This is a genomic window from Kitasatospora sp. NPDC090091 (assembly GCF_044747365.1).
Taxonomy (GTDB): Bacteria; Actinomycetota; Actinomycetes; order Streptomycetales; family Streptomycetaceae; genus Kitasatospora.
This window is the reverse complement of record NZ_JBIVDY010000034.1, coordinates 1-81,415: the sequence shown is the minus strand read 5'-3', so window position 1 is coordinate 81,415 and position 81,415 is coordinate 1. Positions and strand designations below refer to the sequence as shown.

At 72.7% G+C, this 81,415-nt stretch carries 77 protein-coding genes and 4 pseudogenes; 30 read left to right on the top strand and 51 right to left on the bottom strand.

Annotated elements, in window-relative coordinates:
- The 3 genes and pseudogenes from ACIPSC_RS36830 to ACIPSC_RS36820 all read right to left on the bottom strand — a co-directional run.
- Positions 1-336: pseudogene (locus tag ACIPSC_RS36830) on the bottom strand (hypothetical protein); the annotation flags it as partial.
- Positions 337-466: 130 nt separating this feature from the next.
- A protein-coding gene (locus ACIPSC_RS36825) for an IS5 family transposase (RefSeq protein ID WP_400834000.1) occupies positions 467-1,295 on the bottom strand; the annotation gives its coding sequence in 2 pieces (ribosomal slippage) (positions 467-986 and positions 985-1,295; 831 coding nt in all).
- Between the two features lie 106 nt (positions 1,296-1,401).
- Complete coding sequence (locus ACIPSC_RS36820) at positions 1,402-4,740, bottom strand: cytochrome P450 (RefSeq protein ID WP_400833994.1); 3,339 nt, start codon at positions 4,738-4,740, stop codon at positions 1,402-1,404.
- 376 nt (positions 4,741-5,116) lie between these two features.
- On the opposite strand from ACIPSC_RS36820, the gene ACIPSC_RS36815 reads away from it, so the two are divergent.
- On the top strand, positions 5,117-5,785 hold the full coding sequence (locus ACIPSC_RS36815) for a LuxR C-terminal-related transcriptional regulator (protein WP_400833991.1): 669 nt from the start codon (positions 5,117-5,119) through the stop codon (positions 5,783-5,785).
- Positions 5,786-5,873: 88 nt separating this feature from the next.
- Here ACIPSC_RS36815 and ACIPSC_RS36810 read toward each other — a convergent pair whose 3' ends face one another.
- The 5 genes from ACIPSC_RS36810 to ACIPSC_RS36790 form a co-directional block, all read right to left on the bottom strand.
- Entirely contained in the window at positions 5,874-6,458 is a 585-nt protein-coding gene (locus ACIPSC_RS36810) for an AAA family ATPase (protein WP_400833988.1), read from the bottom strand.
- Positions 6,455-6,619, bottom strand: coding sequence for a hypothetical protein (locus ACIPSC_RS36805; RefSeq protein ID WP_400833985.1), 165 nt, complete (start codon positions 6,617-6,619; stop codon positions 6,455-6,457). Before ACIPSC_RS36805 ends, ACIPSC_RS36810 begins: the two co-directional genes overlap by 4 nt.
- Before the next feature lie 180 nt (positions 6,620-6,799).
- Positions 6,800-7,783: a hypothetical protein gene (locus ACIPSC_RS36800; RefSeq protein WP_400833983.1), complete on the bottom strand. Its 984-nt coding sequence runs from the start codon at positions 7,781-7,783 to the stop codon at positions 6,800-6,802.
- Positions 7,784-7,985: 202 nt separating this feature from the next.
- Positions 7,986-8,456: a MarR family winged helix-turn-helix transcriptional regulator gene (locus ACIPSC_RS36795; RefSeq protein ID WP_400833980.1), complete on the bottom strand. Its 471-nt coding sequence runs from the start codon at positions 8,454-8,456 to the stop codon at positions 7,986-7,988.
- 16 nt (positions 8,457-8,472) lie between these two features.
- Positions 8,473-10,221, bottom strand: coding sequence for an MFS transporter (locus ACIPSC_RS36790; protein WP_400833977.1), 1,749 nt, complete (start codon positions 10,219-10,221; stop codon positions 8,473-8,475).
- Positions 10,222-10,409: 188 nt separating this feature from the next.
- Between ACIPSC_RS36790 and ACIPSC_RS36785 the strand changes: the two genes are divergently transcribed.
- Entirely contained in the window at positions 10,410-11,270 is an 861-nt protein-coding gene (locus ACIPSC_RS36785) for an NAD(+)/NADH kinase (protein WP_400833975.1), read from the top strand.
- 89 nt (positions 11,271-11,359) lie between these two features.
- Here ACIPSC_RS36785 and ACIPSC_RS36780 read toward each other — a convergent pair whose 3' ends face one another.
- Positions 11,360-11,953 carry a TetR/AcrR family transcriptional regulator gene (locus ACIPSC_RS36780; RefSeq protein ID WP_400833972.1) on the bottom strand — a complete coding sequence of 198 codons (594 nt, stop codon included), beginning with the start codon at positions 11,951-11,953 and terminating at the stop codon, positions 11,360-11,362.
- A gap of 125 nt (positions 11,954-12,078) precedes the next feature.
- Between ACIPSC_RS36780 and ACIPSC_RS36775 the strand changes: the two genes are divergently transcribed.
- On the top strand, positions 12,079-13,239 hold the full coding sequence (locus tag ACIPSC_RS36775) for an FAD-dependent oxidoreductase (protein ID WP_400833969.1): 1,161 nt from the start codon (positions 12,079-12,081) through the stop codon (positions 13,237-13,239).
- A 102-nt stretch (positions 13,240-13,341) separates the two neighbouring features.
- On the opposite strand, the gene ACIPSC_RS36770 is transcribed toward ACIPSC_RS36775, so the two are convergent.
- From ACIPSC_RS36770 to ACIPSC_RS36715, 12 genes and pseudogenes are all read right to left on the bottom strand, one after another.
- A complete protein-coding gene (locus ACIPSC_RS36770) occupies positions 13,342-14,196 on the bottom strand; it encodes a class I SAM-dependent methyltransferase (RefSeq protein WP_400833966.1) in 855 nt (284 codons plus the stop codon).
- A gap of 2 nt (positions 14,197-14,198) precedes the next feature.
- Entirely contained in the window at positions 14,199-14,948 is a 750-nt protein-coding gene (locus ACIPSC_RS36765; RefSeq protein ID WP_400833963.1) for an ABC transporter permease, read from the bottom strand.
- A gap of 1 nt (position 14,949) precedes the next feature.
- The gene (locus ACIPSC_RS36760) at positions 14,950-15,984 is read right to left on the bottom strand and encodes an ABC transporter ATP-binding protein (protein ID WP_400833960.1); all 1,035 of its coding nucleotides are present in this window, start codon (positions 15,982-15,984) and stop codon (positions 14,950-14,952) included.
- Positions 15,981-16,739, bottom strand: a complete 759-nt coding sequence (locus ACIPSC_RS36755) for a type II CAAX prenyl endopeptidase Rce1 family protein (protein WP_400833956.1) — start codon at positions 16,737-16,739, stop codon at positions 15,981-15,983. The genes ACIPSC_RS36760 and ACIPSC_RS36755 overlap by 4 nt, the downstream gene beginning before the upstream one ends.
- Positions 16,736-17,527: a type II CAAX prenyl endopeptidase Rce1 family protein gene (locus tag ACIPSC_RS36750; protein WP_400833953.1), complete on the bottom strand. Its 792-nt coding sequence runs from the start codon at positions 17,525-17,527 to the stop codon at positions 16,736-16,738. Before ACIPSC_RS36750 ends, ACIPSC_RS36755 begins: the two co-directional genes overlap by 4 nt.
- Positions 17,502-18,866 (bottom strand): YcaO-like family protein, encoded by a 1,365-nt coding sequence (locus tag ACIPSC_RS36745; protein WP_400833950.1) that lies wholly within the window; start codon positions 18,864-18,866, stop codon positions 17,502-17,504. The genes ACIPSC_RS36750 and ACIPSC_RS36745 overlap by 26 nt, the downstream gene beginning before the upstream one ends.
- Positions 18,863-19,951 (bottom strand): hypothetical protein, encoded by a 1,089-nt coding sequence (locus ACIPSC_RS36740; protein WP_400833947.1) that lies wholly within the window; start codon positions 19,949-19,951, stop codon positions 18,863-18,865. Before ACIPSC_RS36740 ends, ACIPSC_RS36745 begins: the two co-directional genes overlap by 4 nt.
- A gap of 3 nt (positions 19,952-19,954) precedes the next feature.
- Positions 19,955-20,878: a SagB/ThcOx family dehydrogenase gene (locus tag ACIPSC_RS36735; RefSeq protein WP_400833944.1), complete on the bottom strand. Its 924-nt coding sequence runs from the start codon at positions 20,876-20,878 to the stop codon at positions 19,955-19,957.
- Between the two features lie 798 nt (positions 20,879-21,676).
- The gene (locus tag ACIPSC_RS36730) at positions 21,677-22,207 is read right to left on the bottom strand and encodes a dihydrofolate reductase family protein (RefSeq protein ID WP_400833941.1); all 531 of its coding nucleotides are present in this window, start codon (positions 22,205-22,207) and stop codon (positions 21,677-21,679) included.
- Positions 22,204-22,785 (bottom strand): TetR/AcrR family transcriptional regulator, encoded by a 582-nt coding sequence (locus tag ACIPSC_RS36725; protein WP_400833938.1) that lies wholly within the window; start codon positions 22,783-22,785, stop codon positions 22,204-22,206. Before ACIPSC_RS36725 ends, ACIPSC_RS36730 begins: the two co-directional genes overlap by 4 nt.
- A gap of 141 nt (positions 22,786-22,926) precedes the next feature.
- Positions 22,927-23,589: pseudogene (locus tag ACIPSC_RS36720) on the bottom strand (aminoglycoside phosphotransferase family protein); the annotation flags it as partial.
- A pseudogene (locus ACIPSC_RS36715) lies at positions 23,511-24,686 on the bottom strand (SLC13 family permease); the annotation flags it as partial. The pseudogenes ACIPSC_RS36715 and ACIPSC_RS36720, both read right to left, overlap by 79 nt.
- Positions 24,687-24,881: 195 nt before the next feature.
- Here ACIPSC_RS36715 and ACIPSC_RS36710 point away from each other — a divergent pair.
- The 3 genes from ACIPSC_RS36710 (at position 24,882) to ACIPSC_RS36700 (ending at position 27,408) form a co-directional block, all read left to right on the top strand.
- Positions 24,882-25,409, top strand: a complete 528-nt coding sequence (locus tag ACIPSC_RS36710; RefSeq protein ID WP_400833935.1) for a GNAT family N-acetyltransferase — start codon at positions 24,882-24,884, stop codon at positions 25,407-25,409.
- A gap of 142 nt (positions 25,410-25,551) precedes the next feature.
- Positions 25,552-26,292 (top strand): SDR family oxidoreductase, encoded by a 741-nt coding sequence (locus ACIPSC_RS36705; protein ID WP_400833932.1) that lies wholly within the window; start codon positions 25,552-25,554, stop codon positions 26,290-26,292.
- Positions 26,293-26,454: 162 nt separating this feature from the next.
- Complete coding sequence (locus ACIPSC_RS36700; RefSeq protein ID WP_400833929.1) at positions 26,455-27,408, top strand: GNAT family N-acetyltransferase; 954 nt, start codon at positions 26,455-26,457, stop codon at positions 27,406-27,408.
- 83 nt (positions 27,409-27,491) lie between these two features.
- Here ACIPSC_RS36700 and ACIPSC_RS36695 read toward each other — a convergent pair whose 3' ends face one another.
- The 5 genes from ACIPSC_RS36695 to ACIPSC_RS36675 form a co-directional block, all read right to left on the bottom strand.
- On the bottom strand, positions 27,492-28,520 hold the full coding sequence (locus ACIPSC_RS36695; protein WP_400833926.1) for an LLM class flavin-dependent oxidoreductase: 1,029 nt from the start codon (positions 28,518-28,520) through the stop codon (positions 27,492-27,494).
- 166 nt (positions 28,521-28,686) lie between these two features.
- Positions 28,687-29,553: a glutathione S-transferase C-terminal domain-containing protein gene (locus tag ACIPSC_RS36690; protein ID WP_400833923.1), complete on the bottom strand. Its 867-nt coding sequence runs from the start codon at positions 29,551-29,553 to the stop codon at positions 28,687-28,689.
- Between the two features lie 149 nt (positions 29,554-29,702).
- Entirely contained in the window at positions 29,703-29,867 is a 165-nt protein-coding gene (locus ACIPSC_RS36685) for a hypothetical protein (RefSeq protein WP_400833920.1), read from the bottom strand.
- Positions 29,868-30,334: 467 nt separating this feature from the next.
- Positions 30,335-30,886: a YceI family protein gene (locus ACIPSC_RS36680; RefSeq protein ID WP_400833917.1), complete on the bottom strand. Its 552-nt coding sequence runs from the start codon at positions 30,884-30,886 to the stop codon at positions 30,335-30,337.
- Between the two features lie 173 nt (positions 30,887-31,059).
- Positions 31,060-31,686 (bottom strand): NUDIX hydrolase, encoded by a 627-nt coding sequence (locus ACIPSC_RS36675; protein WP_400833914.1) that lies wholly within the window; start codon positions 31,684-31,686, stop codon positions 31,060-31,062.
- A gap of 311 nt (positions 31,687-31,997) precedes the next feature.
- Between ACIPSC_RS36675 and ddaH the strand changes: the two genes are divergently transcribed.
- The gene (gene ddaH / locus ACIPSC_RS36670; RefSeq protein WP_400833911.1) at positions 31,998-32,825 is read left to right on the top strand and encodes a dimethylargininase; all 828 of its coding nucleotides are present in this window, start codon (positions 31,998-32,000) and stop codon (positions 32,823-32,825) included.
- 190 nt (positions 32,826-33,015) lie between these two features.
- A complete protein-coding gene (locus tag ACIPSC_RS36665) occupies positions 33,016-33,528 on the top strand; it encodes a hypothetical protein (RefSeq protein WP_400833908.1) in 513 nt (170 codons plus the stop codon).
- 96 nt (positions 33,529-33,624) lie between these two features.
- On the opposite strand, the gene ACIPSC_RS36660 is transcribed toward ACIPSC_RS36665, so the two are convergent.
- Positions 33,625-33,918 carry a muconolactone Delta-isomerase family protein gene (locus ACIPSC_RS36660; protein ID WP_400833905.1) on the bottom strand — a complete coding sequence of 98 codons (294 nt, stop codon included), beginning with the start codon at positions 33,916-33,918 and terminating at the stop codon, positions 33,625-33,627.
- A 307-nt stretch (positions 33,919-34,225) separates the two neighbouring features.
- Here ACIPSC_RS36660 and ACIPSC_RS36655 point away from each other — a divergent pair, with 307 nt between their 5' ends.
- The 3 genes from ACIPSC_RS36655 (at position 34,226) to ACIPSC_RS36645 (ending at position 35,867) form a co-directional block, all read left to right on the top strand.
- The gene (locus ACIPSC_RS36655; RefSeq protein WP_400833997.1) at positions 34,226-34,708 is read left to right on the top strand and encodes a nitroreductase family deazaflavin-dependent oxidoreductase; all 483 of its coding nucleotides are present in this window, start codon (positions 34,226-34,228) and stop codon (positions 34,706-34,708) included.
- A 25-nt stretch (positions 34,709-34,733) separates the two neighbouring features.
- On the top strand, positions 34,734-35,108 hold the full coding sequence (locus tag ACIPSC_RS36650; protein WP_400833902.1) for a YybH family protein: 375 nt from the start codon (positions 34,734-34,736) through the stop codon (positions 35,106-35,108).
- Positions 35,109-35,213: 105 nt separating this feature from the next.
- Positions 35,214-35,867, top strand: a complete 654-nt coding sequence (locus ACIPSC_RS36645; RefSeq protein ID WP_400833899.1) for a LysE family translocator — start codon at positions 35,214-35,216, stop codon at positions 35,865-35,867.
- Between the two features lie 129 nt (positions 35,868-35,996).
- Here ACIPSC_RS36645 and ACIPSC_RS36640 read toward each other — a convergent pair whose 3' ends face one another.
- From ACIPSC_RS36640 to ACIPSC_RS36630, 3 genes are all read right to left on the bottom strand, one after another.
- Entirely contained in the window at positions 35,997-36,563 is a 567-nt protein-coding gene (locus ACIPSC_RS36640; protein WP_400833896.1) for a Uma2 family endonuclease, read from the bottom strand.
- A gap of 159 nt (positions 36,564-36,722) precedes the next feature.
- Positions 36,723-37,196 carry a hypothetical protein gene (locus tag ACIPSC_RS36635; RefSeq protein WP_400833893.1) on the bottom strand — a complete coding sequence of 158 codons (474 nt, stop codon included), beginning with the start codon at positions 37,194-37,196 and terminating at the stop codon, positions 36,723-36,725.
- 209 nt (positions 37,197-37,405) lie between these two features.
- On the bottom strand, positions 37,406-37,795 hold the full coding sequence (locus ACIPSC_RS36630) for a RidA family protein (RefSeq protein ID WP_400833891.1): 390 nt from the start codon (positions 37,793-37,795) through the stop codon (positions 37,406-37,408).
- A 73-nt stretch (positions 37,796-37,868) separates the two neighbouring features.
- Between ACIPSC_RS36630 and ACIPSC_RS36625 the strand changes: the two genes are divergently transcribed.
- Positions 37,869-38,798, top strand: coding sequence for a LysR family transcriptional regulator (locus ACIPSC_RS36625; RefSeq protein WP_400833888.1), 930 nt, complete (start codon positions 37,869-37,871; stop codon positions 38,796-38,798).
- Positions 38,799-38,892: 94 nt separating this feature from the next.
- Here ACIPSC_RS36625 and ACIPSC_RS36620 read toward each other — a convergent pair whose 3' ends face one another.
- Both ACIPSC_RS36620 and ACIPSC_RS36615 read right to left on the bottom strand, forming a co-directional pair.
- Entirely contained in the window at positions 38,893-39,180 is a 288-nt protein-coding gene (locus ACIPSC_RS36620) for a putative quinol monooxygenase (RefSeq protein ID WP_400833885.1), read from the bottom strand.
- Between the two features lie 45 nt (positions 39,181-39,225).
- Positions 39,226-40,152, bottom strand: a complete 927-nt coding sequence (locus ACIPSC_RS36615; protein ID WP_400833883.1) for an NADP-dependent oxidoreductase — start codon at positions 40,150-40,152, stop codon at positions 39,226-39,228.
- Between the two features lie 125 nt (positions 40,153-40,277).
- Here ACIPSC_RS36615 and ACIPSC_RS36610 point away from each other — a divergent pair, with 125 nt between their 5' ends.
- The 3 genes from ACIPSC_RS36610 (at position 40,278) to ACIPSC_RS36600 (ending at position 42,500) form a co-directional block, all read left to right on the top strand.
- On the top strand, positions 40,278-40,724 hold the full coding sequence (locus ACIPSC_RS36610) for a MarR family winged helix-turn-helix transcriptional regulator (protein WP_400833880.1): 447 nt from the start codon (positions 40,278-40,280) through the stop codon (positions 40,722-40,724).
- Positions 40,725-40,974: 250 nt separating this feature from the next.
- The gene (locus ACIPSC_RS36605; protein WP_400833877.1) at positions 40,975-41,190 is read left to right on the top strand and encodes a heavy-metal-associated domain-containing protein; all 216 of its coding nucleotides are present in this window, start codon (positions 40,975-40,977) and stop codon (positions 41,188-41,190) included.
- Between the two features lie 437 nt (positions 41,191-41,627).
- A complete protein-coding gene (locus ACIPSC_RS36600) occupies positions 41,628-42,500 on the top strand; it encodes a substrate-binding domain-containing protein (RefSeq protein ID WP_400833874.1) in 873 nt (290 codons plus the stop codon).
- On the opposite strand, the gene ACIPSC_RS36595 is transcribed toward ACIPSC_RS36600, so the two are convergent.
- Positions 42,501-43,232, bottom strand: coding sequence for a class I SAM-dependent methyltransferase (locus ACIPSC_RS36595; RefSeq protein WP_400833871.1), 732 nt, complete (start codon positions 43,230-43,232; stop codon positions 42,501-42,503). It abuts the gene before it with no gap.
- Positions 43,233-43,419: 187 nt separating this feature from the next.
- Between ACIPSC_RS36595 and ACIPSC_RS36590 the strand changes: the two genes are divergently transcribed.
- Both ACIPSC_RS36590 and ACIPSC_RS36585 read left to right on the top strand, forming a co-directional pair.
- The gene (locus tag ACIPSC_RS36590) at positions 43,420-43,809 is read left to right on the top strand and encodes a hypothetical protein (RefSeq protein WP_400833868.1); all 390 of its coding nucleotides are present in this window, start codon (positions 43,420-43,422) and stop codon (positions 43,807-43,809) included.
- Positions 43,810-43,919: 110 nt separating this feature from the next.
- Entirely contained in the window at positions 43,920-45,596 is a 1,677-nt protein-coding gene (locus ACIPSC_RS36585; RefSeq protein WP_400833865.1) for a peptide-N4-asparagine amidase, read from the top strand.
- 99 nt (positions 45,597-45,695) lie between these two features.
- On the opposite strand, the gene ACIPSC_RS36580 is transcribed toward ACIPSC_RS36585, so the two are convergent.
- Positions 45,696-46,778, bottom strand: coding sequence for a hypothetical protein (locus ACIPSC_RS36580; protein ID WP_400833862.1), 1,083 nt, complete (start codon positions 46,776-46,778; stop codon positions 45,696-45,698).
- 113 nt (positions 46,779-46,891) lie between these two features.
- On the opposite strand from ACIPSC_RS36580, the gene ACIPSC_RS36575 reads away from it, so the two are divergent.
- Together ACIPSC_RS36575 and ACIPSC_RS36570 are read left to right on the top strand one after the other, a co-directional pair.
- Positions 46,892-48,238, top strand: coding sequence for a cytochrome P450 (locus ACIPSC_RS36575; protein ID WP_400833860.1), 1,347 nt, complete (start codon positions 46,892-46,894; stop codon positions 48,236-48,238).
- A gap of 61 nt (positions 48,239-48,299) precedes the next feature.
- Positions 48,300-48,683, top strand: coding sequence for a VOC family protein (locus ACIPSC_RS36570; RefSeq protein ID WP_400833857.1), 384 nt, complete (start codon positions 48,300-48,302; stop codon positions 48,681-48,683).
- A 111-nt stretch (positions 48,684-48,794) separates the two neighbouring features.
- Here ACIPSC_RS36570 and ACIPSC_RS36565 read toward each other — a convergent pair whose 3' ends face one another.
- A complete protein-coding gene (locus ACIPSC_RS36565) occupies positions 48,795-49,295 on the bottom strand; it encodes a hypothetical protein (RefSeq protein ID WP_400833855.1) in 501 nt (166 codons plus the stop codon).
- A gap of 505 nt (positions 49,296-49,800) precedes the next feature.
- Here ACIPSC_RS36565 and ACIPSC_RS36560 point away from each other — a divergent pair.
- The gene (locus ACIPSC_RS36560; RefSeq protein ID WP_400833853.1) at positions 49,801-50,736 is read left to right on the top strand and encodes a hypothetical protein; all 936 of its coding nucleotides are present in this window, start codon (positions 49,801-49,803) and stop codon (positions 50,734-50,736) included.
- A gap of 62 nt (positions 50,737-50,798) precedes the next feature.
- Here ACIPSC_RS36560 and ACIPSC_RS36555 read toward each other — a convergent pair whose 3' ends face one another.
- The 5 genes from ACIPSC_RS36555 to ACIPSC_RS36535 form a co-directional block, all read right to left on the bottom strand.
- Positions 50,799-51,578, bottom strand: coding sequence for an HAD-IIA family hydrolase (locus tag ACIPSC_RS36555; protein ID WP_400833850.1), 780 nt, complete (start codon positions 51,576-51,578; stop codon positions 50,799-50,801).
- 182 nt (positions 51,579-51,760) lie between these two features.
- Positions 51,761-52,792 (bottom strand): nitronate monooxygenase, encoded by a 1,032-nt coding sequence (locus ACIPSC_RS36550; protein WP_400833848.1) that lies wholly within the window; start codon positions 52,790-52,792, stop codon positions 51,761-51,763.
- Positions 52,793-53,099: 307 nt separating this feature from the next.
- Positions 53,100-53,474, bottom strand: a complete 375-nt coding sequence (locus ACIPSC_RS36545; RefSeq protein WP_400833845.1) for a contact-dependent growth inhibition system immunity protein — start codon at positions 53,472-53,474, stop codon at positions 53,100-53,102.
- 49 nt (positions 53,475-53,523) lie between these two features.
- Positions 53,524-54,798: a molybdopterin molybdotransferase MoeA gene (locus ACIPSC_RS36540; protein ID WP_400833843.1), complete on the bottom strand. Its 1,275-nt coding sequence runs from the start codon at positions 54,796-54,798 to the stop codon at positions 53,524-53,526.
- Positions 54,795-55,100, bottom strand: coding sequence for a DUF6457 domain-containing protein (locus tag ACIPSC_RS36535; protein ID WP_400833841.1), 306 nt, complete (start codon positions 55,098-55,100; stop codon positions 54,795-54,797). The genes ACIPSC_RS36540 and ACIPSC_RS36535 overlap by 4 nt, the downstream gene beginning before the upstream one ends.
- A gap of 452 nt (positions 55,101-55,552) precedes the next feature.
- On the opposite strand from ACIPSC_RS36535, the gene fdhD reads away from it, so the two are divergent.
- Positions 55,553-56,392 (top strand): formate dehydrogenase accessory sulfurtransferase FdhD, encoded by an 840-nt coding sequence (fdhD, locus tag ACIPSC_RS36530; RefSeq protein ID WP_400833839.1) that lies wholly within the window; start codon positions 55,553-55,555, stop codon positions 56,390-56,392.
- 133 nt (positions 56,393-56,525) lie between these two features.
- Here the strand turns inward: fdhD and ACIPSC_RS36525 are convergent, their stop codons facing one another.
- Positions 56,526-57,113, bottom strand: coding sequence for a lytic polysaccharide monooxygenase (locus ACIPSC_RS36525; RefSeq protein ID WP_400833837.1), 588 nt, complete (start codon positions 57,111-57,113; stop codon positions 56,526-56,528).
- 303 nt (positions 57,114-57,416) lie between these two features.
- Here ACIPSC_RS36525 and ACIPSC_RS36520 point away from each other — a divergent pair, with 303 nt between their 5' ends.
- From ACIPSC_RS36520 to ACIPSC_RS36510, 3 genes are all read left to right on the top strand, one after another.
- Positions 57,417-58,292, top strand: coding sequence for an aminoglycoside phosphotransferase family protein (locus tag ACIPSC_RS36520; RefSeq protein ID WP_400833835.1), 876 nt, complete (start codon positions 57,417-57,419; stop codon positions 58,290-58,292).
- A 341-nt stretch (positions 58,293-58,633) separates the two neighbouring features.
- Complete coding sequence (locus tag ACIPSC_RS36515; protein ID WP_400833833.1) at positions 58,634-59,239, top strand: restriction endonuclease; 606 nt, start codon at positions 58,634-58,636, stop codon at positions 59,237-59,239.
- Between the two features lie 50 nt (positions 59,240-59,289).
- Positions 59,290-59,484 carry a hypothetical protein gene (locus tag ACIPSC_RS36510; RefSeq protein WP_400833831.1) on the top strand — a complete coding sequence of 65 codons (195 nt, stop codon included), beginning with the start codon at positions 59,290-59,292 and terminating at the stop codon, positions 59,482-59,484.
- Between the two features lie 159 nt (positions 59,485-59,643).
- Here the strand turns inward: ACIPSC_RS36510 and ACIPSC_RS36505 are convergent, their stop codons facing one another.
- Entirely contained in the window at positions 59,644-60,120 is a 477-nt protein-coding gene (locus ACIPSC_RS36505; RefSeq protein WP_400833829.1) for a carboxymuconolactone decarboxylase family protein, read from the bottom strand.
- Positions 60,121-60,229: 109 nt separating this feature from the next.
- Between ACIPSC_RS36505 and ACIPSC_RS36500 the strand changes: the two genes are divergently transcribed.
- Together ACIPSC_RS36500 and dnaE are read left to right on the top strand one after the other, a co-directional pair.
- Positions 60,230-61,189 (top strand): pirin family protein, encoded by a 960-nt coding sequence (locus ACIPSC_RS36500; RefSeq protein ID WP_400833827.1) that lies wholly within the window; start codon positions 60,230-60,232, stop codon positions 61,187-61,189.
- A gap of 521 nt (positions 61,190-61,710) precedes the next feature.
- On the top strand, positions 61,711-65,262 hold the full coding sequence (gene dnaE / locus ACIPSC_RS36495; protein WP_400833825.1) for a DNA polymerase III subunit alpha: 3,552 nt from the start codon (positions 61,711-61,713) through the stop codon (positions 65,260-65,262).
- 87 nt (positions 65,263-65,349) lie between these two features.
- Here the strand turns inward: dnaE and ACIPSC_RS36490 are convergent, their stop codons facing one another.
- Both ACIPSC_RS36490 and ACIPSC_RS36485 read right to left on the bottom strand, forming a co-directional pair.
- Positions 65,350-65,541, bottom strand: a complete 192-nt coding sequence (locus ACIPSC_RS36490; protein ID WP_400833822.1) for a hypothetical protein — start codon at positions 65,539-65,541, stop codon at positions 65,350-65,352.
- Positions 65,542-65,565: 24 nt separating this feature from the next.
- Entirely contained in the window at positions 65,566-65,838 is a 273-nt protein-coding gene (locus ACIPSC_RS36485) for a hypothetical protein (RefSeq protein ID WP_400833819.1), read from the bottom strand.
- A gap of 359 nt (positions 65,839-66,197) precedes the next feature.
- Between ACIPSC_RS36485 and ACIPSC_RS36480 the strand changes: the two genes are divergently transcribed.
- Positions 66,198-66,734, top strand: a complete 537-nt coding sequence (locus ACIPSC_RS36480; protein ID WP_400833817.1) for a hypothetical protein — start codon at positions 66,198-66,200, stop codon at positions 66,732-66,734.
- Positions 66,735-66,850: 116 nt separating this feature from the next.
- Here the strand turns inward: ACIPSC_RS36480 and ACIPSC_RS36475 are convergent, their stop codons facing one another.
- A complete protein-coding gene (locus ACIPSC_RS36475; protein ID WP_400833814.1) occupies positions 66,851-68,398 on the bottom strand; it encodes a Na+/H+ antiporter in 1,548 nt (515 codons plus the stop codon).
- 297 nt (positions 68,399-68,695) lie between these two features.
- Here ACIPSC_RS36475 and ACIPSC_RS36470 point away from each other — a divergent pair, with 297 nt between their 5' ends.
- The 3 genes from ACIPSC_RS36470 (at position 68,696) to kdpB (ending at position 74,190) form a co-directional block, all read left to right on the top strand.
- On the top strand, positions 68,696-69,829 hold the full coding sequence (locus ACIPSC_RS36470) for a universal stress protein (RefSeq protein ID WP_400833811.1): 1,134 nt from the start codon (positions 68,696-68,698) through the stop codon (positions 69,827-69,829).
- A 994-nt stretch (positions 69,830-70,823) separates the two neighbouring features.
- Positions 70,824-71,675, top strand: a complete 852-nt coding sequence (locus ACIPSC_RS36465; protein ID WP_400833808.1) for a hypothetical protein — start codon at positions 70,824-70,826, stop codon at positions 71,673-71,675.
- A gap of 337 nt (positions 71,676-72,012) precedes the next feature.
- A complete protein-coding gene (gene kdpB / locus ACIPSC_RS36460) occupies positions 72,013-74,190 on the top strand; it encodes a potassium-transporting ATPase subunit KdpB (protein WP_400833805.1) in 2,178 nt (725 codons plus the stop codon).
- A 356-nt stretch (positions 74,191-74,546) separates the two neighbouring features.
- On the opposite strand, the gene ACIPSC_RS36455 is transcribed toward kdpB, so the two are convergent.
- The 6 genes and pseudogenes from ACIPSC_RS36455 to ACIPSC_RS36430 all read right to left on the bottom strand — a co-directional run.
- Positions 74,547-75,224 (bottom strand): NfeD family protein, encoded by a 678-nt coding sequence (locus tag ACIPSC_RS36455; RefSeq protein WP_400833802.1) that lies wholly within the window; start codon positions 75,222-75,224, stop codon positions 74,547-74,549.
- Positions 75,225-75,326: 102 nt separating this feature from the next.
- The gene (locus ACIPSC_RS36450) at positions 75,327-76,769 is read right to left on the bottom strand and encodes a hypothetical protein (protein WP_400833797.1); all 1,443 of its coding nucleotides are present in this window, start codon (positions 76,767-76,769) and stop codon (positions 75,327-75,329) included.
- A gap of 306 nt (positions 76,770-77,075) precedes the next feature.
- The gene (locus tag ACIPSC_RS36445; protein WP_400833794.1) at positions 77,076-77,750 is read right to left on the bottom strand and encodes a response regulator; all 675 of its coding nucleotides are present in this window, start codon (positions 77,748-77,750) and stop codon (positions 77,076-77,078) included.
- Positions 77,747-80,326, bottom strand: a complete 2,580-nt coding sequence (locus ACIPSC_RS36440; protein ID WP_400833789.1) for an ATP-binding protein — start codon at positions 80,324-80,326, stop codon at positions 77,747-77,749. The genes ACIPSC_RS36445 and ACIPSC_RS36440 overlap by 4 nt, the downstream gene beginning before the upstream one ends.
- 123 nt (positions 80,327-80,449) lie before the next feature.
- The gene (gene kdpC, locus ACIPSC_RS36435) at positions 80,450-81,082 is read right to left on the bottom strand and encodes a potassium-transporting ATPase subunit KdpC (RefSeq protein WP_400833785.1); all 633 of its coding nucleotides are present in this window, start codon (positions 81,080-81,082) and stop codon (positions 80,450-80,452) included.
- A gap of 24 nt (positions 81,083-81,106) precedes the next feature.
- A pseudogene (locus tag ACIPSC_RS36430) lies at positions 81,107-81,415 on the bottom strand (potassium-transporting ATPase subunit B); the annotation flags it as partial.

The following is an 81,415-nucleotide window of genomic DNA, read 5'->3' as shown; positions in this document are numbered from 1 at the left end:
CATCGCCTCCCCGCCCGACCCGCTCTCGCCGGCCAGGACATCCACGAGCCGACGGTAGTCCGACGCCAGCACACCGACATCGAGGCCGTCCCTCCGCACCGGCACGACCGAACCCGGCACAGCCGCAGCGGTCCGCACCGGCCGTTCGCCTGCCACCACGACCGGCGGAACCTCATCGACTCCCCGGGGTTCCGCCAGGACCTCGGCCACCGTCTCACGGGCAATCACGAACCGCTCCCACACGGCCTCCGCCTCCCGCAGCTCGGTCTGAAGGGCTTCCACCCGCCGCCGGGCAGCCCGTTCACGCTCCTCCAGCAACCCCATCACGGACGGCATCCCAGCACCTCACCAAAGAGACGACACAACACCCCGTCCCTGCCGCCGAAACACCGCCCCTATGCCTGACCAGCGGAAATGCGCCCGTCACTCTCGGAAAGACAACGGCTTCTAAGGGCTGTCGCTTTGGTCATCTGCGGAGCCAGATGAGGATGGCTGCGAGGTGGAGTGCGGCCTGGTAGGCGATGGCGAGCTTGTCGGTGCGCATGGCCAGGCCGCGCCACTGTTTCAGGCGGTTGATGCATCGCTCGACGGTGTTGCGTTCCTTGTACACCTCACGGTCGAATCCGGGTGGGCGTCCGCCGCATGAGCCGCGCCGCTGCCGGTTGCGGATCTGGTCCACCGGCTGCGGGATGACCGTGCGGATGTGGCGTTCCCGCAGATGGGAGCGGATCGCGCGGGCGGAGTACGCGCGATCCGCGATCACCGTGTCGGGCCGGGTGCGTGGACGGCCCGGCCCGACGCGGGGTACGCGGATCACGGCCATGACCGTGTCGAAGGCGGGCGCGTCGCCGGCCTGCCCAGCCGTCAGGACGATCGCCAGTGGCCGTGCCCGGGCGTCACTGGCCAGGTGAACCTTGGTGCTCAACCCGCCACGGGACCTGCCGATGGCGTGGTCGGAAGGCTCGCCACGGAGGCCGTCACCCTTTGCGGGCACCGGCCGCGTGCTGGTGGGCCCGGCAGACCGTCGAGTCAACCGAGGCGGCCCATCCGATGTCGTCGTCGGCGTCCGCCGCGGCCGGGACGGCGGCGAACACCTTCTCCCACATGCCGTCGACCGCCCAGCGCAGCAGCCGCTTGTGCTCAGTCTGGAACGGGCCCAGGTCGTTCGGCAGATCACGCCACGGCGAGCACGTGCGGTACTTCCACGCGATCGCCTCCAACGTGCGACGGTGGTCCGCCCACCGCCGCCCACGAACCGGATCGGCCGGCATCAGCGGCTCGATCCGGTCCCACATCGCATCACTGATCACCAACCGGACAGACACATCCGACCAACTGCTCAACCCATCAAAGAGACACGCCTTAAGGACCTGTCCGGCCGGACAGGCCCTGGTGCGCGGGTCAGCCGGCGTAGACGTCCTCGACGTAGCGGCCCTCGACCATCAGGCGCTGCAGCCAGGCCCGGGCGTCCGCCTCGCCCGCGCCCGGCGTGCGGTCGCGGTACAGGGTCTCCAGGGCCGCCCGGACGCCGGGCGCCATCCGGGCGCCGTCGCCGCAGACGTAGACCTCGGCGCCGGCCTCCAGCAGGGACCACACCTCGTCGGCCTCCGCCGCGATCCGGTCCTGGACGAAGCGCCGCCCCCGGTCGGGGGCTTCGCTGAAGGCCGGGCGGAGCGACACCGCACCGGCCCGCTCGGCCTCGCGCAGCTCCTCGGCGTGCAGGTAGTCCGCGTCCGGCGCGTCACAGCCGAAGTAGCACAGCGCGGTGGCCAGTCGGGCACCGGCGGCGAGCAGGGCGCGCCGGTCGGCGACGGCGCCGCGGAACGGGGCCAGGCCGGTGCCGGCGGCGACCATGATGACCGGGGTGGTGGCGCTGTGGTCGATCCGGAACGCCTCGCGGCAGGGCTGGAGCCGGGCGAGCACGGTGTCCCCGGGCCGCAGGCCGCTCAGGTGGCCGGAGCCGGTGCCCCGGTAGGTGCCACGGCCCGAGCGGGCGGGCGCCTGGAGGAGGGAGACCATCAGATCGATGTGGCGCGGGTCGGCGGCCGGCGAGGACGAGACGGAGTAGTGCCGGGGGCGGCGGACCGGGAGCAGGTCGAGGAGGACGGGCCAGGTCAGGACCCCGCTCTGGAGCGCCGGGTGGTCCTCGACCAGGTCGAGGAGGGTGCGCGGGTCGGCCGGTGCGTCCGTACCGGCCGCCGAGCGCGCGTCGGCGAGGGCGCGCAGGGCGGCCTGCTCCGGCGGGCAGGGGTTGCGGGCGGCCAGGTCGGCGAGGTGCGCGGCGGTCGGCCGGTCCTGCAGCTCGACGTGGTGGGTGAGCAGCTCCCGGACGGTGAGCGGTCGGTCCACGGCGAGACCGTCCCGGCGCCGCCGGGTCGGGGTGATGCTCAGTACCGCGTCGAGGTCGAGGCGCAGCACCTTGGCCGCGCGTTCGACCAGCTCCTGGTCGTTGGCCGGGAGCACCACCAGGTGGTCGCCGGTGCGGTAGGAGGTGCCCTCGGGCAGGGCGAGGCGGACGTGGCGCTTGACCCGCGGGTAGTCCGGGCGGCTGAGGTGGCCGGTCGCGGCGACGGTCATCGCGGTCAGGTCGTGGCGCGCGGCCAGCGCGTCGAGGGCGGTGCCGGTGAGCTCGGTGACGGCGTAGCCGGGGGTGCTGTGCGTCCCGGTCGTGCTCTCGGCCGCGTTCCCGGCCGCGTTCCCGGCCGCGGGTGCGGGCGTTGCGCCGGTGTCCGGGTCACCGTGGTGGTGCAGCAGGGCGGTGCGGAGCGCCGCCGTGAAGGCGTCGACGGCGCCGGTGAGTTCGCCGGAGGCGTCGGCCTCGGCACGCGGCAGCAGCCGGGTGGCGCCGAGGGCGGCGAGGCGGTCGTCGACGAGGGTGGGGATGCGCTGGTAGGTGGCCGTCCAGTTGCGGTCGCCGACGCCGAGGACGGCGTAGTGGACGCCGTCGGCGCTGCCGGGCCCGGCCTGCTCCAGCCACCGGACGAACGCGGCCGCGTCGTCGGTGGGTTGGCCGTTGTAGGAGGCGGTGGCGATGACCACGGGCCGGTCGGTCGGCAGCTTGCCGGCGTAGGCGTCGAGCGGGGCGACGGCGGTGTCGCAGCCGAGTTCGGCGGCCGCGTCGCCGAGCCGGGCGGCGAACTCGCGGCAGGTGCCGTAGTTGGAGCCGTGCAGGAGCAGCACGCCGGTGCCCGGGCGGACCCGGGTGGGCCCTGCGGACGCGGCCGAGGCCTGCCGCCCGCCGTCGGTGCCACCTGTGCCGTCCACGTAGCTGCCGCCGTTGCCGTCCTTGCCGTGCGCCGGTGCTCCGGCGCTCAGCGCGGCGCGGTTCGCGGCCCGGTCGGCGGGCGTACGCGGGACGACGGTGAGGGTGAAGGCGTTCGGCTTGATGGTCAGGGTCTGCTTGACCGTCAGCCGGTAGTCGGCGTGGTCGACCAGCCGGTAGCGGTGGGCCAGCATCGCGAGCAGCATGGTCGCCTCGTGGAGCGCGAACTGCCTTCCGATGCAGGCTCGTTCGCCGGTGCCGAACGGCTTGAACGCGTGCGGGGAGCGGGCGGCCTCGGCGGCCGGTGCGAAGCGGAACGGGTCGAAGGCCTCCGGGTTGTCGCCCCAGGCCGTGCGGTCCCGGTGCAGGATGGGGACGACCACGCGCACGTCCTGTCCGGCGCGCAGCCGGATCCGGCCGCCGAGCAGGGTGTCCTCCCGGGCCTCGCGCGAGAAGGTGGGAGCGGTCGGCCAGAGCCGCAGCGCCTCGTTGAGGACCTGGCGGGTCAGCCGCAGGCGGCCGATGTCCTCGAAGGTGGGCTCCGGGTCCGCCGCGTCGCCCCACAGCTCGTCCGCCTCCTGCTGGACCAGGCGGAGCACGGCGGGGTTCCTGGCCAGGTAGTACAGGGCGAAGGAGAGCGCGCCGGAGGTGGTCTCGTGGCCGGCGATCAGGAAGGTGATGACCTGGTTGCGGATGTTCTCCACGTCCAGCGTGGTGCCGTCGGCCGGGTGGACGGCCTCCAGCATCAGCGCCAGCAGGTCGGTGTGCTCCGGCCGGGCTCTGCCGGCGGTCCGCGCGGTGATGACCTCGTCGACGACGGCGGCCAGGTAGTCGGCGTCCGCCCGCATCGCCGCGTCGACCGCGCGGTGGTCGCCCCCGGGCGCGCGGCCGAGGCGGATCATCGCCCACTCCAGGCAGCGCACCATGGCCTCCACGAAGGGGTGCGGCTCGGCGCGTTCGAAGGAGGTGAAGTCGAAGCCGAAGCCGGCCAGGCCGATGGTGTCCAGGGTCATCCGGGTCATGTCGTCCGCCACGGCCACCGGCGTGCCGTCGCCGGCGTGACGGTCCCAGGAGTCGAGGAGCCTGCGGGCGACCTTGAGCATCACCGGGTGGTAGGTCCGCATCGAGCCCAGGGCGAAGGCCGGCATCAGGACGTCGTGCGCCTTGGCCCAGTTGGCTTCGTCGTTGAAAGCGGTGAACAGGCCGTCCCCGGTGAACTCCCGCACATTGACCAGGGCCGGGCCGACCGCCTTGGTGAACCGCTGCTCGTCGGCGAGTTCGGTGACCAGGTCCAGTCCGCTGACGAACAGCGTGTCGCGGCCGTGGATGCGCTGCAGGAAGGCCGGCCCGTTCCGCCGGGCCAACTCCATCTGCTGCAGCAGGGGTACGGCGCCCAGGCCGATCTCGGAGACGTCGATCACGGGGACGCCATCGACTTCGCCACTCGGCATCGGCAGGTCGGACGAGGTCTCGGCCATGGGTGTTCTGCCCTTCGCATGGGAATCCGCATGGTTACCGCCGGTACGGGCGGCTGTCTTGAACCTTCCGCGCACGACCGGTCGGGAATCCGAAGGGTGCTACAACTTCTTGTAGGGGAAGCGGGGTTTCGAGGATTGCCAAGGCCGGACCGTTCGGGTAGATGGGCCGTGGCCGAAACCCCTGTGACAGCGGATCAGGCGGGCCACGGCGTACCCGGGACGCGCCGGCCGGCGTACGAACAGGCGGGAGCAACAGCCCATGCACGTGGCGGGACAGCCGTCCGAGGAGGAGCGCTGCGCCCTCTCGCAGCCGGCAGCCGGACCGAAGTGCGCCCCGGACTGCCCGTCACCTGCCCGACCGGTCGAGTCATCTGTTGTGCCATCAGCCGCCCCGCTCGACGGGAAGGCCGTCTTCTGGCGCAACCGGGCCGCGCTGCTGTTCGACCGGATCCCGCTGCCGCTCCTCTTCTGCGACGCGCACGGCACCGTCCTCGTCGCCAACCACGCCCTCGCCACGGAATGGGACACGCTCCCCGGCCGCCTCACCGGACGCAACGCGCTGGAGCTGTTCCGCCCGACCACCGCGGGCCACCTCCACCCGCTCGCCGAGGCCGTCCGGCTGCGCCGCCGCTCGCGCTACCCGGTCGAGGTCTCCTGGAGCACGGCCGCCGGGACCGACCGGGTCGGCGAGATGACCGTGAACGTCGTCAGCGACGAGCCGGACGCCTCGCTGAACCTGCTGTTGATCGTCCACCCCCATGATCAGCCCGCCGCCGCGCCGGCCCCTCCCCCGGCGGGCCCCGCCCGGGCCAGCGCCCTGGAGGCCCGCATCCTCGCCCTGGCCGCCGCCGGCAACACGAGCACCCGGATCGCCGGCGAGGTCGGCCTGACCGCGGACGGCGTCAACTACCACCTCACCCGCCTCTCCCGCCGCTGGGGCGCCACCAACCGCACCGCCCTGATCGCCCGCGCCTACGTCAACGGCACCCTCGCCCCCGACACCTGGCCCCCCACCCCGGCCGGGCCCCGCCCACCCGGCGGGTAGACGCCGGGGTTGCCGAACGGAGCCGAAGCCGATGTGCTGCCAGTCCAGGATCCAGGGCCACTTCCCGGGAGCGTCGCTGGAGCAGCCGTCAGGACCGGTTGATCGTGGACTGATCCTCAGAGGTTGCCCCGGGGGCGCGTGCGGCGAATTCGACGATCCGTGCCAGGGGCGGCTTCCAGCTCTGCCCGGTGTCCACGACCAGGCAGGGAACATCGAGCGTGATCGGGACCCAGGACTCGATCGGCTGATTCCCTTCCGCGATCCGGTGCAGGAGCTCGGCGTCCGAATGAACGGCGCGCGAGGGCTCTTCGGCGGCTCGGCGGGTGATGCGCAGGCGGGCGAGTGCGGGATCGATGATGCAGCGCACGACACGGATGTCGGCCAGATCCGCGAGAGGTTCCAGTCCCGGACGCCAGAGGCGGTCCTGGAAGGCCGCCTCCGCCACCAGGCTCGTTCCCGAGGTCAGGAGCTCACCGATCGCGCGGAAGAACACCTCCAGCGTCTTCAGGTCCGAGTAGTCGGCCGGACCGGCACTGGTGGCGGCCAGGCGCTCCTTGATCTCGTCACGGCAGACCGCCGGCCAGCCGAGAGCATCGGCCAAGGCGTGCGCCAGGGTCGTCTTGCCCGCCCCGGGCGGGCCGCTGACGACGATCAGTGTCGGGCGTCGCGTCATGCCGCGGCCTCGCGCTCGATCAGGATGCCGGTGTCCAAGCGGGCTCCCGCACGGACGGGGACACCAGGCGGGCACCGGTGATCCGATGCCTCTACGGAGACGCCGACGACGCGGGACTTGCCGCTCTCGTCGGCGACCATCACGTCAACCAAAAGGCTCATGTGCGAAGTGGACCATGCCCCGCGAGTGCCGCGAGTGCCGCGGGGGCTACGGTCGGCACGGCGCAGCGAACTCCTCCCGTGAGCGTGACGGTCGGCCGAGGGGGACCCGACGGTGCCGGAGCCGGGGGACCTCCTCCCCGCCGTACTCCGACTGCCGTCACGGCCTGCCGGCGGGGTGGCTCACTTCCGTCGAACCACCCGCGTGATGCTGACCAGCAACGTCGCGCCGAGGAACCACCCCGCGATGACGAGCACCGAGGCCAGGAAGGTCGTGCCGGCAGTAGCCGGGTGCCAGCGGTCCCTCTCCCCGAAGCCGACCAGCGGGATGAGCAGGTCCACGGGATACGTGAGGTGCTCGACCCAGTTCATCCGAGGCAGCTCCGGCACGTGCTGGGCGATGACCGCCTGCCGGACGTACGGGTCCGGCGGCCAGAGGAAGAACACCGCGACCCCCACTGCCCAGAGAACGATCAGGGAGAACAGCGCTCGGCTCGGTCGGTAGCCGTAGCCGATGAAGAGATCCTGGGTGACGTTCCAGGCTCGGGTTGCGACGGCCACGCACCAGTTCTTGAGCTTCACCCTCCGGATGACCTGCTGGGGGCGTGGGACGGTCCGACGGTGAAGCTCGATCGCCTGGTTCTTCCTCAGAAGGATGCTCCGGGAATCGTCGTCCTTGCCCGCGGCAACGTAGGCCGAGGCCAACTGGTCGAACGCCTGCGGGGCCGGAGCGCCGGTGGTGTAGCTCGCGATCTCCCGGTTGGCCTGGTGCACCGAGCGCGCGTAGTGAGCGCTCTCGGCGAGCCAGTCCAGGCGGCGCTCGAAGGGGACACCGCTGGCGTGGACGGCCTCGTACCGCATACCCTTGAGGACGTAACGCAGACCCGCCGAATCCCGGTCGGCACCCAGCCACACGTCCTCGTGGTCCCAGAGGAGGGAGACCTCCTGGTCGGTGGTCGCGCAGAGATTGCCCCCGATCCGCAGGTTCGGTGCGTTCAGCGAGTACCCGCCCTCGCTTCTCGCCAGCTGTGCGCCTTCAAGGTGGAGATCGTCCCGAATGTGGGCCCCAGCGAGGTCCACGGTGCCCTTGAATCCCTCCAGGCGAAGATCGCCTCCGGTGATGCTGAGGTGGGATGCTCTCAGCTCTCCGGTCCAGTGGTCGGTCATGCCCACCTTGCAGTCGACCAGCGCTGCCCGCCGTCCCGGCCGATGCCGCACACCCGGTGTACGAGCCGATCAACGGTGACAACGCGACCTTCCTGGGAAAGGGCGTCGCAGTCGTACGAGGGCCGGGTCCGACTCCCACCGGAGGCCGTTGTCTCCGATGTCCTCCGCACCGCCGCGGTGGGAGCGGGCGCCGGGCGGGCCGTCAGCCGGCGTCCGGGGGCTCCTCCGCGAGGAGTTCCAGGACCGGGAGCGCCGCGAGCAGGGTGTCCGTCTGCTCGGTGGAGAGCCGCGCCATCCGGTCGGCGAGCAGTTGGGAGCGCTGTGCGCGGATCTGGGCGATGGTGGCGCGGCCGTGCTCGGTGAGCGTGATCCACGCTGAGCGGCGGTCCCGCGGGTCGGGCTCCTTGGCGATCAGCCCGTCGGCGTGCAGCGGGCCGAGGGTGCGGTTCATGGACGGCGGGGCGACGCCCTCGCGCGCCGCGAGGTCGACCAGGCGGACCGGGGCGTGCTCCTCGATCCGGGCCAGCGCCGAGAGCTGGGCGAAGGTCAGGTCCAGCCGGGTGGACGCCTGCACCAGCTGGCGGTGCAGGCGGGCCACGGCCAGCCGGAGCCGGGCGAGATCCTCCGCGGGCAGGGGGTGGTCCGCCCCGGTCGGGGTGGGTTCCGTCGCCATCGGGCGGTGGTCCTCCTCAGCTGCCCGGGTTGGCCCGGGACGCCCGCGCCGCCGCACCGGGCGCGGCCTTCACCGTACCGTCGTCCGGTGCCGTAGCCGGCGCGGCGGCCGCCGGACGGGCCCGCACCAGGGAGGCGGCCGCGCCCAGCAGCGAGAGCACGATGGCGAACCAGAACACGACCACCAGACCGTCGTGGAACGGCCCGGAGATGAGCTGGGGGAAGAACTCCCGACCGGTGAGTGTCTGTTCGTTGGCGGCGGGCAGCCGGCCGAGGACGTTCGGGCCGAGCAGCTCGCGGACCGGGTTGTAGCCCAGGAAGGCGGCGAACAGCGTGCCGACCGGCGGCAGTCCGGCGATGCTCTGCGCGGTGTCGGCGGGGACGCCCTGCGCGGTCAGCCCGCTCTCCAGCCCGTGCGGCAGCGAGCCGGCCAGACCGGCCACCATCAGCGAGAAGAAGATGCCGATCGAGAGCACCATGCCGGCGTTCTGGAAGGTCGCGCGCATGCCCGACGCCGCGCCGCGGGCGTCGGCCGGGACGGCCGACATGATCAGCGAGGTGTTGGGCGCGGCGAACAGCCCGCCGCCCAGGCCGTTCAGCAGGATCAGCAGCGCGAACCACGGGTACCCGAAGTCGGTGGGCAGGAGGAGCAGCCCGCCGAAGGAGACAGCCATCAGCGCGAGGCCGCCCGCGGCGAAGAGCCGGGCGCCGTACTTGTCGGAGAGGTGGCCGGCGACCGGCCCGGCGATCAGGAAGCCGACGGTCAGCGGGATCATGTAGATGCCGGCCCAGAGCGGGGTGTCCTCGTACTGGTAGCCGTGCAGCGGCAGCCAGATGCCCTGGAGCCAGATGATCAGCATGAACTGCAGGCCGCCGCGGGCCACCGAGCCGAACAGGGTGGCCGCGTTGCCGCCGGTGAAGGAGGCGTCGCGGAACAGCCGCAGCGGGAACATCGGCTCGGGGGTGCGCCGCTCGACGAGGCAGAACAGGGCGAGGACGGCACTGCCTCCGATCAGTCCGGCCAGCACCCACGGGTTGGTCCAGCCCATGGTGTGGCCGCCGTAGGGCTGGATGCCGTAGGTGATACCGGCGAGCAGGGCGGTCAGGCCGACGGCGAAGGTCAGGTTGCCCCACCAGTCGATCCGGGGCCGGCGCACCCCGGTGTCGTGCAGGGAACGGTAGGCCCAGACGGTGCCGACGATGCCGATCGGCACGTTGACCCAGAAGATCGAGTGCCAGTTCCACTCGGCGAGGACGCCGCCGAGCACCAGCCCGATGAACGAACCGGCGATGGCGGCGACGATGTTCACCCCGAGCGCCATCCCGCGCTGCCGGGCCGGGAAGGCATCGGTGATGATCGCCGCGGAGGTGGCCATCAGCATCGACCCGCCCACCGCCTGGGCCACCCGCCAGAGGATGAGCCAGAGCGCACCGCCCCCGCCGGACATCGGGTCCAGGGAGAGCGCGACCGAGGTGAGGGTGAAGACCAGGAAGCCGAGGTTGTAGATCTTGACCCGGCCGTGGATGTCCCCCAGCCGCCCGAGGGTGACCACCAGGACGGCGGTGACCAGCATGTACCCCATCAGCATCCAGAGCAGGTAGCTGACGTTGCCGGGCTCCAGCGGGTTGAGCCCGATGCCGTTGAAGATCGCGGGCAGCGAGATCAGCACGATCGAGCTGTTGATCGTGGCCACCAGCATGCCGAGGGTGGTGTTCGACAAGGCCACCCACTTGTAGTGCGGATGGTCCTGCACCGCGACCTGCATGGCGACTCCCACAGCCGAAGGGGGGAAGAAGTAATTAGTTGTTCTTAACTAACTGTCTTCCCGGACCGGGCCGCCGCACAAGACCCCCGTGCCGGCTTGAACGTGGGGGACGGCTGTGCGTGACTGGGTGGAAGGGGGGAACGAGGAGGGGGAGGAACAGCGACCCGGTCGACGGCGAGGTGCCGCGGATGGGATTCATCGGCACGGTGGGGCTGGTACTCCACCCGGAGCGGACCTGCGGGCCCGTCGTGGACACGGTCATCCGCTGGAGCCGGGCCCGGGACGCCAAGGTCCTCGGGCTGGCCGAGGAAGTGGCCCGGATCGGGTGCGACGCGGTGTCGGTCGGGCCCGAGGAGATGGCCGCCAGCGCCGATCTGCTGATCAGCCTGGGCGGGGACGGGACGATGCTGCGCGCGATGCGGCTGATGGTGGGCGGCGGCGCACCCGTCCTGGGGGTCAACGTCGGACGGCTGGGGTTCCTCGCCGAGGTCGACATCCCGGAGCTCGCGGAGGCACTCGACGCCATCGACGACCAGCGCTTCACCGTGGAGGCGCGGTCCGGGGTCCGGGCCACGTTCGGCAGCACCGAGGAGACCGCGCTGAACGACGTCGTGCTGATCCGCAGCCCCGGGCACCGGTCGGCGGCCGTCGCGGTCCGGGTCCAGCACCAGCCCTTCGTGTCGTACACCGCGGACGCCGTCGTGGTCGCCACACCGACCGGCTCCACCGCCTACAGCTTCTCGGCCGGCGGGCCGATCGTCTCCCCCACCACCGAGGGACTGCTGGTCACACCGGTGGCGCCGCACTCCGCGTTCAACCGCTCGGTCTTCCTCTCCGGCGGGGAACGGCTCGCCCTTGAGGTGCTGCCGCACAGCGGTGACCTCACCGTCGAGGCGGACGGCCGGCTGGTCGGGCGGGTCCGTCCGGGCGACGTGGTCGACGTGACGATGCTCCCGACCGCCGCCCGCGTCGTACGGCTCGGCCACACCACCTTCTACCAGCGGGCGCAGCGCAAGCTGCGGCTCAGCGGGTCGGCCGAACACGACTGACCCGCTGGAGCGCGGTCCGTAGGGCCACCGGAGTACAGCCCGTAGGCCACCGGAGCGCCGGCCGCGAGGCCGCCGGGGCCCATGGGCGGTCAGTGGCCCGGATACCGGGCCGCCCAGCCGGGTTCGAGCAGGGCGAAGGCCTCCTCGGCGGCGCGGCGGGGGTCGGCGTGCCGCCGGAAGAGCACCCGGGCCTCCAACGCGAACCGGGCCAGGGCGGCGCAGGTGACGTCGTCCTCGGGCGCGCCGACCTCGGTCGCGATGGCGAGCGCCAGGGCGGCCTCGTGGCGGGTCCACATGCGCCGGGCGTAGTCCCGCAGGGCCGGGGTGTCCTGGATCATCTGCGTGAATGCGGCGAAGCGCGGATCGGCGGCCTTGACGGCGAGCCTGGTCCCGGCCAGCAGGAGGTGCTCACGGAGGGCGTGCGGGATCGACCGGCCGGCGGGACGGTCCCGGACGGCGGCGACCAGGGCCGTTTCGAGGTCGCCCTCCTCGTCGAAGACCAGCGCCTCCTTGCCCGGGAAGTGCTTGAACAGCGTGGTCACGGAGACGTCGGCGGCGTCGGCGACGTCCTTGACCCCGACCTGGTCGTAGCCGCGGTCGAGGAAGAGTTCGAGGGCGGCGTCGGCCAGCGCCTGGCGGGTCTGGGCCTTCTTGCGCTCGCGGCGCCCGGTCGGTTCGGTCACCGGTCCACCGTACTCCACGGTGAACCCACTTCAAAAGTGTAGTGATTGCACTTTTGGAGTGGGTGTGTTTTTGTGGACGAGGCCGGGCCCACCCGGCTCATCCACCGTCATAGGGGGGACCTCCCATGAACTCCACCCGCGCCCCGCGCATCGCCGTCGTCGGCGCCGGCCTCGGCGGCCTCGCCCTGGCCGCCGTCCTGCACCACCACGGCCGTCCCGTCACCGTCTTCGAACGCGAAGCCTCACCCACCGCCCGCGGCCAGGGCGGCACCCTCGACATCCGCGCCGGAAGCGGCCAGGTCGCGCTGCGCGCGGCCGGCCTGCTCGACCGCTTCCACGCGCTCGCCCGGCCCGAGGGCCAGGAATGGCGCGTGGTCGAGCCGCTCACCGGAGTGGCGCGATCCGCCACCGGGCCGGACCACGACGGGGAGATCCCGGGGCCGACCGAGGAGAGCCCGGAGATCGACCGCGGCCAGCTGCGCGGACTGTTCCTGGACTCGCTCCCCGCGAACGCCGTCCGATGGGGTGACGGCATCAGCGAGGTCACCCCGCTCGGCGACGGCACCTGGCGCCTGCACCTCGCCGACGGCACCACCGAGGACGCCGACCTGGTGGTCGGCGCCGACGGCGCCTGGTCACGCGTCCGACCGGCCCTGTCGGACGCCAGGCCCGTCTACACCGGCGTCACGTTCGTCGAGGCCGGCTTCGACGACTGCGACCGCCGCCACCCCGACCTCGCCCGGTTGGTCGGCCCCGGCACGATGCTCGCGAGGTCCGCCGGCGGGGCCCTGGTCGCCCAGCGCAACAGCGACGGCCACATCCGGGGCTACGCCGCGGTGCGCGTTCCGGAGGACTGGCACCGCGGCGAGGGCCTCGACGACCAGGCGGCCGTCCGCGCCCGGCTGTTGACGATGTTCGACGGCTGGGACGAGAAGCTGAGGTACCTGCTCCGCCACAACGACCGCCCGTTCGTCCACCGCCCCCTGTACGACCTGCCCGCCCCGCACACCTGGGAGCACACCCCCGGCATCACACTCCTCGGCGACGCCGCGCACTTGCTGCCCCCGGTCGGGCTCGGCGCCAACCTCGCCATGCTCGACGGCGCCGACCTCGCACACGCCCTGCTCACCGAGCCCACCGTCGGCGACGCCGTCCGCGCCTACGAGGCGGTCATGCTGCCGCGCTCCGCCCGTGCCGCCCTCGACTGCGTCGGCGCCCTCGACGACCTCGTTCCCCCGGCGAACACCCCGGCTGCAGCGGCCGGAACGAGCCTTACCTCCAGGTGATATGACGGTCGTCCGGCTGGTTGGGCGCCGCCGCGCGTCGGCGCCCTCACGGCGAGGCGTGAGCCCGGCTCGCGGCGGTAGGTCCGGCGCATGCCCCCGGGATCAGGGGTGCCGGCGCAGCCGGAGCACGCTGTCGGGCAGGAGGTTGGTGGTGGCGCCGGGGCGCGCGGAGAGCTGGGCCGTGGGGAGCAGGTCGAGGTGGTCGCAGCGCCAGCCGGCGGCCTCGAACGGGGTGAGGTCGGCGAGGCCGTGCATGGTCAGCGGCGTCCCGGCGGTGTGGGCGGCGGCGGTGAGGCCCTGCGCGGAGGCAACGGAGAGGACGTCGCAGATCCAGGCGGTGCCGATCCCGGCCAGCTCCGCCGCGAGCGCGCGGACCTGGGCGTCCGGCAGGTAGGTGAGCAGGCCCTCGGCGAGGAGGAAGACCCGCCGGCCGGCCGTGCGGGGGCGCAGGAGCCCGGCCAGAGTGGTGAGGTCACGGAGGTCGCAGCGCAGGCGCTCGACCGGGACGGGCGCGGCCCCGGCCGGCAGCAGGCGGTCCTTGAGGTCGAGCACGGGCGCGCAGTCGATCTCGATCACCCGGCAGTGGGCCGGCCAGGCCAGGCGGTAGGGACGGGCGTCGAAGCCCGCGCCGAGGTTGACGCAGACCTCCCAGGGCGCCACCCTGCCGCCGCCCGCGCCCCCCTCCGCGCCCCGGTCACCGGGCGGATCGCCGAGCGGATCGCCGAGCAGGCCGGCGAGCAGCCCGTCGACGGCCACCGTCCGGGCCACCAGCGAGGACGTCCCGGCGGTGTGCCGGGTGACGCGGCGGATGGCGGCCGGGCAGTGGGCGGCGAACCGCTCGGCGTACAGGTCGCGCAGGCCGCCGCGCGGGTCGGCCGTCGCCTCGGCGCGGGCGAGCGCGGTGAGGAAGGCGGTCGCAGGCACCTGCTCGGCGAGCGGGGGGTGGGCGGCGGTCACGGTCACTCCCACCGGAACAGCCGGACGGCGGCGGCTCCGCCGACCACGACGACGCCCGCGAGCACGCCGAGGTCGAGCGCGACGTCGGTGGCGCTGTCCAGCCAGGCGTGCTGGAGTAGCTTCACCGCGTACGTCGCCGGCAGGGCGTCGCTGATCGCCTTCATGCCGGAGGGGAAGATCTGCAGCGGGATGGTCGCCCCGGAGAGGAAGATCATCGGGAAGTAGACCAGGTTGGCGACGGCCACCGCCACCCGTTCCGACTTCGCCACCGCGGCGACCACGCCGCCCACCGCGTACATCGCGAGCGCCGCGAGGAGGAGTGTGCCGGCCGTCGCGGCGAGCGCGCCGCCGGAGCTCGGCAGGTTCAGGTCGAAGAACAGGTACCCGGCCACCACCAGCAGGAACGCGCCGACCAGGCTCAGCGCGATGTTCACCAGCCCCTGCGCGACCAGGAAGGCGGAGGCGTCGACCGGTGTCGCGCGGAAGCGCTTCAGGACCTTGCGGTCGCGGTACTCGGCCAGCCCGAGCGGGAAGCTCATCAGCCCGGTGACCGAGACCACCAGGACGAGGTAGGCGGGCACCGACATGTCCACCGTGCCGCGCCCGTCGAACTGCTCGGACGGCTTGTTGCCGTAGATGCCGCCGAACATGCAGAGCATCAGCACCGGGAAGGCCAGGGCGAAGAACACCGGGGCGAAGTTGCGCAGCATCCTGCGCGACTCGAACCGGAGGATCGGCCACAGTGTCGCCATCTCAGGCCACCTCCTTGCGCACGGTGCCGCCGACCAGGTTGAGGTAGGCGTCCTCGAAGGTCGGCGTCCGGCGGCTCACCGCGGAGGGCGGGAGCCCGGCGTCCGCGAGCAGGCGGACGATGCGGTCGTAGTCGGCCGGGAAGGTCCCGGTGAACTCCAGCCGGTCGGGCCCGCCGGGCAGCCGTGCCAGCCCGAGGCCGTCGAGCCGTTGCTCGATCGCTCCGGCCCCTCGCCCGGCCGCCGACCCGGCCACTGCCCCGGCCCCGCTCCCGCCGCCGTCCGCGGCGGCGCGCAGGTCGACCGTGAAGGTGGACGGGCCCGCGTGCGCCTCGGTCAGGCGCGCCGGCGCGTCGAGGGCGACCAGCTCGCCGGCCCGCAGCACGCCGACCCGGTCGCAGAGCGCCTCGACCTCGTCCATCGCGTGCGAGGTGAGCAGTACCGCGACGCCGCGCGCGGCCAGGTCCAGCACCGAGCGCCAGGTCTCCCGGCGCTGGTGCGGGTCGAGGCCGGTGGTGAGCTCGTCGAGGACGACCAGGCGGACGTCGCCGATCTGGGCGAGGGCCAGCGCGAGCCGCTGGCGCATGCCGCCGGAGAGGTCGGCGATCAGGCTGCGGCGGCGGTCGGCGAGGCCGAAGGACTCCAGCAGCGCGGTGGACGCCCCGGGCGCCCGGTAGATCGCCTCGTAGAGCTCGCACAGCTCGCCCACCCGGGCGCGGCTGGGGAACTGCGACTCCTGGAGCTGCATCCCGACCAACCGGGTGACGGCCTCGCGGTCCGTACGGGGATCGTGGCCGCAGACCGAGATCGCGCCGTCCCGGGCGGGCCGGCGCAACCCGCCGACCGCCTCGACGACCGAGGTCTTGCCCGCGCCGTTCGGCCCGACCAGCCCGAACACCTCCCCGGCGGGGATCCGGAAGGAGACGTCGCGCACGGCGGTGAACGCGCCGTACGTGACGGTCAGTCGGTCGACCCGGACGACGGCCCCGGCGTCCGCCTCCTCCACCGCCGGATCGGCGGACGGCTGGTTCACGGTCACAAGCTGATCCTCCTGGGGGCGGGGGTGCGCGCTCCCGCGGAGGCGCTGAGGTGGGTGTAGAAGCCGGCGAAGGACATGTGCAGGGCCAGGGCGGGCAGGATGCCGCCGGTGGCCGCGGTCAGCAGGCCGCCGACCACGCCGAGGGTGACGCTCGACGTGCCCAGCACGTACGCCTGGACCGGGGTGGAGACGAGGGCGACCTGGCCGGCGGCGAACAGACAGGTGCTGACCGCGAGGGCGACGCCGAAGCCGCTGCCGAGCGAGCCGAGCCCCAGCAGGACCGCGCCGCGGAAGAGCAGCTCCTCGAACAGGGCCGCGGCCGCCGGGATGATCCACCGGTAGTGCCGGGGCAGGGCGAGGATCGACGCGATCCACTGGATGCGGGCGATCTCGCCCGGCACGTCGACCCGCGGATCGGCCCGGTAGAGCAGCGACACGCAGAGGATGTTGGCGCTGGAGGTGCCGAGGACCGCCAGCAGCAGGGCGAGCGCCGTGGCCGGGGTGGGCCGTCCGACCAGGTCGTCGAGGGAGAGCGGGGTGGCCGCGAGCAGTGCGGTCAGCGCCAGCGCGCCCAGCGCGAGGTACAGCACCGTGCCGAACACCGCGAAGGCGGCGTCCGGGCTCTGTCCGGTCCGGCCGGCGAGCCGCAGTGCCGTCCGCCGGCGCCGGGCGGGGTCGTTGAACGGCACGCGGTACAGCGCCAGCCAGCCGGCGACGACGACGGCGCAGAGTCCGGCGTACCCGGGCGCGCTCATCGGGCCGCCTCCCGCGTGCCGGCTGCCGCCGCGTTGCCGTCCGCCGTGCGGAGGGCGGCGCGCTCCTGACGGACGGCCAGCAGGTGGACGGCGGCGTTCTGGGCGAGGTGCGCGACCAGCGGTACCGCCAGGCTGCCGGAGACCACCAGGAGCACGCCGAAGACGGCGCCGGACAGCGTCTTCTGCACGACGGCGAGGCCGCCGAAGAAGAGGTGCCCGAGCGCGTACGCCAGCGCGGCGACGGCGATCGCCACACCGGTCGGCAGCTCCAGGCGCTGGTGCAGGAGGCCGGTCCAGAGGCCCCGGTAGAGCAGTTCCTCCGCGACCGCGGTGGCCAGGATGGCGGCGGCGTACCCGGGGGTCGCCACACCGCTCGAACGGTGCACCGCGAGCCGCAGCCCGTGCGCGCCCTGCAGCAGCCGCGGCACCGCGCCGACCAGGAACTCCGCGCCCACCAGCGCGGCCCCGGCGAGGGCGGCGGCCGGCAGCCAGAACGCATCGGCCCGCCAGTCGGTCAGCGTGTCCGGGGTGAACCCGCCGCTCGCCGCGACGGCGAGGGCCAGGCCGGTCACCACCAGGTAGGCCGCCGGGGCGCCGAGCAGCGCGAACCACGCCGCCCGGCCCCGTCCGCCGCCGGCACCGGACCCGCCCTTCGCCGAGGCCGGGCCGCCGCCGGGGCCACCGCCGGCGCCGTTGGAGCCGAACGCCGTTGCGACGCGCACGAGTTCGGCGGGAGCGACGCTGGCCACCAGCACCAGGCACTCAAGGGAGCGGGTGTGGGACCACATGGGTCACACCCCCATGGCTCAGCATCCGCGGGTGGCCCTTCGGCGGGAAGCCGGGCAGGCACATGCTCAGCAGCTCCGGGACGACCGCCCGGACCACCCGCCACGGCATGTCGGCCAGCTCCGGCGGCGTGATGTCCAGGTAGCCCGCCCACTCGCTGACACCGGCGAGGTCGGCCAGCAGCCGGTGGATCGCTGTCCGGTCGTCTGCCGCGTAGCCGGGCAGTCCGGCGAAGTCGACCCGCCCGGCGGTGCGGCTCTCCACGGCGGCCAGCTTGCGTCCGGCGTCCCCGGGCGCGGCGAACCAGAGCACGTTGGTGTCCAGGTCGGTGTACGCCGAACCGTTCTGTGCGAAGTGCACGTTGGGCAGGTCGAAGACGGTGCTGAACATGCCGATGCCGAGGATCGCGGTAGCCTCGGCGGCCCCGCGCAGCAGGGCCTGGCGCGGCTGCGGGTCCGCCTGGAGCCCGAAGGCGATGTACGGCAGCCTGCCGTCCCGGCGTACCAGGGTCACCCCGATGTTCGGCAGCGGCAGGTCCGGCCGGGTGAGGTAGCTCGCCCGCACCTCGTACGGTCCGTCCGGTGCCAGCCCGGCCGCGGCGAGCAGCTCCCGGCCGTCGTCGTCGAGGTCGATCAGCGGCGCCCGGGCCCCGGTGTACCAGTTGAGGACGAAGGCGTCGATCTGGACGGCCTCGACGAGCGCCCCGAGCAGCGCCTTGTCCAGCGAGACGTGGGCGGCCGTCCCGGTGGAGAAGGACGGGGTGAACAGCTTGTCGCCGGCCCGGGCGTCGCTGCGGAAGCCGAGGAAGACCAGCTGCGCCGGCAGGTAGACCTCCTCCCCCGGCCGGGTCAGCGACGGGCAGGCGATCCACGCGATGACGTCGTCCTCGGTGGGGAGTTCGGGCGAGTAGCGGTGCATCATCCGGGCGAGCACCTGCTGCTGTTCGGCGTCGAAGATGCCCAGCAGCTCCAGCGGCAGGCAGCGGTGCCGGGACGACAGCGAGCGGTAGGACGCGTACTCGATCCGGTCCGCGAACAGCGGCATCGCCATGATCGCCGCGTAGCGCTCCACCGACTCGCCGGTGAGCCTGGTCACCGCCTCCTCGTTGGTGGAGCCGTAGCCGGCGAGGTGGTACTGCATCTGCAGGTGCGGGTCACCCAGCGCCAGGCGGTGGTACTGCGGCATCGCCGCGGTGGCCGAGCGAAGGTACGGCTCGCCGTCGATCGCGGCGACCGAGACCAGCATGCCGGGCAGGATCCCGCCCTGGTTGCCGCCGATCCGCCCGTACCGGGCCAGCGCCTCGGCCATCCCCGGGTGGCCGCGGGTCGGGATGCCGCTCATCGGCCCCCTCCGAGCGCCTCGCGGACGTGGCGGTCGACGACGACCCGGCTGCTGAAGTTGATCTCGCGCACGATGTCCCGGGCGACGTGGCCGCAGGCCGGGCAGGTGCCGATGCGCAGCACGTCCTGCGCCTGCATCTCGTACGTCGGCAGGTAGACGCTGAGCGCCCGGCCGAGGAACCGCGAGGTGCCGAGCGAGCGCAGCAGAACGGCCTCGTTCACCAGGTGCGCGCAGATCAGCGACTCGACGCCGTTGGCCCGGCCGGTGCCGGCGGAGGCGCCGGCCCCGACGAAGGCGTGGTAGCCGATGTGGTCCTCCAGGCGGGCCAGCGAGCGCTGTTCGAAGCACTCCAGGCAGCCGGTGCGCGGGCTCTCGGCGCCGACGACCGTCGCGAACGGCCCGTCGACCAGCCCGACCACCACCGGCTTCTCCAGGTGGCAGACCAGCCGGTTGAGGTTGCGCAGGGTCAGGATGGAGGCCTGGCCGAGGTGGACGACGAGCGAGTCGCAGTGCTCGACGGCCGCGCTCAGCCGCTTCAGCGCGTCCGCCGCGGCCAGGCCGCCCATCCCGGAGGTCAGGTCGGCGCTGCGCAGCCCGTCCAGGAAGTCGGCCGGCAGCGGCACCAGCGGCACGCCGAGGGTCTCCGCCTGGCCGGCGAGGTAGGCGGCGGCGCTGGGCGAGTCGGCGGCGAAGCCGACCGTGGCGTCGACGGACTCGCCGGCGCCGTACAGGTCGAGGTTGCCGAGCAGCGCCCGGGCCATCTCCGCACCGTGCTCGGACGGACGGTCGTGGGCCAGGAAGCCGGCCTGCCGCAGCTCGTTGACGGCCAGCCGGAGGTTGGCCCGCTCCACCGGCGTCAGGTCGACGGCCTCTGCGAACGACCCGTCGGCCGGCTTGCCGGCGGCCAGCGTATCGAACAGCGCGGTCATGGCGGCCCGGACCGCGGGCGACTCCGCCCGAAGGTCGACGTTGACCTCGGAGAAGTTCCAGATGCCCCAGCGCAGCCGGACGACCCCCGGCTCGACGGCCAGGAGCCGGACGGACGTCGCCAGGACGATCCCCGGCTCGGACGGTGCGACGGTCATGGATCAGGCCTCTCCGTGTCCGAGGAGCGTCAGGTGGACGACATGGCGCGACGTGCCGTCGCAGCCGAGCGTCTTCTCAAGGGTCTGCTTGTCGTACCCGCCCTGGTCGCACCCGATCATGCCGAGCGCGGTCCGGGCCAGGTGGACGTTCTGGGAGATCCCGCCGACCTCGATCAGGGCGAAGACCAGCCCGCTGTCGCCGTACTTCTGCGAGTTGGCGTACAGGTCGTAGACGTAGACCAGGGCGAAGGCGACCTTGCCGAGCTCGACGTCCGCCGTGAACAGCTGCCGGGCCAGATCCACCGGGGCCGGGGTCGCGCCGAGCGGCAGCAGGGTGTGGCTGTGCGGCTGGTACTCGTACGCTCCCGGCGCCAGCCCCTTCACGTGCTGGGCGAGGACCGCAATCCGCACCGGGTAGAGGCCGCCGCCGGAGGGGGCGTTGCGCAGCGCCACGGCGGCGTCGCCGTCCTGGGCGGTGGGCACCGGAAGACTGCCGGAGACGCCCTGCGCGTGCCAGAGGACGGTCGCCAACTCGTCCAGGGCGGCGGGCTTCCCGGAGAAGCCCCGCCCGCTGCGCCGCGCGGCCACCGTGGTGGTGAGGCCGGCGCGCAGCCGCCGGTGCGCGGGCAGCGCGATCGCCCCGTCCAGCCGTTCCTGGAGGTCGCTGTGCGCGCTGGAGAGGACGGCGTCGTGGCCGTAGAACCGCGACACCCCCAGCTGCATGCCCAGGTCCCGGCCGCTGCGCCGGTGGTTGAGCAGCAGCTCCTCCCCCACGAAGCCGTGCACGGCCGCACTCCACCGGCCACGCACCACCGACTCCGGCGCCCGCACCACCGTCGTCGCGCTGTACATCGACACGGAGGTGTGCTGTTGCCCGAACGCCGCCACGGTGGACACGTGGGCGTTCCGGCCCAGGTAGTCGGACACGGCCTCTTCGGAGTCCTTCAGTGACATCTCGGCCTTTCGCTCGACGAGGGTTTCGGGCGGCAGTGCGGCGTACGGGATGTGCGGGTTTGCGGAGGTGCAGACGTGCGACGTGCGAATCGGGCGGAGGCGGCCGCCGGCAGCCGCCTCCGCCCGACACCGGTCACTACCAGCTGCAGCACGAGCTGCAGCAGCAGTTACCGCCGCCACAGGTGGTGCTGGCTCCCGGCGCAACCTGGACGAACGCACCGCCGGTGGCGGTGCTCCCAACCTGACTGGAGAAGCTCAACATGTTCCCTCACCTCCCATCGAGGGCACGAAGGAGAAGGATCTCGGCTCGGTCAGCCGACCGGGAGCGTAGCAGTCGGCACCCCACCGGGGAACGGGTTTGGAAGCATCAACTTACCCACTGGTATGCGAACTTGACGATCACTCACAAAGGTCCGCACGCTGACCGCGGGCCGACCGGCGCCGGGGCCGTGTCACGGCTCGGCGAGCAGCGACACGGCCCCGGCGGAAGGAGCAGAGGTCAGCGGGAGATCGGCGGGGCGCCGAAGGCCGGTTCGGCGCAGACGAGTTCGAGGAGGACGTCCGCGTGGGCGCGGCCGCCGTCGAGCTGCTCGCGGTGGGCGAGCCGGGGCGAACGCGGGCGGCTGGAGGGTGTCGTCGGTCATCGGTGCGGGGCCTTCGTCCGGAGGTGGTGGGTGGCGGGGTGTGCCGTGGCGTCCTACGCGTCACCCGCGGCCCCCGCCGGCCTGCGACGGCCGGTTCGAACCGTTCGTCCCCCTCCCGGATGCGCGGCTACTTCTCGACGGTGTAGCGCAGCTGCGCGAAGCCGCCGCCGGCGTCGGCGGCCGAGTCCAGACGCAGCGGGACGTCCTGGAGCAGTTCGCCGAAGAGCCGGTGGCCGCCGCCGATCAGGACCGGGGCGACGCTGATGATGAACTGCTCGACGCGCCCGGCACGGAGGAAGCTCTGGATGAGGCGGCCGCCGTCGGGGTAGACGTGCTTGATCCCGCGCCGGTCGAGGTCGGCGAGGAGGCCGTCCATGTCCCGGTAGACGGTGATGCGCGGGTCGGCGTCCTCGGGGAGGGTGGTGCTCAGGACGCCCACGTGGCGGTCGCCGTAGTGCCAGTTCTCCTCGCCGAAGCCGACGACCTTGTCGTAGGTGTTGCGGCCCATGATCACGGCGTCGACCGTGTCGAGGAACTCGAAGAAGCCGAGGTCGCCGGCCTGCTCGCCGCGCGAGGTCAGCCATTCGATGTCGTCGTCGGCGCGGGCGATGTAGCCGTCGAGGCTGGTGCCGATGAACACGGTGGCGGTGAAGGTCACTGGGTCCTCCTGAGCAGGTGGTCGAGGTCGTCGTGGAGAAGGGTGGCGGGATCGCCCTCTCCGGTGAGGGCCCACCGCAGGAGCGAGCCGTCGGTGGTGAGCTGGACGGCGCGCGCCAGGCGCGGCACGTCCGTGCCCGGCGGGAGCTCGCCCACCGCGACGGCGTCGGCGAGCAACTCCCGCAGCGCCCGGTCGACCGCGCGGCTGTGCGCGGCGGCATGGGCTCGGAACTCGGGGTCGGAGAGGTCGAGCTGGAGCATCCCGAGGTGATTGGCCATCGCCTCGGGGGTGGACATGTGACCGGCGAACTCGTCGGCGGCGGCGTGCAGCGCCGCGAGCGGCGACTCGTGCGCGGCCCGCGCCCTCCAGTAGGGCTCGGCGGCCCCCGCGGCGGCGTCCGCGGCGAACGCCAGCAGCAGGCTCCGCTTGGAGCCGAAGCGCTGGGACAGCGTTGCCGGGGAGACGCCGGCCTCGGCGCCGACGTGCGCCAGGGTGAGCCTGCCGGGGCCGTGGGCGCCGATGGCGCGCCCGGTGGCGGCGAGGATCTCGGTGTCGCTGGTGGCGCGTGGTCGTGGCATGGCTTCCTCCTCTCGGTCGACTGTAGCAGAGTTAGTAAATGGCCGTTCATTTATTAATCGGCGCCGACCCGGGTCCGCAGGCAGGCTCCCCAGTGCGGACGGGCTACTGCCCGCGTCGGCCACCACGCCCCCGGAACGGCCTCACAGCCGGGACCGCAGCACGTCGACCTCGCAGCCCGGCGCCGACGGGTCGAAGCCGTTCTCGACCAGCCGGCGGACCACCAGCAGGCTCCGCAACGACCACCACCCGCGGATCACGTCGAGGTCCAGGTCGGTGCCGTAGCCGGCGAGGACGTCGTCGAGGTGCTCCTCGTGCCCGAGCGTCAGGGTGGCGAGGTCGAACAGGGCATCGCCCCGGCCCGCCTCGGACCAGTCGATGATGCCGGTGACCTCGCCGCCGTCGACGAACACGTGAGTGATCTGCAGGTCGCCGTGCGTGAACACCGGGGTCCACGGCCGCAGCGCGGCCTCGGCGACCCCGCGGTTGCGGACGACCAGGTCGGCGGGCAGGGCGCCGCTCGTCACCAGCCACTCGCACTCGCCGTCGAGTTCCGTCGTCAACCGGTCGAGGCGGCCGAGCGCCGTCCCGGGGACCGCGGCGATCGCGACGGCCGGGCAGGTCTCCCGAGGCTGGCCCGCCGTCAGGGGCCGACGGTGGTGAGGGCGACCCAGAGGGCGACGGTGGCGGCGAGCAGCACGGCGGGGACGGTGAGGATGCCGAGGAGGGTGAACTGCCGCAGCGGGACGTCGTGTTCGTGGTGGTGGGCGATGCGCCGCCACAGGAGCGTCGCCAGCGAGCCGGCGTAGGTGAGGTTCGGGCCGATGTTGACGCCGAGCAGCACCGCGAGGACGGCCCCGGCGCCGGAGGGCGCGACCAGCGGCACCAGCGCGAGCACCGCGGGCAGGTTGTTGATCAGGTTGGCGAGCAGCGCGGCGACGGCGGCCGTGCCCAGCAGCGCAGGCAGCGAGGTGCCGGCGGGAAGGAGGCCACCGAGGGCGTCGCCGAGGCCGTTGTCGACGACCGCGCGGACGACGACGCCGAGGGCGAGGACGAAGGCGAGGAACGGCAGCGCGGCCGAGCGCACGATCGCGACCGGGGTGGTGCGGCGGTGGGCCAGGGCGCGGACGGCCATGACGGCGGCGGCGGTCGCGGCCACCCAGGCCGGGTCGACGCCGACGGCGGAGGCCACCGCGAAGCCGCCCAGCGTCAGGCCGACGGTCACCAGCGCGAACAGCGGCAGCTCGGGCGGCTCCTGTCCGTCGCCGGGCCGGACGGGTGCATCGAGGTCGGCGGCGAAGAAGCGGCGGAAGACGGCGTACTCCACCGCGATGGCGGCCAGCCAGGGCAGCGTCATCAGCACCGCGAAGCGGGTGAAGGTCAGGCCGGTGGCGGTGAAGGCGAGCAGGTTGGTCAGGTTCGACACCGGCAGCAGCAGGGAGGCCGTGTTCGAGAGGTGGGCGGCCGCGTAGGCGTGCGGGGCCGGCCGGGCGCCCATCCGGGCGGCGGTGGCGAAGACCACCGGGGTGAGCAGGACGACGGTCGCGTCCAGGCTGAGCGCCGCGGTGATCAGCGAGGCCAGCGCGAAGACCGCGCCGAGCAGCCGCCGCGGCCGGCGCCGGGCCCAGCGGGCCATCCAGGTGCCACAGGCGTGGAAGAGCCCTTCGTCGTCGCAGAGCTTGGCCAGGACCAGCACCGCGGCGAGGAAGCCGATCACCGGGCCCAGCCGGGCGGCCTCCTCCCCCGCCGCTTCCAGGCCGATCGCCCCGGTTGCGACGACGAGGCCGGCGGCGGGTACCGCGAAGGCGGCCTCCGGCCAGCGGAACGGACGGACGACTGCGCAGACCAGCACCACGACCAGCGCGGCGACGGACAGGGACTCGAACAACACAGCGCAGATCATCCATGGTCCGCTCCCCGGGCCTGCAACCGCCCCCGGGGCCGGCGCATCGGCGGCCCGCCCCGGCCGGGCCGCCGATGACGTGGGCCTACGCCCGTGGTCGTAGGCCCGCGCCACCCACGGCCGAGGACATCCGGCCGATGTCCGTGGCACCTTGATCCACTAGAACTGACGGCAGCAAACAAGAGGACGACGACCATGACCTACCGCATCCGGCGAACTGCCGCCGGGGACTGGCGCGAGCTCCGCGCGATCCGGCTGGAGGCGCTGCGGAATTCGCCGAAGGCGTTCAGCGAGTCCCTCGCCGAGGCCGCGGCCCGCGACGACGCCTACTGGCAGGCGAAGGCGGCCGCCGAGGCGACGTCCGAGGATTCGGCGCTGTTCGTCGCCCGCGACCGGTCCGGCGCCTGGGTGGGGACGGCCGGGGCCGCACCGATCCCGGACGTCCCGGACCACGTCCACGTCCACGGCGTGTACGTGTCGCCCGCGCACCGCGGCCCGAGCGGGCCCGCCGTCGCCCTGATGGACGCGGCGATCGACTTCGCCCGGGAGCACACCACGGCCACGTGGCTGACCCTGGGCGTCCACGAGGACAACCCGCGGGCCCGGGCGTTCTACCGGCGGCTCGGGTTCACGGACACCGGCAAGGTGGTCCCCTACATGCTCGATCCGTCCGAGAGGCTGCACATCCTGGGCTACCCGGGCTTCCGAGGCCCTGCGGTGTAGCCGGGCGGAGCGCCTGCGGTCCTGGCGAGCGGCCAGAACGAACGAGCGGCGAGGCGGTTCCACCGCCGGCCGCACTCATCCGCAAACGGGAAACATGACGGCCGGGCCCTCCTGGAGCGCCCGGCGCAAGGAGTGGTGACGCATGTCCACAGCAACTGCACTGGCCGGTCGGCGGATCGTGGTGACCGGGGCCGGTCGGGACTTCGGCCGCACGCTTGCCGTCCGCCTGGCCGCGAGCGGCGCCGAGGTCTTCCTCTCGGCGCGGAGCCTCGCCGCGGCGGAGGCGGTCCGGGACGAGATCCGTGCGCTGGGGCACGAGGCCGTCCACGCCTTCGCGTGCAACCTGAGCGACCCGGCCTCGATCAGGGAGTTCGCCGCCGCCGTCGCCGAGCGCACCGACCACGTCGACGTCCTGATCAACAATGGCGCGCGCTGGCTGACCGGGCCGGATCTCCTCGCCGGCTCGGACGAGGACCTAGTCGACACCATCGCCTCGGGCGCGACCGGCACCGTCCTGACGGTGCGGAACTTCCTGCCGCTGCTGCTGGCGTCCGACCGTCCGGACATCGTGACCATGGTGTCGGCCTGCGGGGCGGCCGGGCACGACCGGTCGAACGCCCACGAGGCCTTCTACGCGGCCAAGAGCGCGCAGGCCGGGTTCGGCGAGATCCTCTCCAAGCGCCTGCGCGGCCGGGGCGTGCGGGTGATCTCGCTCTACCCGCCGGACTTCGACAACCCGGACCCGCTCTCCGACCAGTGGGAGAACACTCCCCGGGAGGCGACCGACCCGCTGACGGCCCAGTCGATCGTCGAGTGCATCCTCTTCGCCATCACCCAGCCGCGCGACTGCTTCATCAAGGCATTCCACTTCGAGCAGGTCTGAGTGCGGACCGGACGCCGCGCCCCGGCGCCGAAGCAGGCGAAGAGCCGAAGCCGGCGGCACGGTTGATCCGACCGGGGGCGGGCGAAAGACTGGGGCCGGTGGGGCGCCCACGGCCGGGCGCCGCACGGCCGTTGCCGTCCGCGACCCCGGGAGTGTCCGCCGATGTCCGAGCTCCTACCCACGCTGCCGACCGGCTACCGGGCCCGCCCGGCGAGCGCCGAGGACCTCGGCGCCGTCCACCGGCTGGTCGCCGTCTGCGAGCGCGATCTCTACGGCCGGGCGCAGACCGACACCGGCGGCGTCGCCGCCGACTTCGCCCGGCCGGGCCTGGTCCCGGAGTCGGACACGCTGCTCGTCCACGGCCCGGACGGGCGGCTGGCCGCGCATGCCTGGGTGGATCGCCGGTCCAAGGTGGACGTCCATCCCGGGCACCGGGGCCGCGGTCTGGGCGCCGCGCTCCTGGACTGGGCCGAGGCCCGGGCGCGGCAGGCGGGCGGCGGGCAGATCGTCCAGACCGTCCCGGACGGCGACACGGCCGCCGTCGCCCTGCTGCGATCACGCGGCTACGAGCCGATGGTGACGGAGTGGCAGCTGGAGTTCGGCCTGGCCGGGGGCGCGGCGCCCGCCGTGCCGGAACCTCCCGAGGGCATCGCCGTCCGGCCGTTCCGTCCCGGCGGCGCGGCCGGTGAGAGTGACGCACGCGCCGCTCACCGGCTCGTCCAGGACGCCTTCGACGAATGGCAGCCGCGGCGGATGGCCTACGAGGAGTGGGCCCGGCACACCGTCGAGCGGCCCGCCTTCGCCCCGGCGATGTCGGTGCTGGCCCACGTCGGCGGCCAACTGGTGGGCGCGGCGATCGCGTTGGACCTTCCCGACACCAACGAGGGGTACCTCGAACAGGTCGCCGTCCGCCGTGACCACCGCAACCGGGGAATCGCCCGCCTGCTCCTGCGGCACGCGTTCCGCGCCTTCCAGCAGCAGGGCCGGCGCAGTTGCACCCTCTGGACGCACTCGGACACCGGCGCGCTGGCCCTCTACCTGCGGGTGGGCATGACGATCCGGCACAGCTCCACGGTCCACCGGAAGAGCCTGGTCCCGGCCCGGCCGCCAGTCTGACGCAGGCCGCGCCCGGGGCCGCCGCGCCGCACCCCGCATCACGCGTCGACGGCGTCCATCCGCCGGCGCCCATCAGCCGGCGTTCAGGACGCCGGCCGCCAGCCCAGGGCCGGGCCGAGGCGGGTGGCGATGTCGGTGAGGATCTGGACGTAGTCGTCGTGCCCGAAGGTGAAGGGCAGCGCGAACGCGACCTCGTCGACCTCGCGGAACGCGGCGTCGGCGTACAGCCGTTCGGCGATCTCGGCCGAGGTCCCGACGAGATCGGGCGCGAACATCAGCCGGCCCGGCCCCTGGGGTGCCCGGGTGCGCGGCAGCCGCTTGTCGGCGTACGCCAGGTACTTCGCGCGCTGCTCGGGCGTCGCGGTGTCGGTCGGGACGACCACCAGCCCCTGGGAGACCCGGGCTCGCTCGCCGTCGGGGTGGTGGTCGCGGAAGGTCCGGATGTGCGAGAGCTGGATCTGCGCGAAGCCCTCGGACTCCTGGGCCTCCTCGGCCTTCACCACGCTGCTCGTCAGGAGGTTCATCCCGTGCTCGGCGGCCCAGCGGGCCGACCGGAGGCTGCCGCCGCCGTACCACATCCGCCTGCCGAGGCCGGGGGCGTGCGGCTGCACCCGGTCCGAGAACACCTCGAAGCCCTCGACCCCGGCGAAGCCGGTGGCCGGCTCACCGCGCACGAAGTCCAGGAGCCGCCGCACGCGCTCGAAGCCGAAGTCCTCCCGGTCGTCCGTGTCGGGGTACAGCGCGGACTTCACCTGGTCGTAGTGCATCGGCGGCCCCACGCTCACGCCCGGGTTGAGGCGGCCGCCGGAGAGGATGTCGACGGTGGCGAGGTCCTCGGCCAGCCGCAGCGGGTTCTCCCAGCCCAGCGGGATGACCGCGGTGGCCAGGGCGATCCGGCTGGTCCGCTGGGAGGCCGCGGCGAGGACGGCGATCGGCGAGGAGATGCCGTACTGCAGGTGGCGGTGGCGCACCCACGCGCTGTCGAAGCCCAGTTGCTCGCCCAGCTCGATGAGTTCGAGCGTCGAGGTGTGGCCGCGGCCGGGATCGGCCTCGTCGAACAGCCCGATCGTCAGGAAGCCCAGCGCCCGCAGGGGCTGTGAGGTCAGCGGCATGAGGAGGCTCCATCATCCGCGGCGTGCGGCTCCGCACGCCGGCGTTTCGTCGTCGATTGTGTCATCCCGTCAGCGGGCGCCGGAGCAGCGTCTGGTCCGCCTGCTCGGGCCGGTGACGGCCGCCGGCCCGATCGGGCCGCCCCGCTGCCCGCTGTCCTGCTCCCGCTCAGCGGGACTGTCGCACCCGTTCCCGCGCGTACTGGGCCCAGTCCACGATCGGCATCGCCGCCCCGGCGCCCTCGCGGCCCCGGCAGTCGGCGTGGTGGCGGCGGGCGATGCCGTCCAGGTCGAGGTGGCGCCCGAACGCGGGGTGGCCGGCGAGTCGGCGGGCGTAGGCCCACAGGCGGGGGTGGTCGGCGATCCGGTCCACCGCGGCGGCGTCCAGGTGCCAGCGGTGCACGGTGTCCAGCTGCACCAGGGTCACCCAGAGCTGCACGTCCGCGACGGTCAGGCCGTCGCCCAGCAGGTGTTCCCGGGCGGCCAGGCGGTGCTCGACCACGTCCAGCCCGCCCAGCAGACGGTCCAGGGCCGCCGCGCGGGACGCCGGATCGGCGTCGGCCCGGCCCGCGTGCTGGGCGGGCGCGCCGATGCTCCGGTCGCACAGCTCCTCCACCGCCTCGATCGCGGTGTCGGCGTCGCACGGCCGGAGGCCGACGCCGTAGCGGTCGAACCGCCGGGCCAGGTCGGTGAGGATCCCGCGCGGGTCGGTGCTGACGATCCGTCCGCTCCAGTCGTCGCTGAGCGCCGGTGCCGACGCGGGGCCCCGGTAGTGGTGCGAGGCGGCCTCGAACAGCGGGCGAAGGGCCAGGTAGCCGCCGTCGGCGGCGTCGGGCAGAGCCGGCAGGACGGTCACCGGAAGGATGTCGTCGAGGCCGAGCAGGCTGTGGGCCACCGCGAGGCGGAGTCCGTCCGGACAGGAGAGCGCGAGGTGGAGCCGGTAGCGGTGCGGCACGGCGGGGTGGCCGCTGCGGGCGTCGTCGCCGATCCTGCCCCGGAAGGCGGGCAGGGCGGCGGAGGGGTACGAGACGGACATGTTGGATCTCCCGGGCTGCGGAGGCACGCGCGTGGGCGCGCCGCGGATCGGCGGAGACAGCGGGATGGCGCAAGGGGCGGCGAGCCGACGCCGGAACCGTCCGGCGGAAGCGGCGGGAAGGGGCGGCAGGCTGTCGGCAGGGGCCGGGCTCAGCCGAGGACGGCCACCGGGCCGCGGCTACCCGTCGAACGGCGCTCCGGCCGTGCCATGCTGCTGGACACCCGCAGCAGGTCGATGTGGCGACGGCACGTCAGCACCGGCAGCAGGCGGACGGCATGAGCCGCGCCCAGGGCGACCGGTTCCGCATTCCTCACCGTGCTCCCACCTGCGATCGAGAAAGTCCCGCTCCGGAGTCTCACGCCGTATCCCCCACCCCGTCAAGAGTGTCCGCACCGGCGCGACGGCCGGCCGTGCTCATCCGGCCCGCACGGACGGCGCGGATGGACGGCCCGGATGAACGGCCCGGATGAAGGCGCGCCCCCGGGAGGCGCGATGCCGGCCTTCTTGAGCCGTCGCCCCTCCCACCGGTTCAGAAACACCGACCGGTCCGGGGAGAAGAGCCCCATGGGTTGGGGGCTGATCTCTCCGGACCGGAATCCCACGAGGACATCGACCAGGCCGCAGTCGCACCCGACCAACCCCGCTGACCTGCGGCCGTCGACCACGGTGACGCCGCCGGCCACGTGCACCGGACGGCCCGGCGCGCTCCGAGCGGCCGGGTGCCGCTAGGGCGTGTCTGACAATTCCCGCCGGGCGTGCGACGCGAATTGTCAGACACGCCCTAGCCCTGCTTGATCGCGGAGAGGTCGAACTCCAGGACGACCTTGTCGCCCACCAGCACGCCGCCGCCCTCCAGGGCCGCGTTCCACGTCACGCCGTAGTCCTTGCGGGAGATGGTCACCGATCCCTCCAGGCCGACCCGCAGGTTGCCGTAGGGGTCGACGGCGTTGCCCGTGTACTCGAAGTCGATGCTGACCGGGCGGGTGGTGTCCTTGATGGTCAGGTCACCCGTGACGCGGAAGTCGGTGTCGGAGCGCGGCTCGACCGCGGTGGTGCGGAAGGTGATGTCGGGGAAGTTCGGAGCGTCCAGGAAGTCGTTGGTGCGCAGGTGCTGGTCGCGTTGCTCCACGCCGCTGTCGATGCTCTCCGCCTTGATCACCACCTGGCCGGAGGAGCGCGCAGGGTCGGCGCCGTCGAGGTGGGCGGTGCCGTCGAACTTGTGGAATGCGCCGCGGACCTTGGTGACCATGGCGTGGCGGGCGACGAAGCCGATCCGGCTGTGGACGGGGTCGAGGACGTAGTCCCCGGTGAGCTCGGGCAGGCTGACGGTCATGGTTGAGGTGCCTCCGTAGGAGCGGGATCCCGGCGGCGTGGCCCCCGGATCGTTCCGGGCCACGCTAGGACGCGACCGACCGACGACCCGGGCGGACACACGGGGCGGCGGCAAAGTGCACCCTGACCGGCGACCCCGGGCCTTCGGCCGCGTGAGGAGGGACCGGCAACGCCCTACAGCAGCCGGAGGTGGTCGAGGGCGAGGTAGGCGGCGGCGGTGTCGCTCATCAGTCCCGCGCGGAGCACCCGGGTGCGGAACTCGTCCAGGGAGAGTGTCACGACGTCGATGAACTCGGTCTGCTCCAGCTGCGGTTCGGCCACCCGGACGCAGCCGGTGGCGACGAAGGCGTACCGGCGGGCGTCGGTGTAGGCGTCGAGCCAGTAGGCCCCGACCGCCTCGACGTTCCCCTTGTACCCGGTCTCCTCCAGCAGTTCCCGGGCGACGGCGTCGGCCGCCTGCTCACCGGGATCCAGGTAGCCGCCGGGGAGATCCCACAGGACGCGCCCGGGGCCCGGCCGGTACTGGCGGGCGAGGACGACGCGCCGGTCCGGGGTGAGGGCGAGCACGGCACCGGCCGGGCGCTCGCGCTTGAGGTAGAAGACCTCCTCCGCCCCGTCGGGGAGACGGAAGTCGACGCGGTCGACGGCTCGGCCGAACTTCGAGAAGACGGTGGTGCGCGAAGTCTCGCGCCAGAACGCGGTGGTGGCGCCGGCGACATCGGCGTGGGCGCCGGCGGCGTCGGCGTCGGCAGGGTCGGTGGCGTGGGCGAGGTCGGCGGCGAGGCCCGCTGTGTCGGTCACGGTCGGGACTCTAACGGCCCTGCCCCCGCCCCGGAGGGGCGACGAGGCGGCCGTCACAGAACCAGGAGGCGAACGTCTCCCCCACCGGGCGCCCGGCCCGAGGTGGATCACTTCCGTCCGGCCGCCGTACACACCCTGGTCACGTGCCTGATCGCCGGGAGGGGGAGGCTCACCGCGACCGACCTCCCGCGGTGGGCCTCCGGCGCGTGTGCCGGAGCCTGCGGGAGGCCGACCGATGCCGCCGGGCGGAGCCTCACCCCGTCACCCGCCCGGCGCCCGTCCGCTCACCCTGTCGGAAGGAAGAACCGCCCATGTCCGCGGACACCCCCCGCACCGCCCGGCCGCGCCACTACCTGATGTGCCGCCCGACGCACTTCACCGTCGACTACTCGATCAACCCCTGGATGAACCCGGCCAAGCCCACCGACGGGGACCGGGCCATCTCCCAGTGGGAGCAGCTGCACGCGCTCTTCCTCGACCTCGGCCACACCGTGGAGCTGATCGAGCCGACCCCGGGCCTGCCGGACATGGTCTTCGCGGCCAACGGCGCCACCGTGGTCGACGGCACGGCGCTGGTCGCCCGCTTCCGCCACGACGAGCGGGCCGACGAGGCCCCGGCGTACGTCGAGTGGTTCCGCGCCCGGGGCTACCGGGTGCAGCAGGCCGCGTTCACCAACGAGGGCGAGGGCGACTACCTGCTGGTCGGCGGGCGCCTCCTGGCCGGCACCGGCTTCCGGACGGACCGCCGGGCGCACGCCGAGGCGGAGCGCGTGCTCGGCCGCCCGGTCGTCACGCTGGAGCTGGTGGACCCGCGCTACTACCACCTGGACACCGCGCTCTCGGTGCTCAGCGACACCGAGATCATGTACTACCCGGCCGCCTTCTCGCCCGCGAGCCTCCAGACCCTCCACGAGCTCTACCCGGACGCCGTGCTGGCCTCCGCCGAGGACGCGGCCGTGTTCGGGCTGAACGCCGTCTCGGACGGCCGCCGGGTCGTCCTGCCCGAGGCGGCGGTCGGGCTGGCCGAGCAGCTGCGCGGGCGGGGCTTCGAGACCATCGGCATCGACCTCACCGAACTGCTCAAGGCCGGCGGCAGCGTCAAGTGCTGCACCCTGGAGCTGCGCGCCGCGGCGGAGTAGCGGCCCCGGGGCCGAGGGGCCGGGGCAGGGGGCCGGGGAGGGAAGGGGGCCGGGGCCGAGACGGCGGAACGGGTGGTCAGTTCTCTGTGGTGTACTACGCGTTCACCGAAGATCCACAGTCCTCCCCAGGAGCCTCCCCGCCATGAACGCCCCCTGCCCTCAGTGCGCCGCGTCGGATGAGTCCGCCACCGTGGCACAGTCCCTCGTGGACATCGACCGGCCCCTGGACGAGGCGACGCGCGCGCTGCTGTCCTCGCCGCCCGAGCCGGCCGGCATGAGCGGCGCCGCGATCGCCCTCTTCTGCGTGGCCGGCCTCTTCGCCCTGGGAGGGGTCCGCGGACTGCTCGCCGACGACGGCGGCAGCTCCGACAACGCTTACCAGGCCGGCCGCGCCGTGGGCCCGTTCTTCTTCACCGCGATCCTGGTGGGCGTGGCACTGGCGGTGAACGCCGTCGCCCAGCGCCGGCGCCGCGCAGCGCAGCAGGGGCAGGCGGCGCCGACCCGGGCGCAGTGGGAGCAGCACCGCCGCGTGTGGCGGGCGGCCTGGCTCTGCCGTCGCTGCCAGGTCGCGTTCTTCCCCGCGGCGTCGCTGCGCCCGGACTTCCCGGCCTCGCCGGCGATACCCGTCGAGCAGTTCCCGCTCTGGGTGGCGACCACGGCCGAGCGTGCCTTCGGCCCGACCGCCCCGCCCCTGCCCCACTGATCCCGATCGGAGCCGACGGCTCAACGGGTCCGGCACTCTGACGTACCGGAGCACGGTGGCTGTCGCCGGGTCACGCCGTCGACCGGTCCGCCGTGCTCAGGTGCCCGTGCCCGGGTCGTTCGGGTGCGGCTCCAGCGGGGTCACCACGGCGGTCATCCACGGCCACAGCGGGAGGGTGCCAAGCACCTCGGTGCGCAGCTCCGCCTCGTCGGCCGCCCGCCAGACGCCGATGCTGCGCTTCTCGCCGACCGGTCTCCACAGCCTGAACAGCCGCCCGGCGGCGGCCAGTTCGCCGGCACGGACCGCCTCGGCGGCGCGCCGGCGGTCGACCTCTTCGGCGGGCACGTCCTGCGGCACGTCGGTGGTGATCTCGACCAGGAAGTCCTTCATGGCCCGTCTCCGTCTCTCCGGTTCACCCTCGACCGGCATCCTGCCCTTCGCGTCCGGCCGGTGGATCGGGTCCGGATCAAAGCCGGTGAACTTCCACTCGAACGGCCGCGCCGTGGTGTTGTGGCGGTCTTCGAGCACCCTCCCGTCGGGGACCACCCTGACCTGCGGAGACACAGAGCCGGGTACGACACCGGCCCTTGCCGTCACAGGCGAGGTTGTCGCCGGAGCGGAACGGCGTCTCCCCTTCCCGCGAGGCTTGTGTTGGACTGTCCCGACGTGATCCGTACACGAAAACGGGGTGAAGGCGATGCCTCTTGAGGGCGAGTACGAGCCGAGTCCGGCCCAGTGGATCCGCGAACAGGTCGAGCTGTACGAGGGTTCGGGTGGCACACAGGGCACAACGCTCTGGGACACGGGCCTGCCGGTCGTCATCGTCACGATGCGCGGCGCGAAGAGCGGCAGCATCCGCAAGATTCCGGTGATGCGCGTGGAGCACGAGGGGCGGTACGCGATGGTGGCCTCGAAGGGCGGCTTCCCGAGCCACCCGGCCTGGTACTTCAACCTCAAGGCCGACCCGCAGGTGGAGCTCCAGGACGGGCCCGAGCGCCGGAGCATGACGGCCCGTGAGCTCACCGGGGACGAGAAGGCCCAGTGGTGGCGGCGCGCGGTCGCCGCGTATCCGCCGTACGCCGAGTACCAGGAGAAGACCGACCGCGTGATCCCGGTCTTCGTCCTCGAAGCCGCGCACCCCGCCGGGCCGGCGAAGGCCCCGGCGCCGACGGGCACCTGAACCTCGGACCTCGGGAGCCACTGCCATGGCGGGAAGCACCACCCACGACGAGACCATCCTGCGCACCGTGCTCGACGGCTGGAAGTCCGCTGTCGACAGCCACCAACCCGACCTGGTGGCGGCCCGGTTCACCGAGGACGCCATCTTCCAGGGCCTGCACCCCTACAGCGTCGGACGCCCCGGCATCGCCGCCTACTACGCGTCCCAGCCGCTCGGCATGACCGCCGCCTACCGCATCCTGGAAACCCGGCACCTGGCCGAGGACCTGATCCTCGGCTACCTGGACGTCGACTTCTCCTTCACCGACCGCCCGACCGTCAACGTCTACCTCAGCATCCTGCTGCGCCGCACCGACGCCGGCTGGGCCATCACGCACTATCAGGTCTCCCGGCTGCAGTGACCGGCCCGGCCCCCCGACGGTCGACAGCAGGACTGCGCCAGCCGGAGACGGCCGTGAGCTGCTAGGTTGCGTCCAGGCGAACGCGCGTACGACGGAGGTAGTGCTGTGATCGGGCTGGGTGCAATAGCGGGGATCGCGCTGGTGGAGCTCGGCATGGTGCTGACACCGGGTCCGAACATGATCTACCTGGTCTCCCGCTCGATCACCCAGGGCCGCCGAGCCGGGCTCGTCTCGCTGGCCGGGGTCGCCCTCGGCTTCCTGGTCTACCTGTTCGCGGTGTCCGCCGGCATCGCCACCGTCTTCGCGCTCGTGCCGGAGATCTACCTGACGATCAAGCTGGCCGGAGCGGGCTACCTGCTCTGGCTGGCCTGGAAGGCCGTCCGGCCGGGCGGCCGATCCCCTTTCGGGAACACCCAGGAGTTGACGCAGGACGGACCCCGAAAGCTCTTCCTGATGGGCTTCCTCACCTGCCTGCTCAACCCCAAGGTGGCGATCCTCTACATCTCACTGCTGCCGCAGTTCGTCGACCCGACGCGCGGCCATGTCGCGCTGCAGGGGCTGCTGTTGGGGCTGACCCTGATCGCGGTCGGGGTTGCGGGCAACGCGTTCTTCATCGTGACGGCCGGCTCCGTCGCCGGGTTCTTCGGCCGGCACCCGCTCTGGCAGCGCATTCACCGCTATGTGATGGGCACCGCACTGGCGGGCTTCGCCGTCCGGATCGCCACCGAGCGAACCGGCGCGGCAGTCGCCCTGCGTTGACAGCCCAGTAGCCCCGGCCGGCACGAGCGCCGGCCCCGGCCCCGTCGCGGGACCGGATGACCGGCGGGGCCGCGCGGCCGATGCGGCGGTCCGATCGCCGGACAGCAGAGCCCGTGGAGGGCTCGGCGTTCAGAACCCGCCGGTGTCCAGGTCGAGATCGAACGGTTCGGGCAGCCGGATCGCCGTGCCGAAGGGGTGCGGCCCCTCGACCAGGGTGTACCCGAGCTGACCGGGTTGGGAGAACAGGGTGCAGGTCCGCTCCTGACGGTCGACCAAGAAGTAGACCGGTGCACCGAACTGCGAGTAGCGACGCCGCTTCGCCGTCCGGTCGGTGTCCCCGTTCGACGGTGACGTCACCTCCACCACCAGCACCGTCTGGTGGGGCAGCAGGGCGCCCTCGGTCTTGGCCAACTCGGCCGGCACGACCGCGAGGTCCGGGACGTAGAAGTTCTCCGTCCCCGGTAGGTCGAGATTGCCCGAGCCCGCCCGAAGGCCGAGCTCACGCATGCGCGGCCCGATCTGTTCGCGGATCAGGTCAACCGCGGTCTCGTGGGCCCACGACGGTGACACCGGGGTGATCACTCCCTCGACGATCTCGACACGGTCACCCGCGATGTGCTGGATCGCGTACTTGAGGGCCTGCTCCGGGTTGGGGACATGGCGGTAGTCACCCGGTCCGGCAGGGACGGTACTCAACCTGCTCTCCTTCTGGTGCAGTCACAGGCCAGATGGCGTCGTGGCGGTGCGAACCACCAGCACGTGACCACGGTCCGCACCCGGCTCCGCCACACGCCGTAGCCTACCGCCGGCCGGCCGGGTACGGGTCCCGGCCGGCCGGGGGAACCGGGTGGCGGGTCAGCAGGTGACCGGCACCTCCACGACGGAGGTGGGCGGGGGCGTGCCGAAGTCGGTCAGGGAGAACGACGCCCGGACCGTCGAGCCGCAAGGCGCCACGGCGCTCGGGCCGTTGACGTAGCCGGTGCCGGAGCCGAGGTACACCGAGCCGGTCTCCCGGCCGAGGGACGCGCCGCCGACGACGGTCGCCGAGATGTCGTAGATGAAGCTCCGACCGCGGCTTCCGGGGAACAGCTGCGTGCTGGTCCCGTAGACGCGCACGGAGTCGCCGTCGACGGTGACGCAGACGGTGTTCCTCCTGCTGATCATCTGGACGGAGGGGCCGCACGTCGTCGTGGCGGCGGAGGCGGTGGCGGCTGCGGCGGGGACGGCGGCCGCCGGGGCGGCCACGGCCGGGGTGGCCGCGGCCGCCAGGCCGAGAACGGCCAGGGATGTGAAGCCCATGGAGGTGAAGGTCAGGGCGCTTCGGTTCACGGGAGGTCTCCTGAGGGTCGGCGAGGCATGCCGTGTGGGGCCGACACCCTTCGTGAGCAATGTGATATGTCACATCTGACATCGATGCTGCCATGGCTGCGGAACCATCCGTGCGCATCCAGGCGACCAACCCCGGAACGGTCCGTAAACCGACCCCAACGCGACCGAAACGAAGCCCCCGAAGCCGAGCCCCGCGAAAACGAGCCCGCCTACGCGGCGGCCCGCCGCGCGTCCACCTCGATCTCGATCTTCATCCGCGGGTCGGCGAGGCCGCACACCAGCATGGTGGCGGCCGGCCTGACCTCGCCGAAGCAGCGGCGCAGGACCGGCCAGCACGGCTCGAAGTCGGCCCGGTCCGGCAGCAGGTAGCGCACCCGCACCACGTCCGCGAAGGTGCAGCCGGCCTCGGCCAGCGCGGCCCCGATGTTCCGCAGGCACTGCTCGGCCTGCTCCACCACGTCGTCGGAGATCGTCATGGTGGCGTAGTCGAAGCCGGTCGTCCCCGACACGTGCACCCGGTCCCCGTCGACCACGGCGCGCGCGTAGCCGATCTGCTCCTCGAAGGCCGAACCGCTGAGAATCGAACGTCGCTCTGTCATGGCCCGCACGCTAGGCCGGGCGGCCGCGATACGTCCAATACGCCCGTGGGTGTGGGCTGATATCACTGGACGTATGACGCGACCGGAACTGCGACCGGAACTCCCCCTCCTCCAGCTGCACGCGTTCACCGTGCTCGCCGAGGAGCTCCACTTCGGACACGCCGCCGAACGGCTGGGGATCGCCCAGCCTCCGCTGAGCCAGCAGATCCGCCGGCTGGAGGAGAAGGTCGGCCACCCGCTGTTCCACCGCGAGCCGGGCCGCGTCACCCTCACCCCCGCGGGCCGGGAACTGCTGCCCGCCGCCCAGCGCGCCCTCGCCGACGTCGCGGTCGGCCTCGCCGCGGCCCGGACGGTCGGCGGCGGCCGGGCGGGCCGCCTGCGGATCGGCTTCGCCGCCTCGCTCGCCCTGACCGTCCTGCCCGGCCTGCTCCGGACGTTCCGGCAGCGGTTCCCCGACGTGCAGCTGGACGTCCGCGAGATGACGACGGCCCCACAGCTGGCCGCCCTCCAGGACCGGAGCATCGACGTCGGGCTCCTGCGCGAACCCCCCGCCGACGACCCGGAGCTCGGCTTCCGCACGATCCTCCGCGAGCCGTTCGTGGCCGTGCTCCCGGCCGGCCACCCGCTGGCCGCCGGACGGACGGTCCGGCTCGCGGACCTGGCGGAGTCACCGTTCGTCCTGCTCCCGCGCGAGGTCGGCCCGAGACTCCACGATCAGATCGTCGGTCTGTGCACGACGGCGGGCTTCACCCCGCACGTCGCGCAGCGCGCCGTGGAGTGGCAGACCCTGTGCGCCCTCGTGCAGGCCGGTCTGGGCGTCACCCTGGCCCCGGCGAGCATCCGCCGGATCCGCCTCGACGGGGTCGCCTTCCGCCGCACGGACCCCGGCGACGCCCGCACCCGGGTCGCCGTCGCCTGGCGCAGGCACGAGCAGAACCCCCTGGTCGCGAACCTGCTCGCGACCTTCGACCAGGACCCGCCGGAGCCGGGGATCCGGCAGTGACGGACGACGACACGCCGCCGACCCGGGTGCCGGCCGGCATCGGTCGGCACCCGGGTCTTCGACATCCCGCCCCGCCGGCGTCGGAGCCGGCGCCTCACACCAGGGCGTAGGCCTCGGCCTGGCGGTCGATGAGCAGCGGAGTGATCCCGTCCAGGATGAGGTCCTGGTAGGGGCCGCTCTCGCGGTGGGAGACCAGGGCGGCCTCGTCCTCGTACTCGGCGAAGACGACGAACGCGGCCCGGTCGCGCAGGGAGCGGACCACCCGGAAGGCGAGCACGCCCGGTTCGGCGAGGGCGGCCTCGGTGACGGCGGGCAGCAGGTCGGCGACGCGCTGCTCGGCGCCGGTGTCGGCGAGCCAGTCGGCGATGACGACGAGGGACACGACGGATTCCTTCCGGGTGGTGCGGGGGCGACCGATGGGCGCGGGTCAGGGAACGGTGACGACGATCTTGCCGCGGGTGTGGCCGGCGGCGCTGAGCCGGTGGGCCTCGGCGGTCTGCTCCAGCGGGAAGGTCGCGGCGACCTCGACGGTGAGCCGGCCGCTGTCGGCGAGCTCGCCGAGCGCCGTGAGGTCGGCGGTGTCGGGGCGGACGAAGACGTACGTGCCGCCGAGGGCGAGCACGGCGCCGTCGGCGATGGAGGCCAGGCGGCCGCCCTGGGCGAGCAGAGCGGGCGAGAGCTGGAGGGCCTCGCCGCCGATGAGGTCGAGCACGGCGTCGACGCCGTCCGGGGCGAGCCCGCGGACCCGGTCGGCCAGGCCGTCGCCGTAGGTGACCGGCTCGGCGCCCAGGCCGCGCAGGTAGTCGTGGTTGCGCTCACTGGCGGTGCCGATCACCCGGGCGCCGAGCGCGACGGCGATCTGGACGGCGAGCGAGCCGACGCCGCCGGCGGCCGCGTGGACGAGGACGGTCTCGCCGGGCTTGACCTCCAGGGCGCGGGTCAGCGCCTGGTAGGCAGTGAGGCCGGCCAGCGGCAGGCCGGCGGCCTGGGCGAAGTCGAGGGCGGCGGGCTTGCGGGCCAGGGTGCGCACGGGCGCGGCGACGTACTCGGCGAAGGTGCCGCGGCGGACCATGTCCTCGCGGACGTAGCCCATCACCTCGTCGCCCGGGGCGAACTCGGTGACGCCGACACCGACCTGCTCGACGACGCCGGCGACGTCCCAGCCGGGGACGACGGGGAAGACGACGTCCAGCACGCCGTCCAGGTAGCCGGCCTGGATCTTCCAGTCGACCGGGTTCACCGAGGCGGCGGCGACCCGGACCAGGACGGAGTCCGGGCCGAGCTTGGGCTCGGGCACGTCGCCGTACTCCAGGACGTCCGGTCCGCCGTAGCTGCGGTAGGTGATGGCCTTCATGGGAGTGCTCCTGTGCTGCTGGACAAGAAGTGTTGATGCGCTTGATGGTTGATCCCCTCAAGCAATACTGAAACGGTAGACCTCAATAATTGAGGATGTCAAGCAATGCGGCCTAGACTGGTCCCATGACCAGGACCACTCCCCCGCCCGCCCAGGCCGCCGACACGGTCCAGATCATGGACCGGCTGGCCCGCGCCGCCGCCGACTATTACCGGAACTTCGCCACCGTCGCCGCCCGCCAGGACCTCACCCTCATGCAGGGCAAGGTGCTGAGCCTGCTCCGCCGGCCCGTGCCCATGCGCACGCTCGCCGGCACGCTCGGCTGCGACGCCTCCAACGTCACCGGGATCGTCGACCGCCTGGAGTCCCGCGGTCTGGTCCACCGCGAGCCCGACGCCACGGACCGGCGGGTCAAGAACGTGGTGCTCACCGAGGCCGGCGTCGCCGCGGTCGGGAGCATCCGCGCCGAGATCGCCGCCGGCCTGCCCGGCCTCGGCTGCCTCGACGACGCCGAACGCACCACCCTGCTCGACCTGCTCGACCGGGTCTTCCCCGCCGCCGAGTCGCCCTGACCGCCGGTTCACCCCGGCACCGGATCGCCCTGACGGCGGTCGGGGGCGACCGGGAGTGGTCGGCGGAGGCCGCCGTCGGATGCGCGGCCCGATCGGTTCCACGGTCCACTCGAAGGTGCCACCTGCGCGGCGTGTCCCTGGGCCGCCGCCCGATCGTGCGCTGTGGTGGGAATCGTCGTTCACCGGCCCCGCCCAGCACGGGCAGTGGCCGGCGCCCCTGTCACACGCGCACGGCAACGGAGGCATCCCCATGTCCATCACCACGGTCCTCAGCGTCGACGGCATGAGCTGCGGCCACTGCGAGCGGACGGTCAGCGCCGGGCTGTCCGCGCTCCCCGGCGTCACGGAGGTCACGGCCGACGCGCCCACCGGACGGGTCACCGTCGCGTCCGCCCAGCCGCTCGACGAGGCGCTGCTGCGCAGCGCGGTCGACGAGGCCGGCTTCACCTTCGTCGGCCGGAGCTGAGGGCGGGCTGACGACAGGCAGCCGGGCGGCGGGCCGACGGTGGACGGCCGGCGAACTGGGTGATCAACCAGTTCCGCGGCCCGCGGGCGGCTGCCAGACTTTCGGCTGGTCCCGGCCGAACGGCGGCGCGCGCCGGACGGCCGCACGTTCCGGCGCCGCTGGGGCGGGACGGTATGGACGGCACTGGCGACACCGGCGACATCGGTGGTACTCGCGGTACTCGCGGTACTCGCGGCGGCACGAGCGACAGACGCGGTTTCCTGCGGGCGGGGGCGGCACTCGCGCTCCCGGCGCTGCCCGCGCTGGCGGGCTGCTCGGCGGACGACCGGCCCTCGGGCCCGGCGCCGGCCGACGCACCGTCACCGGCACCGCCCGCCGCCCCGGCGCGCCCGTCGTCCGCGGCACCGCGCCCCGCCGACCCCGGCGTCGTCCGGCTGATGAGCGTCACCACCGTCCGCGACGGCGGCCTGTACGACGTCCTGCTGCCGGAGTTCGAGGCCGCCAGCGGGCTCAAGGTCCGGCTGACGGTCGGCGAGGAGGTCGGCGCGGCCGTCCGGGCCGGGGAGGCGGACGTCGCGCTCTCCCACCTCGGCCACCGGGACATCTCCGGGCTGGTCACGGACGGCTTCGTGCAGTGGCCGCACACCGTCCTCGCCAACCTGATGTGCCTGGCCGGACCGCGCGACGACCCGGCCGGGGTGCGCGGGCTCACCGACCTCGCCGAGGCCTTCCGCCGCATCACCGCCGCCGGCCGGCCGCTGATCGTCAACAACATCGACGGCGTCCGCTACCTGATGCGCACCGTGGCCGCCGAGGCCCGCCTCCCGTGGTCGGCCTTCACCGACCAGGGCCTGGCCACCGGCGCGGCCATGGACGCGGCCGCCGCTGCCCGTGGCTACACCCTCTGGGGCCTGACGCCCTTCCGCGAGTACCTGCGGACGCGCCCGCTCGACCTCGAACCGCTCGTCCTCGGCGATCCGTTGCTGCAGCGGGTCATGGCCACGGCGGTGGTCAGTCCGGCGAAGGTCCCGGGGGTCAACGAGGCCGGGGCGAAGGCGTTCCAGGACTATCTGCTGCAGCCGGAGACGCAGGCCGGGATCGCGGCCCACCGCGTTCCCGGCCTCGACGGGCCGGTCTTCGCCCCCGCGGGACGCCACAACGCCAAGGAGCACCTTCCCCCGGAGCCCGGCCAACCCGCCACCCGCCCGGGTTCCGGCAAGGGCAACGGCGGAGGTGGGGGCGGCGGCGGAGGAGGTGGCGGAGGTGGCGGTGGCGGTGCCGGGAAGGGCTCCGGGACGCCCGCCTCCTGATCACTGCTCAGGTCGGCGCGCGAGGAAGACGAACTCCCGGCCCGGCCGGTCGGGGGCGTCGCGGACCTCCTGGACGGCGAACCCGCTCGCCGCCAGGTCGGCTGCCACCTCGTCGCGCTCGCGGAAGCGCAGCGTGGAGTCCGAGGTCAGCACCGCCCCGTCCGCGGCGAACACGTACGTCCACCGGAACGTCACCAACGGGCCGTCGATGTCGATCAGTTCGACCCAGCTCTCCACCGCGCCGACGCCGGGGACCGCCGTCACCGCGTACGAGTCCTCGCGGTTCCACCGTTCCCAGGCCCGCGCGGACGGGACTCGGGTCTCGAACACCAGGTGGCCGCCCGGACGCAGCGCCCGGTGGGCCGCCGAGAGCGTCGTCCGCCAGGCCGCCGGCGCCGCGATGGCCTGCGCCACGTTGGCGGTCATGGTCGCCAGCTCGACCCGCAGCGGCGGCAGCGCCGTCGCGTCGCCGCGGATCCACTCGACCCGGTCGCTGCCCGGCTTGGCCCGCGCCACCTCGATCAGCGCCTCCGCGGGGTCCAGACCGACGACCTCGACGCCCTCCTCGGCCAGCAGGAGTGCGAACACGCCGGTGCCGCAGCCGATGTCCAGGACCTTGCGGGCCCCGAGCCGCCGGGTGAGGTCCAGGTAGGCGTCCAGATCGCTGCGGTCGGGCTCCAACGCGTCGTAGATCGCGGCGAGTCGGGGATGGGTGAAGATCTCGTCGGCCATGCACCCGACCCTACGTCCCGTTCGGTCCGGTCCACCGGGACTTCTCCTTCGACGTCGCATGACGGCCCGTCGCTCGCACGGCCCGGACCGCGTGCGCCGAGCCTGCCCGCCCTGCGACGGTCCGCGCCGGCCGCTCGGGCGGTCCGAACTCTGGTGCGGCCACCCGGCGGAGGCCAGAATGCAGGGCATGCGGAAACGGTTCGCACTTGCGATCGGGCTGGTCGTCGCCGCCGCTGCGACGATCTCGGGGTGCGGCGGGCATGCCGCTGCGCCCCGCGCGGCCGCCCCGACGGCGCCCGCACCGCCGTCCGCCGACCCGCTCGTGGACTGCGTCCTGAGCATCACGCCCTGGCTGCAGACGTACCTCGACGGCGGCACGGACCTCGGCGACTACCAGGAGATGGGCCTCTCCAGCGCTCAGGGCGGCGCACTCCGCGAGCTCCAGCGACAGGCCGCCGCCCTCCGGGCCCGGGGCCCGCTGCCGTCCGGCTGGGCCGCCACGGAGGTCCGGCGCGCCTGCACGGCGATCACCGCGGCCAGGGCGAGCGCCACCTCGAAGCCGACGGGCTGGCCGTAGGCGCCCGGGGGCGAAGCGCGGACGCCCCGGCGTGTTGACGCGCGCATGCCACCACGGGAAGGATGCCCGGGACCGCCCGTCCGCTTCCGCCCCGACCGAGAGGGACACCGTTGGCCGCCCACCCGCTGATCCGCCGAGCCGGCCGCCGCGTCGGCCGTCTGGCCGGCGCCGTCGTCCTCGCCCTCACCGGGGCGCTGGCCGCCGCCGGGCCCGCGCACGCCGACTTCGGCACCGACTACCACGACCCGCTCACCGCCACGAAGCCGCTCACCCGGCCGGACACCCGTTCCTGCACCGTCGAGGTGATGCACGACCAGCCGTTCCGCAACGGCTACGGCAGCCCGCCGGACACCCCGTACACGGCCACCGCCACCCCACCCGCCGCCTGCGCCGGGCCTTGGTCGGCGGTCGTGCTGGACCTGCACGGCCAGGTCGCCGGCCGGCAGTTCGACCGGCTGTTCACGGTCCGCGTCGGCGGCGCCCAGGTGCTGCTCTCCTCCACCCCCGAACCGTCCAAGGACGGCATCGAGTGGTCACTCGAACGGGACGTCACCCGCTACGCCCCGCTGTTCGCGGCCGGGCAGCAGCCCTTCGAGTTCGACCTCGCCAACGTCACCGACGACACCTACACCGGGGTGTTCCGGATCTCGGCGAGCCTCACCTTCTACACCACCTCCGCGCGGTGGCCCGCCGCCCGCACAGCCGACCGGCTGCTCACCACCGGGGCGTTCGGGCTCACCCAGGCCGCCCCCTCCGCCGGCCGCGAGCTCTCCTTCCCGCCGAACCTCGAACGCCTCACCGCCGAGGTGTACGCGCGCGGCGGCGGCGCCTGCGAGGAGTTCGCGTACGCCTCCGCGCCGGACGCGTTCGCCCGCGCCAACTCCGGCACCGGCGTCTGCGGCAAGGGTCCGTTCCGCGAACTGCGGCTCAGCATCGACGGCCGGGTCGCCGGCGCGGTCTGGCCGTACCCCGTGATCTACACCGGCGGGTGGGACCCGCTGCTCTGGCGGCCCACCCCCGGCATCTTCGCCTTCGACCTGCCCGCCTACCGGCTCGACCTGACCCCCTACGTCGGGCTCCTGGTGGACGGTCGGCCGCACACCGTCGCCGTCGCCGTCAACGCCGCCGAGGCCCAGAGCAACGACCTCTGGAGCGGCCAGGTCAACCTCTTCGCCGACGTCGACCACGGCGCGGCCCGCACGTCCGGGCAGCTCACCGAGTACCGGGTCGCCCCGGAGGCCGCGGTCGGCACCGCCCTCGCCGACCACGGCGGCGGCAGCGGCGACTGGACCGTCACGGCGGGCCGCCACGACCTGGCGCGCGGCTGGGTGCAGACCTCGCACGGGCGCGTCACCACCGAGGTCCGCGACGACCTCGTCTTCAACTCCGCCCAGCAGTTCCGCGACAGCGGCAACGACCTGACCCTGCACAACCGGAGCGACCTCACCCGCACCACCGCCACCTGGGGCTCCGGTCCGCGCCGCACCACCACCGTCCACGAGGGACAACCGCTGGACGTCGGCTACCGGTACGCCAAGGACGCGGCGGGCAACACCGACCAGCGCACGAGCATGGACCTCGGCTACCACCGCGAGGCCACGACCGCGACCGGCGCCCGGGTCACCGACCGCACCACCGTCGACCACACGCTGCGCCCGACCGCCCACCGGCACGACGGCGACACCACCGTCCGCACGGGCGGCTCGGTCGAGGACTACCGCACCACCGGCCCCGAGGGCCCGTACCACCGCACGATCACCACCGTGGACGGCTGGCCGGCCGGCTGACACCACCGCGCCTCCTCCGGGCCCGGTCTGCACAGTGGCGCAGGCCGGGCCCGGCCGCGCCGCGCAGCGAGCGCGGGCAGGTGGGAAGGCTCCCGCGGCCTACTGGATGCTCCAGCGGTGCGGGTGCCCGGGGTCGGCGGGGCAGGCGAAGACGTTCAGCTCGCCCCAGCGGCCCACGGTGACCTCGGTGGGCGTCGAACCCCCGAGCCGACCGGGCAGGCTCTGGACCTCGACCGGTATCCAGCTGTGGCTGCCGCCGTCCCACTCCGAGCTGTCGACGGTCAGCAGAAGCTCCATCGGCGCCGCGCAGGCTCGGCAGTCCATCGGCGCGGGGTCGGTGGAGTGCCAGGACGCGAACCCGCCGACGCGCCACCCGGGCGGGATGGACAGGTCGTACTGGTATCCCACGACGTGCTCCGGCGGCGCCTCGTCCCAGTCCTCAGGGGGCGCCGACCCGCGCGCCGCCCGACGCGCCTCCTCGGCCTCCTCCGCCTCCTCCTCCCTGGCCTCGTCCCACGCGTAGATCCTCGCGCGGAGGTCCTCCGGGAGGAGCCCCGCGAACGGGTAGGTGACCACCTGCTCGGGGAACAGCACGCACGGCTCCGCGACGTAGCCGTCGAAGCCGACCACCTCCGGCTGCGGGGGCTCCGCCAGCACCTCGGCGACCTCCCACGACCGGCGCCAGCGCAGGTCGAGCGACATCCCGTACCCCGTCGGGCCGTGCGCGTCGAAGGGACACCAGAACACCTGGAGCAGGTCGCAGCCGTCCGACCCGGCCGGCAGGTCGGGAAGGTCGCGCCGGTACAGTTGCGCGACGCCGATCATGGGGAGCGGGTCGGTGTCCGTGCCCCCGGCGACCCGGTGGCGGCGGCGCAGCTCCGTCAGCAGGCTCCGCTCCGCCTCCGTGGGGCCGGAGTCCGGTTCGCGCGCCCAGGCCTCGGTGAGGATCTGCCGCTCCCGGTGGATGTCCGCGATTCTGCGACCCCGTCCCCACCCGTGGGCCTCGCGGCACACCGGCCACGGTTCGTCCGCCGGCCAGAGCAGCGGCCCGCCCACGGAGCTGTCGGCCACGCCGGGTGTCCCCGGGCACGGGTGGAGCCGGGTGGTGGTGCCCCGGTACGCGGCCAGGTCCGGGAAGAGCGCCTCGACGTCGAGCGGGCGCGGCGGGGTGGTCCTCGTCATGCCCCGGACTCTACTGATCGGCTCCGACACGGCCGTTTGTGGGCAGCGCGGGCGGCGTCCGCTGTCGACGGCATCCTGGCGCGCCGACCCGGTCTGTCGTACCGTCGGGCGCTGTGATCCTCGACCAGGCGCACGTGAACCGGATCTTCCTGCCCGCGACCTACGCCGAAGGCGTGCCGTACGAGCTCTTCCGGGAGCTGCGGAGCGCGGCCCCGGTGTGGTGGGTGGAGGAGCCCGCGGTGGGTCCGTGGCCGGCCGGGCCCGGGTACTGGGCGGTGCTGCGGCACGCCGACGTCAAGCACGTCCTCCGCAGCCCGGACGTGTTCTCCTCCCACCTGGGCGCCACCCAGATCCGGGACCCGGACTCCTCCGCCGACCTGGACTTCGCCCGGACGATGATGCTCAACCAGGACCCGCCGGACCACTCCCGGCTGCGCCGGATCGTCGCGGGTGCCTTCACCCCACGCGCCCTGCGGGAGCTGGCCGTCGGTATCGAGCACCATGCGGCGGCGGCCGTCCGGGAGGTGCGGGCGCAGGGGGAGGCGGACATCGTCCGCCTGGTCGCCGACCTCCCGGTGCGGACCCTCGCCTGCATCATGGGCGTACCGGAGCAGGACCGTCGGCTGCTGCAGGACTGGGCGAACCGGGTGATCGGCTACCAGGACGCCGACTACGCCCACTCCAGCACCGTCGACCCGGCCGCCCTCACCGACGCCGGCCGGGCGGCCCTCGCCCACCGCCCCACCACCTGGACGGCGCCGGACGGGCGCCCGGTCAATCCACGGTCCCGCGCCGCCCTGGCCGACATGTTCGCCTACGCCCACGCGCTCGCCGAGCGGCCGCGCCCCGGCAGCATGCTCGCCCGGATGCGGGAAGGCGGGCTGGGGACGGCGGAGTTCGAGACGATGTTCTTCCTCTTCGCGGTGGCCGGCAACGAGACGGTGCGCAACGCCCTGCCGGGCGGTCTGTACTCCCTGCTCAGCCACCCCGAGCAGTACCGGCTGCTGCTGCGGTGGCCGGATTCGGCCGCCCCGGCCGCCCCGGTCGCCTCGGTCGCCCCGGTCGCCTCGGCGGTCGAGGAGATGCTGCGCTACTGGCCGCCGGTGGTGGACTTCCGGCGCACCGCCGCGCAGGACGTCGAGCTCGGCGGCCGGCGGATCCGGCGCGGCGAGAAGGTGGTGGTCTACCACGCCTCCGCCAACCGGGACGAGACGGTCTTCCCGGACCCGGACCGCTTCGACGTCACGCGGACGCCCAACGACCACGTCAGCTTCGGCTACGGCCCGCACTTCTGCGTCGGCGCACAGCTGGCGCGCCTGCAGATGACCGCGATGCTCGGCAGCCTCCTCACCGAGCTCCCCGAACTGACCCTGGCCCCGGGGGCTGCGCCCGACCGCATGGTGTCCAACTTCCAGAACGGCCTCAAGCACCTGCACGTCCGGTGGCGGCCCCGCGGCTGACGCGGCAGCCCGCACGGCCGGTCGGTGGCGCCGGGCGTGGAAGTCGGGAACGATGGCGGGCATGGTTTCGGTGGTGCAGAACGTGGCGATCGACTGTGCGGATGCCTACGAGCTGGCCCGGTTCTGGAGCCGGGTGACCGGCCGTCCACTGGATCCCGAGGACCAGCCGGGTGCCCGGGAGACGCAGGTGCTACTGGCGGAGGGCCCGGTGCTCTACTTCAACCAGGTGCCCGAGGCCAAGAGGATCAAGAACCGGATCCATCTCTGCCTGCGCCCCGAGACCTCGCGCGATCAGGAGGTGGAACGCCTACTGGGCCTGGGCGCCACCTTCGTCGCCGATCACCGGAACCCCGACGGCTCCGGCTGGGCAGTCCTTGCCGACCCCGAAGGCAACGAATTCTGTGTCCTCCGCAGCGATTCCGACCGCGCCGCGACGAATTCCTGAGGCCGCATTCGAGACCTGCGGCCCGCCGCGGGGGCTTGTGCTGGAAGTAATGTGCTGCCCGCCTGCGCGGACTGCAATGGCACTGCCTCACCGCGCGCAGGCGGTGGCCGGTCAGGGTGCATCGACCGACAGGAGATACGAGTCCAGGTCGTCATAGGGCGTCTGGGTGCGCAGCCATTGGAGCTTCCCGTCGGTGATGCGGTAGCGGTCGACGAGGAAGCTCCAGTCACCGTCGTCGCTTTCGTGCCTGAGGCACAGCGAGAAGTCGGTGTCGGCAACCAAAGAAGCCAGGGCAACGATGCATCGGGCGTAGTCGTGATAAGGGTGGTACTCATAGTCGTTGTAGATCACGATCAGGGGATCGGGTTCCAGGTGAAGCCGGAAGGTACCTCTGACTCTTTCGTCGGTGCCCGAGAGGAGCTCCGCGAGGGCTGCGGTGTGACGGCGTTCAAACCGCAGCTCGGCGTCGAGCGTCCGGACCTGTGGAGAGCTCTGGTGAACGAAGAAGGGGCCATGGTAGTTGAGGTAGCCGACGGGGGTCTTCTCTACGACGCGGAAGAACTGTTCCTGGGCGGCGCCCGGGGCGATGGCATCGAAGGTGTAGTCGCGCATCCATCGGATATTACGTGGACGCGTATCGCTGTTGCTTGGTGATTTTGGGATGCCTCCGGTTGACGGGACGCTTCCAGCGACCGCGGCCACCTTTGCGGCTGGTGTCTGAGCCAGGACACCGAGGCCTGCCCGGCGGCACTACCCGAAGTGGCCGTGCCCTCCTTGGACTTCGGCCCGGAGCTGCCTGCGGGTGCGCAGCCGGATCCGACGTGTGATCAAAGGTGGCGAACTGGATGGCTGCTGAGACTTAGGATCGGACGACAATCTGATCACCGGGGGTATGGTGCGCATCGGTCTCGGGCTTCGGGGAACCGCTCTTCTGCTGGCGGCTGCCGCGCTGGCCGGCTGTGACAGCCAGAGCGGACAGGAACAACCGCAGGAGCGAGTCGCCCCAGCGTGGACCGGACCGCAGATCGCCGGACCGGGGCGAGTGGTGCTCGCCTGGTGCGACCGGTTCGCCGCACAGTCTCCGACCAGGCCCAACGCCCGGGTACACGTAGTCACCGTGGCCGCGTACTCGGTGGCGGACGGAGCCGAGGTCGCCCGCCAGGTCGCCACCCTGCCCGACGGGGGCTCGTCGGACTCCTTGTGCGCGGGCGCCTGGCTCTCCGCGGCAGGGGAACGGCAGGCCTTCAACGACGATTTCACCCTCCTCGCCGGAACCGTCCCCGGGCCGGGCAACAAGGGCAAGACCGCCACGGCCTTCTCCGTGTCCGGCGGCAGCCCGGTCTCCACCGGGCCGGGGGCGACGGCGTCCGACGACCGCGCACCCGTGTTCCAGAGCGGTACGTCGACTCTCTGGTACGTGACCGGCGACCGCCACCTCACCAGCCGTGATCTCAAGCAGCCCTCGGCCGCGCCGGCCGACCACGGCACCGCGCCCGGCCAGAGCTTCCTCCTGGCCGGCGACCGGCCATGGGTGCGCGCGCCGCTCGAAGTGACCCCCGACCAGGCGGCGGTGGCACCCGGCGGCACCGTCGCCGTGGGCAGCAACCTGCTGTGGCGACGCACCGATCCGGCGGCGTCCTTCGCCGAGCAGAACGTCGAGCCGGCCGTGCTCGGCCCGTCTCTCAACGGCAGGGCGCCGGTGCCGGGTTCGGAGGCGATGCCGGCATGTGCGGCACGTCTCTGGTTCGACGACCTTTCGCTGCTGTGCAATGCCCGCAACACCCTGCTCAGGGTGACGTTCGCCCCCGACCACAGCCGGGTCGACAAGGTCGAGACCCTGATTCCCGAGGAGCAGGGCCTCATCCCCGGCGCGGTCCTGTCCCCGGACGGCCGGTCCCTGGCGTTCCTGCGGGAGTGGGCCGGCACCGTGGACCTCTACCGGCTCGACCTGTCCGCCGGTGCCGCGCCGGTCCGGATCGCGTCCCTCGCGGCCGGTGCTCCCACCGGCTCGGGCGGGGTCGGGCGCGATGTGCGTGTGATCGCCTGGCAGTGATCGGGGACGGCGTCCGCGCGGGCGGACGGTGAACCGCCGGACTACGAACCAACCGGCTCGGCTCACCCCTGCCGTAGCCGTGACAGCAGGTCCGGGAGGTCAGCCACCGAGTCGAGCTCGTGGTCCGGCCGGCCGCTGCTCTGCCGGGGCCCACCCGGCGCGGCCTTGCCCGTGCGGACGAGCACGCCGGTGATCCCGCACCGCTGCGCGGCCAGCACGTCGGACTCGATGTCGTCGCCGACCATGACCGCCTCGTCCGGCTCCGCGTCCAGGTGCGCGAGGGCGCCGGCGAAGAACGCCTCGGCCGGTTTGCCGAGCACCTCGGCCCGGACGCCCGCCGCGACTTCCAGCCCGGCGACGAAGGCGCCACTGTCGAGTTGCAGCCCCGCTCCGGTGCGCCAGTAGGCGTTGCGGTGCATCGCCACGAGCCGCGCACCGCTCTGGAGTGCGGCGAATGCGAGGTTGAGCGCCTCGTACCCGAATTCGGGACCGGCCCCGCCGATCAGCACCACCTCGGCGTCGTCCGGCCGCTCCACGAGCTCAACGGCGGCCAGGTCCTCGCGGATGTCGCCGCTGTTGAGCAGCAGGCACCGGGAGCCCGCGAGCCGGGCGGCGCTCGCGGCGGGCGCGGTGAGGACGGATTCGATGCCCACGGGGAAGCCCGCCTCCGCGAGGGTGGCGGCAATCGCGCGCCGCGTTCGGGAGGTGGTGTTGGTCAGCAGGACGAACGGCACGCCGTCAGTGTGCAGTTCCTGCACGGCCGACACGGCGCCGGGCAGCGGCTCCCAGTCGACCGTGAGCACGCCGTCGATGTCGAGCAGAACCGCTTCGCCCCGTCGCATGCCCCGACACTAGCGTCGCCACTCGTCGACCGACCGTCCGCCGCGCGGCACGGGAGGCCCCAGGCCCGGCTCGCCGGGCGGGCCGGCGGCGAGCTGCGGCAGTGCGGCCACCAGCGCGGCCACGAACTGCGCCGGAGCGTTGCGCCTCCGTTCCGATGGACACCACCTCGTCCTGGGCGGACTCACCGTCCGGCGGCGAGTCGGGTGAGCGTCTCGGCGGCGGGTTCGTCACGGGCTTCTCGGTAGCCGGTGCCTGCCCAGAGGTGGATCAGCTCGGTCTCGTTCGCGGCAGCGGCTGCCTTGCGCAAGGGGCTGGTGAGGTGGTGGACGGCCGGGTAGCCGAGCGGCGCGGCCGGTTCGTAGGTGTCGGTGAAACGGTTGCGCAGGGCGCGGGCGGGGCGGCCGGTGAAGGCGCGGGTCAGCGTGGTGTCCGTGAACGCCGGGTCGGCCAGGGCGGCCTTGTACGGTGCGGCGGCGCCGCTCTCATGCGTGCGGAGCAGCACGGTTCCGACCATCACCGCGTCGGCGCCGGCCCGCAGGGCGGCCGAGGCGTCCGTGGGGGTGGCGATACCGCCTGCGGCGATCACAGACAGCGGGACGGTGTGCCGTACGTCGCTGACCAGGTCGGGCAGCGGGGTCGGGGCGACGGGTCGAGAGGGGGTGAGGGTCGCGGAGTGTCCGCCGGCCGCGGAGGCCTGGACGATCAGCAGATCCGCGCCGGTCTCGGCGGCGGCCACTGCCTCGGCCGAGTTGGTGACGGTCTGGGCGACGAGGCTGCGCACGTTCTGGAGCGCCCTGACGATCTCGCCGTCGGGCAGGCCGAAGGTGAACGAGACGAGGGGAACGGGCGCCTTGAGAAGGAGGGCGAGCTTCTCCTCCCAGGCGTCGTCGTCCTCGGTCATCTTCTCGGCGGGGAGGGTGAGGTGGTAGCGGTCGGCCTCCCGCTGCAGCACGCGGGCGTAGGTGCGGTACGCGTCCGGTGCGACGGGGACGGGGTTGGGGGCGAAGAGGTTGACGCCGAACACCGCACCGGTGGCACGGACTCGGGCAATCTGAGCGCCGAGCTCGGCAGAGGTCTTGTAGCCGCCGGCCAGAAAGCCGAGACCGCCGGCGCGCGCCACGGCCTCGACGAGGGCGGGGGTGCCGGCGCCCCCGGCCATCGGGGCGGCCCAGACGGGCAGGTCGGTGCGGAGGGAGGTCAGATCGCGGGGCATGACGGAAACTCCTACGACTGGTCGACTGGTCGGCTGAGCAACTGGGCGATCGGGGCGGGCGGTCCGGGGCCGCGGGGCGAGATGCTGCGAGCACCTGCTTCATGATCACTTCCCCTCGCGGCTTCCCGCACGCGGACTCCCCCATCGACGTTAGGCCGCGGACGCGATGCCAGGAAATGCCCCCTCCGCCTTGCTGGGCCGCTTCCTCAACTCGGCCCGCGACACGGCTGCGACCTGCATGCATGCGGGCGAGGCACGTGCGTCCGGGCACTCGCCGGGCCGGTAGTACCCCACTCCGGTCCCGAGGTCAGTGCGCAGCCGGGGACCGGTCGGGCAGAGTCGCCAGGACGGCCCGGGCCTCCCGGGCGAGCTGCGGTGACGCGTGCCAGACCTCCGGGGGCAGCGCGCGGACGGCGGCCAGGAGGTCGCCCTCGTAGAGGTCGCCCTCGGCCATCGGGTCCTGGCGCAGGATCTCCAGCGCGAGCGGCAGGGCGAACGGCACGCCGACCTGCTGGGCGAGCAGCAGGCGCAGGTCCTCGACGGTCAGCGTGCCGATCGGCTTGCGTCCGAGTGCGTGGACGGTGGCGACGAGCCGGGTCGCGTCGGCCGGCGGGTCCGGCCAGGGGGCGCGTTCGAGCTCCTCCAAGGAGCGGCTGCGGTCCGCGGGAGTCGACGGAGTCATGGCCGCGATCATTCCACAGCCCGGGCAGCCGCCCGGTGGGCCGTCGGGCTCAGTGGTCGGGGACGGTGATGACCTCCACGGCGGCACCCGGGGGCAGACCGCCCGGTGGGACGGCGGCGAGGGCGTCGGCGAGGGCGAGCCCGCGGAGCATCGCCGGGCCGCTGAAGGTGAGCGGGGTGACCGTCCCGTCGGTGCAGCGGACGGGCAGCAGACGGGTGTCGTGCGGGTGGCCGGGGAGGTCGGTCGCGGCGTGGAGCAGGCGGGCCGGCGGGTCGGTACGGCCGCCCAGGCGATGGAAGAGCGGCGTGGCCAGGGTGACGGTGCCGACCACCGCGGCCAGCGGATTGCCGGGGAGGCCGACCAGGTGGCGGGGGCGCCCCGCGCCGGTGGCCGGTGGCAGTTCGGCCAGCAGCATCGGGTGGCCGGGGCGGACGGCGACGGAGCCGACCCGCACGGTCGCCCCGGCCTCGGCGAGGGCGCGGTGGAGGAAGTCGACCGGTCCGGCGGCAGTGCTGCCGGTGGTGGCGAGCACGGTGGCCGGGGAGCTCCGGATAGCTTCACAGAGCGCAGCGAGGTCGTCGGCCACCCGCCGGACGCCGATCACGTCGGCGCCGGCAGCGTGCAGCCACGGCGGCAGCAGCGGGCCGAGCGCGTCGCGGATCCGACCGTCGGCGGCCCGGCCGGAGTCCAGCAACTCGTCGCCGAGAACGAGCAGTTCGACGGTCGGGCGGCGGTGGACGGCGAGCGTGTCGTAGCCGGCGGCCGCGGCCAGGCCGAGGACGGCGGGGGTGACGGTGGTGCCCGCGGACAGGAGCGGCTCGCCGCAGCGGCACTCCTGGCCGCGCGGCCGGATGTCGCGGCGCAGCGGCAGGGGGTCGGGCGCGAGGTGGTGCAGCAGGCCGTCGGCCGGGTGCGGGCCGCCGTGTTCGCGGCGCAGCACGGCGGTGGCGTTGTGCGGGAGTTGGGCGCCGGTGGCGATGGGGACGGCGGTTCCGTCGGGCAGCGGCTCGGGGCGGACGCCGGCCAGGACGGTGCGGCCGGGAAGCAGCCGCCAGGGGCCCGGGCCGGAGACGGCCCAGCCGTCCATCGCGGAGGTGTCGAAGGGCGGCAGGTCGGTGAGGGCGGTCAGCGGTTCGGCGAGGGCGTGGCCGAGCGCGTCGGGGAGGGTGCGGGTGACGGCGGGCAGGGGGCGGGCGGCGCTGTCGCGGGCGGTCTCCCGCGCCTCCTCCCAGGGGACGGCGGGGTGCCGGGGCGGGGCGGCTCTGTGCGGGCCGGGTCGGGGCGCAGCGGCGGGCCGGGTGTCGGCTCTGATCACGTTGGTCATGCGGGCTCGCTCCCGGCCCGCTCGCGCCCGGTTCCGGGCTCGGGCTCGGGCTCGGGCCCGGGCGGCCGGTGCTCGGTCGTCCAGCGCTCGGCGAGGGCTGCGGCCCTGCGGTTGGCCTCGGCGACCGCGGCCGGGCCGCCGCCCGTCTGTGCGGCGGCGTAGCCGACCAGGAAGGCGGTGAGCGGGGCGGCGGGGCGGGCCACGCCGTGGGCGACGACCTTGGTCATGTCGAGCAGCCCGGCGACGTCGATGTCGATGTCGACGCCCAGCTCGGCCTTGGCGGCGTCGAGCCAGTCCTTCATCCGGTGCACCTTTCTGCGTTCATCGGTCGTTCAGGACGGCGCTTTCCCGCACTCCCCCGCTCTCAGGGAATTCTGCACGGCGACCATCATCGGCATCACCGCCGAGGCCCGTCAAGAACGCATCACCGGTCAGGCCCGCGACCAGGACCGCACGCCGCCGAATCCCCCAACCACCGCTTGTTCGAGTGCATTCGGCTCATCCGATCCCTCCTTTCACGCATCCCGAATTACCCGACGGATTCAGGCCGATCACCCACCGAGATTCCCCGACCCGGCCCCCACCGAAGAATTCGAAATCCCTCCCGATAAAGCGCGATAATGGGAACGCGGCCCAGCTCCCCGCACCCACATGTCCATGCGACACGCCGACGGCCGTAGGCTTGCTGTGCCTGGCGATCACGGCCCGGCACGGCCGCCGGAGCGGCGCCGGCAGCAGACGAAGGAGCGGGACCATGGGGCGAGTGACCGTGCGACGGCGGGTGCTGCGCATCCGGGACGGAGCGCACTCCCACCGCCCCGACACCCTGGCGGCCGAGGAGCCGATGGAGATCCGCGTCAACGGGCGCCCGCTCACCGTGACCATGCGCACCCCCGGCGACGACTTCGACCTCGCGGCCGGCTTCCTGGTGAGCGAGGGCGCCCTGCACTCCGCCGACGACCTGGCGGCGATCCGGTACTGCGCGGGTGCCACGGCCGACGGCAGCAACACCTTCAACGTGGTGGACATCGCCCTCGCCCCGGGCGTGCCCGCCCCCGACGCCTCGCTGGAGCGCAACTTCTACACCACCTCGTCGTGCGGGCTCTGCGGCAAGGCCAGCCTCGACGCCGTCCGCACCACGGCGGCCTGGTCCGTCGACGAGGACCCGCTGCGCACCACGCCCGCCGTCCTCGCCGCCCTGCCCGACCGGCTGCGGGCGGCCCAGCGGGTCTTCGACACCACCGGCGGCCTGCACGCGGCCGGGCTGTTCTCCGCCGACGGCGAGCTGCTCTGCCTGCGGGAGGACGTGGGCCGGCACAACGCGGTGGACAAGGCGGTCGGCCACGCGCTGCGCGAGGGCATGCTGCCGCTGCGCGGGACAGTGCTCATGGTGAGCGGCCGGGCCTCGTTCGAGCTGGTGCAGAAGGCGGTGATGGCCGGGATCCCGATGCTGGCGGCCGTCTCCGCGCCCTCCTCGCTCGCCGTCGACCTCGCCGCCGAGAGCGGGCTGACGCTGGTCGGGTTCCTGCGCGGCGCGTCGATGAACGTCTACACCGGCGCCGAGCGCCTGGAGCCGGCGCCCGTCGGGTCCTGACGCGCCCCGGCCTCGGGGTGGACGGCGCAGGGCGGCTCAGGACGGCGCAGGACTACGCAGAGCGGCTCAGGACGGCGCAGGGTCGGAGCCGGTGCGGGGGCAGTCCGCACCGACTCCGCCTCTCCTGCGTGCCTCAGAACAGGACGTCCATGCAGGAGTAGAAGGCGTTGGCCGTGTCGGCGATGTCCCAGACCGCGACCACCACGTGGTGCCCGGTTCGGCCCGTGGGAAGGGTCGCGGTGTGGGTGGTCGTGGCGGCGGGCTGGCGGCCGTTGTAGGGGACGGTCAGGAACGGGGTGAGGTCGAGGCCGGCCCGGGTGATCTTCTGGGTCGCGTCGTAACCGGGCTTGGTCAGGTAGTACTTGAAGTTCGTGGTCGCATGCCTGGCCTCGATCTCCCAGGTGAACTTCAGCTGCTGGCCGGCCGTCACCTTCGTGGTCGGCCAGGTGCCGTTGCGCGGGTTGTCGAGCGGCGCCCAACGGGCGTCCGCTCCCGCGCAGATGGTCCCGTCGGCGGGGCCCCTGCCCGGGAAGCCCTTCGGACCCTCGACGCTCTGCGGTTCCCATTCGATGTCGCCGCAGTTGGTGACGACGCCCGCTCCGCAGAGTGCGGAACGGCTGGGCGGGAGGTTGATGAAGCCGTGCGACTGGGCCGGCAAGGCCGTCGCGAGCGGGACGGCCGCGGCCGCCAGAACGGCACCGACGATGTGACGCCTGCGCATGGTGCTCCTCCGTGGGGGTGGATGGAGAGTGCGAGTGCGAGAACGCCCGGCACAGGTGGCGCGTGGGGGTGCGCCTGCCACGGATCTCTTGGCGTGTCTGCGCCAGGGCGGCGCCCCACACCCTAGGCGCCGCCCGCTGACGCCGTCAATGGTCTGGACCATATGCCCGGCATGGTGCCAAATCATCTGCGGGGCAACGGAGATGGGGCGGTCGCGAGGTCCGGGAAGGCGCCCAGCGGACCTCCGGCGACGGGCGATTAATCGATGTCGCACGGCCCGCCGCCCGATTAGCATCGCCCTCCTATGATGCATGCGAACGAGACCCCCACCGACCCGGCGCTGGTGACGCGCCTGCTCGCCCAGCAGTTCCCCCAGTGGGCGCACCTTCCCGTCCGGGTGATCCGATCCGCCGGCACCGACAACACGATCTACCGCCTCGGCGACGACCTGGCCGTCCGGCTGCCCCGGCTCGAAGCAGCCGTCGATCAGGTGGAGTTCGAGCAGACCTGGCTCCCGCGGCTGGCTCCGGCGCTGCCCGTCGCCGTACCCGAGCGGATCGCAGTCGGACAGCCCGGACTCGGCTACCCCTTCCCCTGGGCGGTCAGCCGCTGGATCGACGGCGCGCACCTGACGGAGGAGGACCGCGCCGACCACCGGTTCGCCCGGGACCTCGGCGCGTTCGTGACGGCGCTGCGCGCAGCCGATCCCACCGGCGCGCCGCGCGGATACCGCGGTGTGCCGCTGCGCAGCCGTGACGCCTCCGTGCGCGAGTGGACCGCGAAGGCGGCGGACGTGATCGACGCTCCCGCCGTCCTCGCAGCCTGGGAGCACGCGCTCGCGCAGCCGGAGTGGGACGGACCGCCGGTCTGGGCGCACGGCGACCTCATCCCCGGCAACGTCCTCGCCGCCGGCGGCCGACTGCAGGCAGTGATCGACTTCGGGGCGGCCGGCGTGGGCGACCCGTCCTGCGACGCCATCGCGGCCTGGACGCTACTGACCGCCGAGACCCGCCGGACCTTCCGCGCGGCGGCAGGCTTCGACGAGGCGAGCTGGGCCCGTGGCCGGGGCTGGGCGCTCACCTTCGTCAGCGGGATCGACTACTACCGCGACACCAATCCCCCCATGGCGGAGCTGGGGCTGCGCGCCGTCGCCGAGGTCCTCGCCGACCACGCCGGCTGAGCGGGGCGGCCGGTTCGGCGGCGCGGCGAACCGGCCGGCCGCCGAACCGACCCGGATCCGAACCGACCCCAACCGAACCGACCCCAACCGAACCCAACTAAGCCGACCTGAACCCAAGTCGAACCCGAACGCCGACCGTTCGATCGACGCGCCTGCCGGACGCCGCCCCCGTGCGCCCGTGCGCGCTTCCTGCGCCACCCGTGGCGGCTGGTGTCATGAATCGTTCGACTGCCGGCTGAATCACGGGGGTACGGGTGGGATCGCGCAGACCACCGGCGCGTCGTCGACGTCCGGGGAAGAGCGGCGGCGGAGAGTCCGCCGTCGTACTGCTGTTGGGCGCCGTGTTCGCCGTCAGCCTCGCACTCGCGCTGGTCCGCTGGCTGCTCGCCCACTGGTGGATCCCGGTACTGCTGCTGATGGTGGGCGGAGCCGTCGCCGCGGGGGTGGTCCGGGCCCGGCTGGCGGAGCAGGCAGCAGCCCTGGAACGCCAGCGCCGCCTGCGGCTCGCCCTCACCGGCCCCGGCGGCCTGGACCACATGGGCCACCGGGCCTTCGAGTTCGCCGTGCGGGACCTCCTGCGCCGCGACGGCTGCCGCGCGGAGCAGGTCGGCGGTGGCGGCGACCAGAGCGCGGACGTCCTCGCCACCGATCCGATGGGGCGGCGCTGGGTCCTGCAGTGCAAGCACAAGCAGGACCCGGTCGGCGGCGCTGCGGTCGGCGTCGGAGTGCTGTACGCGCTGGTCGGCGCCAACGAGCGGGTGCACCGGGCCCAGGTACCCGTCGTCGTCACCAACGGCAGGTTCTCGGCCCCGGCCGTGCGGTGGGGCCTGGACCAGAACGTCGCCCTGGTCGACCGCGCGCTCCTCGGCCGCTGGGCCTCCAGCGGCCTCCCGCTCTGGGAGCTGCTCCCCCGGATCCCCGCACCGCGCAGTGGCCGCGGCCACTGAGCCGGTGAGCCGGCCGCCGTCGCCGCCCTCCCAGAGACGAGGACCTCGAAGTGACCATCAGCGCATCCGCGGCGCTCGCCATCATCATCTTCATCCGCCTGGCCCGCCGAACGGAGTCGCGCAGCCGCTCCGACGAGCGGCTGACCGTCGTCCTCTGCACCGTCTTCGGCGTGCTCATCGCAGCGACCCCCTGGGGCCAGGCCATCCTCCGCCTCGTCGGCGTGATCACCCGGGCGACCCACTGAGAACCGGCCCCGGGCACGCGCCACCGGGCACTCCGGGAACGGAACCGCGGCACTTGGAGGCAAGCGGCTCCCACCCGGCCCCATAGGCTCGCTCCGACGGCGGCGCGGCAGATTCGGCCCCCGACCCGCGAACGGACCCGCGACCCGGCGCGGCCCGCCTCAGGACGCCGGGGACGGGTGCACGGGGTGCTTGCTCAGAATGGAGACGCGGTTGAAAGCGTTGATGGTGATCGACACCCAGATCACCGCCGAGATCTCGTCCTCCGTCAGCACCTCGCGCGCGAGCTCGTAGGCGCTGTCCTGCGCGGCGCGGTCGGCGGGGCTGGTGGTCGCCTCGGCCAGGGCGAGCGCGGCGCGCTCGCGCGGGGTGAAGACCTCGGTGTCGCGCCAGGCCGGCAGCACGCCGAGCCGCTGCGCGGTCTCCCCCGCGCGCTGGGCGGCCCGGGTGTGGACGTCCAGGCAGTAGGCGCAGCCGTTGATCTGGGAGACGCGCAGGTTGACCAGCTCCACCAGCCTGCGGTCCAGTCCGGCCTCGGCTGCGACGGTGCGGACGGCCTCGGAGGTGGCGACCAGCGCATGGAAGGCCTTCGGGCTCTGCTTGTCGACGAAGACGCGGGTCTGGGTTGCCGTGGTCACCTGGACTCCTTCGGTGGGCGGGCCGCTGACGGCCCTTCGGCCGAGCGGGCCGGGACCGGCCGCTCGGGCATGGGTGCGCCGATCGACCTCGGCGACTATGATCGACTCCATGGTAGTTGAATTCGAAACAAAAGCGCCAGAGGCTGCCGACCGACCGTCCGCACGGCGCATGGAGGTCCTCTCCCCGCGGGACGTGCCCCTGGGCGGGCCCCGGGCGATGACGGTACGGCGCACCCTGCCGCAGCGGAACCGCTCCCTCATCGGCGCCTGGTGCTTCGCCGACCACTACGGGCCGGACGACGTCGCCGACACCGGCGGCATGGACGTCGCCCCACACCCCCACACCGGCCTGCAGACGGTGAGCTGGCTGTTCACCGGCGAGATCGAGCACCGGGACAGCCTCGGCATCCACGCGTTCGTGCGCCCGGGCGAGCTCAACCTCATGACGAGCGGGCACGGCATCAGCCACTCCGAGGTCTCGACCCCCGCGACCACCGTGCTGCACGGCGTCCAGCTCTGGGTGGCGCTGCCCGAGGAGCACCGGAACACCGGCCGCGACTTCCATCACCACGCCCCGAGCCCCGTACCGGTGCCCGGCGGCGAGGCCAGGGTCTTCCTCGGCTCCCTCGCCGGCGACACCTCACCCGTCCCCACCTTCACCCCGCTGCTCGGCGCCGAGCTGACCCTCGACCCCGGTGTCACCACCACCCTCGCCGTCGACCCCGCCTTCGAGCACGGCCTGCTCGTCGACCGCGGCGACGTCCTGCTGGAGGGCACCGCGCTGCGCCCCGCCGACCTCGGCTACCTCGCCCCCGGCGCCGAGACCCTGACCATCACCAACACCTCGGACACCCCCGCCCGACTGATCCTGCTCGGCGGGACGCCGTTCGAGGAGCAGATCGTGATGTGGTGGAACTTCATCGGCCGATCCGGTGAGGAGATCGTACAGGCACGGAATGACTGGGAGAAGGGTGTTCGCTTCGGCGAAGTGCACGGCTACGACGGCGACCGACTGCCCGCTCCGGAGCTTCCCAACGTTCCGTTGAAGCCACGCGGACGGATACGCTGACCTGCAGAGATGCACAGCTGAGCAGGATTCGTGATCTTCGTCCGCCCCTGCCTCGGGGCGCCTCGCCACAGCGTGTCGCGTGCGGGCGCCCCGAGGCTTGCCGAGCGCCGGCGGAGAGGGCGCCGAGTCTCACGTTTGAGTATCTGTGACAACGTCCGATCGGATCGATGCCGACCCTTTGCCGACTCTTCTGACGTAGCGTCAGGTAGGGGCGGGTCGACCAGTCCGGCTCCGTCACCCGCCCTCGGGTCGGAGCACGAAGTCACCGCCCCGTACACCGCCGAGCAGCGAGTCCGCCGAGAGCACCCGCGGGGCCTGGTCCGGATCGGCCGCGACTGTACGCGACCGACGACCGAGCGCACGAGGCCCGACCGGGGCGGCGGCCTCACCCCCCTGCTGACCGCAGGGACATCAGAAGGTCGTCAAGGTTGCCGCCGGGAGCGTGTGCCACGGCACGTCGGCGCCCGCCGGTCGTTAGGTTGGGCGTCTCGTTTCCGCGCCGTCCCGAGGAGCCAGACACCGTGTCCGACAGCTTCGCGCACCTGCACGTCCACACCGAGTACTCGATGCTGGACGGAGCGGCAAAGAACGGGAAGCTGTTCACCGAGGCGGAGAGACAGGGCATGCCCGCCATCGCGATGAGCGACCACGGCAACATGTTCGGCGCCTACGAGTTCTTCCACGCCGCCGCCAGGACCGGGGTCAAGCCGATCATCGGCATCGAGGCGTACGTCGCCCCCGGTTCGCGCTTCGAGAAGAAGCAGGTGTTCTGGTCCCCGGGCGGCCAGCGTCCGACCGGGGCCGACGGCGAGGGCGGCAAGGACGTCTCCGGCGGCGGCCGCTACACCCACATGACGATGTGGGCGCAGAACCCGACCGGCCTGCGGAACCTCTTCCGGCTCTCCTCGCTCGCGTCGATGGAGGGCTACTACATGAAGCCGCGGATGGACCGCGAGCTGATCGCCGCCCACGCCGAGGGCATCATCGCCACCACCGGCTGCCCTTCCGGCGAGGTGCAGACCCGGCTGCGGCTCGGCCAGTACGACGAGGCGGTCAAGGCCGCCGGCGCCTACCAGGACATCTTCGGCAAGGAGAACTACTTCCTGGAGCTGATGGACCACGACCTGGACATCGAACGCACGGTCCGCGCCGACCTGCTCCGGCTGGCCAAGCAGTTGGACATCCCGCTGCTGGCCACCAACGACTCCCACTACGTGACCGCCGACCAGGCCGACGCCCACGACAGCCTGCTCTGCGTCGGCGTGGGCAAGAACAAGGACGACCCGAACCGGTTCAAGTTCCAGGGCACCGGCTACTACGTGAAGACCGCGGCCGAGATGCGCGAGCTGTTCCGCGAGCTGCCGGAGGCGTGCGACAACACGCTGGCGATCGCCGAGCGGGTCGAGTCGTACGAGGAGGTCTTCACCTACGTCGACCGGATGCCGCAGTTCGACGTGCCCGAGGGCGAGACCCAGGCCTCGTACCTGCGGAAGAAGATCGAGATCGGGTTGAAGCACCGCTACGGGGACAGCCCGAGCCAGGAGGTGCTGGACCGGATCGAGCTGGAGATGGGCGTGATCACCCCGATGGGGTTCGACGCCTACTTCCTCGTGGTCGCCGACATCTGCCAGTACGGCCGGGACAACGGCATCCCGGTCGGCCCGGGGCGTGGTTCGGCGGCCGGCTCGATGGTCGCCTTCCTGACCGGCATCACCCAGCTCGACCCGCTGGAGCACGACCTGCTGTTCGAGCGCTTCCTCAACCCGGAGCGCATCAACCCCCCGGACGTCGACATCGACTTCGACGACCGCCAGCGCGACCAGATGGTGCGTTACGTCACCGAGAAGTACGGCGCCGCCTACACCGCCCAGGTGAACACCTTCGGCACGATCAAGGCCAAGGCCGCCGTCAAGGACGCCAACCGCATCCTCGGCTACCCGTTCTCGATGGGCGACCGGATCACCAAGGCGATGCCGCCGGACGTGATGGGCAAGGGCGTCCCGCTGGCCGACCTCTTCAACGAGAGCCACCCGCGCTACAACGAGGGCACCGAGATCCGCGGGCTCTACGAGAACGAGCCGGACGTCAAGAAGATCATCGACACCGGTCGGGGCATCGAGGGCCTGATCCGCGGCACCGGCGTGCACGCCGCCGCCGTCATCCTCTCCTCGACCCCGCTGCTCGACCTGATCCCGCTGCACATGCGGGACAAGGACGGCGTGATCATCACCGGCTTCGACTACCCGTCGTGCGAAGCCATGGGCCTGATCAAGATGGACTTCCTGGGCCTGCGGAACCTGGGCATCATCGACCACTGCATCAAGATCATCAAGGCCAACCGGGGCCTCGACGTCGACATCGAGAAGATCCCGATCGACGACGCCACCACCTACCAGCTGCTCGCCCGCGGCGACACCCTCGGCGTCTTCCAGCTCGACGGCGGCCCCATGCGCGCCCTGCTGCGCCTGATGAAGCCCACCGAGTTCGCCGACATCTCCGCCGTCTCCGCCCTGTACCGGCCCGGCCCGATGGGCATGAACTCACACACCAACTACGCCCTGCGCAAGAACGGCCAACAGGAGATCATCCCGATCCACCCCGAGCTGGAGGCCCCGCTCAGCGAGGTCCTCGGCCCCACCTACGGCCTGATCGTCTACCAGGAGCAGGTCCAGCGCGCCGCCCAGGTGCTGGCCGGCTACTCGCTCGGCCAGGCCGACCTGCTGCGCCGGGCGATGGGCAAGAAGAAGAAGGAGGTCCTGGAGAAGGAGTTCGTCCCGTTCCACGCCGGCTGCAAGGAGCGCGGCTACTCCGACGAGGCCATCCAGGCGGTCTGGGACGTCCTGGTCCCGTTCGCCGGCTACGCCTTCAACAAGTCGCACTCCGCCGCGTACGGCCTGGTCTCCTACCAGACCGCCTACCTCAAGGCCAACTACCCCGCCGAGTACATGGCCGCGCTGCTCACCTCGGTCGCCGACGACAAGGACAAGATGGCGGTCTACCTGGCCGAGTGCCGGCAGATGGGCATCCGGATCCTCTCCCCCGACGTCAACGAGTCGGTGGTCGACTTCACCGCCGTCGGCAGCGACGTCCGCTTCGGTCTCAAGGCCGTGCGCAACGTCGGCGTACCGGTCATCGAGTCGCTGGTGAAGACCCGGAAGGAGAACGGCAAGTACACCTCCTTCCCCGACTTCCTGGACAAGGTCGAGCTGGTGGTCTGCAACAAGCGCACCGTCGACTCCCTCGTCAAGGCCGGCGCCTTCGACTCACTCGGGCACACCCGGCTCTCGCTCAGCACCGTCCACGAGAGCGCGATCGACGCCGTGACCGGGGTCAAGAAGCAGCAGGCGATCGGCCAGGACGACCTCTTCGGCTCCCTCGACCCCGCCGACGGCGGCGGCATCGGCCTCGACCTCCAGCTCACCGACCGCGAGTGGCCCCGCCGCCAACTCCTCGCACTGGAGCGGGAGATGCTCGGCCTCTACGTCTCCAGCCACCCGCTGGACGGCGCCGAGCACATCCTCTCCCAGAACCGCGACACCTCGATCGCCGAACTCCTCGGCTCCGGCCGCACCGAGGGCGAGGTCCGCCTGTCCGGCCTGATCACCGCCGTCGACCGCCGGATCAACAAGGCCGGCAACGCCTGGGCGATCATCACCCTCGCCGACCGCGACGGCTCGGTCGAGGTACTGTTCTTCCCCGCCACCTACAACCTCATGGCCGAGCAGATGATCGAGGACAACGTCATCTCGGTCCGCGGCCGTGTGAACGAGCGTGACGGCTCGCTGAGCATCTTCGGCCAGGAGATCACCACCCTCGACGTCTCCTCTGCCGAGCTCGGCACCAAGCCGCCCGTCCAGATCACCGTGCCGGCCTCCCGGATCACCCCCGAGACGGTCGCCGAGCTCAAACTCGCACTCCAGGCCCACCCCGGCGACGTCCCGGTCCGCCTGTTGACCACCAGCTGGGACAAGGACACCCTCTACGAGCTCGGCTTCCTGGTGAACCCCGGCAACGGGCTCGCCTCGGACATCAAGACCCTCCTCGGCAACCGCGCCTGGGCAGGGACGGTGTAACGGCCGGCCAACCTTGACACCCGCCGTCGCCACCGCCGCGCGAGTCTGCTGCATCACGATGCCCGGAGAGAGCCGTTCGAGGAGATGTCACACTTCCGGGAGGACTTCTCCGGATGTCCGACCGCCCGGCGTGACGAACTGTTCGAGCCCACCGACGCGCTGCTGTGTGCGGTAATGGCAGATCCAGCGGGCCTCGGCGTTGGTGGCGCAGAATTCGTGGGGCCGCACCCTCACCGCGGTCCGGCCGTCGAGTTGCTCGGCGAGTTCGGTCAGGTACATGGAGCGCGCTTCCGGCTCGATCGGTCAGGCGCCAGGATTCGGGCTGTCACCGAGGGCCGTCGACGCCTCGGCGAGCGATTCGGCCACCGCATCGGCTCGATGCTGCCATCGGTTGAGCGCCGTACGCAGCGCGTCGCCGGTGGCGAACCCGTCGAGGGCTGCCGCTGCGGAGCCAGCCGAGCGGGCGCCGAGCGCGCGGATCCTGTCGTTCTCCTCGGCGAATTCGTGCAGCACCGCCCTTACAGGCGCAAGACGTTCGGCCGTGTCGGCCCCCTCGTTGAAATCCGTCGAGCTCACCGCTGACCATTCCCTTCCCCTAGCCGATGGTTCGGTCAAGTTAGTTGGTGACGACAGTTGTTAACAAGTCGTCAATATCGACGCACAATTCTCCTGACGCTTTTCTGACGCCGCCGGTGACGATCGATGAAATACGACCACGGCGCCGTCGGAGGCCTGGTCGCCCTGGACCCCGGAGTGCCGCCTCGGCGGTGGTGGCGCCACCCAGACCGGCAACAAGGCCACCTTCTCCTGGTTCCGGTCGCGTCCAGAACGATGGTGGAGCCTCTGTGCACTGACGTTCCGATCGAGCGGGGCTTCCGGACCCGGGTTCTGCCGAGGTGCGAAGTTCCGGTGCGGCCGCGTGATCCAATGGGCCCATGGGGGATGCGCGAAAGACCTACGGGCCGCTGGAACTCGTCGATGGCCGCTGTGTGATGGGAGACTCCCACCGGCCGGACGGTCGCTGGGTGGAGCTCCGAACAGAGGGAATGGTCCAGCACGCCGGCGGCTCAGAGGACGAGTTGATCCCCTGGTCGAGGGTCATGCTGGGGGTCGGTATCCAGATAGGGCACGGGACGAACGGATCGGGCTACCAGGGTGAGATCGGGTTGACGGGCTTTCTCGGCGGCCTCCCCGGCCCCTTCAAGGGGCGTGGGGGTGGCCACCTCAGCATGACCCTCCGCCACCCGTACGAGGACCGGAAGCTGACCTTCGACCGGCACGCCGAGTGGTACAAGCCCACGCACATCCTGCTCCTGGCCGAGCTGATGACGCAGACGGTCAGTGCTGGCGACGGTCACCGGCTCGGCGACGCCGACTGGCTCGCATGGGCGATCGGACGCCTTGAACTCGTGACGTCCTGGCCGCTCGGCCGTCAGCCGGCGGCGGTGCTGGAAGCGGCCCTGAAGGACTGACCGGCCTCGCCAGGAGGGCAGGCGACCTCGGCCGGGGCCGAGCACGGCGGTGACCAGTCCTAGGAGCGCGTCGCCGTTGGGGAAGACCTGTACGACGTCAGAGCGGCGGCCGGCGGTCAGGAGGTGCCGAGGGCGGCCTCCTCCCGGTCGAGGTCCTGCTGCAGGCGGCGGCGGGTGGTGTCGCTGATGCGGTGCTCCTCGTAGAGGCGGTGCAGTTCCATGCTCTGGACGGCGATGACCTCGTGCCTCAGCTGGCGGTAGGCGGAGTCGGCCGTGGTGCCGTCGGGCGCCTCGGGGGTGCGGTCGAGGCGGGCGGTGAGGCCGCGGCGGACGCGGTCGACAGCGGTGTCGGGCACCGCCTCCAGGGTGGCTAGGTGCTCGACGTGGTCGAGGGCGGCGTGGTTGAGGGCGTCACGGGCGTCGTCCTCCTCGCGGGCGGTGTGCTCGGGTTCCAGGGCGAGTCCGGAACGGTTGACCACGGCGGCCAGCGTGAGGCCCTGGACGACCAGGGTGAACACCACCACGGCGGTCGTCAGCACCAGCACCAGCGGCCGCCCGGCGAGCGGCGAGCCGTCGTCGGTGACCAACGGGATGGACAGCGCGGCGGCCAGCGGCATGACACCCCGGGTTCCGGCCCAGGTGACCACCCCGGCGACGCGCCAGGACAACCGGCCGCTGGTCGGCTTGACCGCGCGGGTCAGCGGGAGCGTCGACAGCACCCGCACCGCGATCAGCACGGCCGCCAGGACCAGTGCCTGCAGCGGCCACCAGCCGGTGCCGGCCGGCAGGTCCCGCACCAGCGTCGGCAACTCCAGACCGACGATGCTGAAGACGACGCTCTCCAGCAGGAACACCACCACCGCGTAGACGGCGTACAGCTGCAGCCGGATGTGCGCGTCGGTGAGCCGGTGGCCGGAACGGCCGAGCAGCACACCCGCGACCACCACCGAGGTCACGCCGGAGGTGTGCACGGACTCGGCCAGCACGTACGCCGCGTACGGGGTGACCAGCGCGATCACCGTCTCCAGCACGGGGTCGGTGGTCCGGCGGCGGACCAGCCACACCAGCCCGGCAACCACGGCGCCGGCCAGGCTCCCGCCGCCACCGAGCAGCAGGAACTCCCCGCCCGCCGCCGGCAGGCTCACGGCGGCGCCGACGGCCACGGCGATGCCGATGGCCACCTTGAACAGCACGAGCGAGGTGGCGTCGTTGAACAGACTCTCCGCCTGCACGAGGACCTGGACCCGCCCTGGCAGCGCCAGCCGGCGCCCGAGCGCGGTGACGGCCACCGGATCGGTGCTGGACAGCACCGCCCCCAGCACGAAGGCCATCGCGGGCGACAGACCCGCGATGGCGACGGCCGCGAAGCCGACGGCGGCCGCGGAGGCGAAGACCAACCCGAAGGAGAGGATCGTGACCGGGCGCCACACCGTGCGCAGGTCCCGCAGGGACAGCTCCTCGGCGGAGGTGTACAGCAGGGGCGGCAGGACGACCATGGCGATCGTCTCCGGCGGGACGTGCAGCGCGGGGACACCGGGTATCAGCGCCACTCCGACACCCGCCAGGACCAGCAGCGAGGGCGCCGGCATGCGCAGGCGCCGGGCGAAGGTGGCCACGGTCGTGGCCAGAACCACCAGGACGAGAACGATCCCCACAACGCGCATCGGTGGAATTGACCCCATCACGACGAACGGGGTCACCGCGGCCGATCGCTGCAGTCGTCCCCCGCGCCGACCAGGCTTCCCGGCACACCTGTGGCCATCTTATCGGGGCATTAGCGAAGAACGGCAGGGCATATTCGCGCATCACCGGGAGAGCAGCCGACACGAGCAGCCCGTGACCGCCCCAGCCGCATGCGGGGGCGACGATGGAAGGGACACGTGGTCTGCCCCCGGGCGCGGCCCGGCAGGAGGCGGTCGGGCCGCACCTGCGGCCCTGCCTGGCAGCCGGAAGGGACGGCGGTGGTGTCTCGCGGCCGGTTGCGGGTCTACCTCGGGGCCGCTCCCGGGGTCGGCAAGACGTACGACATGCTCGCCGAAGGGCAACGCCGCGCCTCGCGCGGCACCGACGTCGTGATCGCCTACGTCGAGGACTACGGCCGGCCGCTCACCCGCGCGATGGCCGAGGGCCTGGAAGCCGTACCCCGCCGCGCAATGTCGTACCGGAACTGCGCCTTCACCGAGATGGACCTCGACGCGGTGCTGGCGCGCCGCCCGCAGGTCGCCCTGGTCGACGAGCTGGCACACACCAACGTCCCCGGCTGCCGGCACGAGAAGCGCTGGCAGGACGTCGAGGAACTGCTGGAGGCCGGGACCGACGTCATCACCACGGTCAACATCCAGCACCTGGAGTCGCTGAACGACGTGGTGGAGCAGATCACCGGCATCCGGCAACAGGAGACCGTCCCGGACGACGTGGTGCGCGGTGCCGACCAGATCGAGGTGGTCGACATGTCCGCCGAGGCCCTGCGGCGGCGGATGGCGCACGGCAACATCTACCCGCCCGAGAGGATCGAGGCGGCGCTCGCGAACTTCTTCCGTGCCGGCAACCTCACCGCGCTGCGGGAGATCGCCCTGCTCTGGGCCGCCGACCGGGTCGAGGAGGCCCTGCTGCGCTACCGCGCGGACCACGGCATCCAGCAGCCGTGGAGCACCCGGGAGCGCGTCCTGGTCGCGCTGTCCGGCGGCGCCGAGGGCGACACCCTGATCCGGCGCGCCAAGCGCACCGCGTCGCGCGGCGCCGGCAGCGAGTTCCTGGCCGTCCACGTCTCCCGCGACGACGGGCTGACCGGTCCCTCCCCGCGGCTACTGGCCCACCAGCGCGCCCTGGTGGAGAGCCTCGGCGGGAGCTGGCACGCGGTCGCCGGAGGCGACCCGGCGCAGGCGGTCCTGGCGTTCGCCCGGCAGGTCAACGCCACCCAGATCGTCATCGGCGCCACCCGTCGCAGCCGCCTCAAGGGCCTGTTCGGCCGCGGCACCGGGGAGACCATCATCGAAGGCTCCGGCGACGACATCGACGTCTACGTCGTCACCCACTCCGAAGCCGCCCATGGCCACCTCCTTCACCGCCGCCGGCCGCCCGCGAACGACGGCTGACGTACCCGTCGGCGTCGCTGCACCCCCTCGCCCGGCTTTCACCGGCCGCCGAACCATCCCCGGAGGAACCCGCCGGGGCCGGGGTTCGGCAACGGTTCGCCGCCAGGCCCCACGCCCGAGCGGCGAACCGTTGCCTCGCAGGTCACGCTAGGTGCGGCCGAGCGCCCATCCGCCCACCTTGACGAGTCCTTGACGCGTTCGAGGGCCGTCTTGACGGAGCCCTGGCGGTCAGCCCTGTCCGGCAGCCGCCGCGACGTGACCTTTCAGAGTCATCGCGTCCCCGATGAGGCGCCCCGCCGGCCGGACGCCCTCCATGAGGAATCCGCCGGGTCGTCCCTCACCCCAGACCGGGGGTAAGCGGAGCAAGCCTGCCCTGGCCCCGATGCCTACACCTCGATGTGGGAGCCCATGATGATCGTGCGGTCGCGGGGGAGGCCGAAGTACTCGGCGGCGTCGGCCGTGATGTAGGAGGTGGCGACGAACAACCGCTTGCGCCAGGGTGCCATCGTCGGTTCCCGGCCCGAACACCCGGCCGACCGCCGCGATCTTCCGGCGTTCCTCTCTGCCGGGCTCGCGTACGGAGCCCGCATGCGCCACACACGGGCTCCGTCAAAACCACCGCCCATGAACCGCCTCCCCCGTAACCTCGACCCCGAACGGGCTCGACAACGGCACACGGGGGGCAACTGCTGGCCGACTTCACGGTCGACATCGAGTTCCTCGCCGAGCTCCCGGCACCGCGAGGGGGCTGCGGCGACGAACTGGAACAACACCGTCATCGGCGGTGCCGGCATGGGCGGCGGCAAAGCGGGCGTCGCCGGTACCGTCACCGCCGTCGGCAGCGTCTTCGGCATGCGCGGATGGGCGGTCCGGAATTGACCACCGCCACGCCCGCCCCCTCGCTCTGGCTCACCCTCCCGCCCGAGCAGTGGGACAACATCCGAAAGGCAGTCGGGTGACCGGAACCGGCGGCGGCCGTGGGTCCATCCCGTTGATGGTCGCCCTCACGCTCGGCGCGCCCTGCGCGGCACTCGGGCTCGGCCTCGCGTACACCTACTGGGGCTGGCCGGCCACGCTGGGGATCGGGCTGCTGGCCGTGGTGGCGCTGACCGTCGGCACTGGCAAGGTGGCCAGCAGCACCGAGCGTGGATGCTGGGCGGTGGTCCTCGTCCTGGCAACCGTGGTCTTCACCGCCGGAATGGTGACCGTCGTCCGTGACGACCTGCTGCTGACCTTCTCCGGCACCACGGTGACGGCTCGTGTGGTGGAGAAGGAACGGATTCCCGCCGACCGTGGCTACCAGTTCCGGCACACGCTGAAGACCCGCGATGGCTCCCTCGTGCCCGGCGGGCAGCTCACCGCGCACGGTGAGAGGTTCCGGATCGGTGAGGAGGTGACCGTCCGAATGGACCCGCGCGGCCGGGCGAGGCCCCAGCTGCCCGAGGAGATCGACATCGGCAGCGACGTCGCGTGGGGAGTCACCGGGGCCGCAGCCACCGTGCTCGCCATCCTGTATGCGGGTCTCACGGCCCGCCCGCCGGGGCGGGCGCGGGTTCGGTTCCACGAGCGCTCCCGCACCGCCCGCCGGCGCGTCCGGCAGCGAGGGCCGCTCCGCCTCGCCGCCGTCCTCGGCGTCCTGTCCGCACTCTGGCTGCTGGCCTTCGTCCTCGCCGACGCCCACGTCGGCGGTGCTCTCACCATCCCGCTGGGCACCGGGTACCTGCTTGCCGTCGTGGCCTGCGTCGCCTGGCTCCCGGAGAAAGAGGACGCGAACTTCCGCCTCGCCATCGTGCTGGTCGCCGCCCTCTTCGCAGGAGCCGGCCCGTTCGTGGCCGCGAAGCTCTGACCGAACGTCATGGAGGCGCGGGTGGGAAAGGCGGCCGGGCCGACATCCCCCACCCGCCTACTCACCCAGGCGCCCACGCGCCCAGCCGCGGCCGGCCACGACGGGCAACTGAGACGTGCCCCATGACACAGCCGGTCACCCCCGCCGGAGCGGCCTCGCCGCGTCAAGGAGCGGTCCGTCGGTACGTCAGAGAGCTGTCAAGGATGGGCGGCGTCGCGCCAAGCTCCCGTCAAGATGCACGAGAAGTGAGGAGATCCGGTGCTTCGCTGTGCGGCGTCCCGCTCACACCCGATCCTGCCGCCCCCTCACCCGGGCGGCTCGGAAGGTCTCACAACCGATGCGCCGTTCGGCCCTCACTCCACCGGACACCACCGACACCCAGAACAGGTTCCGCGACCTCGACCGCACGCAGCAACCACAGCATCCGAGCCACCGCCCCGACGCACCGAGGGGCGACCGGCGCCGGCTGATCGACACCGAGCAGTTGGTCGAGGCGCTGCCGGAAGCGCTGCGCAAGCTGCACCCGCGCACCATGGCCAAGAACCCGGTGATGCTGGTGGTCGAGACCGGCTCGGCGGCCACCACGCTGAGCGCGGTCCTCCACCCCAGCGTCTTCGCCTGGGTGATCAGCTTCTGGCTCTGGCTGACCGTGCTGTTCGCCAACCTCGCCGAGGCGGTCGCGGAGAGCCGCGGCAAGGCCCAGGCCGACTCGCTGCGCCAGGCCCAGGCCGGCACCACCGCCCGCCGCCTGCTGCACTGGCGGGTCGGCACCCGCGACCACCGCCACGAGACCATCCCCGCCGAGCAGTTGCTGCTGCACGACATCGTGCTGGTGCCGGCGGGCGAGGTGATCCCCGGCGACGGCGAGGTGGTCGAGGGGGTGGCGAGTGTCGACGAGTCGGCGATCACCGGGGAGTCCGCACCGGTGATCCGCGAGTCCGGCGGTGACCGCACCGGCGTCACCGGCGGCACCAGGGTGCTCTCCGACCACCTCGTGGTCCGGATCACCTCCCGGCCCGGGCAGAGCTTCATCGACCGGATGATCGCCCTGGTCGAGGGGGCGAACCGGCAGAAGACGCCGAACGAGATCGCCCTCAACATCCTGCTCGCCTCGCTCACCATCGTGTTCGTCCTCTCGGTGGTCTCCCTCCAGCCGATGGCGATCTACGCCCACTCCCCGCAGACCACCATCGTCCTGGTGGCGCTGATGGTCGCCCTCATCCCGACCACCATCGGCGCGCTGCTCTCCGCGATCGGCATCGCCGGCATGGACCGCCTCGTCCAGCGCAACGTCGTCGCCCTCTCCGGCCGTGCCGTCGAAGCGGCCGGCGACGTCGACGTGCTGCTCCTCGACAAGACCGGCACCATCACCCACGGCAACCGCCGCGCCACCGCCCTGCACCCGCTGCCCGGCGCCACCGTCGAACAGCTCGCCGAGGCCGCCCAGTTGGCCTCCGCTGCCGACGAAACGCCGGAAGGGCGGTCCATCACCGAGCTCACCGACCGCCAGTACTGGGTGCCGCCGCGCGCGCCCGGCGAACTCGGCGAGCAGGCGCCCGTCCCCTTCACCGCGCAAAGCCGGATGAGCGGCGTCGACCTGCACTGGCCCGACGGCACCACCTGCCTGATCCGCAAGGGCGCGGCAAGCGCGGTCGCCCACTGGGTGGTGCGCTCCGGCGGACGGCTGCCGATGGAGGCCAAGGGCATCGTCGACCGGATCTCCGCCGCCGGCGGCACCCCGCTGCTGGTCGCCGTCCACGACCGGCACGGCGCCCGGGCGCTCGGCGTGGTCGAGCTCAAGGACGTCGTCAAGGAGGGCATCGCGGAGCGCTTCGCCGAGCTGCGCCGGATGGGCATCCGCACCGTCATGGTCACCGGCGACAACCCGCTCACCGCCCGCGCGATCGCCGCCGAGGCCGGCGTCGACGACGTCCTTGCCGAGGCCACTCCCGAGGACAAGCTCGCCTACCTGAGGAAGGAGCAGGCGGCCGGCAACATGGTCGCGATGACCGGCGACGGCACCAACGACGCCCCCGCCCTCGCCCAGGCCGACGTCGGCGTCGCGATGAACACCGGCACCCCGGCCGCCAAGGAGGCCGGCAACATGGTCGACCTCGACTCCAACCCCACCAAGCTGATCGAGATCATCCGGGTCGGCAAGCAACTCCTCATCACCCGGGGAGCATTGACCACCTTCTCGATCACCAACGACGTGGCCAAGTTCTTCGCGATCATCCCCGCGATGTTCGCGAACGCATACCCCGGCCTGCGGCACCTCAACATCATGGAACTGCACAGCCCGACCTCGGCCATCGCCTCCGCGATCATCTTCAACGCCCTGATCATCGTCGCACTGATCCCGCTCGCCCTGCGCGGCGTCCGCTACCAGCCCGCCAACGCCACCGACCTGCTCCGCCGCAACCTGCGCGTCTACGGCCTCGGCGGGCTGATCCTGCCGTTCCTCGGCATCAAGGCCACCGACCTGCTGATCCAGTTCGTCCCCGGCCTGGACTGAAGCACAGAGCGCCAGGCCTGCACACCTGTAAGACCGCTGCCGACTGCCACATCACCTGCCAGGTCCCGACGCCCGGCAGCGCCTGACCGACCCGGGAGACGACACGATGACCGACCACACGGGCAGCGGCGGAGGCCGGCGGATCCGCATCCTCGACGGGCAGCACGAACTCACCGTCCACGCCCTGACCAGGACGGCCGAGGCGTTCACCGTGATGTACTCCGTCACCCCGCCGCTCCCGGGTGACCTCCGCCCCGTCTCCCCACCACTGCACAGGGTCGACAAGCGGGCCGTCGGTCGATACGACCGACGGCCCGCGGAAGGTCCGGCACGGCCGGTTCGGCGATCAGGTGTCCCTACGGTGTCGCTCGGCGCCCCGCGTCCCGATCGGTGTGCCCTGCCTCGGGCGGGCCAGGCGGAAGACCAGGCCGTGGTTCGACGGCCGGATACCCCGGATACATCGGCCGGTGTTCGGCTGCCCTGGCGAGCAGGCCGTCCCGATAGCGGGTGAAGGGGCGCACACCGAGCAGACAGGCCGCCGCCAGTACGCCGAACAGGGCGCCGGCGACCGGGACCGACCAGGCCAGGGCAAGCGCAACCACGCCGCACGCGGCCCCCAGGCGGAGCAGCGCGCGGGGGTTGTGGGTCGCGAGGATCTCCGCCTCGCTCGGCATCGGCATCCGGTCGGGCGCCGGCCGGACGGGACCGGTGCCGGGCGGCCAGCCCGGTGGAGTCCAGACGTGGGTGCCCTGTCCGGGCGGCGTCCAGGTCCACGGGACCGGCGCGGGTACGCCCGGCCGCAGCTCGGGGGCGCGCATCCAGTCCCCGCGGATCCGCGCGCGCGGGTCGGAGTCGAGCACGGCCCGAACCGCGGCGCTGCTGAAGCGGTCCGAGTACTGCTTGAAGTGCTCCAGGCGGTATCCGTAGAGCCAGCAGAGCCAGCGCATCTCGGGCTCACCGAAGGAGAACAGGTTCACGGCCCGCTCGATCCGCGGGCTCCCGTCCAGCAGTTGGGCCGTCTTTCCGAGGTTCATGATTGATCACTTCCCTGCCACGGCGGCCGTGTCCTTCTGCGGGCCGTCCTTCCGAGCGTTCTCCAGGCGGACGAGCACGACCCGCCAGGCGCCAAGCGCCTCTCAGCCGAACTCGCGCAGCCGCGGCCGGACTCCCAGCAGGGGCAGGGCGAGCGCCGCGGCGAGGGCGGCCCCACCGAGGGCGGCGGTGGTGGCGTCGAGGTCGTCGTCGGTGGCGGCGACCGCGTTCTCGAAGGCGTGCTGGTTGATCGCCCGGGTGTCGTCGATGGCGGCGCTGAGCACGCCGAAGTCGGCGTTGGACTGGCCGGCCTGGGTGCCGGTGTTGAAGGTGACCGCCTCCTTGAGTCGGCCCTGGGCGTTGAGCTCGCGGATCTTCCGGTCGTCCTGCTGGTACTGCTGGAAGGCGGTGAGCACCCGCTCGGCCGCGTCCTGCTCGCCGGAGAAGGTGATGTTGCGCAGTTCGTCGCCGAGGTAGCCGCCGAAGCCGACGGCGGCGTGGTCGGACCGGTGCCGGTCGGCAAAGGCGGCTAGCTTGGCGTTGTAGGTGCCCAGGGTGGCGCCGTCGACGCGGGCGAAGGCCTGGGTCTTGTCCAGGAAGCTCTGCTCGTAGGCGGCCTCGCGGGCCGGGTCGGTGAGGTAGCGGCTCTCGTCCGCGTTCAGGTCGTAGGCCACGGCGCGGGCCCGACTGAGTGCAATCACCGAGTCGAAGGAGTTGCTCTTCGCCACCACCAGCTGGTGGTCGGCCCGGGAGGCCAGCGTCAGCGCAGTGAGCAGCCCGACGAGGGCGAGCAACGTGGTAACGGCGAGCGGCACGTTGACCAGCCGGTGGAAGCGCACCGCCAGCAACCGCTGCAGCACACCGAGCGTGGCGAGCGCGAGCAGACCCGTGACCAGGATCCACCACCAGCCACCCGCCAGGTCGCCGCGCTGCGTGTCGTAGATGTGCTGGACGGTGGCCGAGTTGGCGGCCGTCACCTCGTCCACGGCCGGCAGCAGCCGCTGCCTCAGCAGGTCGGTGGCCTGCCGGTAGGCAGCCAGGGCCTCCGCCGACGGCTTGCCCGCCGGGGCGTGGGACTGGTCCTCCAGCAGCTGTGCCCGGGCCACCAGGGCCTCGTAGCGGCCGAGTTCGCCGATCACGGTCTGCACGGCCCGCTGCCCGGCCGGATCGCCCGCGGCGGCTTCGGCGACCCGCTGCAGGTCGTTGTCGGCCTGGGTCCGGCGCTGCTCGTAGGTCTTCTCCAGGGTCTCCTGGCGGAGCTTCGCGTAGTCCGGATCGGCGCCGAACAGCAGCAGGTTGGCGGCCTGGGCGTCCATGTCGTTGAGCGCGAAGTAGAGGTCGGCCGAGCGCACCACCTGCGGGGCGGCCTGGTGGCCGATGACGTCCGTCCCGTCCCGGGCGCCGCCCAGAACAGTGGCGGTCACGGCCCCGGTGGTGAGCACAGTTGCCAGGCAGAGGCCGGTCAGGGCGCGGACCAGGCGCGGGGTGTTCCACCAGGCGCGGCTGCGCCAGCCCGGGGAGGTCCAGTGACGGGGGACACGCGGCACGGGTCGTGGATCGGCTGTCTCAGCGCTCGCCATCCCCGGCGAGCCCGTCCCCACGACGATCGTTCCGCTCGACGAACCCGTTGGCATCGCCGCGCGCCCCCTCCCCTGTTTCCTTCACTGGCCGCCGAACTTGCCCCGGCGTAACCGGCCGGGGCTGGGATTCGGCGTGGCCCGCGTCCAGCCGTTGAACTGGTGGCGAACCGTTTCTTCGCTGATCACGCTATGGCCGAAACCAGCCTGTCCGGTTGGCACTGACGCCGCCTTGACGCGCCAGGCCTCGATCTTGACGGATCGTTGGCGCCGGGGTCATGGCTGGAAGCGATAGCCGATGCCGGGCTCCGTGATCAGATGGCGCGGGCGCGCCGGGTCGGATTCGAGCTTGCGGCGCATGGCGGCCAGATAGACCCGCAGGTAGTTGCTGTGACCCTGGGCGTCCGGGCCCCAGACCTCGGCCAGAATCTGCCGCCCGGGCACCAGCTTCCCCGGATTGGTGACCAGCAGGGCGAGGATCTTCCACTCGGTGGGGGTGAGCCTCACCGGTCCGTCCGGGCCGGTGACGGTAGCGGCGGTGAGGTCGATCTCGTGCCGGCCGGTCCGCGTCGGCGGTGCGGGTGTGAGGGTGACCGGCCTGCGCAGGACGGCCCGCAAGCGGGCGAGGAGTTCGTCCATGATGAAGGGCTTGGTGACATAGTCGTCCGCCCCCGCGTCGAACGCCCGGAGCTTGTCCTCGATGTCGGCCCGCCCGGTCAGCACGATGATGGGCACCTCCAGTGTGGAGCGCACGCCCTGGATGACGTCCACCCCGTCCAGGTCCGGCAGACCCAGGTCCAGCACGACGGCGTCTGGCAGGGCCTGGGCCACCGAGTCCAGTGCCTCCTGGCCGGTGGCCGCCGTGAGCACGGAGTAGTGCCGGGCCTGCAGGTTGATCCGCAGCGTGCGCAGGAGCGCAGGCTCGTCGTCGACCACCAGGATGTGACTCATCGCTCGATGCTCCTCTCCGCCACGTCGAGGCCGGCCTCGGCGTTGTCGTGGTCCGGCGCGGCGGGCAGGGTGAGCAGCATCGTGGTGCCGCCGCCGGGCGTGTCCTCGACCTCCAGACTGCCGCCCATGGCCTCGGCGAGGCCGCGGGAGAGAGCAAGGCCGAGGCCGACGCCGGTGGTGTTGTCGGTGTCGCCGAGGCGTTGGAAGGGGAGGAAGACGCGGTCGCGGTCCTCGGGGGCGATGCCGGGGCCGCGGTCGACGACGCGGATCTCGACCCGTTCGGCGTGGTGGCTGGCGGTGACCAGGACGGGTGCGCCGGGCGCGTTGTGGCGCAGCGCGTTGGTGATGACGTTGGCCAGGACGCGCTCCAGCAGCGGCGGGTCGACCAGCACGGCGGGCACGGTGTCCAGGTCGAGCGGCTGGACGGGCGCGTAGGGGTCGGGAAGGGAATCCATCGCCCGGGGCAGGATCTCGTCGAGGTGGGTCTCGGCGAGGTGCAGGGTGAGCGCGCCGGCCTGGAGGCGGCTCATGTCGAGCAGGTTGTCCACCAGCCGGGTGAGTTTGACCAGCGACTCGTCCGCCATCGCCAACAGCTCCGCCTGGTCCTCGGGCGAGAACTCGACGTCGGGGCTGCGCAGCGAGCCGACCGAGGCGAGGGCGGCGGCGAGCGGGGTGCGCAGGTCGTGGCTGACGGCGGCGAGCAGGGCGGTGCGCATCCGGTCGGCGGCCTTGATCGGCTCGACCTCGGCGGCGACCACGGCGAGCCGGTCACGTTCCAGCGCGGCGGCGACGTGGGCGGCGAAGGCGGTCAGCACGCGCTGGTCGGCGGCGGGCAGCCGGCGACCGGTGAGCACCAGCACGGCCCGTTCGCCGACCGGGACCTCGGTCGCCTCCCGCTCACTGCCCTCGGCATCTCCGCCTGTCTCGGCGTCGCTGCGGGCGATCGTCTCTGCCGTGGCGCTGTCCAGCAGGACGACGGAGTCCATCCCGAAGGCGGTGCGGCACTTCTCCAGCAGGGCGGGCAGCGCGTCGGCGCCGCGTAGCACGCTGCCGGCGAGGGTGGAGAGGGTCTCGGCCTCGGCGGTGGCCCGGGCGGCCCGGGTGGTGAGCCGGCCCGCGTGGTCGACCACGGTGGAGACGGCCAGCGCAACTGTGGCGAAGACGATCAGGGCGACCAGGTTGTTGGTCTCGCCGATGGTGAACGTGTGGAGGGGCGGAATGAAGAAGTAGTTGAGCAGCGCCGAGGCGATGACAGAAGCGACCAGTGCGGAGACCGCACCGCCCAGCAACGCCACGGCCACGACACCGAGTTGGAAGATCAGCGCGTCGGTGGTCAGGTTGAGCCCGGCACGGAACGGCGAGAGCACCGCGGTCAGCAGCAGGGGCACGATCAGGCCGGAGGCGAACCCGGCGACGGTGCGGCGCCTGGAGTGGCGGCGGCCCAGCGAGGGCAGCCGGCCGCGACCGCCGAACTCGTGGGTGACCATGTGGACGTCGATGTCCTCGGAGGCGTCGACGGTGGTCTGGCCGTTGCCCGGGCCGGTGAGGAAGCGGTTGAGCCGGCCGCGGCGGCTGGTGCCGAGCACCAGCTGGGTGGCGTCGTGGGCGCGGGCGAAGGCGAGCAGCGCGGTGGGGATGTCGTCGCCGACCACCACGTGGTAGCTGCCGCCGAGGGTCTCCACCAGCTGCCGCTGCTGGGCGAGTGCGCCGGAGGACGCGCCGGCCAGGCCGTCGCTGCGGGTGACGTGGACGGCGAGCAGGTCGCCGCCGGCGGTCCGGTCGGCGATCCGGGCGGCGCGCCGGATCAGCGTCTCGCCCTCGGGGCCGCCGGTGAGGGCGACCACGACGCGCTCCCTGGTCTCCCAGACGCGGTCGATGTTGTGGCTGGCCCGGTAGTCGCGCAGCCCCTCGTCGACCCGCCCGGCCACCCAGAGCAGGGCGAGCTCGCGCAGGGCCGTCAGGTTGCCGACCCGGAAGTAGTTGGAGAGCGCGGCGTCCACCTTCTCCGCCCGGTAGATGTTGCCGTGGGCCATCCGGCGGCGCAGCGCCTGGGGGGCCATGTCGACGAGTTCGATCTGGTCGGCCCGGCGGACCACCTCGTCCGGGACGGTCTCGCGCTGGGGGATGCCGGTGATCTTCTCGACGACGTCGTTCAGCGATTCCAGGTGCTGGACGTTGACGGTGGTGATGACGTCGATCCCGGCGGCCAGCAGCTCCTCGACGTCCTGCCAGCGCTTGGCGTGACGGCCGCCGGGGATGTTGGTGTGGGCGAGCTCGTCCACCAGCACCACAGCCGGGCGCCGCTCCAACACTGCGTCGAGGTCCATCTCGTCGAACTCGGCGTCGCGGTAGGTCCGCCTGGCTCTCGGCAGCACCTCCAGCCCGTCCACGAGTCCCTCGGTGAACCTCCGTCCGTGGCACTCGATGTAGCCGACCACGACGTCCGCACCACGGGCCTGTCTGCGCTGGGCCTCGTCCAGCATCCGGTAGGTCTTGCCGACACCGGGGGCGGAGCCGAGGTACACCCTCAGCCGGCCACGACGGTGCGTGGTGCCGGGGGTGAGGTCGCGGGCCATGGGCGCTGCTCTTTCGTCTGAGGGGCCGACCGGAGGTGGAACGGAAATGGGCGACCGACCCAGGCACAGGAGGTGGTCTCCCGCGCCCGGGTCGGTCCGGTTACTCGGTTGTCCGGCGCGAGGTCACTTCTGCTCGCTCAGCGCCTTGTTGAGCAGGACGACGTTGACGCCTTCCTGGCCGAGGAAGCCGAGCGGTCGGCCCTCGGTGTACTTCTCGACCAGCTTGTTCACGGCGTCGACCGGGAGCTTGCGCTCCTTGGCGACCCGGTCGACCTGCTCCTTGGCGTAGGCGACGGAGATGTGCGGGTCCAGCGACGAGCCGGAGGCGGTGACCGCGTCCACCGGGACGCCCGCCGGGTCGACGCCGTCGAAGGCGGCGACCGCCTGCCGGCGCTCGTCGATCGTCTTGGCCAGGTCCTCGCTGTTGGGGCCCAGGTTGGAGGCGCCGGAGACCTTGCCGTCGTACTTGTTGGCCGAGGGTCGGGGCTGGAACCACTTCGGGTCCGGCCGGGGCTGCTCGTTCTCGTCCTCCGGGTTCTGCTTGGGCAGGTTGTAGTTCTGGCCCAGCAGGCTGGAGCCGATCTCCTTGCCGTCGGCGGTCTTCACGATCGAGCCGTTGGCCTGGTCGCTGAAGACCGCCTGGGAGATGCCGGTGACCAGCAGCGGGTAGGCGATCCCGAGGATCACCGTCATCACCAGCAGCATCCGCAGCGCGGTGAAGTGCGTGCGCACAGTGGTGGGCAGGGGCTTGGACATGATGCGTTCCCTCCTTTCCGTGGGTCAGCTCAGGCCGGGGATGAACTGGACGACCAGGTCGATCGCCTTGATCCCGATGAACGGCACCACCAGACCGCCGAACCCGTACAGTCCGAGGTTGCGGCGCAGCAGTGAACTAGCGTCGGACGGTCGGTACTTGACGCCGCGCAGGGCGAGCGGGATGAGGCCGATGATGACCAGGGCGTTGAAGACGATGGCCGAGGTGATCGCGGACTGTGGGCTGTGCAGGTGCATGATGTTGAGCTTGTCCAGGCCCGGGTAGACCGCCGCGAACATCGCCGGGATGATCGCGAAGTACTTCGCGACGTCGTT

Bases quoted from the DNA above. Each gene is read 5' to 3' on its own strand.
- ACIPSC_RS36610 (WP_400833880.1), top strand. From the start codon at position 40,278: ATGACCAGGACCACTCCCCCGCCCGCCCAGGCCGCCGACACGGTCCAG.
- ACIPSC_RS36765 (WP_400833963.1), bottom strand. From the start codon at position 14,948: ATGGCGACACTGTGGCCGATCCTCCGGTTCGAGTCGCGCAGGATGCTG.
- ACIPSC_RS36550 (WP_400833848.1), bottom strand. From the start codon at position 52,792: ATGCCCCGCGATCTGACCTCCCTCCGCACCGACCTGCCCGTCTGGGCC.
- fdhD (WP_400833839.1), top strand. From the start codon at position 55,553: ATGGGGCGAGTGACCGTGCGACGGCGGGTGCTGCGCATCCGGGACGGA.
- ACIPSC_RS36595 (WP_400833871.1), bottom strand. From the start codon at position 43,232: ATGGCCGACGAGATCTTCACCCATCCCCGACTCGCCGCGATCTACGAC.
- ACIPSC_RS36605 (WP_400833877.1), top strand. From the start codon at position 40,975: ATGTCCATCACCACGGTCCTCAGCGTCGACGGCATGAGCTGCGGCCAC.
- ACIPSC_RS36680 (WP_400833917.1), bottom strand. From the start codon at position 30,886: ATGACCGTCAGCCTGCCCGAGCTCACCGGGGACTACGTCCTCGACCCC.
- ACIPSC_RS36625 (WP_400833888.1), top strand. From the start codon at position 37,869: ATGACGCGACCGGAACTGCGACCGGAACTCCCCCTCCTCCAGCTGCAC.
- ACIPSC_RS36570 (WP_400833857.1), top strand. From the start codon at position 48,300: ATGGTTTCGGTGGTGCAGAACGTGGCGATCGACTGTGCGGATGCCTAC.
- ACIPSC_RS36480 (WP_400833817.1), top strand. From the start codon at position 66,198: ATGGGGGATGCGCGAAAGACCTACGGGCCGCTGGAACTCGTCGATGGC.
- ACIPSC_RS36755 (WP_400833956.1), bottom strand. From the start codon at position 16,739: ATGAGCGCGCCCGGGTACGCCGGACTCTGCGCCGTCGTCGTCGCCGGC.
- ACIPSC_RS36555 (WP_400833850.1), bottom strand. From the start codon at position 51,578: ATGCGACGGGGCGAAGCGGTTCTGCTCGACATCGACGGCGTGCTCACG.
- ACIPSC_RS36545 (WP_400833845.1), bottom strand. From the start codon at position 53,474: ATGACTCCGTCGACTCCCGCGGACCGCAGCCGCTCCTTGGAGGAGCTC.
- ACIPSC_RS36710 (WP_400833935.1), top strand. From the start codon at position 24,882: ATGACCTACCGCATCCGGCGAACTGCCGCCGGGGACTGGCGCGAGCTC.
- ACIPSC_RS36650 (WP_400833902.1), top strand. From the start codon at position 34,734: ATGGCGGGAAGCACCACCCACGACGAGACCATCCTGCGCACCGTGCTC.
- ACIPSC_RS36520 (WP_400833835.1), top strand. From the start codon at position 57,417: ATGATGCATGCGAACGAGACCCCCACCGACCCGGCGCTGGTGACGCGC.
- ACIPSC_RS36775 (WP_400833969.1), top strand. From the start codon at position 12,079: ATGAACTCCACCCGCGCCCCGCGCATCGCCGTCGTCGGCGCCGGCCTC.
- ACIPSC_RS36725 (WP_400833938.1), bottom strand. From the start codon at position 22,785: ATGCCACGACCACGCGCCACCAGCGACACCGAGATCCTCGCCGCCACC.
- ACIPSC_RS36790 (WP_400833977.1), bottom strand. From the start codon at position 10,221: ATGCAGGTCGCGGTGCAGGACCATCCGCACTACAAGTGGGTGGCCTTG.
- ACIPSC_RS36660 (WP_400833905.1), bottom strand. From the start codon at position 33,918: ATGAAGGACTTCCTGGTCGAGATCACCACCGACGTGCCGCAGGACGTG.
- ACIPSC_RS36745 (WP_400833950.1), bottom strand. From the start codon at position 18,866: ATGAGCGGCATCCCGACCCGCGGCCACCCGGGGATGGCCGAGGCGCTG.
- ACIPSC_RS36440 (WP_400833789.1), bottom strand. From the start codon at position 80,326: ATGGCCCGCGACCTCACCCCCGGCACCACGCACCGTCGTGGCCGGCTG.
- kdpB (WP_400833805.1), top strand. From the start codon at position 72,013: ATGCGCCGTTCGGCCCTCACTCCACCGGACACCACCGACACCCAGAAC.
- ACIPSC_RS36565 (WP_400833855.1), bottom strand. From the start codon at position 49,295: ATGCGCGACTACACCTTCGATGCCATCGCCCCGGGCGCCGCCCAGGAA.
- ACIPSC_RS36540 (WP_400833843.1), bottom strand. From the start codon at position 54,798: ATGACCAACGTGATCAGAGCCGACACCCGGCCCGCCGCTGCGCCCCGA.
- ACIPSC_RS36695 (WP_400833926.1), bottom strand. From the start codon at position 28,520: ATGCCGCTGACCTCACAGCCCCTGCGGGCGCTGGGCTTCCTGACGATC.
- ACIPSC_RS36785 (WP_400833975.1), top strand. From the start codon at position 10,410: ATGGGATTCATCGGCACGGTGGGGCTGGTACTCCACCCGGAGCGGACC.
- ACIPSC_RS36445 (WP_400833794.1), bottom strand. From the start codon at position 77,750: ATGAGTCACATCCTGGTGGTCGACGACGAGCCTGCGCTCCTGCGCACG.
- ACIPSC_RS36655 (WP_400833997.1), top strand. From the start codon at position 34,226: ATGCCTCTTGAGGGCGAGTACGAGCCGAGTCCGGCCCAGTGGATCCGC.
- ACIPSC_RS36700 (WP_400833929.1), top strand. From the start codon at position 26,455: ATGTCCGAGCTCCTACCCACGCTGCCGACCGGCTACCGGGCCCGCCCG.
- ACIPSC_RS36525 (WP_400833837.1), bottom strand. From the start codon at position 57,113: ATGCGCAGGCGTCACATCGTCGGTGCCGTTCTGGCGGCCGCGGCCGTC.
- kdpC (WP_400833785.1), bottom strand. From the start codon at position 81,082: ATGTCCAAGCCCCTGCCCACCACTGTGCGCACGCACTTCACCGCGCTG.
- ACIPSC_RS36465 (WP_400833808.1), top strand. From the start codon at position 70,824: ATGGTCGCCCTCACGCTCGGCGCGCCCTGCGCGGCACTCGGGCTCGGC.
- ACIPSC_RS36590 (WP_400833868.1), top strand. From the start codon at position 43,420: ATGCGGAAACGGTTCGCACTTGCGATCGGGCTGGTCGTCGCCGCCGCT.
- ACIPSC_RS36740 (WP_400833947.1), bottom strand. From the start codon at position 19,951: ATGACCGTCGCACCGTCCGAGCCGGGGATCGTCCTGGCGACGTCCGTC.
- ACIPSC_RS36795 (WP_400833980.1), bottom strand. From the start codon at position 8,456: ATGGCGACGGAACCCACCCCGACCGGGGCGGACCACCCCCTGCCCGCG.
- ACIPSC_RS36535 (WP_400833841.1), bottom strand. From the start codon at position 55,100: ATGAAGGACTGGCTCGACGCCGCCAAGGCCGAGCTGGGCGTCGACATC.
- ACIPSC_RS36615 (WP_400833883.1), bottom strand. From the start codon at position 40,152: ATGAAGGCCATCACCTACCGCAGCTACGGCGGACCGGACGTCCTGGAG.
- ACIPSC_RS36705 (WP_400833932.1), top strand. From the start codon at position 25,552: ATGTCCACAGCAACTGCACTGGCCGGTCGGCGGATCGTGGTGACCGGG.
- ACIPSC_RS36630 (WP_400833891.1), bottom strand. From the start codon at position 37,795: ATGACAGAGCGACGTTCGATTCTCAGCGGTTCGGCCTTCGAGGAGCAG.
- ACIPSC_RS36820 (WP_400833994.1), bottom strand. From the start codon at position 4,740: ATGGCCGAGACCTCGTCCGACCTGCCGATGCCGAGTGGCGAAGTCGAT.
- ACIPSC_RS36500 (WP_400833827.1), top strand. From the start codon at position 60,230: ATGGTAGTTGAATTCGAAACAAAAGCGCCAGAGGCTGCCGACCGACCG.
- ddaH (WP_400833911.1), top strand. From the start codon at position 31,998: ATGTCCGCGGACACCCCCCGCACCGCCCGGCCGCGCCACTACCTGATG.
- ACIPSC_RS36810 (WP_400833988.1), bottom strand. From the start codon at position 6,458: ATGACGCGACGCCCGACACTGATCGTCGTCAGCGGCCCGCCCGGGGCG.
- ACIPSC_RS36800 (WP_400833983.1), bottom strand. From the start codon at position 7,783: ATGACCGACCACTGGACCGGAGAGCTGAGAGCATCCCACCTCAGCATC.
- ACIPSC_RS36600 (WP_400833874.1), top strand. From the start codon at position 41,628: ATGAGCGTCACCACCGTCCGCGACGGCGGCCTGTACGACGTCCTGCTG.
- ACIPSC_RS36475 (WP_400833814.1), bottom strand. From the start codon at position 68,398: ATGCGCGTTGTGGGGATCGTTCTCGTCCTGGTGGTTCTGGCCACGACC.
- ACIPSC_RS36580 (WP_400833862.1), bottom strand. From the start codon at position 46,778: ATGACGAGGACCACCCCGCCGCGCCCGCTCGACGTCGAGGCGCTCTTC.
- ACIPSC_RS36690 (WP_400833923.1), bottom strand. From the start codon at position 29,553: ATGTCCGTCTCGTACCCCTCCGCCGCCCTGCCCGCCTTCCGGGGCAGG.
- ACIPSC_RS36805 (WP_400833985.1), bottom strand. From the start codon at position 6,619: ATGAGCCTTTTGGTTGACGTGATGGTCGCCGACGAGAGCGGCAAGTCC.
- ACIPSC_RS36455 (WP_400833802.1), bottom strand. From the start codon at position 75,224: ATGAACCTCGGAAAGACGGCCCAACTGCTGGACGGGAGCCCGCGGATC.
- ACIPSC_RS36750 (WP_400833953.1), bottom strand. From the start codon at position 17,527: ATGTGGTCCCACACCCGCTCCCTTGAGTGCCTGGTGCTGGTGGCCAGC.
- ACIPSC_RS36490 (WP_400833822.1), bottom strand. From the start codon at position 65,541: ATGTACCTGACCGAACTCGCCGAGCAACTCGACGGCCGGACCGCGGTG.